The organism is Pseudoalteromonas sp. N1230-9 (assembly GCF_032716425.1).
Classification (GTDB): Bacteria; Pseudomonadota; Gammaproteobacteria; order Enterobacterales; family Alteromonadaceae; genus Pseudoalteromonas.
Map to the genome: position 1 here is coordinate 308,015 of NZ_CP090419.1, position 115,343 is coordinate 423,357.

General features: G+C 40.5%; 105 protein-coding genes and 1 tRNA gene (2 of these 106 running past the window's edge). 84 read left to right on the forward strand and 22 right to left on the reverse strand.

The features are described from left to right. The 10 genes from LY624_RS01505 to LY624_RS01550 all read left to right on the forward strand — a co-directional run. Positions 1 to 194 carry the final stretch of an ABC transporter permease subunit gene (locus LY624_RS01505; protein ID WP_341803707.1) on the forward strand. It extends 2,041 nt beyond the left edge of the window, so 194 of the gene's 2,235 nt are visible here — the last part of the coding sequence; its start codon lies beyond the left edge, outside the window; it ends in the stop codon at positions 192 to 194. 15 nt (positions 195 to 209) lie between these two features. Further along, positions 210 to 1,859, forward strand: a complete 1,650-nt coding sequence (pstA, locus tag LY624_RS01510; RefSeq protein ID WP_130151575.1) for a phosphate ABC transporter permease PstA — start codon at positions 210 to 212, stop codon at positions 1,857 to 1,859. A gap of 26 nt (positions 1,860 to 1,885) precedes the next feature. Further along, a complete protein-coding gene (gene pstB, locus LY624_RS01515) occupies positions 1,886 to 2,713 on the forward strand; it encodes a phosphate ABC transporter ATP-binding protein PstB (RefSeq protein WP_062567218.1) in 828 nt (275 codons plus the stop codon). A gap of 46 nt (positions 2,714 to 2,759) precedes the next feature. Continuing rightward, positions 2,760 to 3,461: a phosphate signaling complex protein PhoU gene (gene phoU, locus LY624_RS01520; protein ID WP_062567219.1), complete on the forward strand. Its 702-nt coding sequence runs from the start codon at positions 2,760 to 2,762 to the stop codon at positions 3,459 to 3,461. 151 nt (positions 3,462 to 3,612) lie between these two features. Beyond that, positions 3,613 to 4,290, forward strand: coding sequence for a TIGR00153 family protein (locus LY624_RS01525; protein WP_130151576.1), 678 nt, complete (start codon positions 3,613 to 3,615; stop codon positions 4,288 to 4,290). Positions 4,291 to 4,332: 42 nt separating this feature from the next. Further along, positions 4,333 to 5,601, forward strand: a complete 1,269-nt coding sequence (locus LY624_RS01530) for an inorganic phosphate transporter (RefSeq protein ID WP_130151577.1) — start codon at positions 4,333 to 4,335, stop codon at positions 5,599 to 5,601. 85 nt (positions 5,602 to 5,686) lie between these two features. Further along, positions 5,687 to 6,604, forward strand: coding sequence for a hydrogen peroxide-inducible genes activator (locus LY624_RS01535; RefSeq protein ID WP_341803708.1), 918 nt, complete (start codon positions 5,687 to 5,689; stop codon positions 6,602 to 6,604). A gap of 380 nt (positions 6,605 to 6,984) precedes the next feature. Beyond that, entirely contained in the window at positions 6,985 to 7,527 is a 543-nt protein-coding gene (locus tag LY624_RS01540) for an RNA polymerase sigma factor (protein WP_341803709.1), read from the forward strand. Further along, entirely contained in the window at positions 7,520 to 8,119 is a 600-nt protein-coding gene (locus LY624_RS01545; protein ID WP_130151579.1) for a hypothetical protein, read from the forward strand. Before LY624_RS01540 ends, LY624_RS01545 begins: the two co-directional genes overlap by 8 nt. A gap of 1 nt (position 8,120) precedes the next feature. Beyond that, positions 8,121 to 9,038, forward strand: a complete 918-nt coding sequence (locus LY624_RS01550) for a hypothetical protein (protein ID WP_341803710.1) — start codon at positions 8,121 to 8,123, stop codon at positions 9,036 to 9,038. Between the two features lie 31 nt (positions 9,039 to 9,069). Here LY624_RS01550 and LY624_RS01555 read toward each other — a convergent pair whose 3' ends face one another. Next, a complete protein-coding gene (locus LY624_RS01555) occupies positions 9,070 to 9,273 on the reverse strand; it encodes a hypothetical protein (protein ID WP_062567226.1) in 204 nt (67 codons plus the stop codon). A gap of 230 nt (positions 9,274 to 9,503) precedes the next feature. Then, entirely contained in the window at positions 9,504 to 12,014 is a 2,511-nt protein-coding gene (locus LY624_RS01560) for an EAL domain-containing protein (protein ID WP_130151581.1), read from the reverse strand. Positions 12,015 to 12,228: 214 nt separating this feature from the next. On the opposite strand from LY624_RS01560, the gene queA reads away from it, so the two are divergent. The 8 genes from queA (at position 12,229) to LY624_RS01600 (ending at position 21,220) form a co-directional block, all read left to right on the forward strand. Further along, on the forward strand, positions 12,229 to 13,260 hold the full coding sequence (queA, locus tag LY624_RS01565; protein ID WP_341803711.1) for a tRNA preQ1(34) S-adenosylmethionine ribosyltransferase-isomerase QueA: 1,032 nt from the start codon (positions 12,229 to 12,231) through the stop codon (positions 13,258 to 13,260). Positions 13,261 to 13,512: 252 nt separating this feature from the next. Beyond that, the gene (tgt, locus tag LY624_RS01570; protein WP_058583935.1) at positions 13,513 to 14,640 is read left to right on the forward strand and encodes a tRNA guanosine(34) transglycosylase Tgt; all 1,128 of its coding nucleotides are present in this window, start codon (positions 13,513 to 13,515) and stop codon (positions 14,638 to 14,640) included. A 29-nt stretch (positions 14,641 to 14,669) separates the two neighbouring features. Beyond that, positions 14,670 to 15,008 (forward strand): preprotein translocase subunit YajC, encoded by a 339-nt coding sequence (gene yajC, locus LY624_RS01575; protein ID WP_062567230.1) that lies wholly within the window; start codon positions 14,670 to 14,672, stop codon positions 15,006 to 15,008. A 22-nt stretch (positions 15,009 to 15,030) separates the two neighbouring features. After that, entirely contained in the window at positions 15,031 to 16,890 is a 1,860-nt protein-coding gene (gene secD, locus LY624_RS01580) for a protein translocase subunit SecD (protein WP_341803712.1), read from the forward strand. 8 nt (positions 16,891 to 16,898) lie between these two features. Beyond that, the gene (gene secF, locus LY624_RS01585; RefSeq protein ID WP_341803713.1) at positions 16,899 to 17,846 is read left to right on the forward strand and encodes a protein translocase subunit SecF; all 948 of its coding nucleotides are present in this window, start codon (positions 16,899 to 16,901) and stop codon (positions 17,844 to 17,846) included. A gap of 56 nt (positions 17,847 to 17,902) precedes the next feature. Next, on the forward strand, positions 17,903 to 18,421 hold the full coding sequence (locus tag LY624_RS01590) for a hypothetical protein (protein WP_341803714.1): 519 nt from the start codon (positions 17,903 to 17,905) through the stop codon (positions 18,419 to 18,421). Between the two features lie 94 nt (positions 18,422 to 18,515). Beyond that, positions 18,516 to 20,306 (forward strand): GGDEF domain-containing protein, encoded by a 1,791-nt coding sequence (locus LY624_RS01595; RefSeq protein WP_341803715.1) that lies wholly within the window; start codon positions 18,516 to 18,518, stop codon positions 20,304 to 20,306. A gap of 83 nt (positions 20,307 to 20,389) precedes the next feature. After that, positions 20,390 to 21,220 carry a substrate-binding periplasmic protein gene (locus tag LY624_RS01600; RefSeq protein ID WP_341803716.1) on the forward strand — a complete coding sequence of 277 codons (831 nt, stop codon included), beginning with the start codon at positions 20,390 to 20,392 and terminating at the stop codon, positions 21,218 to 21,220. A 25-nt stretch (positions 21,221 to 21,245) separates the two neighbouring features. Here the strand turns inward: LY624_RS01600 and suhB are convergent, their stop codons facing one another. Continuing rightward, positions 21,246 to 22,049 (reverse strand): inositol-1-monophosphatase, encoded by an 804-nt coding sequence (gene suhB, locus LY624_RS01605; protein ID WP_130151587.1) that lies wholly within the window; start codon positions 22,047 to 22,049, stop codon positions 21,246 to 21,248. Between the two features lie 334 nt (positions 22,050 to 22,383). Here suhB and trmJ point away from each other — a divergent pair, with 334 nt between their 5' ends. From trmJ to LY624_RS01690, 17 genes are all read left to right on the forward strand, one after another. Beyond that, entirely contained in the window at positions 22,384 to 23,106 is a 723-nt protein-coding gene (gene trmJ / locus LY624_RS01610) for a tRNA (cytosine(32)/uridine(32)-2'-O)-methyltransferase TrmJ (protein ID WP_237119810.1), read from the forward strand. Positions 23,107 to 23,299: 193 nt separating this feature from the next. After that, positions 23,300 to 23,791 carry a Fe-S cluster assembly transcriptional regulator IscR gene (gene iscR / locus LY624_RS01615; RefSeq protein WP_130151589.1) on the forward strand — a complete coding sequence of 164 codons (492 nt, stop codon included), beginning with the start codon at positions 23,300 to 23,302 and terminating at the stop codon, positions 23,789 to 23,791. A 22-nt stretch (positions 23,792 to 23,813) separates the two neighbouring features. Next, on the forward strand, positions 23,814 to 25,031 hold the full coding sequence (locus LY624_RS01620) for an IscS subfamily cysteine desulfurase (protein ID WP_062567239.1): 1,218 nt from the start codon (positions 23,814 to 23,816) through the stop codon (positions 25,029 to 25,031). Positions 25,032 to 25,072: 41 nt separating this feature from the next. Continuing rightward, complete coding sequence (gene iscU, locus LY624_RS01625; protein ID WP_062567433.1) at positions 25,073 to 25,456, forward strand: Fe-S cluster assembly scaffold IscU; 384 nt, start codon at positions 25,073 to 25,075, stop codon at positions 25,454 to 25,456. A gap of 11 nt (positions 25,457 to 25,467) precedes the next feature. Further along, positions 25,468 to 25,791 (forward strand): iron-sulfur cluster assembly protein IscA, encoded by a 324-nt coding sequence (gene iscA, locus LY624_RS01630; RefSeq protein ID WP_062567240.1) that lies wholly within the window; start codon positions 25,468 to 25,470, stop codon positions 25,789 to 25,791. Between the two features lie 78 nt (positions 25,792 to 25,869). Further along, the gene (hscB, locus tag LY624_RS01635) at positions 25,870 to 26,397 is read left to right on the forward strand and encodes a co-chaperone HscB (protein WP_341803718.1); all 528 of its coding nucleotides are present in this window, start codon (positions 25,870 to 25,872) and stop codon (positions 26,395 to 26,397) included. 46 nt (positions 26,398 to 26,443) lie between these two features. Then, complete coding sequence (gene hscA, locus LY624_RS01640) at positions 26,444 to 28,306, forward strand: Fe-S protein assembly chaperone HscA (protein ID WP_237114737.1); 1,863 nt, start codon at positions 26,444 to 26,446, stop codon at positions 28,304 to 28,306. 11 nt (positions 28,307 to 28,317) lie between these two features. Then, positions 28,318 to 28,656, forward strand: coding sequence for an ISC system 2Fe-2S type ferredoxin (gene fdx, locus LY624_RS01645; protein ID WP_062567243.1), 339 nt, complete (start codon positions 28,318 to 28,320; stop codon positions 28,654 to 28,656). Positions 28,657 to 28,750: 94 nt separating this feature from the next. After that, entirely contained in the window at positions 28,751 to 30,178 is a 1,428-nt protein-coding gene (locus tag LY624_RS01650) for an NAD-dependent succinate-semialdehyde dehydrogenase (RefSeq protein ID WP_341803719.1), read from the forward strand. Between the two features lie 233 nt (positions 30,179 to 30,411). Then, on the forward strand, positions 30,412 to 33,060 hold the full coding sequence (locus LY624_RS01655; RefSeq protein ID WP_341803720.1) for a family 20 glycosylhydrolase: 2,649 nt from the start codon (positions 30,412 to 30,414) through the stop codon (positions 33,058 to 33,060). Positions 33,061 to 33,345: 285 nt separating this feature from the next. After that, on the forward strand, positions 33,346 to 34,629 hold the full coding sequence (gene nagP / locus LY624_RS01660; RefSeq protein WP_130151595.1) for an N-acetylglucosamine MFS transporter NagP: 1,284 nt from the start codon (positions 33,346 to 33,348) through the stop codon (positions 34,627 to 34,629). A gap of 604 nt (positions 34,630 to 35,233) precedes the next feature. Further along, on the forward strand, positions 35,234 to 36,382 hold the full coding sequence (rfbB, locus tag LY624_RS01665; protein ID WP_130151596.1) for a dTDP-glucose 4,6-dehydratase: 1,149 nt from the start codon (positions 35,234 to 35,236) through the stop codon (positions 36,380 to 36,382). A gap of 1 nt (position 36,383) precedes the next feature. Further along, a complete protein-coding gene (gene rfbA / locus LY624_RS01670; protein ID WP_341803721.1) occupies positions 36,384 to 37,250 on the forward strand; it encodes a glucose-1-phosphate thymidylyltransferase RfbA in 867 nt (288 codons plus the stop codon). A 4-nt stretch (positions 37,251 to 37,254) separates the two neighbouring features. Beyond that, the gene (locus LY624_RS01675; RefSeq protein WP_237119804.1) at positions 37,255 to 38,679 is read left to right on the forward strand and encodes a lipopolysaccharide biosynthesis protein; all 1,425 of its coding nucleotides are present in this window, start codon (positions 37,255 to 37,257) and stop codon (positions 38,677 to 38,679) included. A gap of 21 nt (positions 38,680 to 38,700) precedes the next feature. After that, positions 38,701 to 39,774 carry a DegT/DnrJ/EryC1/StrS aminotransferase family protein gene (locus LY624_RS01680; protein WP_130151599.1) on the forward strand — a complete coding sequence of 358 codons (1,074 nt, stop codon included), beginning with the start codon at positions 38,701 to 38,703 and terminating at the stop codon, positions 39,772 to 39,774. 5 nt (positions 39,775 to 39,779) lie between these two features. After that, positions 39,780 to 40,343: an acyltransferase gene (locus tag LY624_RS01685; protein WP_193988202.1), complete on the forward strand. Its 564-nt coding sequence runs from the start codon at positions 39,780 to 39,782 to the stop codon at positions 40,341 to 40,343. Next, positions 40,328 to 41,338, forward strand: a complete 1,011-nt coding sequence (locus tag LY624_RS01690; RefSeq protein WP_341803722.1) for a glycosyltransferase — start codon at positions 40,328 to 40,330, stop codon at positions 41,336 to 41,338. The genes LY624_RS01685 and LY624_RS01690 overlap by 16 nt, the downstream gene beginning before the upstream one ends. A gap of 247 nt (positions 41,339 to 41,585) precedes the next feature. Here LY624_RS01690 and LY624_RS01695 read toward each other — a convergent pair. Next, positions 41,586 to 41,661, reverse strand: a tRNA-His gene (locus LY624_RS01695). A 278-nt stretch (positions 41,662 to 41,939) separates the two neighbouring features. Between LY624_RS01695 and LY624_RS01700 the strand changes: the two genes are divergently transcribed. The 17 genes from LY624_RS01700 to LY624_RS01780 all read left to right on the forward strand — a co-directional run bounded on the left by LY624_RS01700 (position 41,940) and on the right by LY624_RS01780 (position 60,246). Next, entirely contained in the window at positions 41,940 to 42,770 is an 831-nt protein-coding gene (locus tag LY624_RS01700; RefSeq protein WP_062567247.1) for a mechanosensitive ion channel family protein, read from the forward strand. A gap of 23 nt (positions 42,771 to 42,793) precedes the next feature. Beyond that, complete coding sequence (locus LY624_RS01705) at positions 42,794 to 43,573, forward strand: DUF481 domain-containing protein (RefSeq protein WP_130151602.1); 780 nt, start codon at positions 42,794 to 42,796, stop codon at positions 43,571 to 43,573. A gap of 108 nt (positions 43,574 to 43,681) precedes the next feature. After that, positions 43,682 to 46,372 (forward strand): SLBB domain-containing protein, encoded by a 2,691-nt coding sequence (locus LY624_RS01710; RefSeq protein WP_341803723.1) that lies wholly within the window; start codon positions 43,682 to 43,684, stop codon positions 46,370 to 46,372. 8 nt (positions 46,373 to 46,380) lie between these two features. After that, complete coding sequence (locus tag LY624_RS01715; RefSeq protein WP_341803724.1) at positions 46,381 to 47,415, forward strand: nitroreductase family protein; 1,035 nt, start codon at positions 46,381 to 46,383, stop codon at positions 47,413 to 47,415. Positions 47,416 to 47,491: 76 nt separating this feature from the next. Continuing rightward, positions 47,492 to 47,887 (forward strand): type II secretion system major pseudopilin GspG, encoded by a 396-nt coding sequence (gspG, locus tag LY624_RS01720; protein WP_341803725.1) that lies wholly within the window; start codon positions 47,492 to 47,494, stop codon positions 47,885 to 47,887. Next, positions 47,884 to 49,542, forward strand: a complete 1,659-nt coding sequence (locus LY624_RS01725) for a GspE/PulE family protein (RefSeq protein ID WP_130151606.1) — start codon at positions 47,884 to 47,886, stop codon at positions 49,540 to 49,542. The genes gspG and LY624_RS01725 overlap by 4 nt, the downstream gene beginning before the upstream one ends. Then, on the forward strand, positions 49,542 to 50,741 hold the full coding sequence (locus tag LY624_RS01730; protein WP_237119801.1) for a type II secretion system F family protein: 1,200 nt from the start codon (positions 49,542 to 49,544) through the stop codon (positions 50,739 to 50,741). Before LY624_RS01725 ends, LY624_RS01730 begins: the two co-directional genes overlap by 1 nt. Further along, positions 50,725 to 51,132: a type II secretion system protein gene (locus tag LY624_RS01735; RefSeq protein WP_237119800.1), complete on the forward strand. Its 408-nt coding sequence runs from the start codon at positions 50,725 to 50,727 to the stop codon at positions 51,130 to 51,132. The genes LY624_RS01730 and LY624_RS01735 overlap by 17 nt, the downstream gene beginning before the upstream one ends. Next, positions 51,122 to 51,523 (forward strand): PilW family protein, encoded by a 402-nt coding sequence (locus LY624_RS01740; RefSeq protein WP_130151609.1) that lies wholly within the window; start codon positions 51,122 to 51,124, stop codon positions 51,521 to 51,523. The genes LY624_RS01735 and LY624_RS01740 overlap by 11 nt, the downstream gene beginning before the upstream one ends. Next, a complete protein-coding gene (locus tag LY624_RS01745) occupies positions 51,517 to 52,224 on the forward strand; it encodes a prepilin-type N-terminal cleavage/methylation domain-containing protein (protein ID WP_130151610.1) in 708 nt (235 codons plus the stop codon). Before LY624_RS01740 ends, LY624_RS01745 begins: the two co-directional genes overlap by 7 nt. 1 nt (position 52,225) lies before the next feature. Further along, on the forward strand, positions 52,226 to 53,122 hold the full coding sequence (locus LY624_RS01750) for a general secretion pathway protein GspK (RefSeq protein WP_341803726.1): 897 nt from the start codon (positions 52,226 to 52,228) through the stop codon (positions 53,120 to 53,122). Further along, positions 53,119 to 54,243: a hypothetical protein gene (locus tag LY624_RS01755; protein ID WP_341803727.1), complete on the forward strand. Its 1,125-nt coding sequence runs from the start codon at positions 53,119 to 53,121 to the stop codon at positions 54,241 to 54,243. The genes LY624_RS01750 and LY624_RS01755 overlap by 4 nt, the downstream gene beginning before the upstream one ends. Next, positions 54,236 to 54,817 (forward strand): hypothetical protein, encoded by a 582-nt coding sequence (locus LY624_RS01760; protein WP_130151613.1) that lies wholly within the window; start codon positions 54,236 to 54,238, stop codon positions 54,815 to 54,817. Before LY624_RS01755 ends, LY624_RS01760 begins: the two co-directional genes overlap by 8 nt. Beyond that, a complete protein-coding gene (locus LY624_RS01765) occupies positions 54,814 to 55,311 on the forward strand; it encodes a hypothetical protein (RefSeq protein WP_130151614.1) in 498 nt (165 codons plus the stop codon). Before LY624_RS01760 ends, LY624_RS01765 begins: the two co-directional genes overlap by 4 nt. Then, positions 55,292 to 57,367, forward strand: a complete 2,076-nt coding sequence (locus LY624_RS01770; protein ID WP_341803728.1) for a secretin N-terminal domain-containing protein — start codon at positions 55,292 to 55,294, stop codon at positions 57,365 to 57,367. Before LY624_RS01765 ends, LY624_RS01770 begins: the two co-directional genes overlap by 20 nt. Positions 57,368 to 58,096: 729 nt before the next feature. After that, entirely contained in the window at positions 58,097 to 59,509 is a 1,413-nt protein-coding gene (locus tag LY624_RS01775; RefSeq protein WP_341803729.1) for a hypothetical protein, read from the forward strand. Positions 59,510 to 59,703: 194 nt separating this feature from the next. Further along, positions 59,704 to 60,246 carry a hypothetical protein gene (locus LY624_RS01780; RefSeq protein ID WP_341803730.1) on the forward strand — a complete coding sequence of 181 codons (543 nt, stop codon included), beginning with the start codon at positions 59,704 to 59,706 and terminating at the stop codon, positions 60,244 to 60,246. Positions 60,247 to 60,341: 95 nt separating this feature from the next. Here LY624_RS01780 and LY624_RS01785 read toward each other — a convergent pair whose 3' ends face one another. Together LY624_RS01785 and LY624_RS01790 are read right to left on the reverse strand one after the other, a co-directional pair. Then, complete coding sequence (locus LY624_RS01785; RefSeq protein ID WP_341803731.1) at positions 60,342 to 61,235, reverse strand: sulfotransferase family 2 domain-containing protein; 894 nt, start codon at positions 61,233 to 61,235, stop codon at positions 60,342 to 60,344. Continuing rightward, entirely contained in the window at positions 61,207 to 62,538 is a 1,332-nt protein-coding gene (locus tag LY624_RS01790) for a flippase (RefSeq protein ID WP_341803732.1), read from the reverse strand. The genes LY624_RS01785 and LY624_RS01790 overlap by 29 nt, the downstream gene beginning before the upstream one ends. A 131-nt stretch (positions 62,539 to 62,669) precedes the next feature. On the opposite strand from LY624_RS01790, the gene LY624_RS01795 reads away from it, so the two are divergent. From LY624_RS01795 to LY624_RS01810, 4 genes are all read left to right on the forward strand, one after another. After that, a complete protein-coding gene (locus LY624_RS01795; RefSeq protein WP_341803733.1) occupies positions 62,670 to 63,818 on the forward strand; it encodes a polysaccharide pyruvyl transferase family protein in 1,149 nt (382 codons plus the stop codon). Positions 63,819 to 64,202: 384 nt separating this feature from the next. Next, on the forward strand, positions 64,203 to 65,294 hold the full coding sequence (gene wecA / locus LY624_RS01800; RefSeq protein WP_341803734.1) for a UDP-N-acetylglucosamine--undecaprenyl-phosphate N-acetylglucosaminephosphotransferase: 1,092 nt from the start codon (positions 64,203 to 64,205) through the stop codon (positions 65,292 to 65,294). 38 nt (positions 65,295 to 65,332) lie between these two features. Beyond that, positions 65,333 to 66,613: a lipopolysaccharide biosynthesis protein gene (locus LY624_RS01805; RefSeq protein WP_341803735.1), complete on the forward strand. Its 1,281-nt coding sequence runs from the start codon at positions 65,333 to 65,335 to the stop codon at positions 66,611 to 66,613. Then, positions 66,588 to 67,736 carry a glycosyltransferase family 4 protein gene (locus tag LY624_RS01810; RefSeq protein WP_341803736.1) on the forward strand — a complete coding sequence of 383 codons (1,149 nt, stop codon included), beginning with the start codon at positions 66,588 to 66,590 and terminating at the stop codon, positions 67,734 to 67,736. Before LY624_RS01805 ends, LY624_RS01810 begins: the two co-directional genes overlap by 26 nt. 40 nt (positions 67,737 to 67,776) lie before the next feature. On the opposite strand, the gene pssE is transcribed toward LY624_RS01810, so the two are convergent. Together pssE and pssD are read right to left on the reverse strand one after the other, a co-directional pair. Next, a complete protein-coding gene (pssE, locus tag LY624_RS01815; protein ID WP_237119787.1) occupies positions 67,777 to 68,232 on the reverse strand; it encodes a PssE/Cps14G family polysaccharide biosynthesis glycosyltransferase in 456 nt (151 codons plus the stop codon). Then, positions 68,229 to 68,705, reverse strand: a complete 477-nt coding sequence (gene pssD, locus LY624_RS01820; RefSeq protein WP_130151625.1) for a PssD/Cps14F family polysaccharide biosynthesis glycosyltransferase — start codon at positions 68,703 to 68,705, stop codon at positions 68,229 to 68,231. The genes pssE and pssD overlap by 4 nt, the downstream gene beginning before the upstream one ends. Positions 68,706 to 68,972: 267 nt before the next feature. On the opposite strand from pssD, the gene LY624_RS01825 reads away from it, so the two are divergent. The 8 genes from LY624_RS01825 (at position 68,973) to galU (ending at position 77,486) form a co-directional block, all read left to right on the forward strand. Beyond that, complete coding sequence (locus LY624_RS01825) at positions 68,973 to 69,872, forward strand: Wzz/FepE/Etk N-terminal domain-containing protein (RefSeq protein ID WP_130151626.1); 900 nt, start codon at positions 68,973 to 68,975, stop codon at positions 69,870 to 69,872. 5 nt (positions 69,873 to 69,877) lie between these two features. After that, positions 69,878 to 71,080 carry a glycosyltransferase family 4 protein gene (locus tag LY624_RS01830; protein ID WP_341803737.1) on the forward strand — a complete coding sequence of 401 codons (1,203 nt, stop codon included), beginning with the start codon at positions 69,878 to 69,880 and terminating at the stop codon, positions 71,078 to 71,080. Beyond that, entirely contained in the window at positions 71,070 to 71,618 is a 549-nt protein-coding gene (locus LY624_RS01835) for a DapH/DapD/GlmU-related protein (RefSeq protein ID WP_341803738.1), read from the forward strand. The genes LY624_RS01830 and LY624_RS01835 overlap by 11 nt, the downstream gene beginning before the upstream one ends. Then, positions 71,618 to 72,892, forward strand: a complete 1,275-nt coding sequence (locus LY624_RS01840) for an O-antigen ligase family protein (RefSeq protein WP_130151628.1) — start codon at positions 71,618 to 71,620, stop codon at positions 72,890 to 72,892. The genes LY624_RS01835 and LY624_RS01840 overlap by 1 nt, the downstream gene beginning before the upstream one ends. After that, positions 72,889 to 73,773, forward strand: coding sequence for a glycosyltransferase family 2 protein (locus LY624_RS01845; protein WP_341803739.1), 885 nt, complete (start codon positions 72,889 to 72,891; stop codon positions 73,771 to 73,773). The genes LY624_RS01840 and LY624_RS01845 overlap by 4 nt, the downstream gene beginning before the upstream one ends. After that, positions 73,770 to 74,855 (forward strand): glycosyltransferase family 4 protein, encoded by a 1,086-nt coding sequence (locus LY624_RS01850; RefSeq protein WP_130151630.1) that lies wholly within the window; start codon positions 73,770 to 73,772, stop codon positions 74,853 to 74,855. Before LY624_RS01845 ends, LY624_RS01850 begins: the two co-directional genes overlap by 4 nt. Before the next feature lie 9 nt (positions 74,856 to 74,864). Next, complete coding sequence (locus tag LY624_RS01855; RefSeq protein ID WP_341803740.1) at positions 74,865 to 76,031, forward strand: nucleotide sugar dehydrogenase; 1,167 nt, start codon at positions 74,865 to 74,867, stop codon at positions 76,029 to 76,031. Positions 76,032 to 76,577: 546 nt separating this feature from the next. After that, complete coding sequence (gene galU / locus LY624_RS01860; protein WP_130151632.1) at positions 76,578 to 77,486, forward strand: UTP--glucose-1-phosphate uridylyltransferase GalU; 909 nt, start codon at positions 76,578 to 76,580, stop codon at positions 77,484 to 77,486. Between the two features lie 117 nt (positions 77,487 to 77,603). Here the strand turns inward: galU and LY624_RS01865 are convergent, their stop codons facing one another. Continuing rightward, positions 77,604 to 78,680, reverse strand: coding sequence for a phosphotransferase enzyme family protein (locus tag LY624_RS01865; RefSeq protein ID WP_130151633.1), 1,077 nt, complete (start codon positions 78,678 to 78,680; stop codon positions 77,604 to 77,606). A 7-nt stretch (positions 78,681 to 78,687) separates the two neighbouring features. Then, the gene (locus LY624_RS01870; RefSeq protein WP_341803741.1) at positions 78,688 to 79,608 is read right to left on the reverse strand and encodes a nucleotidyltransferase family protein; all 921 of its coding nucleotides are present in this window, start codon (positions 79,606 to 79,608) and stop codon (positions 78,688 to 78,690) included. Between the two features lie 199 nt (positions 79,609 to 79,807). Here LY624_RS01870 and LY624_RS01875 point away from each other — a divergent pair, with 199 nt between their 5' ends. The 5 genes from LY624_RS01875 to LY624_RS01895 all read left to right on the forward strand — a co-directional run bounded on the left by LY624_RS01875 (position 79,808) and on the right by LY624_RS01895 (position 87,503). Next, positions 79,808 to 80,281 carry a DUF721 domain-containing protein gene (locus tag LY624_RS01875; RefSeq protein WP_341803742.1) on the forward strand — a complete coding sequence of 158 codons (474 nt, stop codon included), beginning with the start codon at positions 79,808 to 79,810 and terminating at the stop codon, positions 80,279 to 80,281. 410 nt (positions 80,282 to 80,691) lie between these two features. Further along, positions 80,692 to 83,400 (forward strand): preprotein translocase subunit SecA, encoded by a 2,709-nt coding sequence (gene secA / locus LY624_RS01880; RefSeq protein WP_341803743.1) that lies wholly within the window; start codon positions 80,692 to 80,694, stop codon positions 83,398 to 83,400. A gap of 62 nt (positions 83,401 to 83,462) precedes the next feature. After that, the gene (gene mutT / locus LY624_RS01885) at positions 83,463 to 83,864 is read left to right on the forward strand and encodes an 8-oxo-dGTP diphosphatase MutT (RefSeq protein ID WP_341803744.1); all 402 of its coding nucleotides are present in this window, start codon (positions 83,463 to 83,465) and stop codon (positions 83,862 to 83,864) included. A gap of 286 nt (positions 83,865 to 84,150) precedes the next feature. After that, positions 84,151 to 85,155, forward strand: coding sequence for an NAD-dependent epimerase (locus LY624_RS01890; protein ID WP_341803745.1), 1,005 nt, complete (start codon positions 84,151 to 84,153; stop codon positions 85,153 to 85,155). Between the two features lie 275 nt (positions 85,156 to 85,430). Then, the gene (locus LY624_RS01895) at positions 85,431 to 87,503 is read left to right on the forward strand and encodes a M13 family metallopeptidase (RefSeq protein ID WP_130151639.1); all 2,073 of its coding nucleotides are present in this window, start codon (positions 85,431 to 85,433) and stop codon (positions 87,501 to 87,503) included. A 117-nt stretch (positions 87,504 to 87,620) separates the two neighbouring features. Here the strand turns inward: LY624_RS01895 and yjgA are convergent, their stop codons facing one another. After that, positions 87,621 to 88,142 carry a ribosome biogenesis factor YjgA gene (gene yjgA / locus LY624_RS01900; RefSeq protein ID WP_341803746.1) on the reverse strand — a complete coding sequence of 174 codons (522 nt, stop codon included), beginning with the start codon at positions 88,140 to 88,142 and terminating at the stop codon, positions 87,621 to 87,623. 137 nt (positions 88,143 to 88,279) lie between these two features. Between yjgA and pmbA the strand changes: the two genes are divergently transcribed. Together pmbA and LY624_RS01910 are read left to right on the forward strand one after the other, a co-directional pair. Continuing rightward, positions 88,280 to 89,617 carry a metalloprotease PmbA gene (gene pmbA / locus LY624_RS01905; protein WP_341803747.1) on the forward strand — a complete coding sequence of 446 codons (1,338 nt, stop codon included), beginning with the start codon at positions 88,280 to 88,282 and terminating at the stop codon, positions 89,615 to 89,617. 130 nt (positions 89,618 to 89,747) lie between these two features. Then, positions 89,748 to 90,164, forward strand: a complete 417-nt coding sequence (locus tag LY624_RS01910; RefSeq protein ID WP_130151641.1) for a VOC family protein — start codon at positions 89,748 to 89,750, stop codon at positions 90,162 to 90,164. A 108-nt stretch (positions 90,165 to 90,272) separates the two neighbouring features. On the opposite strand, the gene LY624_RS01915 is transcribed toward LY624_RS01910, so the two are convergent. Next, on the reverse strand, positions 90,273 to 90,932 hold the full coding sequence (locus LY624_RS01915) for a LiaF domain-containing protein (protein WP_341803748.1): 660 nt from the start codon (positions 90,930 to 90,932) through the stop codon (positions 90,273 to 90,275). 328 nt (positions 90,933 to 91,260) lie between these two features. Between LY624_RS01915 and LY624_RS01920 the strand changes: the two genes are divergently transcribed. From LY624_RS01920 to LY624_RS01930, 3 genes are all read left to right on the forward strand, one after another. After that, positions 91,261 to 91,827, forward strand: a complete 567-nt coding sequence (locus LY624_RS01920; protein WP_130151643.1) for a BON domain-containing protein — start codon at positions 91,261 to 91,263, stop codon at positions 91,825 to 91,827. 61 nt (positions 91,828 to 91,888) lie between these two features. Beyond that, the gene (locus LY624_RS01925; protein WP_064971745.1) at positions 91,889 to 92,047 is read left to right on the forward strand and encodes a YqaE/Pmp3 family membrane protein; all 159 of its coding nucleotides are present in this window, start codon (positions 91,889 to 91,891) and stop codon (positions 92,045 to 92,047) included. 243 nt (positions 92,048 to 92,290) lie between these two features. Further along, a complete protein-coding gene (locus LY624_RS01930; RefSeq protein WP_341803749.1) occupies positions 92,291 to 92,500 on the forward strand; it encodes a hypothetical protein in 210 nt (69 codons plus the stop codon). On the opposite strand, the gene LY624_RS01935 is transcribed toward LY624_RS01930, so the two are convergent. Beyond that, positions 92,485 to 94,509 (reverse strand): methyl-accepting chemotaxis protein, encoded by a 2,025-nt coding sequence (locus tag LY624_RS01935; protein WP_130151645.1) that lies wholly within the window; start codon positions 94,507 to 94,509, stop codon positions 92,485 to 92,487. The genes LY624_RS01930 and LY624_RS01935 overlap by 16 nt on opposite strands. Before the next feature lie 122 nt (positions 94,510 to 94,631). Between LY624_RS01935 and LY624_RS01940 the strand changes: the two genes are divergently transcribed. After that, on the forward strand, positions 94,632 to 95,402 hold the full coding sequence (locus LY624_RS01940; protein ID WP_130151646.1) for an NADP-binding protein: 771 nt from the start codon (positions 94,632 to 94,634) through the stop codon (positions 95,400 to 95,402). A 4-nt stretch (positions 95,403 to 95,406) separates the two neighbouring features. Here LY624_RS01940 and hutC read toward each other — a convergent pair whose 3' ends face one another. After that, positions 95,407 to 96,114, reverse strand: a complete 708-nt coding sequence (hutC, locus tag LY624_RS01945; RefSeq protein ID WP_130151647.1) for a histidine utilization repressor — start codon at positions 96,112 to 96,114, stop codon at positions 95,407 to 95,409. Between the two features lie 150 nt (positions 96,115 to 96,264). On the opposite strand from hutC, the gene hutI reads away from it, so the two are divergent. After that, positions 96,265 to 97,506 (forward strand): imidazolonepropionase, encoded by a 1,242-nt coding sequence (gene hutI, locus LY624_RS01950; RefSeq protein WP_130151648.1) that lies wholly within the window; start codon positions 96,265 to 96,267, stop codon positions 97,504 to 97,506. Between the two features lie 120 nt (positions 97,507 to 97,626). Then, entirely contained in the window at positions 97,627 to 99,300 is a 1,674-nt protein-coding gene (locus LY624_RS01955; RefSeq protein WP_341804374.1) for a GGDEF domain-containing phosphodiesterase, read from the forward strand. Positions 99,301 to 99,385: 85 nt separating this feature from the next. On the opposite strand, the gene LY624_RS01960 is transcribed toward LY624_RS01955, so the two are convergent. Continuing rightward, positions 99,386 to 100,435, reverse strand: coding sequence for a formimidoylglutamase (locus tag LY624_RS01960; RefSeq protein WP_341803750.1), 1,050 nt, complete (start codon positions 100,433 to 100,435; stop codon positions 99,386 to 99,388). A gap of 5 nt (positions 100,436 to 100,440) precedes the next feature. Continuing rightward, complete coding sequence (rraA, locus tag LY624_RS01965; RefSeq protein WP_130151651.1) at positions 100,441 to 100,941, reverse strand: ribonuclease E activity regulator RraA; 501 nt, start codon at positions 100,939 to 100,941, stop codon at positions 100,441 to 100,443. Between the two features lie 212 nt (positions 100,942 to 101,153). Here rraA and LY624_RS01970 point away from each other — a divergent pair, with 212 nt between their 5' ends. The 3 genes from LY624_RS01970 (at position 101,154) to LY624_RS01980 (ending at position 104,709) form a co-directional block, all read left to right on the forward strand. Next, complete coding sequence (locus LY624_RS01970; RefSeq protein WP_341803751.1) at positions 101,154 to 101,690, forward strand: phosphatase PAP2 family protein; 537 nt, start codon at positions 101,154 to 101,156, stop codon at positions 101,688 to 101,690. Further along, positions 101,687 to 102,736, forward strand: coding sequence for an MJ1255/VC2487 family glycosyltransferase (locus LY624_RS01975; protein ID WP_341803752.1), 1,050 nt, complete (start codon positions 101,687 to 101,689; stop codon positions 102,734 to 102,736). The genes LY624_RS01970 and LY624_RS01975 overlap by 4 nt, the downstream gene beginning before the upstream one ends. A 92-nt stretch (positions 102,737 to 102,828) precedes the next feature. Next, on the forward strand, positions 102,829 to 104,709 hold the full coding sequence (locus LY624_RS01980; RefSeq protein WP_341803753.1) for a methyl-accepting chemotaxis protein: 1,881 nt from the start codon (positions 102,829 to 102,831) through the stop codon (positions 104,707 to 104,709). A gap of 73 nt (positions 104,710 to 104,782) precedes the next feature. On the opposite strand, the gene LY624_RS01985 is transcribed toward LY624_RS01980, so the two are convergent. The 5 genes from LY624_RS01985 to priA form a co-directional block, all read right to left on the reverse strand. Further along, positions 104,783 to 105,157, reverse strand: a complete 375-nt coding sequence (locus tag LY624_RS01985) for a gamma-butyrobetaine hydroxylase-like domain-containing protein (protein ID WP_341803754.1) — start codon at positions 105,155 to 105,157, stop codon at positions 104,783 to 104,785. Between the two features lie 76 nt (positions 105,158 to 105,233). After that, complete coding sequence (hslU, locus tag LY624_RS01990; protein WP_130151656.1) at positions 105,234 to 106,562, reverse strand: HslU--HslV peptidase ATPase subunit; 1,329 nt, start codon at positions 106,560 to 106,562, stop codon at positions 105,234 to 105,236. 11 nt (positions 106,563 to 106,573) lie between these two features. Then, positions 106,574 to 107,092: an ATP-dependent protease subunit HslV gene (hslV, locus tag LY624_RS01995; protein WP_130151657.1), complete on the reverse strand. Its 519-nt coding sequence runs from the start codon at positions 107,090 to 107,092 to the stop codon at positions 106,574 to 106,576. A gap of 79 nt (positions 107,093 to 107,171) precedes the next feature. After that, a complete protein-coding gene (locus LY624_RS02000) occupies positions 107,172 to 107,699 on the reverse strand; it encodes an SPOR domain-containing protein (protein ID WP_130151658.1) in 528 nt (175 codons plus the stop codon). A gap of 16 nt (positions 107,700 to 107,715) precedes the next feature. After that, entirely contained in the window at positions 107,716 to 109,896 is a 2,181-nt protein-coding gene (gene priA / locus LY624_RS02005) for a primosomal protein N' (protein ID WP_130151659.1), read from the reverse strand. Positions 109,897 to 110,129: 233 nt separating this feature from the next. Here priA and rpmE point away from each other — a divergent pair, with 233 nt between their 5' ends. Then, positions 110,130 to 110,345: a 50S ribosomal protein L31 gene (gene rpmE / locus LY624_RS02010; protein ID WP_036973208.1), complete on the forward strand. Its 216-nt coding sequence runs from the start codon at positions 110,130 to 110,132 to the stop codon at positions 110,343 to 110,345. 535 nt (positions 110,346 to 110,880) lie between these two features. Then, complete coding sequence (locus LY624_RS02015; RefSeq protein ID WP_237119777.1) at positions 110,881 to 112,122, forward strand: malic enzyme-like NAD(P)-binding protein; 1,242 nt, start codon at positions 110,881 to 110,883, stop codon at positions 112,120 to 112,122. Between the two features lie 91 nt (positions 112,123 to 112,213). On the opposite strand, the gene metJ is transcribed toward LY624_RS02015, so the two are convergent. Beyond that, positions 112,214 to 112,534 (reverse strand): met regulon transcriptional regulator MetJ, encoded by a 321-nt coding sequence (metJ, locus tag LY624_RS02020; RefSeq protein ID WP_062567295.1) that lies wholly within the window; start codon positions 112,532 to 112,534, stop codon positions 112,214 to 112,216. A 225-nt stretch (positions 112,535 to 112,759) separates the two neighbouring features. Between metJ and metB the strand changes: the two genes are divergently transcribed. Both metB and metL read left to right on the forward strand, forming a co-directional pair. Further along, complete coding sequence (gene metB / locus LY624_RS02025; RefSeq protein WP_341803755.1) at positions 112,760 to 114,019, forward strand: cystathionine gamma-synthase; 1,260 nt, start codon at positions 112,760 to 112,762, stop codon at positions 114,017 to 114,019. A 5-nt stretch (positions 114,020 to 114,024) separates the two neighbouring features. Next, positions 114,025 to 115,343, forward strand: partial view of a bifunctional aspartate kinase/homoserine dehydrogenase II gene (metL, locus tag LY624_RS02030; RefSeq protein ID WP_341803756.1) — the 5' portion only. The gene runs 1,027 nt beyond the window's last position; only the first 1,319 of its 2,346 coding nucleotides appear in the window; its start codon is at positions 114,025 to 114,027; its stop codon lies beyond the right edge, outside the window.

Here is a 115,343-nt window from a genome sequence, read left to right on the forward strand (position 1 = left end):
ATTGGAGTATTTTCCAAGGGATGAGAACCCTTGCAGCGAACATAGCAGTAGAAATGCCAGAATCTGAGGTAGGTAGTTCACACTATCGAATCCTATTCTTAGCAGCGTTTGTATTATTTATATTCACATTTATTTTCAACACAGTGGCTGAGTTTGTACGTCAGCAACTGCGTGATAAATATAGTTCAATGTAGGTGGAGAGACACGACATGGTAAAGCAGTGGTTTAAGTCTGGTTCTCCTTGGATTTGGATGACCGGCGGTGCGGTTAGCATCAGTTTAATCTCGGTTCTTGGCTTATTAGCCATGATTGCTTGGAAAGGTTTAAGCTTTTTCTGGCCATCAGAAGTTGTGCAGCTTGAGTTACAGGGTTCTGTAGCCAAGCAAACGGTAATTGGTGAAATTTATGACCGTGAACTTGTTCCAAAATCTCGTATTGAAGCGACGGGCGTTGATTTATCTCATTACGAAAAAGACGAGTTAGAGCGATTATTAATTAAAACCGGTAACCGTGAGTACGTTGATCTGGATTTCCGTTGGGTATTGGAAACGGATATTCAATCGCGTACTGCACCTGCTGCATTAGCGGTATTTGAACGCAGTAAAAATGGTAATTTTTACGGTTATGTCGAGCAGGTTTTTAAAGATGGTGAAGTGATTACTGAAAATAAAGTTGAAGTACTTTATGAGCTTGTGGAGCGTGCAGTTGAGTTAAATGACCAAGCACTGGATCTACAAAATGGCGACATTGGTCACATTAACTATGAACTTGAGCGTTTACGTTTAAAAGAAAAAGCATACCAGCTTGATAATGAACTTACCGATGAGCGTGTCGCTGAGCTTGCACAAGCACGTGCTGAACTTCGTGCTGAGTATTCAGAACTTGAAAAGCAATTATTTGCACTACGTAAAGAAGCAAAACGTGATCAGGTTACAGTTAAAGACATGCGTGGTGAAGTGGTGACTTTACCTCTTTATCAGGTGCTTGATGTATGGTTCCCGAATGACATGGGTTTCTTTGCTAAGCTTGGTCATTACTTTGCGCAACTGGGTAAGTTTGTATCAGATGACCCACGTGAAGCGAACACGGAAGGGGGTGTATTCCCTGCCATTTTCGGTACTGTTTTTATGGTACTATTAATGGCTGTTATTGTGACGCCATTTGGCGTTGTTGCAGCAATTTATTTACACGAATACGCTGCGAAAAATGCAGTAACTAAGATGATCCGTATCGCGGTAATCAACCTTGCGGGTGTACCATCAATTGTTTACGGTGTATTTGGTCTAGGCTTCTTCGTATACATGTTAGGTGGCAGTATTGACCAACTATTTTACCCAGAATCATCGCCAAGCCCTGTATTTGGTACACCGGGTGTGATTTGGTCTGCATTAACCTTAGCGATTTTAACGTTACCTGTTGTTATTGTCTCAACAGAAGAAGGTTTATCACGTATTCCTAGTACAGTACGACATGGCTCATTGGCTCTTGGCGCAACTAAAGCAGAGACACTTTGGCGTATCATCATTCCAATGGCAAGCCCTGCGATTATGACAGGTTTAATCCTAGCGGTTGCACGTGCGGCCGGCGAAGTAGCACCACTCATGCTGGTAGGTGTTGTGAAGATGGCACCAACATTACCACTTGACGGTAACTTCCCATATGTACATTTAGATAGAAAATTTATGCACTTAGGTTTCCACATTTATGATGTTGGTTTCCAAAGCCCTAACGTAGAAGCGGCACGTCCGCTGGTATATGCGACGGCATTCTTACTGGTATCAGTAATTATCGCCCTGAATATCACTGCGATTGGTATTCGTAACCATTTACGCGAAAAGTTTAGAGCTCTTGAGCATTAATACAGAATTTTTATAGGTAGACAGAGATGATTACAGTTGCACCACAGGTAAACCAAGCAAAAAGCGCGGCAAAACTAGATTTAGATAATCTAACGGCTGAACAAAAAGCATTAGAGATTAAAAACTTAGATCTATACTACGGTGATAAGCAAGCGCTAAGTGGCGTAAATATGAACATTCCGAAAGGTCAGGTAACCGCGTTTATCGGGCCATCAGGTTGTGGTAAATCAACACTTTTACGTTGTATCAATCGAATGAATGATTTGGTTGATAGCTGTCGTATCGAAGGCGAGATTTTGCTTCAAGGCCATAATATCTATGACAAAAACGTCGATGTTGCAGCGCTTCGTAGAAATGTCGGGATGGTTTTCCAACGTCCGAATCCATTTCCAAAATCAATCTACGAAAATGTTGTTTATGGCCTACGCTTACAAGGTATCAAAGAAAAGCGTAAATTAGACGAAGTGGTTGAACAGTCTTTGCGCGGTGCAGCGTTGTGGGACGAAGTGAAAGACCGCTTACACGATAGTGCATTTGGTTTGTCTGGTGGTCAGCAACAACGTCTAGTTATTGCTCGCTCAATCGCTATTGAACCTGAAGTACTTCTTCTGGATGAGCCAACGTCAGCACTTGATCCAATTTCGACGTTAGTGATCGAAGAGCTAATTAATGATTTAAAGAGCAAGTTTACCGTTGTTATTGTTACTCATAACATGCAACAAGCTGCACGTGTATCTGATCAGACAGCGTTTATGTACATGGGTGAGCTGATTGAGTATTCAGATACCAACACGTTATTCACGACGCCAACTAAGAAGAAAACTGAAGACTACATCACTGGCCGTTACGGCTAGCAACTGCCTAGCTTAGTGAACGTCAACGAATTTATAGAGGTAGACAATGGAACATAACATTAATAAACACATTTCAGGTCGCTTTAATCAAGAGCTTGAGAATGTGCGCAACCATGTTTTAAACATGGGTGGTCTAGTTGAGCAGCAACTAAATAGCGCATTAGATGCAGTAAGCAATGGTGATGCAGAACTTGCGCAAAAAGTGCGTGAAAATGACTATAAAGTTAATGCGATGGAAGTGAACATTGATGAAGAGTGCACGCGTATTATTGCTCGTCGTCAGCCAGCTGCCAGTGATTTACGTTTAGTCATTGCCATAGCCAAAACCATTGCTGATTTAGAGCGCATTGGTGATGAAGCAGAACGGATTGCAAAAGTTGCTTTAGATTCATTCACTAAAGACCAGCAAGACTTATTAGTAAATATTGAAAATATGGGTCGTCTAGTATCAAAAATGCTTCACGATGTACTTGATGCATTTGCTCGTATGGATGTGCAATGTGCGTTTGAAGTACACAAAGAAGACGCCAAAGTTGACCGTGAATATGAAGCTATTACACGTCAAATTATGACATATATGATGGAAGACCCACGCTCAATCCCAAAAATTATGGATTTAGTATGGTCTGTACGTTCTTTAGAGCGTATTGGTGACCGTTGTCAAAACATTGCTGAATACATTATCTATTTTGTTAACGGCAAAGATATTCGTCATACATCTCAAGAGGATATAGAAAAGTCGCTGTAAATTATCCGCTACTTTTCAATATTTAACCGAGCGGCCCAGTGGCCGCTTTGTCTATTATTGGTTATGTAAGGCAGAAAAAGCGTTCACAATCGAACACAATGCTGTAAAATTCGAACCTGCCAAAGCATACTAATTTATTAAAGGGTCAGTTATGCCTACAAATGCATTTTTAGGGGTATTTGCTAAATCTCCTATTAAGCCTATGGAAGATCACATTAAGAAAGTACATCAAGCAAGTAAGGCCTTGATCCCTTTCTTTAATCACGTTTTTAAAGAAGAGTGGAAAGAAGCGGAAGAAATCCGTCTAAACATTCGTAATTTAGAGCGTGAAGCGGATGACATGAAACGTGATATTCGCCTTCAACTACCGCGTGGCTTATTTATGCCAGTCGAGCGTACCGATTTACTTGAACTTGTTACTCAACAAGACAAAATAGCGAATAAAGCGAAAGATATTGCAGGGCGTGTCGTTGGTCGAGAAATGACTATTCCTGCTGAAATTCAAGAAGATTTCCTTGCTTATGTTGTTCGCTGTGTTGATGCAACTAAACAGGCATCAAAAGCAATTAATGAGCTAGATGAGCTATTAGAAACGGGCTTTAAAGGTCGTGAAGTTACTTTAGTTGAAAAAATGCTCGTTGAGTTGGACGCAATTGAACAAGACACGGATGACATGCAAATTAAAATACGCCGTCAATTGCGCGCCGTCGAAAATGAACTTAACCCTATTGATGCAATGTTCTTATACAAGATCATTGAATGGGTTGGCGACTTAGCTGATATTGCTGAGCGCGTAGGTTCTCGTCTTGAGCTGATGTTAGCTCGATAATTTAAAATCAGTTCAAATACGAAAAATTAAAGGTTTCACACAATGGATATCATTGCAAATTACGGCACGTTTTTAGTTTTAATTGCCGCAGCAGTCGGTTTCTTCATGGCTTATGGTATTGGCGCGAATGATGTAGCTAATGCGATGGGTACATCAGTAGGTTCAAAAGCACTTACTATTAAACAAGCAATCATCATTGCCATGGTGTTTGAATTCGCAGGTGCTTATCTTGCCGGTGGTGAGGTAACCTCTACCATTCGTAAAGGTATTATCGACGCGGCGCCATTTGCAGACATACCTGAGCTTATGATTCTTGGTATGATCGCCGCATTATTTGCTGCTGGTAGCTGGTTATTGATTGCCTCTTTCCTTGGCTGGCCAGTATCGACTACTCACTCAATTATCGGTGCTATTATAGGCTTTGCGCTTGTTGCGGTAGGTAGCGAAGCAATTCAGTGGAATAAGGTAATGGGCATTGTAGGTAGTTGGATTGTCACGCCTGCAATTTCAGGCTTTATTGCTTACCTCATTTTCATGAGTGCGCAAAAGCTCATCTTTGATACCGATGCACCACTTAAAAATGCCAAGCGTTATGTGCCTGTATACATGGGTCTTGCGGGCTTCATTATGTCACTTGTTACAATCAAGAAAGGCTTGAAGCATATTGGTATTAACTTAGGTGCCGTTGAAGGCTATGCGCTTTCAATCGCCATTGCGGTCGTGGTTGGTATTATCGGTAAGTTTGCGATTTCGCGTCTTAAAATCGACCCTAAAGCTGACAAGAAAATGCAGTTCAACAACGTTGAGAAAGTGTTCGCAGTACTGATGGTACTAACAGCATGTTGTATGGCATTCGCACATGGTTCAAACGACGTTGCTAACGCGATTGGTCCACTTGCTGCTGTTGTTAATATTGTGGAGCACAACGGTGAAATCGCGAAGAAAGCGGCTATCGCATGGTGGATTTTACCGTTAGGCGGTTTAGGTATCGTTGCTGGTCTTGCTATTTTGGGTAAGAAAGTAATTAAAACAATTGGTGAAGGTATCACTCACTTAACACCAAGCCGTGGTTTTGCTGCTGAACTAGCTGCTGCTTCTACAGTTGTTATCGCTTCAGGTACGGGTTTACCTATCTCGACGACACAAACACTGGTTGGTGCGGTATTAGGTGTTGGTATGGCACGTGGTATTGCGGCACTTAACATGGGTGTTGTAAGAAACATTGTAGTTTCTTGGGTAATTACATTGCCAGTTGGCGCAGCCCTTGCTATTGTTATTTTCTACGTACTGAGAACTGCCTTTGGGGTATAAAAAAGTACTAACAGACTTTTAGCTTGAAAAGATCTCAATGCCCTAGGTATTGGGGTCTTTTTATTTGCAGGTAGTAAAAAAGAGTATGAATAACTTACCAAGTATTAAACAACTACAGTATTTACTAGCAGTCCATCAATATCAGCATTTTGGTCGTGCTGCGAGCGCGTGTTTTATTGGCCAATCTACATTAAGTAGTGCTATTCAAAATCTAGAGGAAACTCTGGGTTGTCAGTTGATTGAGCGAGAAAATCGCAGCTTAATGTTCACGGCAATCGGTGAAGAGGTCGTCGAGAAAGCACGTAAAATCATTGATGATACTTTAAGTTTAAAAGAGCTAACGAAAAGCTTCCTCACCCCCTTAAGTGGCACGTTGACATTAGGGGTTATTCCTACCATTGCCAGTTTTATTGCAGCGCCTTTGTATCATTTCTGCAAGCAAACCTTTACCGAGTTAGAGTTAATTTTGGTTGAGGACACCAGCGATAAATTACTTGATAAGTTAGAGCATGGGCAAATTGATATGGCACTGCTCGCATTGCCGTACGATACTGAAAAATTTCACACCCAAGTGCTTGCCAAAGATCACTTCAGCTTAGTGCACCATAAAGATTACACGCCAGCTAATGGTGTAGAAGATTTTAATTTACTACCCGATGCCAGTGTCTTTTTATTAGAACGTGAGCATTGTATGACAGGCCATGCATTAAGTGCTTGCCATTTAAATCGCTCAAGCTGCATTAACCCGTTTGAGGCAGCAAGCTTACACACTTTACTTAGTATGGTAGAGCATCAACTTGGTGTTACCTTCTTACCACAAATGGCGATCAATGCGGGCATTTTAGATAAGAAAGAGATGGTCGCAACACCTTCACAAGCTGATGCCTATCGTGACATAGGTATTGTGTGGCGAAAAACCACTGGGCGTATTAGGGACTTCAGACTATTTAGTCAACAGTTGGAGTTATTTCTTAATAAGCAATGTAGCTTAGACGGTCAATAATATACCCAAACCACCTCAAGATGCAGAATTCAGCGTTTCACAGGTGCTTAATATCAAGGCGTTACTTTGCAAGAATGGCAGTCCCTTTTAAGAAGTAACAACGATGAGAGTAAGTGCCTGTGAAGCGCCCAAAGGGTTGGTTTAAAAGCGATTTATACTGCGTTATTGATTTTAACAATAGAACCACTATTATTTGCAATCAATGCCTTGCCTAAACCGCTTTTAATTCCAACTGAAACTCGCATCTTGAGGTGGTTTGGGTATAAAGAACCCCAAATAAAAATTTGGGGTTTTTTATTATTTAAACAAACTATTTTTTTCCTTCCCTCGACTAACATAATAACAAAACCATTAAAGGCAGATCAGATGACGAGGCTAGTGTGTTTTTTCAATCACTTGAAACATTAATTGCCCAGGCGCAACAGGGCAATAAACGAGCGTGGTTGAAATTAGTCAAACAACACGAAACACAGGTATATAACTATTGCTTACGGATGTTAAGCCATCCTGATGATGCAATGGACTTGATGCAAGAAGTATTTATTTCTGTGTACAAGAGTTTACCGAGCTTTCGTGGTGAATCGAGTTTCAATACTTGGCTTTATCAAATCGTGCACCGGCGTAGTGTTGAATATTATCGCCGTCGTAAACTGCATCAAAGCTTGGATGGTGTGCCAGAAGAAAGTTGTGAGCATAGCGAATTAGAGACTAATCAATTGCAATACCAGCAGCATCATGAACTCAAAGAGATGATGAACAATTTACCCTGGGAGCAACGTTTGGTTGTGGAGTTAAAATTTTTTCAGCACTGTACATTCGAAGAGATAGCTGAGCAATTAGGTATTTCGACCAATACCGCTAAATCAAGACTATACAGTGCATTGGGCAAGTTAAAAGTGCATTTGGAGGCCGTAGATGGCTAATTTAGATTCATTATTTACCGCATGGTTAGAAGGTGAAAGCCTGACAGACGAACAAATTGAATTGTTACAAGCCAATGCTGAGTATGCATTAATGATGAACAATGCAAGTAAGTGGCAACAGCAAAGCCAAGAGTATGAAACAGTACCCGTTCCTCACTGGGACAGAGAATCAAGCATGCCAAAAGTACAAAAATCGCATCTGTTTTTTGGTTCAGGGATGTGGGCGATGGCTGCCTCAATTGCATTATGTGCTTGGCTATTTATGAGTAATCCGCAACAAGGAAATCAGCAGTTACTTGAACAAGTGGCAAAGCAAACGAATTTGTTAGAGTCGCAGCAAAAGCAAATTGATCAGTTACAAAATATTTTAACGGCGCAAAACCAAGTACAGCAGCAACATATGTATCAACTAGCCAAAGAAGCAATCAAAACAGGGCGAATAGAGCGCCAAGAAGATATTGCCAGCGTGCTTGCGTATATCAAAACGCAGCGTGCTCAAGACCAAGCATATTTGCGTATGCAGTTGAATGATTTAGCAGAGCAAGTGGACGGCAGGCCATTGCCAACCGTTGCCAACAATGTGGAGTATTAAAATGTCAAAGAACATGATAACCAGTGCAGTGCTATTATTATGTGGTATAGCAGCAGTCAACCCTGTGTCTGCCCAAAGTACTGAAGAGTTAGCTCGAATCCAGCGTGAAGTCGGGATCATGGAAAAAATCCTAACAGCGGCTTTAAAGCAGGATACAGATAACAAAGTCAGAAATGTCTCAGCAAGTTATTTACAGCACCAAGGTGTGGTATTTAGCTTTGACGTGCGAAGCCATTCTCGCTGGTCAAGTGTATTCGCATCCGTGCCCGATGCACCACTTCCACCGCTGCCTGACATTGACTTTGAAGAGATCAGCGAAATTGAAGTATTAGGTGAACATGTACAAGTTATTAGCGATGCCGTTGTTGTTAAAACGCAAGAAGCCTATCAACACGCGATGGAGGTGATGCGTGAAAGCGCAGAGCGTGTGCGCGAAGTTGCAGAGCAAGAGCGTGATGTTAGTCGAGAAATTCGTGATCTTGAGCGTGAAAAACGTGACCTTGAGTTTGATCGCCGCCACGATAAAGATGCCAAAGAACAAGAGCTTGAACAGCGCAAAAAAGAGCTGCAAGCATCAATTAAGGAGCTGGAAAAACAGCAGCAAAAGTTGTCTTTACAGCAACAAGCAATGCGTAAAGAGTTAGCGGAAAAAAAACAAGCACGTATTACAGAGCAAAAACAGCAGTTGGCAGAGCTTACACAGCGGGTGGATAAAAGCTTGTCACTGACTTTATGTGATTACGGTAGTGGATTAAGAACGCTGCCGAATGATGAACATGTTAGTTTTATTATTCGTGGTATTAGCGAAAATAAGGGCGAGCAAATTAAAGTGTTTAAAAAATCAGACATTAAAAAATGTGTGGTGGGTGATATTAAAGCAGATGCCTTACTTAATCGCGCAACCCAGTATGAGTTTTAAAGTGGTAAAAACCTTACTAACAAAAAGCAGCCTATAGTGGCTGCTTTTCATCCATTGTAAAAGGTTTTAAGTTAGGTAAGAAGAGTAAGTAAACCCATACAACCAGATTAAAGTAGGGCACTAGCCCTAAGCTTGTGAATACTTTAACTGGGTACCCCTTAAAAGTTGCATTACGGTAACATTGATAAGCTATCCCTAGGTTAATGATCAGCAACAAAACGATTAATTGTGTCATCACTTTCTCCTTTATACCGATAATACATGAACTTAACGATGTTAAGTTATTTTCAGTATGTATAATTTAATAATTAATGTCATGTTTTTTTGGTTGTATCACCATAAAAGCATGACATTTTGTGTTGGTGTGAATTAATTATAGATGAGTATTATCAGGATGAAAGTTAAAAAACCAATAAAATTGTTTAAAAATGTATCAATTTTAGGTGCGCGTTTGCTAGCTAATTGTTAGCTAAAAAGTTTATCCGTAGATATTCTTTCAAGCTCGCTATTAATTTTTTCAACAGGTACTGGACGGGCAATAAAGTAACCTTGCCCGTAATCGATGCCTATTTCTTTTAGTGCTAAAAATATTTCTTTATTTTCAACATATTCAGCAACTGAGCGCTTATCCAGAGAGCGGCTAATATCATTAATTGCTTTCACTAACGCTAAATCGATGGGGTCGTTGAGCATGTCACGTACAAATGATCCATCAATCTTAACATGCTGTGCGGGTAGTTGTTTAAGGTAGTTAAAGGTACTAAAACCTGTACCAAAATCATCAATAGAGAAATGACAGCCTAAACTATTAAGGCGTTCTATCATTGCTCTGGTTGCGGCTAGATTATTAATACTGGCTGATTCAGTGATCTCAAAAATAATACGCGTTGGCTCAACGTTGTATTCTGCTAAGCTTGATTCGATATGTGGTAATAAGCGCTCATCTAAAAATGATTGTGCCGATAAGTTAATGGCGATTTGATTCAGCTCAGGGTACTCGGCAACACTTTTAATTGCATTTTTAATAACGCACTGATCCATCAAATACGTATCATTAAGTAGCTCTAATGCTGGAATGAATTGATTAGGGTAAACCAGTTCATCATTCAGTTTTAAACGTAATAAGGTCTCAAAATAGGCTACATGGCTACGTTTAAAGTCCCATATTGGCTGATAATGAAGCTCAATTGAGTCATGCTGCAGTGCTTGGCGAATACTATGTCCCCACTCTAAACCCGCTTGCAAGTTATTATGGCTGCTGTCTTCTTTTGAGTAGCAATGCACTAAATTTCGGCCTAGGCTTTTTGCTACATAAAGCGCAATATCAGCTTGTTTAAGGCACTCGCTTGGGTCGTTGTTTTGTGCAGTAATCTGCGTCAGACCAATTGAACAGCTAATTGAGTAAACATGTCCTTCAGAATGGAATTGATGCTTTTCAATCGCCATACAAATACTTTCTGCGACTAAGTGAGCATCGAGCAGGGTCGTATTTTTCAATATAACTGCAAATTCATCACCGCCAATACGGCACACTAAGTGCTCTTCGCTAATATTGGCTGTAAATAACTGAGCCACTTCTTTTAAAACAATATCACCTTGCTGATGACCTTTACTGTCATTGATAATTTTAAAGTGATCTAGGTCGATGTATATCAGTGCATGCTCTACATCGTTATTGGTATATTTAGCTTGGCAAATACGTTGTAATTGCTGGTCAAAGTAGTAACGGTTATGCAGCTCAGTTAAGGTATCATGAAGGGCTAAGTGGCGTAATTGTAACTCAGCTTGTTTGCGTTCATGAATATTATCTATCGTCGCCGTGATGGTGGCTGAGTTGCGGCTATTTTTGATCAGTTGCATACGGCACTCAACCCAAATAGCATTGCCATTTTTATGTTTAAGTTGTATTTCAACTTGCTGCTGTTGTGCGCCGCCATGCAAAATGCTTTGTACCGTATCTTGTAATTTGTGTTGGCACTCAGGTAGGCAAAAGTCAGCAAGCGACTTCGCTAAACTTGATTTTATACCGTAGCCAGTCAGGCTTTCCCATGCTGGGTTTATAAAGCGAATATGGCCTTGTTGATCAAACTCAAGCACAACAGTATTAAGGTGAAGCAAAATACGTTGGTGAGCTGAAAACAGTTCTTTATAACGGCTTTGGCTTTGACTTAATTGCTCCACTTTTTGAGCAAACTCAGCATAACTCACCATAAAGTCTTCACGTCGCGCTGCATGATCACACACTTTACTCAATAAAGACTGATCATAAGGCGCACGAATAAAATCAGTAACGCCAGAAAGTAACAACTGCTCCGCGTAATCCGCATCATTGTTATCAATGATGGTGACGATCGCCTGTTTTGGATTATGCTGCAAAATTTCACTAATTAACGTGCCAGCAGGATCAGACTGAGACTGAGTTGCATCAATCAACACGATTGCAAACTTTTGCTGTAAGTAAGTAGCAAGTGCTGTTTTTGTCGATGTTGTATGCGTTACTGCAAAGCTCAGCTTAAGTTGCTCAGTAATGCTATGCGCTTTGCTGTTATCAGTTTCGAGAAGTAATAAATTAAGCCGACTACTTTTTTCTAAATGAGTTGAAAGCACATTCGCTAATACTTGTGGCAGCATATCTTGGCGTTCAAATGGTAATACAGCATCAATACCGTAACTGCGAGCTGTGGTCTCAGCAATACGCTCACAATAAATCGGCGGCGTAAGTAAAATGGGGGTATTTTTCGGTGTTTTTAATAGCCCAGAGCGGATCATGCGAGAGAAGCGCCAACCGTCTATTTTTCCGACTTCAAGACCTGTAATTATAATATCCACAGGGTGAGTTTTGAGGATTTTTAACGCGTCTTGAGAGTCATTTACTTCAATAAACGAAAAGACGTTAAGTTTATTGAGTGTTGACTTAATTGTCTCACGTTCTGCAACGCTAGCGTTTAAAATTAGCAGTTTCAACTGCTTTGCCATGGCGCTACTACCTCTTAACTTAACCCATGTTTAATGAATAAGTTAGAATAATGACATTTTGTCTAATCTACAAGCAAACTTTACCTAAAATGGCTAATAAGCCTGTTAAAATTGCACGACTTTTACCCTAGGTCAATATGCGCTTGGGTTTGCTTGAGGTAGTGAGCGTATCAGAGTAAACTTGGCGCGTTTTTATTTATAAGAGATACACTCTATGCGCGTGGCCGACTTTAGCTTTGACCTTCCAGATGAATTAATTGCTCGTTTTCCGAAAGCGGACCGTACAAGCAGTCGTTTACTCACGCTTGATGGCCCATCCGGTCAAGTAGAGCACAAAGTATTTAGCGATATTTTATCGCTTGTTAATGAAAATGACCTATTGGTTTTTAATAACACCAAAGTGATCCCTGCGCGTATGTTTGGGCAAAAAGAGTCAGGTGGTAAGCTTGAAGTGTTGGTTGAGCGTGTACTCGACGAGCACCGTGTGCTTGCGCATGTGCGAGCTAGCAAATCGCCAAAGCCAGGCTCAAAAATCATTCTTGAAGGTAAGGCAGAAGCAACCATGGTTGCACGTCATGGCGAGCTTTTTGAGCTTGAATTTGCCAAAGACGAAAATGTCCTTGATATCCTAAACGACATCGGCCACATGCCATTACCACCTTATATTGACCGCCCTGATAACGAGTCAGATCGTGAGCGCTACCAAACGGTTTATGGTGAAAAGCCTGGTGCTGTTGCCGCACCTACTGCAGGCCTGCATTTTGATGACATATTAATGGCCGCTTTAAAAGAGAAAGGCATTAATATGGCATTTGTGACCTTGCATGTCGGTGCGGGTACATTCCAGCCTGTGCGCGTTGACTCAGTTGATGAGCATGTAATGCACTCAGAGTACATTGAAGTACCTGATGATGTGGTTAAAGCGGTAGCCGAAACCAAAGCAAAAGGCGGTCGCGTCATTGCCGTAGGTACTACATCAGTACGCTCGTTAGAATCTGCTGCTAAAGTACATGGCGGTAAACTTGATACTTACTTTGGTGATACCGATATCTTTATCTACCCAGGTTATCAGTTCAATGTGGTTGATGCCATGGTAACAAATTTCCACTTACCTGAATCAACGTTAATCATGCTAGTCAGTGCCTTTGCAGGCCAAGAGAACATAATGGGTGCTTACCATACGGCGATTAAAGAACAGTATCGTTTCTTTAGTTATGGCGATGCCATGTTCTTAACGCGTAAATAAGCGTTAGTCATCTTATCACCCCGTAAAAAGCCCAGCATTTCACTGGGTTTTTATTTTTAACCATTCTTACTAAGTTATGTGTTGATATGAAGCCTCAGTGCGACGCTGAATTCTGCATCGTGGGAAGAGTTTAGCTAGCGGGCTTTTTATTTTCGAATTTAGCCCAATTAATAGTAATAAACCTGCAAACAGGGTAGAATCGAGCGGTTAAATTATAGCTTGTTGGACTGTTTTTCCGACACTGAGGATAATATGAAATTTGAATTAGACCGCACTGACGGTAAAGCGCGCCGCGGCCGCTTGATTTTTGAGCGTGGTGTAGTAGAAACACCCGCATTTATGCCTGTAGGTACTTACGGCACTGTAAAAGGTATGACGCCTGACGAAGTGAAAGATACTGGCGCGCAAATCTGCCTAGGTAACACTTTCCACTTAATGCTACGCCCAGGCACAGAAATCATTAAGCAGCACGGTGATTTACACGATTTTATGAATTGGGATCGCCCAATCCTAACTGACTCAGGCGGTTTTCAAGTATTCAGCTTAGGCGCAATGCGTAAAATCACCGAAGAGGGCGTGATGTTTAGCTCACCTGTAAATGGTGAAAAAATCATGCTTTCGCCAGAAAAAGCGATGCAAGTTCAGCGTGATTTAGGCTCTGACATCGTAATGATTTTTGACGAATGTACGCCATACCCTGCCACTGAAAAAGAAGCGAAAGACTCGATGGAGTTATCACTTCGTTGGGCTAAACGCTCAAAAGAAGGCCATGGTGATAACCCTGCTGCGCTATTTGGTATTATCCAAGGTGGTATGTACCCTGAGCTTCGTGCACAATCGCAAAAAGGCTTAGAAGAAATCGGCTTTGATGGTTATGCATTAGGTGGCTTATCGGTCGGTGAGCCGAAAAACGAGATGATCAATATTCTTGATCACTGCGCGTACAAAATGCCAGAAGATAAGCCTCGTTACTTAATGGGTGTTGGTAAACCGGAAGACTTAGTTGAAGCGGTTCGCCGTGGTATCGACATGTTTGACTGTGTAATGCCTACGCGTAATGCCCGTAACGGCCACTTATTCGTTACTGGTGGCATTGTTAAAATTCGAAATGCCGTACATAAAACAGACACCGGTCCACTGGATCCTGAGTGTGATTGTCATACATGTAAAAACTATTCACGTGCATACTTGCATCATCTTGATAAATGTAATGAAATCTTAGGCGCACGACTAAACACGATTCACAACTTACGTTATTATCAACGCGTGATGGAAGGCTTACGTAATGCCATCAGTAATGGCAAACTAGACGAATTTGTTGCAGATTTTTATGCACGCCGCGGCCAAGAAGTGCCAGAGCTTGCAGATACATCAGATTAAATTTTTAGAAAAATTAAAGAGGAAGTGAAATGAGTTTATTCATCTCAAACGCCCACGCAAGTGCGGCAGGTGCAGCACCAGCAGGTGGTGGCATGGAAATGCTAATCATGCTAGGTATTTTTGGTTTGGTATTTTATTTCTTAATCTACCGTCCACAAGCTAAGCGTGTAAAAGAGCATAAAGCCCTAATGAGTGCGATGGCGAAAGGCGACGAAGTACTCACGCAAGGTGGCTTAGTGGGTAAGATTACTAAAATCGCTGATGATAAAGACTTCATCGTGATTTCATTAAACGATCAAGCTGAAGTAACAGTACAAAAATCAGCTGTTTCTTCAGTACTGCCAAAAGGCACTATGAAGTCGCTATAACAATAAAAATAAGGACTCACACGTGTTAAACAAGTTTCCATTATGGAAGTATTTACTTGTTCTTGTTGTGTTAGTCGTTGGTATTTTATATGCCTCACCTAACTTGTATGGCCGTGATCCGGCCATACAAGTATCAGGCACTAAAGGTACTGATGCTGACCTCAGCGTACTCGACAAAGTAAATGCGACCCTCAAAGAACATAACGTTACTGTTAAATCAAGCAAACTTGAAGACGGACAGATCCTCGTTCGTTTTAAGAATGTTGAAGAGCAACTAAAAGCGCAAGACCTACTGCGTGATTCCCTTAGTGAAGATTACATCTCAGCAATCAATATGGCACCAGCTCAACCTGAGTGGTTAAAAGCATTGGGCGGTAACCCAATGAAGCTAGGCCTAGATTTAAGCGGTGGTGTTCACTTTACTATGGAAATCGACATGGCGACGGCGGTTGATACTCAGCTTGAGCAAATGGAACAAGATTTTAAAAGTGACTTGCGCGAAGAAAAGCTACGTTATCGCACCATTCGCCGCGTAGCAAATAGCGATCGTGTCCGAGTTGAAATGCGTAACGAAGAAGACAAAGATGCGGCAGAACGTTTCTTATCAACCCGTTACCCACTGAATGTTTATATTGATGATAGCAGCAGTGATAACGCTTTTTACGCCAGTATGAGCGAACAAAAGCTTAAAGAAATTCGTGACTACGCTATCAAGCAAAACGAAACAATCATTCGTAATCGTATTAACCAAATCGGTGTTGCAGAGCCTAACGTACAGCGCCAAGGTGCTGAGCGTATTATCGTGCAATTACCAGGGGTTCAAGATACAGCCCGTGCAAAAGAAATTCTGGGTGCAACAGCAACACTAGAATTCCGTGAAGTAGACGAAAATGCAGATGCAAGTGCCGCTATGCAAGGTCGTGTACCGCCAGGCACAGAAGTGATTATGGCACGTGAAGGTTATCCTGTGGTGCTGAAAAAACGCATCATCCTTGAAGGTAGCCATATCACGGGTGCGCAATCAGGTATGGATGAATATCAGCGTCCACAAGTAAGCATTAGCTTAGATAGTAAAGGCGGCGCAAAAATGAATGCCTTCACTAAGCGTGCTATCGGCAAACGCATGGCAACGGTATTCATTGAATACAAGCCATCAGGTAAAACAGACGAAAATGGTAAAGCACAGCCACCAATTAAAGTGGAAGAAGTCATTAACGTGGCAACGATTCAAGCCCGTCTTGACCGTTCATTCCGTATTACTGGTATCGATAACCCTGCTGAAGCACATAACTTAAGCCTATTACTTCGTGCTGGTGCTTTAGTTGCGCCAATTCAAATCGTTGAAGAGCGCACAGTAGGTCCAAGCTTAGGTCAAGAGAATATCGAAGCGGGTATGACTGCGGTTGCACTTGGCTTTGTGTTCGTACTTGTGTTTATGCTTGCTTACTACAAAGGCTTTGGCATGGTCGCTAATATTGCCCTAGGTGCTAACTTAGTGCTAATTGTGGGTGTTATGTCATTAATACCAGGTGCTGCGTTAACGCTACCGGGTATTGCAGGTATTGTACTGACAGTCGGTATGGCGGTTGATGCCAACGTACTGATCTTTGAACGTATTCGTGAAGAACTTGCTGATGGCCGTAGCCCGCAACAAGCCGTTCATTTTGGTTACGACAGCGCATTTAGCACCATTTTCGATGCTAATATCACAACACTTATCGCAGCAGTGATCCTGTTTGCAGTGGGTACCGGCCCGATTGCTGGTTTCGCAGTAACACTTGCGATTGGTATTATCACCTCTATGTTTACAGCCATTGTTGGTACCCGTGCGGTCATCAACTTATTCATTGGCGGTAAGCGTATTGATAAGTTGTCGATTTAGGAGTCAGCATGCAAATTTTAAAACTAGGTGGTAAAACACTGCCGTTTATGAAGTTACGTAAGTTTGCCATGACAGTGTCGACTTTGTTGATCTTGGCTTCTTTCGTTTCGTTTTTTACTAAAGGCTTGAACTTTGGTCTCGACTTCACTGGCGGTACCGCTGTTGAAGTAGGCTTTACAGAAGCACCCGATCTTAAACAAGTACGTGATGCAATCACAGAAAGTGGTTTTGAAGATTTCTCGGTGCAGCTGTTTGGCTCAAGTAAAGAGATTTTAGTACGTCTTGCACCGCAAGGTGCAGGCGTTAAAGCAGAAGTTATTGGTAACCAAATCATTACGGCATTGCAAAAAATTGAGCCGACAGTAGAAATGCGTCGTATCGAATTTGTTGGCCCAAGTGTGGGTGAAGATCTGAAAGAGCAGGGTGGCCTTGCCATGTTAACTGCGCTTATTTGTATCTTGATTTACGTCGCGTTTCGATTTGAATGGCGTTTTGCGGTAGGTGCGGTATCTGCACTTTTACACGATGTTATCATCACGTTAGGCTTATTCTCAGTGCTTGGTCTTGAGTTTGACTTAACGATTCTTGCGGCAATTTTGGCGGTAATTGGTTACTCACTCAACGACACCATCGTTGTATCTGACCGTATCCGCGAAAACTTCCGTAAAGTACGTGTTGATGACACGATTGAAATTATCGATATTTCATTAACGCAAACTCTAAACCGTACCTTAGTTACATCAATCACCACGATCTTAGTATTGATTGCGTTGTTCGTATGGGGTGGTCAAACGATTCACGGTTTTGCGACAGCATTACTATTTGGTGTGTTCATCGGTACTTACTCTTCTGTATACGTTGCTTCAGCAGTAGCGATTGCAATGGGTGTAAGCAAAGAAGACCTAATTCCAGAAGTAATTGAAAAAGAAGGTGCGGATCTGGATCCTATGCCTTAACAAGCCTAGCTTGACAAGAACCGCCCTGTTGGGCGGTTTTTTATTGGGAGAAATTTATGAAACATCTCTTAATGAGTCTATGTATTATCTACTTATTGAGTGCCTGTAAAGACCAGCAAGAGCAGCAATCAACAGCAACTCAACAATCACAAGAGGCGATTGCACAGCAATCACTAACAGCCTATGAAGGCTTAGCATGGAAAGTGTTAACTAGCCTGCAAGCCGAGTCGGATCAATTAATGGTTAAAGAAGCTATTGATAGCTTGATACACTCATCTGAGTCGCTATTTTTAGCAATGAAAACACAGCTACCAGAATGTGAAGCTAGTTTGTTAGTAATGGCTGATTATGTGTCTAAGATGAAAGCGACAAAGGCGGTACAGTCGGCGCCGATGGAGCTTACACCTACGTTACCTGATTTTACAGAGCCTCGCTGTTACCATGCGCAACAATTACTGCTCAATTCTTTAGCTGTTTTTGCTATTGCTGAACAGGCCGCAATGACTGAACAAGACTACCATCAAGCTAAGTTAAAAATGATTGATAGTATTGCACGTATTAAACAACTTAATTGAATAATCATCATGATGATAAGTTAAGTTGCCATAAAATTGTCATACAGAATTGCTACTTTAATCGCCTACTTTTAAAACAGACGCTAGGTGAAAGGTGAGTGAGCCACTACAGCGAATTTTAGATAACAATGAAATAAAAACCCTATTTCAGCCTATCTTTGATATTTCTAATCAGCATATCTTGGGCTACGAAGCCCTTAGCCGTGGTCCAAAAGGCTCTGAATTAGAAATGCCTAGCGCTTTGTTTCGCGAAGCAATTGCATGCAATAAAATTTCAGAGTTAGAGCTCTTGTGTCGAAGTAAGGCGATAGAAAACTTCGTTAAATTAAACTTACAAGGTAAGCTCTTTTTAAACGTAAGCCCAAAGACTCTACTCGACCCATGCCATCCTAAAGGAGAAACATTACATCTTGTTGAACACTTTGGTTTGGCGGCGAATCGCGTTGTGATTGAAGTCACTGAGCAAGAAAAAGTGGAAGATGGCTTTTTACTACTAAAGACCATTGCTCATTATCGTGAACTTGGTTTTTCTATTGCTATTGATGATTTAGGTGCAGGCTATTCAGGTCTAAAGCAGTGGTCAGAATTGTGTCCTGATTTTGTAAAAATAGATCGCTACTTTATTGATCACTGCGACCAGAGCGTGGTGAAAAAAGAGTTTCTTAAATCAATTATTGTGCTTGCCAAAGCAACGAATACGCAAGTTATCGCTGAGGGAATCGAGCGGGCAGAGGAGTTACGTTTGCTTGAGGGGTTGGGTATTCAACATGCACAAGGTTTTTTACTGGAAAGACCAAGCTTGCAGCCCAGCTATCAAATTAATATTCAGTGCTTAGCGCACTTAGAGTCACCTGATAATTCGAGTAGTTTTGAGCAATCGATGGCTATTGGCTGGTTAGCTGTGGAATATGCCAGTATCGAAACAACCACACGCTGCAAAGATGCGCATAGTCTTTTTGAGCAAGATAAGTCGCTTACAAGTCTTGCTGTTCTTGAACACAACATTCCCGTTGGATTACTACACCGAGACCAACTAACAGAAGTATTCGCCGCACCTTATGGGCATGCACTTTATGATAAACAACCAGTGACATCCTTGATGGATAAACAACCTCTGGTAGTTGACGAAAATGAGTTACTGGATACGGTAAGTCAGCAAATTACCGAGTTTGAATTTGATATTCGTCGACACATAGTAATCACCCGAAATGGCGAATACTTAGGTTTAGCGCCACTGCGTAATATCTTAAAACACATTACTGAAGAAAAAATCCGCCATGCTCAACATGCAAACCCATTGACTATGCTGCCGGGCAATGTCGCTATTAACGAAGCGATTGAGCTGAGACTTCGCAATAATTATCCGTTCTCACTTGCGTATGTTGATTTAAATCACTTTAAACAATTCAATGACCTATACGGTTACGCCAGCGGTGATAGTGTGATTAAATTATTGGCAGAGGTTATTGTTGATGCATCTAGTCTCAGTAAAGGGTTTGTTGGCCACATAGGGGGGGATGACTTTATGGTGGTGTTTGATAAAGAGGATGCACAGACTGTTTGTCACAACATAATTACTTTATTTGAGCAAAAATCGCGTGCCTTTTTCACCCCAGAACATATTGCACAGGGCGGTTATTGGGCAAGCAATCGAGAAGGCAAAAAGCAGTTTGTTCCTTTACTTACACTTTCGATAGGCCTTGTGAAGCCCGATTTAGAGCTTTGTATCAATAGCCATCAAGTTGCTGCATTGGCAACTGATGCAAAAAAAGAAGCTAAACGTTATCAAACGAGTCATTTATTTGTCTGTAAACGTAGTCGTCCTGCCCCTGCAGTCGTGAGGCTCAGCAGTGTGAGTGATGAAACAGCACATATTGGATTATGAATTAATTTTAAGTTGGGCTAATTTCACTTGTACCATTTACAGGCTAGGTGTAGCTTAAAAAAAACACAACGATAAAAATAATAATGAAGCAATTAACAGCCGTAGCCTTTGTATTAATCACACTAATGTGCAGCCCAACTGTGTATGCTGATACCGTTGTTAATTTAGCAGTCGAACAACGTCCTCTGTATAAACGTGATGATTACCTTAATGAGCTGTTACTGAAAGCCTTAGAGGCTGCTCAATTCCCTGTTAAGATAAACAAAGTGTTGGTTCACCCTCATCAACAACGAACCTTGCTAAGGCTTGATGCTAATCAAGCTGATATCTACTGGAGTATGACCAGCCCAGAGCGTGAGCAACTAGCCATTGCCGTGCCAGTCCCTTTATTCAAAGGGTATATTGGTAAGCGGGCATTACTGACAAAGCGGTCATTTTTACCTCGTTTTACCCAGCTTAAAAATAAGCGTGACCTAGCTCAGTTAACTGCTATACAGGGGCATGACTGGCCTGATACAAAAATTTTAGCTCAAAATGGTCTATCGGTTAGGCCATTAGCTAATTATCAAGCCATGTTTAGTTTAGTTATTGCAGGGCGCGTTGACTATTTTCCTCGCTCTTTCATAGAAGTTATGTCTGAGCTTGAGCAGATAAATGACGAGCGGTTAGTGATTGTTCCCGATGTTTATATTAGTTACCCAACTGCATTTTATTTCTTTGTCAGTCATCGTAAGCCAGCGTTAGCGAAAGCGTTGCTTAAAGGACTACAAACGATGCAAGCATCGGGAGAGTTTGATGAAATGTTTAATCGATACTTTGCTGAAGGCTTAGTGAGCTTGCCATTTAAAGAAGGTAGTACGATTGAAATTGCATTGGAAAATGAGTACTTTCAGCCACAAAAAAAGGAGCCTTAGCTCCTTTTTTAGATTACAACCGTTGTTAGCGAAGTAGTGATTCAGTTAATACTGGGCGAATTTCACGAATGATCGCTTGTGTTAACTTAGGTGCACCACAGATGATGTTGCCGCTTTGGTTGTAGTTAATACCACCTGCGAAATCAACAACCATACCGCCAGCTTCTTTTACTAAAAGCTCGCCCGCTGCTGTGTCCCATGGCTTAAGGCCAATTTCAAAGAAACCATCAACACGACCCGCTGCAACATAAGCCATATCTAATGCAGCAGAGCCTGCGCGGCGAATATCAGCAGTGTGTACGAAAAGTGCTTTAAACGCTTCTGAGTATGCGTCTAAGTGATGCTTTTGCTTGAATGGGAAACCAGTCGCAAGGATAGAACCTGCTAACTCGTTAGTTTTAGTTACGCGTAAACGCTTGCTGTTAAGCTGTGCGCCTTGACCACGTGATGCTGTGAATAATTCACCACGAATTGGATCATAGATCACGGCTTGGTCTAAACGACCTTTAACTTTAAGTGCAATAGATACTGCGAAATGAGGGATACCCTTGATGAAGTTAGTCGTGCCATCAAGAGGGTCTACAATCCATTGGTAATCTGCATCTTTACCTTTGTGCTCACCAAGTTCTTCACCTACGATAGTGTGATCTGGGTAAGATTTTAAAATAGTGTCACGAATTGCGGCTTCAGCTTCTTTATCGATGTTAGTCACTAAGTCGTTAGTGCCTTTTTGTTGTACATCAACTTTTGATAAATCTTCGCTTGCACGAAGTAAAATTTTGCCTGCGTTACGCGCAGCGCGAACCGCAATGTTTAACATTGGATGCATAGCATTACCTTTGGGTTGTAAAAGAACGAATATATTTAAGCCGGCGTATTCTAGCGGTTTTTACTGCAAAGTAAACAACAAAGCAGAAATAGTTTTGGTTGTTTTTTGTACTGAGCTGATTTTAAATTAAATTTCGACCTTATAAATTTTAACAGCGAAAAACTTTTAGCGCAGTTTCGTGCTCCAATTCAACCCGATTTATCATCAATAAAAGTGATAAACCGCAAACATGATCTACGATCAATTATGATTGACTGCACGATCTATATAGCCTCCAGAATTGCTTTCGTGCTAGAATTCGCGCAATTTTTGACATTCAGTAAGTAACAACGCAATGACACTTGATGATATTCGTATCGTATTAGTTAACACATCTCATTCTGGTAATATTGGCTCAGCAGCACGAGCGATGAAAACGATGGGTTTATCAAATTTATATCTTGTTGATCCTGCTTGTGAAATCGATAGTCATGCGAGTGCGCTTGCAGCGGGTGCAACCGATGTGCTCGGCAAAGCGGTGGTTGTTGATACCCTTGCCGATGCCATTGCTGATTGTTCTCTAACAATTGGTACTAGCGCGCGTTCGCGTACCTTATCATGGCCTATGGTAGAGCCGCGTGAATGCGGTGAAAAGCTCGTAGCAGAGGCTGTAAATGGCCCAGTTGCACTTGTGTTTGGTCGTGAGAATAGTGGTTTAACTAACGAAGAACTACAACAGTGTAATTACCATGTATGTATTCCTGCAAACCCTGAATATAGCTCACTCAACCTAGCGATGGCTGTACAAACGCTATGCTATGAAACACGCATGGCTTACTTGAATACACAGCCAAAAGCACAAGAAGAAGATGAAGCAACCTACCCAAGTGCTAAACAAACTGAGTTGTTTTACGAGCATCTAGAACAAACATTGAATGACACCGGCTTTATCATTAAACAGCACCCAGGTTTAGTGATGACCAAATTACGTCGTTTATTTAATCGCGCACGTCCTGAAGAAGCCGAAATGAATATTCTACGCGGTATTCTTACCTCAATTAATAAGTCTATAAAATAATCACTGGTTATAAGTATAATACTTGACTAAATTACTCAGGTAATTACAATGACACCTAGTACTTGACTAATTTTGTCGGGTATTCGGTTTTATCAATGGTTAACATCTATTTTTATCAGATGATAATACTTGACTATTTTGGTCTGGTAATTAAAATTTGCACACCTTAGCGTGCAGTAACATCGGGGGCTCCATGAAGTTAACATCAAAAGGCAGATACGCAGTAACCGCCATGTTGGATGTTGCACTCCATACAAATGTGGGTGCAGTGCCCCTGGCCGATATATCAGAACGACAAGAGATTTCCTTATCATATTTAGAACAACTATTTGCCAGACTCAGAAAAAATGGCTTAGTGAGTTCAGTGCGTGGCCCCGGTGGCGGATATTTATTAGGGCGTGACGCAGATAAAATTTCTGTTGGTGATGTTATTAATGCTGTTGATGAATCTGTTGATGCAACTCGTTGTCACGGTGCAACGGGTGGCTGCCAAAGCGGCATGCGCTGTTTGACCCATACCTTGTGGTCTGATTTGAGCGCACGTATCGAAGAGTTTTTAAATAGTATTACCCTTGCTGAATTGGTTGAGAAATCAGACGTGAAAGAAGTCGCATCTCGCCAAGATAACAGCATCAATAATGCAATTAAGCAACTGGAAAACATTCAAGTAAGCTGTCAACTGTAGCTTGACGAAAGCGGAGAGAGAAATGAAGTTACCGATTTATTTAGATTACGCAGCAACCACGCCTGTTGATGAACGTGTGGCAAAAGAAATGATGCAATGCCTGACTATGGACGGTAATTTTGGTAACCCAGCATCACGCTCACACCGTTTTGGTTGGCAAGCTGAAGAAGCGGTTGATCAAGCGCGTACAGATATTGCTGATCTAATTAATGCTGATCCACGCGAAATCGTGTTTACCTCTGGCGCAACAGAATCAAATAACCTCGCTATTAAAGGTGCTGCGCAATTCTACAAAAAGAAAGGTAAGCACGTTATTACGGTTAAAACAGAACATAAAGCTGTTATCGATACATGTCGTGAACTTGAGCGTCAAGGGTTTGAAGTAACCTATATGGACGTAGAAGAAAACGGCCTTCTAGACCTTAAAAAGCTTGAAGAAACAATGCGTGATGACACAGTACTTGTAAGCGTAATGCACGTAAATAACGAGCTAGGTGTTATCCAAGATATCGCGACAATCGGCGAAATGTGCCGTGAGCGCAAAATTATGTTCCACGTAGATGCTGCACAAAGCGCAGGTAAAGTACTTATCGACGTGCAACAGTTAAAAGTAGATTTCATGTCGTTCTCTGGCCACAAAGTATATGGCCCGAAAGGTGTAGGCGCACTTTATGTTCGTCGTAAGCCACGTGCTCGTTTAGAAGCACAAATGCACGGTGGTGGTCATGAGCGTGGTATGCGTTCAGGCACACTGGCTACGCACCAATTAGTAGGTATGGGTGCGGCATTTAGAATCGCGAAAGAAGATTTCGAAAAAGATCATGCACACATCAGCGCACTACGTAAGCGTTTGATTGATGGCATCATGGCTGATATGGACGAAGTTTACTTCAATGGTGAACCAAGCCAGTCAGTGCCAGGTATTGTAAATATCAGCTTCAATTTTGTTGAGGGTGAGTCGTTATTAATGGCTGTTAAAGACATTGCTGTTTCATCAGGTTCAGCCTGTACCTCAGCAAGCTTAGAGCCTTCTTATGTACTACGTGCATTAGGCCGTAATGACGAGTTAGCACACAGCTCAATTCGTTTCAGCATTGGCCGCTTTACGACTGAAGAAGAGATTGATTACACCGTTGAACTAATCAAAAACTCGATCGGCCGTTTACGTGAGATGTCTCCTCTATGGGAAATGCATCAAGAAGGTATTGATTTAGATTCAGTTGAGTGGGCGCATCACTAATTAGTGATGAACCGCCGCTAGCAGGTAGTGAGGATAGTATTATGGCTTATAGTGATAAAGTAATCGATCATGTTGAAAATCCGCGTAACGTGGGTGTATTAGACAAAAATGATCCGTCAGTAGCAACAGGCATGGTGGGTGCACCAGCGTGTGGTGACGTAATGAAATTGCAAATCAAGGTATCACCAGAAGGTGTTATTGAAGATGCAAAATTTAAAACATATGGTTGTGGTAGTGCAATCGCTTCTTCTTCACTTGTAACTGAGTGGGTAAAAGGCAAAACCTTAGACGAAGCGGCAACAATCAAAAACACTGATATCAGTGCTGAGCTTGAGTTACCGCCAGTGAAAATTCACTGTTCGATTTTAGCGGAAGACGCAATTCAAGCAGCAATTGCTGACTACAAAAGCAAACAAGCGAAGTAAGAGATAATTTCATGGCAGTGACATTGACAGATGCGGCAGCAAACCGCGTAGAATCATTTTTAGCAAATCGCGGCAAAGGCATTGGCCTACGCGTTGGCATTAAAACGACGGGCTGTTCAGGTCTTGCTTATGTTCTTGAGTTTGTTGACGACTTAGCAGAAGGCGACGAAATTTTTGAAAGCCGTGGTGTAAAAGTAATCGTTGATGCGAAAAGCTTAGTGTACATTGATGGCACTGAACTTGATTACACCAAAGAAGGTTTGAATGAAGGGTTTAAGTTTAATAACCCGAATCAAGCTGATGAGTGTGGATGTGGCGAAAGCTTCACGGTTTAAGCTCAAAAAATTTTCCTCGCTTGAAGCCCTGCCTATGTAGGGCTTTGTTATTTCCTGTTCACCTAGTTGGATAATGTAATGCGTTACTTTGAATTATTTGCAATTCCAGTTGATTACAATATTGATTTAGCGACGATAAATAAACACTACCTTGAGCTGCAACGTGCAGTTCACCCTGATCGCCATGCCAGTTCAAGCAGCCGCGATAAGTTACTTGCTGTGCAAAATGCAGCTGAAATCAATGATGCGTTACAAACTTTAAAACACCCCGTGAAGCGTGCAGAGTACATGTTGAGTGAGCTAGGTGTCGATATTCGTGCTGAACAGCAAACCTTACAAGACCCACATTTCTTAATGCAGCAAATGGAACTTCGCGAAGAACTCGAAGAGCTTGAAAATGCCGCAGATCCTGATGCAGCCATCGCGCAGTTTGAAACGCAAATTAGGCAGTTAGACAAGCAATATAGTCGTGAACTTGCTGAGCAATTAGCCAGCAATGATGAACAACAATGGCAAGCAGCTGCGGATAATATTCGTAAATTAAAGTTCGTTTATAAATTGCAAGATGAACTTGAGCGCATTGAAGACAGTTTATTTGATGATTAATTATTAGTTGTATAAAGCAGCTATTTAAGAGTTTAAAAAGAGCATTATGGCATTATTGCAAATTGCTGAGCCGGGGCAGAGCGCGGCACCACACGAGCACAAATTAGCAGTCGGTATTGACCTTGGTACGACTAACTCGTTAGTTGCTACAGTGCAAAGCGGCGAAGCCCGCACACTGACTGATTTAGCAGGCAATGCGATGCTACCATCGGTTGTGCAATACCAAGCAGATAGCATCGTGGTGGGTGAACGAGCGGCGGCAGCTGCCACTCAAGACCCTGCTAATACTTTGATCTCAGTGAAGCGTTTCTTAGGTAAAACGCAGGCTGAAATCGAAAAAAGCTATGGTCAATTGCCGTATCAATTTTGTGAGCATGATGGCTCGTTAGCAATCAGCACCGTTGCGGGCGCAATTAGCCCTGTAACTGCATCGAGTGAAATTTTAAAAGCCTTGAAACTTCGCGCAGAAGACAGCTTTGCAGGCCAAGATATTTTAGGTGCGGTTATTACTGTGCCAGCGTATTTTGATGATGCACAGCGCCAAAGTACTAAGGATGCCGCTGAACTTGCTGGTATCAACGTATTACGTTTACTAAACGAGCCAACGGCTGCGGCTGTTGCTTATGGCCTTGATTCAGGCCAAGAAGGTATTATCGCCGTATACGATTTAGGTGGCGGTACGTTTGATATTTCTATTTTACGTTTACACCAAGGTGTGTTCGAAGTGCTTGCTACAGGCGGTGATTCGAGCCTAGGTGGTGACGATTTTGACTCGCTATTGGTAGATTACTTCAAAAAGCAAACCGGTGTGAGCGAGCTTTCTGCATCGGTACTGCGTTTATTTATTAATAAAGCAAAAGCCTGTAAAGAAGCACTAAGCCAATACCAAACAGTGAATGTAGGCTTAGAGTTTGATGGCCAAAGCCACAAAGTTGAAGTTACCCGCGAAACGTTTGATGAGCTAGCACTTGGTCTTGTGAAGAAAACACTACGCTCTTGTCGCCGTGCAGTAAAAGATGCGGGTATCGAAAACGAAGAAGTACTGCAAGTGGTAATGGTTGGCGGCTCGACACGTATGCCAATTGTACGCTCTCAAGTTGCGGCATTTTTTGATAAAGAGCCACTGACTTCTATTGACCCTGATCGCGTAGTAGCACTTGGTGCGGCGCTGCAAGCAGATGTACTGGTTGGCAACAAACCAGATTCAGACATGCTGCTATTAGACGTATTACCACTGTCATTGGGTCTTGAGACCATGGGTGGCCTGGTTGAGAAAATCATTCCACGTAATACCACTATTCCTGTAGCACGTGCACAAGAGTTCACCACGTTTAAAGATGGTCAAACGGCGATGTCACTGCATGTACTACAAGGTGAGCGTGAGCTTGTTGATGATTGCCGCTCGCTGGCAAAATTCAGCTTAAAAGGTATTCCGGCCATGGCAGCAGGTGCTGCGCATATTCGCGTAACCTTTAAAGTTGATGCAGATGGCCTATTAAGTGTATCGGCAATGGAAAAATCAACCGGTGTGCAAGCTGAAATCCAAGTAAAACCATCATTTGGTTTATCGGATGACCAAGTTGCGAACATGCTAAAAGACTCAATGAGTAATGCCAAAGACGACATGCAAGCGCGTATGCTTAAAGAGCAACAAGTTGAAGCGTTACGCGTTGTTGAAGCACTAGAAGCATCACTGGCAACTGACAGTGCATTACTTGATGAACAAGAATTAGCTGCGTTAAAAGCAGAAATTGCTAAACTTGTTGCGGTACGCGAAAGCGCAACAACACCGGCAGAAATTAAAGCAGCAATTGAAGCTGTCGACAATGCAAGTAGCGAATTTGCTGCTCGTAGAATGGATGCATCAATCAAAAAAGCGCTGCAAGGGCAGTCAGTAGACGAAGTTTAACGAGGTAAGGTATGCCACAAATTATTTTTCTTCCACACGAAGAGTTATGCCCAGAAGGCGCTGCAATTGAAGCTCCTACAGGCGAAACCGTATTAGATGTTGCGCTTAAAAATGGTATTAGTATTCCGCATGCCTGTGAAAAGTCATGCGCGTGTACAACATGCCACTTAATTATTCGTGAAGGCTTTGATTCTTTAGATGAAAGTGATGAGCTAGAAGACGACATGTTGGATAAAGCATGGGGTCTTGAGCCTGAGTCTCGTCTTGGTTGCCAAGCAATTATTAAAGACGAAGATCTGGTAGTTGAAATTCCAAAGTATAATCTCAATATCGTTAATGAAGAGCATTAATTCTTAACGGCTTTGAATACCTAAAAACCGCTGTAGTTGCTTGGTCTCTACAGCGGTTTTTTGTTTTTTGCGGTCCGCTTTACTAGGAGGTTTTATGTCTGATTTAGTTTTTTCTGATTCGTTTATCGATGGTGACTTTTATTCTACGAGCCAGCGTTTTAGTGTAGATAACCCTGCAACCGGACAAGCAATTACCGATGTGTCTGATATTGATGAAGCTGGCGTTGAGCTGGCCATTAAACGTGCTGACGAGGCATTTAGCAAGCTAAAACAAACAACGGCGACTGAGCGTAGTGAAACGTTGCGTCGCTGGTATGAGTTGGTTATTGAGCACAAACAGCAACTTGCTGAGCTGATGACCAAAGAGCAAGGTAAACCTTTAAAAGAAGCATTAGGGGAGGTTGAATACGGTGCAGGCTTTATTAAGTGGTTTAGTGAAGAAGCAAAGCGTAGTTACGGCGACAACATACCAGCTACAGACGGCCAACATCGTCTATCAACCATAAAGCAGCCAATCGGTGTCGTTGCAGGCATTACACCGTGGAACTTCCCAATCGCCATGATCACTCGTAAGGTTGCCCCTGCATATGCAGCGGGTTGTAGTTTCGTGATTAAACCTTCTGAGCATACCCCTTTATGTGCAATTGCTTTGGCTTACCTTGCCGATAAAGCAGGGTTTGTAAAAGGGGCATTAAATGTGGTGGCCTCAGAAAATGCAAAAATGGTTGGCGAGATCATGACCGGGTCTGAGCGTGTACGTAAGTTCACATTTACAGGTTCAACCGGTGTAGGTAAGCAGTTACTTTCACAGTGCGCATCTACAATTAAGAACACATCGATGGAACTTGGTGGTAATGCACCGTTTATTATTTTTGAAAATGCCGATTTAGATGAAGCAGTTGCTGGCCTTATGGGGGCTAAGTTTAGAAACGCAGGGCAAACCTGTGTTGCTGCTAACCGAATTTTTGTTCAGCGCTCGGTACTAGAGACGGTGCTTGAAAAACTCACAGACAAAGTAGCTGAGTTAAAAGTTGGCAATGGCCTTGATGACGGGGTGGATATTGGCCCATTAATTTATCCTAAAGCAAAAGAGAAAGTACAAACGCTTGTGCAAGATGCGGTTGATAAAGGGGCGTCATTAGTTGGTGATAACAGCGAACTTGAAGGTAGCTTTCAAGCGCCATTAATTTTAACTGATGTGACACCACAGATGGATATCTATCATGATGAAGTGTTTGGCCCTGTAGTCAGCATAATTGCTTTTGATGATGAACAAGAAGTCTTGCAGCTTGCTAACGATGTGCCGTATGGTTTAGCTGCGTATTTTTACAGTGAAAATATCAAGCAAGTTTATCGCGTAAGCGAAGCACTTGAATACGGCATGATTGGTATTAACGAAGGCCTCATTTCAAACCCAGTAGCGCCATTTGGCGGTGTAAAGCAATCTGGTCTTGGCCGTGAAGGTGGTCATCAAGGATTAAATGAGTACCTTGAAGAAAAGTATCTTTGCATTAAGGTCTAATCTCACGCTCACGCGAAATAAATTTCACGCCTACACCCGTAGGCGTCATGCTTGCATGGCGCGTTTAAATCTTCACGCGAAACAAGTTCCACGTCGACATCTTCCCGTTTATTTCCGATAAAATGATAGCGCTGTCATTTTAGTTTTTATATGATAGGTATGAATAATAAACAAAAATGACAAGTAATACGGAAAAAATACCGTAAACTCAGGGCATAAACGAGGAGAAAGTAATGGGTTTTAAAAAGTCTGCACTCGCTGCAATGATAATGGCAGCGCCTATAATGGCAAACGCGACACTCACACAGTCGCAGGTAAATCAGTTTGCTAAAGATACCGAGTTACTGTTTTCAGTTGAAGATAACTTTCGTAATAGAGACGCGGGCTTTTTAGGAAAAATCACCCTTAACAACCGCTCTGATGTTGCGTTACCTGCAGGCGAAAGTGATTGGCAACTTTATATCCATTCGGTTCGTAAAATTTCAACAGAGCATGTCGCAGGTCTTAATATTGAACATGTTAATGGTGACTTACATCGTCTTGTGCCAACCCGTTCATTTAAAGGTTTAGCGGCAGGCGAAAGTTTAGATATTCCTTTCGATGCGCAAGTGTGGATTGTTGCATACAGTGATTTTATGCCGCGTGCTTTTTTTGTAGCAGGTAAGAGTAAGCCTGCCATCTTTGCCAATACAGACACTGAGGACTTTAAAGAGTTTGTTACGCCGTTCACTCGTGATAACCAACTATACCGTTACAACGAACCAAAAGATTTATCTGTTTTGGCAACTGCAAAAGTTCGTTTTGAAAGAAACAAGGAAGATAATGTCGAAGTAAGTAAAGACGATGCATTAAAACGAATTATTCCGAAACCGCAAAAAGTTGATTTTAACCGTGGTACAACAACACTAAACAGTGATTGGCAAATTAGTTACCAAGGCCAGCTTAAACATGAAGTCATGGTCTTCATGCAAGACCTGCAAGATGACTATGGAATTAGTTTAAAAGCTCAACCTGACCATATAAGCCTTGGCAAAGAAAAAATCATTCGCCTAAACGTTGATCCTTCTTTAAATACAGGTAGAGCAGAAAGTTATACACTGGAAATTAACGATGATGTCATTAATATCGTAGGCAGTGATAATGCTGGCGTATTTTATGCGATGCAAAGTGTATTAAACTTAATTCCAGCAGGCAGTAAAGACTCTGCAAATTTACCACGTCTTGAATTAGAAGATGCTCCGCGTTATGGCTGGCGTGGCATGCATTACGATAACGGTCGTAACTATCATGGCAAAGAAGCCATGTTCAAACTTGTTGAGCAAATGGCTCGCTATAAAATGAATAAGCTACATTGGCACTTTTCAGAAGATGAAGGTTGGCGTCTTGAGATCCCAGGCTTACCTGAACTTACCGATGTTGGCGGCTATCGCTGTTTTGATTTAGAAGAGCGCGAGTGTTTATTAACGCAACTTGGTACGGGGCCATTTAAATCAGGCTCAGGTAATGGTTACTTAAAACGTGATGAATTTGTTGAGCTATTAAAATTTGCCAAAGATCGTCATATTCAAATTATCCCAGAAGTTGAAGGGCCTGGTCATGCGCGTGCCTCAATTAAAGCAATGGAAGCGCGATACCACAACCTGCTTGAAGAAGCTGAAAAAACAGCTAAAAATAACATCAAGTCACAGTCTGCTAATAAGGAAATTCAAAAAGTAGATATTGGTCCTGCAACACAATATTTATTGACCGATCCTAAAGACACCTCTGTGTACATGACAGTTCAAAACTACAAAGATAACTCGATGAATGTATGTATGGATTCAACCTACGCATTTTTAGATAAAGTGACTTATGAACTTCAGCAGATGTACCGCGAAGCAGGTGTGCAGCTAAAAAATCTACACATAGGTGGTGATGAAGTGGGGGCTGGTTCGTGGATTGGCTCGCCGATTTGTCAGGCGCTGTTTGCTGATCCTAATAATGGTGTTGCAGGCCCTGCAGATTTAAAACCCTATTTTACTCAGCGTGTTGCGACCTTACTTGAGAAACGTGGCATCTCTCCTGGTATATGGGAAGATGGCATCATGTATGATCGTGAAAACTCGTTTAAGCGTGATGAGTTTCCAAATAAAACCTTTACCGTTAATACGTGGGATAATATCTGGGAGTGGGGGGTTGCAGATAGAGCGTATCGCTTAGCTAATGCCGGTTACCAAGTGGTGTTATCGCATGGTACGCATTTGTATTTTGATCACCCGTACGAGGCAAACCCTGAAGAGCGTGGTTATTACTGGGCAACCCGTTACACCGACACCAAAAAAGCGTTCAACTACATGCCAGATGATGTGTATGCCAATGCTGATTACACACGCACTCGCGAGCCAATTGTTAATCTAGAGGCGTTAGTTGGTCGCCCGTTACCTAAGCTTGAAAAACCTGAGAATATTTTAGGTATGCAGGGTCAAGTTTGGTCAGAAACAATCCGTACCGAAGAGCAAGTGCTAGCGATGATCTTCCCACGTATTTTATCGGTTGCAGAGCGTGCATGGCACAAAGCTGATTGGGAAGGGCAAAGCGTTGATAGTAAAAAACAAGCAAAAGATTGGGCGGAGTTTTCAAGTGCCGTTGGCTTAAAAGAGCTTGAAAAACTAGCTCAAGGTGGCATTAATTTACACTTGCCTGTGCCAGGTGGAGTGATTGAAAATGGTAAGCTCTATGCCAACAGCGCATTTGCTTATTTGAGCATTGAGTACAGCCTCGATAACGGCCAAAGCTGGCAGTCTTATGTTGAGCCAGTAAAGGTTGATAGCAAGGCAAAAATAGCTCTGCGTACTCGCTTAAATGAGCAGCAAACCAGTCGCGTTACTTTTGTTGGAGAGTAATGTTTAAGGTATTTCGCGCGAAATAAATTCGCGCCTATTATATGGCGCGTTTTTAACGGTTGCAGAGTGTGGCATCTTCGCGCGAAATAAATTCGCGCCTACTCGGTGTGTTTTAGCGGTTTCACAATGTGTACCTTTGCGTGAGTTAAGCTCATATCTAAAAGAAATATGTCAGCGCTGTCATTTTTGTTGCGATAGTGTTATAAATATTTAATATCAAATTTATATAATTAATCTAAATGAGCAGCATTGCAGGGCCAATGCATGCTGTGATTGGGAAACGTTATGTCAGAAACGAATAAACAAAGCAGCTTAGTGCCAATGGCAATAGTTGCGACACTGTTTTTTATTTTAGGCTTTGCCACATGGTTAAATGGCTCGTTAATGCCGTTTTTACAACAAATTTTACAGCTTTCACCGTTTCAGGCATCACTGATAATTTTCTCATTTTATATTGCAGTTACATTTACAGCGATCCCATCGGCGATGATCATTCGAAAAGTGGGCTATAAAAATGGCATGGCGCTGGGAATGGCAACCATGATGGTAGCAGGGCTATTGTTTATTCCTGCGGCTAAAACGCAAGTGTTTGCACTGTTTTTATTTGCTCAACTTGTTATGGGCGCGGGTCAAACTTTGCTACAAACAGCTGTTAATCCATACGTAGTGAGAATTGGACCAGAAGAGTCCGCGGCAGCACGCGTGAGTGTCATGGGGATACTCAACAAAGGGGCTGGGGTTATTGCACCGATTGTTTTTACCGCGCTGATTTTAAGTGACTTTACGGGGTTTGTTGGTAAAGAATTAACCCAGTCTGATATCGATGCCATGGCAAATGGTTTAATACTCCCTTATTTAGGAATGGCGATTTTTATTGGTGTACTTGGATTTGCCGTCACTAAAATGCCATTACCAGAGCTAATCGACGATGCTGATGAGCAAAAACCAGGGCAAGTAAAAGAGGCGCTGAGCCACCCAAGCCTTGCGTTAGGGATTGTTGCATTATTCGTTTATGTAGCTGTTGAAGTAATTGCTGGCGATACAATTGGCAGCTTCGCACTTTCATTAGGTGTTGAAAAGTATAGTGTTATGACTTCATACACCATGGGCTGTATGGTATTGGGTTACTTTTTAGGAATTTTATTAATTCCACGCATATTGTCGCAGCAAGTTGCACTAACAATTTCTGCGATTTTGGGTTGTGCGCTCACAATAGCAATTGTTACAGTAAGCAATGAGTCTGTTTTTATTTCAACATTACTAGGCCTAAAATCGGTACTTCCTGATACCTTATTACTCATCGCTGTGCTAGGCTTTGCTAATGCGATTGTTTGGCCAGCAGTGTGGCCGTTAGCATTATCAGGTTTAGGCAAACTAACGAGTGTAGGCTCGGGCTTACTTGTGATGGGCATAGCCGGTGGTGCATTTGGCCCGTTATTTTGGGGTTTGGCAAGTGGCGGAGTTAAAAGCGCTGATGCCCAACAGGCAGCCTATATTGTGATGTTGCCTTGTTATTTATTTATCCTTTTCTATGCTTTAAAAGGGCATAAAATGAAAAGTTGGAAGTAATAATAAGCTTAAGGTTAAGTTATACAAACACTAACCTTGAGCTGTGAAAAGCATTTCTAGTAAATAGAAATAATCCCGTGTGTAATGCCACCGAAAGGTGGCATTTTTTTGTCAAAGCTAAGTGGTACGAAAATTGATGTAAAACTGCTGTACGGAAATAAGATACTTTTACTTGTTTTTTAACGACTTTTTTCGTTTTTATCCCTTCATTTTTATGATCCAAGGCCAATAATTTCAAGATTATCTCCGGCTTAGTCAACTTAGCCAAATAGCTATTTATCAAATCAAGTCTTTGTTCCTCAAACATTATCCAAGCTTATTAAAAAAACAAGGTGCTTACTAAATGAATGGAAGGGATGGAAATCAGGGGAACGCATTGAGATGAGTACTTGTGGATATTATGCTTTGCTGGCTAACACGCTAAGGAATACCCAGCCATTTTACCTAATTAAAAATTTAGATGAATTTAAAACGCCATCGAATATGGTAATATTCGCAAATACAGCAGATAAGCAAAATGGTATAGGCAATAGAGTCTTTATCAAGTAGCTATAAGTAAAAGCTTTAGAGCAGGGTAAGCTCTAGAGCCCCTAAAAGGATTAAAATGAGATATTTAGTAACAGGTGCAGCTGGTTTTATAGGCTCTGCGGTTATACGCCATATCATTGAAAACACAAAAGACTCCGCTATTAATGTTGATAAACTGACTTATGCAGGTAATTTAGAGTCATTGAAATCGGTTGATTCGAGTGAGCGTTATACTTTTGAGCAGGTAGATATCTGTGACCGTGAAGAACTTGATCGCATTTTTAGGCAATATCAACCAGATGCTGTGATGCACTTGGCTGCGGAAAGTCATGTTGATCGTTCAATTACAGGCCCTGCAGAGTTTATTCAAACAAATATAATCGGCACCTATAATTTACTTGAAGCTGCTCGTCAGTACTGGAATACATTAGAAGGTAATGTTAAAGAAAAATTTAGATTTCATCATATTTCGACAGATGAAGTGTATGGTGATCTGCCACACCCAGCAGACCTTGCTCTGGAAGAAAATGAGCAGCAACCTCAGAGTTTGCCATTATTTACAGAGCAAACAGCTTATGCACCAAGTAGCCCATACTCTGCAAGTAAAGCATCGAGTGATCATTTAGTAAGAGCTTGGGCTCGTACCTATAACTTTCCAACAATCGTCACCAATTGTTCAAATAATTACGGTCCTTATCATTTTCCTGAAAAGCTTATTCCATTAGTGATATTAAATGCTTTAGAGGGGAAAGAGCTGCCGATTTATGGCAAAGGTGATCAGATCCGTGATTGGTTATATGTAGAAGATCATGCCCGTGCCTTATATAAAGTGGTGACAGAAGGAAAAGTCGGAGAAACTTACAATATTGGCGGGCATAATGAAATGCAGAATATAGAAGTCGTAAAAATGATTTGCGATCTTTTAGATGAGTTAGCGCCAATTAAACATAAAGAGCTGAAATCGAAAGAGGGTGAATTATTAACTACATATTCTTCACTTATAAAGCATGTAAATGACCGCCCAGGTCACGATAGACGTTACGCTATAGACTCAACCAAAATGAGCAAAGAGCTTAATTGGAAGCCACTTGAAACATTCGAAACGGGCCTTAGAAAAACAGTACTGTGGTACTTAAATAACCTCGACTGGTGTCAAAATGTGCAAGATGGTTCCTACCAACGAGAACGCCTTGGTGAAATAAATCTCAACAAAACGGAGCAATAATATGAAAGGGATTATTCTAGCTGGGGGGGCTGGCACACGCCTATATCCCTTAACTCGTGGTGTTTCCAAACAATTACTGCCTTTATATGATAAACCTATGGTTTATTACCCATTATCTACTTTAATGTTGGCTGGAATTAAAGATATTTTAATTATAACCACGCCAGAAGACCTTCAGAGTTTTCAGCGGATTTTAGGTGATGGCTCAGATTTTGGTATTCAACTAGAGTATGCAGTACAGCCTAATCCTGAAGGGCTTGCCCAAGCATTCATTATCGGTGAAGAGTTCATTGGTAACAGTTCTGTGTGTTTGGTTTTAGGTGATAATATCTTTTATGGTCAAGGTTTCCCTAAAACATTAGCAAGTGCAAGTCACCGTGAAAGTGGTGCCACTGTATTTGGTTATCATGTTAAGGATCCGGAACGTTTTGGAGTCGTTGAGTTTGATGAGAACTTAAAAGCTATTTCTATTGAAGAAAAACCAGCTAAACCGAAATCTAATTTTGCCGTTACAGGGTTATATTTTTACGATAATTCAGTCGTTGAGAAAGCTAAAAAAGTAAAGCCCTCATTACGAGGAGAGTTAGAAATAACCAGTATTAACCAGATGTATTTAGAAGAAGGTACACTGCATGTCGAGCTATTAGGTCGAGGCTTTGCTTGGCTCGATACGGGAACACATGAAAGTCTTCATGAAGCCTCTAATTTTGTACAGACAATTCAACATGTCCAAGGGCTTAAAATTGCCTGTTTAGAAGAAATCGCATGGCGTAATAACTGGTTAACGGCAGAACAAATACTTGCGCTGGCGGAGCCGATGAAAAAAAATGAGTATGGTAAGTACCTTGTACAATTAGTCAGTAATTAAGTTCATGCACGACAAGAAAAAAATTAAAAGTGGTTTTATTTGGAGTGCATTAGATAGTTTAGGCACACAAGCAATAGCTTTAGCTACAAGCTTAGTTCTGGCTAATATCTTAGGTCCGGCAGTATTTGGCTTAATTGCCATGCTAACGATATTTATTGCGGTTGCTAATGTGTTTATTAATAGCGGGTTCAACGCTGCATTGATACGAAAGACAGACAGAGATGAGTCTGATTTTGCGACTACTTTCTATTTCAGTCTTGGTGTATCCATAGGCTGTTACCTATTACTATTTTTCTGCGCCCCTTATATTGCCCAATTCTATCAGCAACCAGAGCTAACTACACTAACCAGAGTTATTGCACTCGTTGTCGTGATTAATACTTTTTCGGCAATTCCCATTGTCAAACTCAGTGTAAGCTTAAACTTTAAAACGCAAGCTAAGTGCAACTTCATTGCACTTACTTGTAGCAGTCTATTAGCATTGGCTTTGGCTTATTTTGATCATGGTGTGTGGGCGTTAGTGGCTCAACAACTAGCATTAGCAATCATCAATGTATTGATGCTAAATATTTTGGTGCCTTGGAGGCCTAAGCGCAAGTTTTCTAAAGAATCCTTTAAAAATCTATTTGGTTTTGGTTCAAAGCTACTCTTATCTGGCCTGTTAGATACTATTTACAATAATATTTATAGTCTAATTATCGGTAAGCAGTTTACAGCCGTTCAGCTTGGTTTATTCAATCAAGCGAATAGGCTGTCTAGTTTACCTGCGGTTACTTTGACAGGGGTAATTCAAAAAGTTACTTTTCCTATGTTAAGTGCGATACAGCACGATACGAAGAAACTTGATGCATCGTACTTATTAACTTTGCAATTTGCTGCAGTAGTCATATTCCCAGTTATGTTTGGTTTATGCATTATTGCCAAGCCGTTGATTGAGATCTTATTAGGGCAAGAATGGCAGGGTACCGCAGAGCTTGTCAGTATCATTACAATGGCGTTAGTGCTTTATCCAATTCATGCTATTAATTTAAACATGTTACAAGTGAAGGGACGTTCTGACCTCTTCTTAAAATTAGAAATAATTAAGAAGATAACGATTACCTTAATACTTGTCGTGACGGTACCTATGGGTATTAAAGCAATGTGTATAGGTATGGTTGTCAGCTCTTATTTGGCATTATTTATCAATACTTATTACACAGGTAAGCTTTCGAGCTTAACGGCTTATAAGCAGCTGATAGCTTTACTTCCGATTGCGCTTATTACCGCTTTTTCGGCCTTTTTGGGATATAGCGTTGGTATGAACTTCAGCAGCAATATTATTCAAATTATCACTATGTTAGGTGTTGCTCTAGGAAGCTATATTCTAATTCTAATTCTGATGCAGCGATCATTGCTTATTGCCTTAAAAAACACATTAAAAAATTAACCCTATATGGAGTCATTATAAATGATTGCCTTAAACAACCCTGTTAAACCTAACTTAAAAAAGCTCCAAAAATTACTCGAAAAAATAAATGATAATAGTTGGTTCACTAATTTTGGGCCTATGCATAAAGAATTAACTGAAAAGTTAGAGGATTATTTATGTGTAGAAAACCTTTTACTGACAAATAATGGTACGTCAGCACTTCAAATCGCAGGTAGGGCACTTAACAGCCACTCTCTAATCTCAACACCATTTAGCTTTGTAGCTACTGTTAGCGCTTTTAAATGGCAGAAAGATGAAGTGGCATTTGCGGATATTGACTCAAGTAGTTTAAATATTTGCCCAGATGCAATTAAAGCTGCTTACGAACAAGGCTGTAAAGCTGATACTTTAGTTGCTACACATGTGTATGGAAACCCGTGTGATGTTCTTAAATTAAAAGATCTTGGCGAACAAAAAGACTTCAAAATTATTTATGATGCCGCGCATGCTTTTGGTGTGAAAATCAATGAACAATCAATTTTAAAGTATGGGGATGCGAGTACATTGAGTTTCCATGCAACCAAAGTTTTTCATACGGTTGAAGGTGGAGCTGTTATTTTTAAAGATAAAGACAGCTATGAAAGAGCTGAGCGACTCATTAATTTTGGATCTAACCCAAGTGATTCGAACCATGTTGGCATAAATGCAAAAATGAATGAGTATCAAGCAGCTGTTGGTTTGGTTAACCTTGAAGAAATAGATGATGTGCTTGACCATAGAGCTGAGTTATTTCATGCATACAGGCAAGGTTTAAAGGATGTAGTTAAGTTACCTACTTGGCACCCAGAAGCAAATGCTAATGGTGCTTATATGCCAATCTTGTTAGACAGTGAGAAACAGCTAAAGAAAGTGACTCAAGCGTTAGAAGAAAATAATATTCAAAGCCGCAATTACTTTGCTCCTTCATTAGACCGAATCTTTGTAGATGAACACAATTATGGAACGTCCAATAGCTTAAAAGCATCAGAAAGTATCTTGTGTTTGCCTTTACATGCGCATTTAAAACTACACGATATTGCAACCGTTATCGAAAATGTAAAAAAAGGATTGTAGAAAATATGGCTTTTTATACACAAATTGAATTAGAAGCTTTGGGATTCAAGCATGTAGGTAAGAATGTCAAATTGTCAAAATTAGCATCTATTTACAATGCGGCAAACATAGAAATTGGCGATAACAGTAGAATCGACGACTTCTGCGTTTTATCAGCGGGAAAAGAGGGAATTAGTATAGGTAAGTACGTGCATATTGCTGTTTATACATCATTAATAGGTGCAGGAAGAATTACGATGGAGGACTATACATGTCTGTCATCAAGGTGTTCAGTATACTCTAGTAATGATGACTATTCAGGCGAATATATGACGAACCCAACGGTTCCAAGTCAATATACCAATGTTAGTCATGCACCGGTTACAATCAAAAAGCATAGTTTAATTGGAGCTGGAAGCATTATTTTGCCAGGTGTGATAATTGAAGAGTGCGTTGCAGTTGGTTCTCTATCTTTGGTCAATAAATCTCTTGAGGCTGGTTTTGTATATGCAGGGCAACCCGCTAAAAAAATCAAGCAACGCAGCAGAAATTGTGAAACGCTGGAAAATGAATTATGTTCGAAAAACTAGTCGCACCTTGCGAGGAAGAGGTTACTAAACACTGGTTATATGCTGATCAAGTTTTCACTTCGATTATTTGCACAACATTTAATCAAGAAAGCTATATCCGCGATACAATTGAAGGTTTTCTAGCTCAAGTTACAGAGTATCGGTTTGAGATTATTATTCACGATGATCTCTCTACTGATAACACGCGGGCTATCATCCAAGAGTACCAGCAAAAATACCCATCAATAATTAAACTCATACTACAAGATGTAAATCAGTTTTCGATCAACATTAACTTGCCCTTCAAACATTCGTTAGCAATTGCGCAAGGAGAATATGTTGCCCTTTGTGAAGGGGATGATTTTTGGGTGGATAGTAGTAAGTTGCAGAGGCAGATTCTGGCACTCAAAAAACATAACGATCTGAACCTATGTGTACACAATGCATACATTATAAACTCTGAAGAGGAGCCACACTCTTCATACCAGTTTCCTACACGAAAAGAAGCTACTCATATCATTGATTATGCTGAAATATACAAAGTACACTCACAGTTTTGCCCAACAGCATCAATGTTTATAAGAAAAAGTGTCTTGGATAACTTACCTAGCTTTTTTTATGATGCGCCAATCGGAGACTTTTTCCTGGAGGCTTTCTCTGGAATTAATGGAATTGTTTATCTACATGAAAAAATGAGTGTCTACAGACGTGAAAGTCAGAACTCTTGGTCTTCTGAAACAGTAAATAATACCGTGAAATTAAAAAAGCATAACTTACGCATGATAGAGTCTCTCGATAAACTAGAGCGTTACCTTGAGCCTGAATATTCTCGTAATGTAAAAATAAGAAAACAATACATATTTGGCCAATTGTGTACTCAAAGCGTGTTGCAAAATAAATATTTAGAGTCAGTAAAATACTTTAATAAATATCGTGCACAAGGCGCAGCTTTTAAATCACTGTTGAGTTTACTGTATCGTTGTTCTAAAACGCTATTTATGAGACGTGCATTTTAGATATTACAGCTTCAACAAAACTAACCTGCAGCGAAAAGGCTACTTAGTATCTAGTAAGTAGCCTGAAAATGACATTATATTTATTATTAGGGCTTAGAGCTTATTTTTAGGGGGAGAGCTTTTAATCTTATTGCTACAAAAACGCTACTTTCAAATAGGGAATTTTGTCGACACTGCGCACTTCAAAGAAGTTTAAAAAGTAAGTGAAATTTAATTTGATAAATAAGGATATTTATAGAGGAAAAAGTGGGGCGACTGATGGGGCTTGAACCCACGACAACCGGAATCACAATCCGGGGCTCTACCAACTGAGCTACAGCCGCCACTGAGATACACCTCGATTGGTGTGGCGCGCATATTACATAATTAATATCACCTTGTGAAGCCCTAAATAGAAAAAACTATAAAAAAGTTTCTTTGCTCAGAAAATTCAGAAATGGCTATTTAGTCAGTTGGTGTTCAGTTTTGCGGATTAGACTTTCGCCTTCTGCAATAGAGCAATCACTCATTTTTTAATCTGTCTGTAATTTAATGATTTTTTAATCAAAGATCATATATAATTTGTACAGCGTTATGCTAAAAATGAACTTCAGGAGAGAACATGGATACTATAATGAACTGGATCAATGAGAATTCAGGTTTAATCATACATTACGCCATTCAAGGTGTGTTGGCGCTAATTATTTTCCTTATCGGTGGCCGTATCGCAAAGTTTTGTGAAGGGTTAACTGAAAAAGCTTTCGACAAGAAAAAAGTGGATAAAGCGGTAGGTTCATTTGTAGCAAGCATTGTGTATGCGATCGTATTTGCTGCAACAATCCTAATGGCACTTTCGCAATTAGGTATTGAAACAACATCATTCATCGCTATTTTAGGTGCGGCTGGTTTAGCGGTCGGCTTAGCACTGCAAGGTTCATTATCTAACTTCGCATCAGGTGTACTGATCATCTTACTTCGTCCTTTCAAATCAGGTGACTACGTTGAGGCTGGTGGCAAAGCAGGTACAGTTAAAAAGATTGAGATCTTCTCTACAGAGTTACGCACGCCTGATAACAAAGTGATTATCATGCCAAACTCAAAAATCATGGGCGATGCTATTATTAACTACTCACGCGAATCAACACGTCGTATCGATCTAGTGATTGGTGTTGGCTATGATGCAGATCTAAAAGAAGCAAAAGCAGTGCTAAAATCAGTGCTTGATAAAGAAGAGCGTTTACTTAAAGACCCTGCTTATACAGTTGCTGTGTCTGAACTTGCTGATTCAAGTGTTAACTTTGTTGTGCGTCCGTGGGTCAACTCGTCTGATTACTGGCCAACGTACTTTGATCTAGTAGAAAACATTAAGATCGCATTAGATGATGCAGACATCACTATCCCATTCCCGCAAATGGATGTTCATTTGCATAAAGAAGACGCAAGCGTCAAATAAAAAGCAGTAAAGGTTATTTTTTAATGAAATTAAAAGCTTTATCAATTCTAGTTGCAGCATCAGCTGCAACTAGCGCATTCGCAGCAGACGAAACGAAAACGTGGGATGTAACCAGCGAATTGGGTGCAATTATCACTAGCGGTAATACTGAAACAACCACATTGAAAGGCGGTATTAAGGTATTACACAATCTTGAAAGCTGGAATAACGAATATAAACTTGACGGTCTTTATAAAGAAGATGAAGTTGAGAATGATGCGGGCGAAAAAGAAACGCAGCGTACTAATGAAAAGTACTCATTCTCTGCGCAAGGTAACTATAAATTAAACGAAAAGCACTCACACTTATTCATCTACGGCTCGCACGTATCTGATTATTTTGGTGCATATCGTAACGAAACAGTTATCTCAGCAGGTTACGGTTTACGTTTAATCGACCGTTCAGACATGTGGCTGAACGCTGAAATTGGTCCAGGTTATAAATACTTCCAATACCCTGATGACAGCACTGAAATGGATGACAACGGTAATTCACTTGCCGGTGAGCGCGAAGGTGAAGTCATTGCGTTAGGTAAAGTTGATTACAACTGGCAAATTTCAGAAAGCGCACGTTTTACTCAGCTTGTATCTGTGGAATACGGTGATACAAATACCAAAACACGCTCTGAATCAGCTATTTTGGCGAAAATCAACGGCTCTCTACAAATGAAAGTGGCGTATAACATCACCCATAACTCAGATGTAGCAGACGACAAAGAAAATACCGACACAGAAACATCATTAACGTTAGTTTATAGTTTCTAAGCGCTTTAATTTAAGATTGAATGGGTAAACTTGTTTACCCATTTTTTTTGCTTAAAAAATGATGTAGTATGCGGCGGTTAATCTTTATTTTCTTAGAAGGGAAACTTTGTGAAGTTTTTTAGGCTTGTAATCGCTCTTTTTATATCGCTTTTATTTATAACAGAAGCGCACTCCGTCACTCCGACCAAGCAGCAAATTGAACAATTTAAAAAGCTACCTAAATCACAGCAAGAAGCTATAGCAAAGAAATATGGCTTGGATATAAGCATGCTGGATTCTACCAATAAGGATGGCGAATCGCTTGACGATGAGAATAACAGCTCAGTGATGCCAAGAGATTTATTCGGTGAGAAAAAAGATAATAAAGAAGAACTCACGGATGAAGAAAAATTCAAACCTCAACCTGATGAACTTAAGCCTTTTGGTTATGAGTTGTTTTCAGGTGAACCTACAACATTTGCGCCAACAGAGAGCGCGCTGGTACCAGACACCTATATTGTAGGCTCTGGTGACACATTAACGGTTAACCTATTTGGTAAAGAAGCATCAACAGAAGAGGCAACGATTGACCGTGAAGGGCGCTTAACGGTTGGTTCGCTTAAGCCTGTGACTGTCGCAGGTATGCAGTATGCTGATGTAGTTCAGTTAATTAAAGCAAAAGTTCAGCAAGAAATGATTGGTGCAGAAGCATTTGTATCAATGGGTAAAACACGTTCGATTCGAATCATGGTGTTAGGTGAATCTTATAAACCAGGCGCTTACACGGTTCCTTCACTTGCTTCGATTACCCACGCTCTGTTTGTTAGTGGTGGTATTTCAGAAATTGGTTCGTTACGTAATATACAGCTAAAAAGAGCAGGCAAAACGGTCACTACTCTTGACTTATACAACCTACTTATTAAAGGTGATAGCAGTAACGATGTCATCTTAAAGCCTGGCGATGTGGTATTTATTCCGCCTGTAGGTATGCAAGTAACGGTTGATGGTGAAGTACGTCGTCCTGCTATTTTTGAATTAAAAGAAGGCGAGTCTAGTCAAGATCTTATTGCCATGGCAGGTGGTTTTAGTGCCGCTGCGTTCCCTCAAAAATCAGTGGTAGAACGTTATACAGGTCATAGCTCAAAAACTGTATTGCAATTAAATCTATTCGACAAAAACGCCTATACACCAAAAAATGGTGACACGGTAAAAGTGCCTTCATCAAGCCAAGAGCTAGACGATGCGGTGACTCTAATTGGTGCAGTTTCTCATCCTGGTAACTATTCATGGCATGAAGGTAAAACGGTTAGCCAGTTATTTAACTCGCTTAAATCTGATTTACTGCCAATTGCTGATTACGATTACTCACTCATTGTACGTGAAATTAATGTTCGTGGTGATATTGAAGTCCATCAGTTTTCTCTTTTAGATGCAGTAAATGGTAAGCAAGATTTAGAGCTTAAGCCGCGTGATATCGTTGTGGTATTTAGCCGTTTTCAATCAATTGAAAGTGAAGAAAATGCTTTAAACACAATGGCACTTACTAAAGAGCAGTTAAAGCAGCAAGAAAAAATCAGATTATGGGATGAATATGAAGAGCGTAAGTTTTATGAGTTCATCGACTTAGGCTCGTCATTCGATAAAGAATTAGCACTTAGTGTCGCTGAAGAAGAAGAGGAAGAAGTTTTATCAATTACAGAAATGCTCACAAACAAAGATGAATTAGAAGATGATGAGTATGCTGTATTTAGCCGTAAGAAATTACTAAAACCAATTTTAGCCAAGTTAAATCAGCAAGCAACTAAAGACAGTGGCTTGCAGATTATTGGTGTGCGTGGTGAAGTATTTTACGAAGGCGTGTATCCGATGCCTGTTAATGCGGACGTACATGATGCGATTGCAGCTGCTGGTGGCTTAAAAGAGTCTGCTTTTTTACAAAATGCTGAGGTAACGCGATTCGCAGAAAGCTCAGACTTACAGCATATTAGTATTGATTTATCGACCTTAAATACAAAACAAGGCACAGAGCATTTTGCTTTAGAAAGTAAAGATACAATCAATGTTTACCCAATTCCTAATTGGCAGCAAGACAGAAAAATTAATATTCTTGGCGAAGTTAAATTCCCAGGGATTTACAGCATTGCAAAAGGTGAAAGCTTATCGAGCGTAATCAAACGTGCCGGTGGCTTTACTGATTTTTCTTTCCCTGAAGGGGCGGTATTTACCCGTGAAGCAATCAGACTACAACAACAGCAGCAATTAAATAAAATATCAGAAGACCTACGTCGTGATATTGCGTCTAAAAGTTTCAACAACTCAATTACTGATGCATCACTTTCTTATCAAGATATGGACAGCTTGATTAAAGACTTAGCTAAAGTGAAAGCGGTTGGCCGACTGGTTATCGATTTACCAGCCATTGCCAGCGGTAAACGTGATTTACAAGTTGAAGACAGTGATGTGTTGTATGTTCCTTCAAAACGTAACAGTGTTGATGTTGTGGGTGAAGTAAACTTCTCAGGTTCGCATTTATATCAAAATGAACTGAGCTTAGATGACTATCTAACACGCAGTGGTGGATTAAAACCGCGTGCTGATGAAGACCGCATCTACATTATAAAAGCCAGTGGCCTAGTAGAAGTACCAAACCGAGGTTCTTGGTTTGCGGTTAATAACGAATTTGAGCTATCACCTGGGGATACAATTGTTGTACCTCTTGATACCGATTACATTGATAACTTAACTCTTTGGAGTTCAGCAACACAAATTATGTATCAAATGGGTGTAGCGGTTGCCGCAATTAGCTCATTAGGTAACTAGACTATTTGATGAAAGCTTATGTAATCAAATTACTTAAACGTGTAATAGAGCAACTTCAAGTTGCTCTATTACCTTTATGCAGTAAATCACCAGTACTGTCTGGCTTGTATTTTACTTTTTTCTCACGAGATTTTTTTTACGAGCACCAAGCAATACTTAAAGCTCGTCTTGCATATAGCAATCAACAAGGCATGCATGGTAAATCAAGTGCCTTATTAAGACGCAATATACATCGCTTAGAAAAGGGGCTCATAATGCAGCCTAGGCGTAGTGTATTTGCACTCGATTATTTAACAGAGACATTAACGGCTTACCAACTTGCAGTAACCCAATCAAATGTGGAACAGTCAGAATTGCAATGGGCAACGGATGTTCTCAGCGAGTATTTTTCTGTTGTAGATAAACAGCATTCAACTATCGCAAAAAATTATGCTGTATTTCAGCAGCTATCTACGGTATATAGCGGTTTGAAAAAGCCGTACGCTTACCAACAAAAAGAGCCACACCAAGTTAGCTATGAGCAGTTTTTAGCGTTAACCAAGTTTCGTACCTCTGTACGTTGGTTTGAGCAAAAGCAAGTTGAGCTAGAAAAAATTGAAAAAGCACTCGCTGCTGCACTGCAAGCGCCGAGCGCGTGTAATAGGCAGCCTTTCGAATTTTATTCTATTACAGAACAACCTTTGCTTAATAAACTGGCTAACTTACCAGGTGGGACGGCAGGGTTCGCAGACAATATTCCACATTTGATCGCCGTCGTTGGAGATTTATCGTATTATCCATTTTCGCGAGATCGGCATGTGATATATATAGATGGCTCGCTTGCATCCATGCAGTTTATGCTAGCACTTGAAACTTTAGGGTTGAGTAGTTGTCCTATCAACTGGCCTGAACTTATCACTTTAGATAAACGAGTCGCTAAGTTACTTGACTTACCGCAGTACAAGCGAGTTGTGATGTTCATTGCTGTAGGCTATCCCGCCAATTCAGGAATGATACCTTATTCAGATAAAAAGCAAGCGAAAGATATTTTAAAGCAGCTTTAATGCTTGAAAATTCGTTATATCGACAGCTATTTTCCTGCTTGATATACTCAAGCAAATTTAAATTTAAGGAGTTTTCATGAAAAAAAATAAAGGTTTCAGTTTAATGGAACTAATGATAGTGCTTATCATTCTTGGGCTATTAGGTTCTTTGGTTGCTCCTAAATTATTCTCAAAAGTAAGCTCATCGAAAATTAAAACTGCGGTTGCACAAATGCAGATGTTTGAAACAGCTATCGACACATATCGTTTAGATATGGGCACCGTGCCACCAACATTACAAGCATTACGTAGAAGCGAATCGGCAAGTTGGGATGGTCCTTACCTCCCAAAAGACATTCCGCTAGACCCGTGGGGCAAAGAATATATTTATAAAGTACCGGGTGAAAGCGGTGCACCTTATACCATTATGAGTTATGGCCTAGATGGACAACCTGGTGGTGAAGGTGAAAACGAGGATGTGATTCATAAATGATCGATCTTAGCCAATTACTTGCTGAGCAATTTAAAGTATCTGCCGCTGACATAGACAAAGCAAAGTCATATCAAAGTAGATACGATGGTAGGCTAGAGCAAATTTTAGTTAATATGGGCTGTTTAACTGAAGATGATTTAGCCCCTTTGTACAGTAAGTTATTAGGCTATCCGCTGTTTTCTGTCGATGACTATCCTAATTGGCAACTTCCTGAAGGGGTTGATGTAACACTACTTCAATCGCTCAAGGAACTAGATTGCGTATTACTTGAGGCGGGTGATGTATGGACTTTGGCCTGTAAGGACCCGCTTTCGTTATCGCTGGCACAGTTTATTCAGCAGCATGATGTCGATGTCAACATACTCGTTGCAACTGAGTCACAGCTACAAACCTTTTTTTACGAGATTCAAAGTACCTCAGAAAATAATATTGAGGATGATGAACTCACCGGTGATGAAGAGGCCAGATTAAGAGAGCTTGCTTCAGAAGCACCAACAGTAAACCTGTTAAACTCATTGATCACCAAAGCGCTGGCAAGAGGCGCGTCAGATATGCACCTTGAACCGCATCAAGGGCGCTTTCGTGTGCGCTATCGAATAGACGGTGTATTACATGAAGTAGATAAACTTGCGCCTAAAATGCAGTTACCTATCACAACGCGTCTAAAAATATTGTCAGGCATGGATATCGCAGAAAAGCGTCGTCCTCAAGATGGTAAAATAGAACTGCGTATCGCTAACCAAGAGCTTGATATACGTGTTTCTGCTTTACCGCTCAACGATGGTGAAAGTATTGTTTTACGTTTCTTATTAAAAGACTCAATTCGCTATGATATGTCGGTACTTGGTTTGTCTAATGACACACAAAATCTTATTCAGCAAGACCTACGTAAAACAACAGGGGTTATCTTGCTTACGGGCCCCACAGGTTCAGGTAAAACAACAACCCTTTACACGTTCTTAAATGAACTTAACCGCCCTGATGTCAAAATTATCACGCTTGAAGACCCAGTGGAGTACCAACTAGAAGGCGTAAACCAAGTACAAGTTAATAACGATATAGGGTTTAACTTTGCTGCGGGTTTACGTTCAATAGTACGTCAAGATCCAGACATTATCATGGTCGGTGAAATACGTGACGCAGAAACCGCTCGTATCGCTTTGCAGTCAGCATTAACAGGGCACTTAGTTTTTAGTACCGTGCACACCAATGACGCAGCAAGTGCTTACACCCGTTTGCTCGATTTAGGTGTTGAAGAGTTTTTACTTAATGCGGCGCTGGTGTCTGTTGTTGCTCAGCGTTTAGCTAGACGCCTATGTCAGCACTGTGCGACACCTTTAGAAGATACAAGCGAATTACTTGCCCAGTATCCGTTAGAACAAGTTGCTAAAAATGCCGCAATCAGTGAATTAAACATCAAGCAAGCTGTTGGCTGCGAACATTGTAATCACACCGGCTTTAAAGGCCGAATTGCGATTAACGAATATTTGCGATGCGATGACGAAATCAAACAACTGCCTAAAAATGATCAATTTATTTCTAAAGCACAAGCCCATAATGCGCAATTGAAGCGCCGTAACCTGATGCAAGATGGTTTGTATAAAGTGGTTACTGGCGTGACCACCATAGATGAAGTATTGCGGGTAGCAGGCTAATGGAATTTGAATATAAAGCCATTGATAACCAAGGGGCGCGGCATCAAGGTGTCGTCAATGCTGCCAGCCAAGCAGAGGCACAAAAAAAACTCCTCGCAGATGGTTTAAATGCATTATCTATTAAGCCTATAGCAAGTGCTTCAAGCATCAGTGGTTTATTTTCACAAAAAGTAAGCCTTGATCAGCTAGAGTTTTTTACTAGCGAGTTGGCGCTTTTGCTAGAAAGTGGCATACGTGTTGACCGCGGTATCGATATCATTAAAAAAGCAAATGGTCACCCAGCATTAACACGACTATTGAGTCAAATCTCGGCTTCTTTAAAAAAAGGCTCGTCACTGAGCGAAGCCTTTTCAGAACATGAGCATTTATTTGGACCTTTATATATCAGCTTACTGAAAATAGGTGAAACCTCGGGTAACTTACCAGAGGTGCTTAATCGCCTATCAAACGATTTGAAGTTTCAAAAAGACCTTCGCACACAAATTAGTACCGCGTTAACGTATCCAAGCGTTATCTTTTTTGTGTGTATTATGGCGGTTTATTTTGTGCTTACCTTTATTGTGCCAAAAATGTCGGGTATTTTTACCGACCTTAGCCAAGCGCCTTGGTACACACAAATGATCATCAATGTGAGTAACTTTTTTGTTGATTACCAAGTGATTATTATTGGCTCTGTGGTGGCCGCAATTATGGGATTGTCATATGGTTTAAAGCGGCCTGAGGTAAAAAACTGGTTTTACATAAAAATCTCGCGCTTACCAGGCATTGGCAGCGTAATTTTAACAGCAGAACGTATTCGCTTTTCGCAATCTATGGCGATGATGCTAGAGGCTGGCCTACAACTAGATACCACCTTAGAGCTCACTGCAAATACCTTAAAACACCCAGAACTGAAACGCGATGCAAAACTAGCGTTAAAACAGTTAAAAACGGGTAAGCAACTGAGCCAAGTATTAGAGAAAACACGTATTTTTCCTGACTTTTTCTTATCTATTATTAAAGTGGGTGAAGAGACAGGCCGACTACCTAGAGTGTTTTCTGAGGTTGCACAGCGCAGTAAAGCCGAACTTGAAAGTGTGATCAAAAAGCTGACGACTATGCTTGAGCCCATCATGCTTATTTTTATGGGGGGCTTTGTAGGTGGCATCGTCATAACAATGTTAATGAGTATGGTCTCTATTAATGATGTCCCATTCTAAAAAAGCCGCTGGCTTCTCACTTATTGAGCTAATGGTTGTAATGGCAATCATGGCAATTGTTATGGGTTTGACCGGCGGGTTAGTCACCAAAGCGGTTGATCAACAAACACGCCAAGTTGAATTGCAAAAAGTGAGGCAACTATTTAAACGCCTTAGTTACCAAGCTTACTACTCTGGTTTTCCTATTAATGTTCGTATGCAAGGCAGTGAGATTACGATTACAGTTAATCAGCAAGTATCAAGCATGCAATTTGAGCAATTAGTGTTTTCACCTAACGACTATCTAGTTGCGACTAACTCATTAGTGACCCCAAATAGTTATAAAATACTGCGCGCAGACACAATTCAAGAATACAAACTCGAGAGTATGTTTACCCCTTATGAAAACTAACCAAGGCTTCACCTTAATTGAAGTGCTCATAGCTGCGGTTATATTATTCTCATCGCTGGCAATAACAGCACAACTTTACAGTGCTAGCAGCTTATCTGCCGAAAAAGCAGCAAACACAGCTCAGTATTATCAAAGTGCTGAGCTTGTTATAACTAATATAAAGTCGCAGCTTAGAGAGCGTTATCAAACCACAAAACAAAAAGAGTACAGTGGTGTAACACAAGCTTTCGGTTTCGAATTTGAATGGCAGGCAACAACACAAACAATGATAACCCCGCCTATGGAAGTCGATGAAGACTTTCCGCCTGATGCTCGTTTTCCTATCTTTGTTGTTGAAGTAGAAGCACCAAAGTCTGGGCGCTCTTTTCAATTTAGGGTGGTTGCATGGTAAAGCAAAAAGGCTTTTCACTCATTGAGCTTATGATCGCCACAGCGCTGTTGTCTATGGTTATGTTTACAGGTTACTTTGCATACAGCCTATATACAGACAAATGGCAAAAGCGAGCGGACCATTTTTGGCAGCTTAACCAAAGTGCACTCGGTACAGAGGCAATTATAAGAACATTAGAAGCGGCAAGTGTATATATTGTTCGCGATCAAAAAGAGCAATTTTCAATATTATTTGCAGGCCAGCAAACTGAAATCACACTTGTCACCAACACAGGCTTATTTTCGAATGAAACTGCACTTATTAATATTAAAGCAATTGACCAAGATAACGGACTACAAAGCTTACTTTATAGTGAAATGCCTTTAAACAACACACTGTTGTTAAACTACCCAATAGAAGAAAATTGGCAGTACCAACATATCTTAGTAAACGACATTGCGAAGATAAATTTTCAGTTTTACGGCTGGGAAACCTTACAAAATGCCGTTGCTGGCAACCTTGATAGTGCTGAGCTATCAATTGGAGAAACGCGTGTTAAAAGGCGTTGGTATACAGAACATAACCTCCCTAACAACAGGCTTTTACCTAATAAGTTAGCGCTGTTTTTTGAAAATGAACAACAGCAAGTTACTCATATACAGGTTGATTTGATTAACGTTTCGTACCTTGACCTAGTTAGACATTTAAGGCTGGACGTTTAATATGAAAGCTCAGACAGGTATTGCGCTTATACAAGTCCTTATTATTTCCTTTATTTTGGCCTTATTAGGGATTTTTATTAATCAGTCGATACAACAACAAGTTAAAGTAACGCAGCAAATTCAAAACAAGTTTGCAATGCGTTTGGAGCTGGAAGAGGCCGAAACTCAGCTATTTTCAGCCTTATTAGCCCATAAAAAATACCCAGACACTAATAGTAATAACCAACTAGTTAAAAATTGGAACTTCTATGGTGAAGAGTTTAGATTAAGCGATTCAATATTTATAAGCTTAATGGACATGAAATCATTATTTAGTTTGAATATTTCAAGTCCTGATCTGATCAAAAATTTGTTAATTCAGCTCAATGTCGAAGAAAACACAGCACAAACCTTTGTAAGCTCGTTGACTGATTGGAAAGACGAAAACGATGTAAGTCGTGTCAATGGTGCTGAGGCCAGCTTCTATAAGCAGCAAGGTAAACGTTATGTTCCCCGTAATGGTTATTTACAAAGCGTAAATGAAGCGGCTCTTATTCGAGGCGCTGAACAAATACCGAAAGAATACTTTGCACGCTATTTCTCAACAGAAATGGTGACAGGTTTTAACCCAATTAACGCACCCGAGGCTATTTTAAAAGCGATAATAAAGGATGAATCGACAGCCAATAAAGTGTTGAAACGCAGAGCAGCAGGAACACTAACCAGTTATGACTTTTATTTGCTAACAGGTATTGAAGAAGGTGAGTTTATAAATTTTGTCACTGGCAGCAAAATAAGAGTACAATTACGTGTTGTTTTAAATGGTGCGCAGTTGAGCAAGCAATATATTTTAGATGCTACTCCACGTTCTTACATAAAACCTATGGTGTTCTCTCAAGTTAGCTGGAATAAATCGTGAAATTAAATCAACTTACAAAATCAAGATTATTAAACACGCAGCTTAAAAATACTTTAGGCTATCTCGCTAATGGGGGAATAACCCCTATTTATGAGGACTGCACTCACTTTAAGCCGTTTTTTCTAGTAGTTGCTAGAAAGCACTACAGCATCACTCGTAAAAGTTACCCTGCGCTTAACATGACAGAGCTAAAGGCATTACTGAAAATAAATCAACAACAATACAGTGATGTAAAGCCGTTAGTTGAAATAAAGCCCAACAAAGAAATTGATGGTTTTGATGTAACAACAATCGTATTTGATCAAGAGTGTGCAGCACTTGCTACAGGAAGCAAAGTGCTGATCCCTGAAACGGCTATTTTATCTAAGCAAAGCACGGCAGAAAAACAGCTTTTTGAGCTTACTACACCCCAAGGTGTATTGTTTTTTAGTCGTTCAGGCACAAGTACTCATAGTGCCTACTGTAAGGGACTCATTCAAAATATAGCGGCATATAAACACAGTATTGGTCTTGCTGATGACATAGAGCCAACAATTATTAGTCAATCCGCTTATTTTCAATTTTTGGCTGAGCAATTTAATGCATTAGCCATTGCTGATTTAGCTAAAGTAAGTGTATTTAATTACCAGCATAAAATTAAAAGTACGCAGCTACATGCTCTATACTGGGGGCCACTCATTAGTGTTACCTTGTACTTTGCTGTTATGGCTGGGTGGCAGTGGCTAAGTATTAATGCCACGAAGCAAGCAATTGAAAATCAAGCTGACAATGCTAATCAGTTATTATCACAAAAGCAGCAGCTTGATGATTTGAACAATAAAGTTACCTTACTAGAAACACAGGTTAAACAAAATCCGGCCGTTTTTTCAGACTGGGATATAGTCCACAGCGCATTAAGTACAGGCATGTTAATAGACAAGTTTTCATCACGCCAAGGAGTGATCACATTAAGTGGTGAATCTAAAAGCGCGAATACGACAATCGCTGCAATTGCTAAGTTATCTCAGGTTGATAGCGCCATTTTTAAATCAGGTGTGCGCAAGTACAGAGGTTCTGAAAAGTTTGAAATTGAGATAACCTTGCATACAGAAGTACCTGCAGGAGCAAAAGCGAATGGCTGAACTTATAAAATATAAGCATTATTTAATTGTCACCGCTGCTTTAATTTTTGGTTTATATATTACCGAACCATTAATGCTAGCCTACGATGAGCTTAAACAAACGAATACGCTTAATCAAAAGCGTGAAACTAAATTAACAGCCTTACTTTCTGAGCAGCAAGTACTCGCTGAGCAACTGGCGTTAGCCGAGCAAAATAAATCGAAGTTACAAGCTCTTATGTTTAATAAACCCTCGGAGAGCGACTTTAAACTCACGGCTCAAACACTTTTGGAGTCAACCTTAGAGCCTGTAAATTGCTCAATAGAGCGGGTTGCGTGGCGAGGCGAAACACCAATAAATGAAAACATTAGCCAGTGGCGACTCAATGTACGCTTCAACGGTGATGCATTATGTGTTGTAAAGGCCACTAAAAAGCTGGAGTCATTAACGCCTTTAATACGCTTTGCAGAATATAATTTTACCAGCCGAGAGTGGAATGGAAGTACAACACAGTCATTAACGGGTGATATTGATCTTATTATGTGGAATAACCGTCAAGTGCTCCAACCACAAGAACAGGAGCCAGCAGCATGAATTGGATAATCGCAGCCATCTCTGTTATGAGTGTCATGTTCTTTGCTGTTCCTGAATTGCTTGACTCAAGCACTGAGCAATCCAGTAATAGTACTGATATTGCAGCATTAACTATTTCTGAGTCAGCATTAAAACAAGATTCACCGTCGTTATTATTAACTCAATTGCAAAACGAAGCAGACAGCATAAAACGCCAGCAACTGGCTGAGCAAAAGCAAGCTGAGAGCAAAAGTAAAAAAACAGCGGCTGAAAATGAACTCGTATTCGGCGATCAGGTTTTTCATTTATTAGGTATTTTTAACCAGCAGAACAAAGTGTTTGTGATTATAAAAAATGACCAACAGCAGTTAGTAAAAGCCACATTAGGTGATACACTGGGCGGCAATGTAAAGTTAATTGCTGTAACAAATAACACCATTACCCTTGCAAACGAAACACAAACAAAAGAATTTAAACTTTTTCAACGGCAGTCTCATGAACAATCACCTTCATAAATCAAGCGCATTACTTTTTGCTATTTTATTTTTTAGCACTGGCTGTGCTTCATTAATTGATCCGACTAGCAGTACGCGTGCAGAAAAAGTCGATGTAGCAAACTCTTTCTTAAAAGAAGATACACAGCTGCAAACAGGCGATGAAGTACCGAACGCTTCTGAACAAGACGATGAAGAAAAAAACACTTTCACGCGACTTAACCGCATTGACGAAAATGCTAGCGTAAAGCTCGAAATTGATTTGTCGCGCCAGTTTTCAAACCAAGCCAGTTATCAGGTGTCGGTTAATGAGTTACCGTTAAACGATTTTATTCACTACACCCTAGGTGAGTTATTACAGGTTTCTTATTACATTGAGCCGTCTGTTAAGTCAGCTAAAACACCTATCACGTTAGAGCTAAAAGAAAAAGTATCGGCAAAGCGTTTGTTTCAGTTGTTTCAAGAAATACTCTCACAAAATGGGGTGAATATTACCCTAAATGATGACGTGTTTTATGTATTTCCTGAACCCAAAAAAGGTAACCAATCAGATGTTGCTTATGGCTTTGGCCGCACCCCAGAGTCTGTTCCTAATGTGTCAGGAAAAATTATTCAAGTTGTGCCAATGAAATACGGTGTGTCGGTTAGCATGCGAACCATGTTTTCAGCATTAGTAGATGCGCGTATTTCGGTGGATCAAGAGCAAAACACATTAGAAATACAAGGCAAAAGAACACAAGTATTAAGAGCCTTATCGCTCGTTGAGCTTATAGACACGCCCGCGCTTGGTAATAAAGCAACGGCATTACTTAGTTTCAATTATATTGACTCGACAACCTTTATTGAAAAAGTGACTGAGCTACTTGAGCAAGAAGGAATTGCAACAAGCTCGTCAAGAAGTAACTCAGCAACCTTAAAGTTTGTACCGCTTGAGCACTTAGGTCAAATCGTTGTATTTGCGACTGCAAATGAAATACTTGACCGCGTTGAATATTGGGCCAATCAGCTTGATAAACCAGCCACAGGGGCTGAACAAAGCTTTTATATTTACCACCCTAAATATGCACGGGCTTCTGACTTAGGGCAAAGCCTAGCACCATTATTAGGGGGCACTTTTAAAAGTAAGAAAACAGCTGAAAAAGCAAGTACCGATGCGCCAACACCTGATAATGCGTCACCTAAAACACCAGCAAATACAGTAAGTAGCATTGAAGGCGATGGTATTCGCTTGGTTGTGGATGAGCGCGCTAATGCCCTTATTTTTTACTCGACAGGGCAATATTACCAAGAGCTACAACCTATAATTCGCCAGCTCGATATAATGCCTAAGCAAGTAATGATGGAAGTGGTGATTGCTGAGGTCAAGCTTACCGGCAGTTTTTCTAAAGGTGTGCAGTATGCAATAGAAAGCGGCGAAGCCACAGGCCGTCAAGAAAGCTTTAGCTTTAACACCGAAGGTGAAGGGGCATTTAATTACTCGATTGTTGGTTTACCTGGCAATATAAGCGTGAACTTATCGCAAACAGATGGCCTTGTTAATGTGCTCTCGCGTCCAACCCTACTGGTACGCGATGGCGTAGCTGCCAATATTAGCGTGGGTGATGACATACCAACCGTTGGTAGCACCACTACCGACCCAATTAGTGGTGATCGCCAAACTACAGAGGTGGAATACCGTAAAACCGGTGTTGATTTAACGGTAACGCCAACCATTAATGCCCAAGGCACGGTGATTATGACCATTCAGCAAAATATTTCGAATATATCGCCAGACAGTAGTGGGGCAGGAAATAACCCGTCTATTTTTGAGCGTACCTTAAACACAGAGGTCGTGGCTGGCAACGGCCAAACAGTGATGCTGGGCGGCTTAATTAGTGAAAACAAATCAAACGGTGCCTCATCAGTGCCATTTTTTGGTGACCTACCTGTGCTTGGCCACTTATTTAGAACAGACAGCAGTAGCTCAGATAAAACTGAGTTAGTAATATTAGTCACCCCTAAAATCGTACAAAATAAAGAAGACTGGCAACGCGTAAAAGACAGCTTTATTAAAGGCTTAGAAAATATTACCTTTTAATTGTTGTAAATTGCTAAAGTAATGTGAGTAGAGTGACGATATGAATGTTAAGGTGCCGTTTGATGAGTGTCTCGCTAAACGGCCTCACTTTTTTATTAGAGTGGTTGTAAGCTTTTTATGCTAAAGGTTATTTTATAATTGCTACTAAATGGTCAAATTAAAATTTTAATTGTGTAATTGCTCTAATTGTGCAAAAAAAGTGCTAAATAGCTGTAAAAGTGGCAAAATTGTATAAATAATCACTTGAAAAGATGTGCCTTAAAAGATAACTTTAGATTGTTCAGTCAAAGTTAAGTTACGTAATAAAAAAGCGGTAATAAAACGACAACTGTGCGTACTAAACAACATTACATAAAACTGTAATGTAGGCTTGTTATAAGGTGCATGTTTGCCTTAAATCAAAAATGATTTAAAAATGCATGCCAGTAACAATTTTATACTTGGGTTAGTTATTCGTTATATGCAATAATCAATTGTAAATAACAGGTGAGTGTTAGGTAGGTTTGTTGTAAAAAGTATTAAAAGCTGTTTATAGCAAGCAAAATTCATATTAAAAGTAGTTTAAATTGTGAACAAAGTTGCAATTTAGCTGTAATTACTTGACATCTCTATAATAAGCCCTTAAATTTGCATTGATCTGGCAAACCTCCAGCCGGAACAATAAAAAATCTTGGTGTATTGCCTTCATTAACAATATGCCAGTTTCATGAAACTAGGAGAATGGAAATAATGAAACTATTCAAAAAAGCACTATTAGCTACGGCTATCTTTGGTGCAATGGGTGCACAAGCTGCTACAGTATCAAGCGATCCACTAAAGCTTTCTGCTGAAGGTGTTGCTGCAGGTCTTACAGCTGAAAATGTTGCTTTTGACGTTGACTTCGTAGTTAAAAAATTAACTCCAGCTGCATCAACTGTTACATTAACTTTTGACGACGCTGTTGATCTTTCTGATCTTGAGACTCTAGTTGGTACAACTGCGGTTGATATCACTAATGATCCAGCAACTGGTACTGGTGTTATCGATTCAGCTGGTGACGGTACTGGTACTGTTTACCTAACTTTCAGCTACGGTACTGGTTCATTCACATTTGACCGTTTAGTTGTTGATGCTGATGCAGGTACTATTTCTTTCGAAGTTAACCTAGGTAACCCAATCACAGCTGAATCTGCGTTCCGTTTAAGCGCATCAGTAGATGCTGGTGTTGACTTCTCTGGTGCTTCACAAATCGCTTACGCTTCTGAAGAATCAGACGGCACTGCTATCGAAACTGGTGTTGGTACTCTAGCTACTACTACATCACAGTTCGATTTCGCTGTAACTGCACCTTTCGACGGTCGTATTGAGCGTGTTGCACAAACAACTTTCGCTAAAAACGGTAACAACCTAACAGTAAGCGATGCAGCTTACGATACACTTGGTTACTACCTTGTTGATAACGCAGACAACCTAGAAGCATCTCTAATCGTTACTTCTGCAACTGTTGAGCTTGAAGGTGACTTTGACAACGGCGTAACTGGTTCTCCAGTTGTTGGTGGTGATCCTGCGACTGTAGGTCAATTCACACCTGCTGCTACTTTCTCAACGTCTCAAGACAGCCTAACATTTACTGCTGTTACACCTTCTACTGATGGTGCAAAAACTGCTGGTACTTTAGTATTTGATAATACTACAAATACAACAGTTGTTATCCCTCAAACTGGTGATATCGCTGCATCTGCTACTCTTGCAGTATCAAATGGTTCAGCTGCAACTCTTGAAATCGCTACTAACGTTGACGCTGGTGAGTGGGCTCTTGACGCACTAGTAATCAACATCCCTTACTTCCCAGTAGGTTTTGAAGGTCTTTCAACTTCTGTACACTTTGCAAACGAGTCAGCTAACGATGCAGACGTAATCGTAACTGCAATCGACCAAGCTGGTAACGAGTACGATGGTACTATCGCTGACCTAGCTGGTGATACAGTAACTAAAGTATCTCAAGTAGCTATCATGGAAGCTCTAGGTGCTCCTGCTGGTTCTAAGTTAAGCGTTACTTTCAACATCAACGCTAACGATGGCGACGTTAATGCATACGCATTCAGCAACGCTGGTACTGGTCGTCAAGCACTAGTAACTTCACAAGAAAAAGGTATCAAGTAATTAATATTACTTAATCTTTTTTGAAAAAACCCAGCTTAGGCTGGGTTTTTTATTTTTTAGCATTTAAAAACAATCAAAAATACCTCTCTGATTTTTTCCTATCATACTTGCCCACAGGCGCAGTTATTAATATGATGGCGACTTCGCAACATGGGCTTTTAAAGCCTCTAAACTACCTTAAGGATAATGACACGATGTACAAAGCACTCTTATTTACCGCTTCTTTATTGGTTTCAGGTGTGGCGGTTGCAAATGATAGCGCATGCCAATTTGATATTAAATTTTCTTCATTACCTAAAGTTAATTCACAAACGGTGAACGCCTCGCCGACGGTTAAGGTGGATATAAAGCAATACCTTGCAACTAAGGTAGTAAAAAGGACAAAGATAGCTTCAAATGTGGTATGTCAGCACTTAACGGGGCATGCTTATACTGGCTCAGAGCAAGAATGGGCGGGGTTTATTGATAACGGTATAAAGGGCTTACTACAATCAGGTGTGACTGATGTACAGTTTACGAAAGTCGGTACGAATGAGGCTGTGTATAACGGTGAACTTGCCAATATAGAATATATTTTTACTGGTGATAATGGCGGTAATAAGCAAGTGATTCATAACCTTGCATTACTAGATAAGAAAAATAACCAAGTAATTACCATTTCTGTTAGCGGTAATGAGCGTGTCAGTGATGAAATTAAAAGCGAATACACTAAACTGGTAAATTCATTTAGCCTTTAATGCTTTTTTGTAGACGATTTTAACTTTTCTAAAATCGTCTACCTCTTGCGTCTACTTCTCGCCTCTACTCACCCTCACCTCGACGTATGCTGATTTTAAAGCGTACTGTACTTGTCTTTTGCGCGTAGGTAGTTTTCGGTTTCAAATCGGCATAAATGCTGTATTTGTTGGTTGATGTGCGGTTCATTTAAATAATTTTGCAGTGTGTCTTTCACACTTTGCTTTTGCTTATCTAAATGGCTTTCGGTTGTATTATGACTGCCAATGTTAATCTGTTTACCTGTTAACGTGTGTATCTTAGAAGAAAACCCATCCAGATTATCTAAAAAACTCACCACGCTGTATTTTTCAAGGTTATCGCTGAACTCACTTTGCATTGTTTTAGCATCGTGCTCATCCCTAGCAAAACGACCAGCAATACACATACTGGTAACATTAGCCATTTGCCAACCCCTGCGGTGCTGCAAAATGGTGTCGACCTCAGCTGTGAGGTTATCGTAGTTTAAGTTGTTAGGTGCCATCATTGGCAATGAGTTGGTCAGTTTGTTGTATAGGTAGTTCGACTTAAATCGGCTTACTGGCTCACGCAGCACAGTCACAAAGTGATACTGATTGGCAAATTGATTAAGCAATTGTTTGTTTGTTGTTACATGGCCACTTATATAGGGCCAGTCTTGTGCAAGGTGGTATGCAAGCAAGCCAGTTAATTGTTTAGCATGGTGATCGCTAAACTCACTAATACTATCTAGATCAGTAATTTCGTGGTTCATACCTGCTAGGCTCATGGCAATGGCACCTTCGCGGCTAAAGCGAGGTTGACCGGCAATAGCAAATTGCTCGCGCATGGCTAAATCAATAGAAATACCTCCCGATTTAGGTACGTGTACAAAGCAGATTGGTTTTGCGTGGTTATGGCTGTTTTTAGCAATACGCCTAAAGGCAACGTCGTAACCAAGTCGGTTAATTATTTTTTTTACTGTGCTTTTCATACTGTACTTTTAAATCGTGAATGAGGTTTATCAAAATTGGCACAGAGTGTAACACAGCTTGGTGCAATACTTTTGCGTACTCCCGAGTTTTTGCGTTAATAAACAAAAAGCCATAGCTTGCAACCATATAAGCAATAATTGTTGCCCATGCAGCCCCTAAGCCTTGGTATTTAGGTATGAGTAATAAGTTGAGTACAATATTTACAACAGCCCCTAAAAGGTTAGAGAGCAGGCTGTATTTATAAAGTTTTTCAAGAATAAGCCATTTAGATAACACAGCTCGCTGAAAAACAAACAAACTCGCAAAAATATGAACACTAAGAATAACGGCACTGCTTGTGTATGCTGAGCCATAAATCAGTGCAATGATGTTGTCAGCAAAAAACCAAGTCGCTAAGCTTAAAATAATGGCAGAGCAGGTTAGCACTAGGATCAATCGCTGTAGTAACTGTTGATACAGGGTAGGGTGTTTAAAACGACAATGGCTAAGTTGTGTTGTATAAACATTGGCTATTAATACTGGAAACACATACCAAAATTCAGATAACTTAGCCGCTGCGGCATAGTAAGCCACTGCTTCTGTGTTAACTAGGTTAGCAAGCATTATCTGATCTATTTTTAAATAGATAACGGCTGCAACGCCTGAAAATAACAGCCATTTTCCTTTTTGATAAAGCGCAAGGTAAGTTTGCTTTTTGGGTTGTAATTTATAAACCTGATGATGCTTTTGGCTGGTATACATAATGTAGTAACACACGCCGATCAGTACGGTCTCAAGCCCTTGTAAAAAAATAAGCGTTGTTAAATCAGCTGCATTAATAATAGCGATGAGTTTTGCAATATTAATAAGTGTTATGGTTACTAGGCGTAGCTTTACCAACTGAGATACTTGCTTTTTAGCTATATAGAAAAATTCCAGCACATATAAAAATGTAAAACCTTGCATAGCGACTAACATGATTATCAGCCCTGTTTGCTGATGATCTAAATTAAAGGCGTATAAGCACACTAAGGTAGTAATCGCTAACGAGACAATGGCACCCAGTAAGCGAATAAGTAAGGCAGACTTTATATAGTAGTGGCTGTTTGCAGGGTATTTTACGATGTATTTAGTAATAATATTATTAAGCCCCATGACTGCCAATGGGCTGAAAATGGCAGCAAACGAAACTATGTAAGAAAACTCGCCAAATAAGTCAGGGCCAGCTAGCCGTGCTAATAAAATATTGTTTATAAAGCCAAGGCTAAGTAGCACAACTTTTTCGATGATAAGCAGTAGTGAGTTTTTAACGTTTGAGCTCATTTTAGGTGTTTTATTGCCTATTTGAACGGGTAGTTTATCGTAAATCAAAGAAATTGCACGGAATGCTTGAATGACTGTAGATTGCTGTATATTCTTACTCGCTTTGCGTTTTCATTCAGTTTGGGTTGCTTGTGTTAGTTGAAATTAAGGGTGTTCAATTTGTTAATAAGGGTGCGGAGTTGATGCTTGCATCGATTATTGCGCAGTTAAATAAAGCGTTACCAAATGCTGAAATCTGTTTAGTGCATAATACTAACTCGCCTTATGTAAAACGAGCAAAAGTAGGCGCATACCAAAAGATCAACCTGTGCAAAAATATTCTTGACCTTAATTGGCTATTTTATTGTGTTCCGTCTTCAATACGTCGTTATTTTAAAAATCGCTTTGGCATTGTCACTGAAGCGGATGTTGATGTGATTTTAGATGCGTCAGGTTTTAGTTATGGCGACCAATGGTCTGATCTCGTTTTAAGACAAGTGGCAAGTGTTGTTAAACGCACTCAGTCTCGCTCAAAGCATTATATTTTTATGCCGCAATCGTTAGGACCTTTCTCGCGCGATGAAAATAAAAAGTATGCGAAGGTCGCGTTTTCTAATGCAAGCCTTGTGTTTGCAAGAGAGCAGCCTTCGTATAAGCACATTGTAGAGCTTGTGGGGGAATCAGCTAATATTAAGCAAGCTCCTGATTTTACCAATTTATTTGTACCAACAGCCAAGCCTGAATACGACATATACCAGGATCATGTTATTTTGATCCCTAACTCAAAAATGCTCAGTAAAAGAAATAAAAACACATGGTGGCGAGAGAACTATGTCACAACCTTGGCTCACTTGGCTAACCAAGCTATTAAAAAAGGGGAGAAGGTGATTATTCTCAATCACAGTGGGGCAGATGACGCACCGCTGTGCCATGAAATTAATAGCTTGTTAGACACGCCTTGCGAAGTGGTTGAGCCAGCAGATGCTGAGTCAGTCAAAGCATTAATTGCCAGAGGCAAGCTTATTATTTGCTCACGCTTTCACGGTTGTGTGAGTGCGCTTTCTCAGGCTATTCCATGTATTGCAACTGGCTGGAGCCACAAGTATCAAGAGCTTTTTAGAGAGTACGGCTCTGAGGAAACGCTGCTCCCTGCCAATGTTTCACCAGCGAGTTTAGATGCTTTACTCAATACGTGTTTGAACGAAAACACTGAAAGAAAGTCTCAGCTAGAAAATTACGCGATGAAGTATAAGCAGCAAAGTAAAGACATGTGGCAAACGCTGCTGTCTACCATACAGTAACTGTTTTTTGGCTCACTATTAAAAGTTGCGCTAACTGACGGGGGAAGTCAGCTTTAATTCAGTTCTTAATTGTATGATTACATGTTAGTAACGAAGTTTTACAGTTTGTTTTTATGTTTGCTTGTAAGGTAATTGTAATTCTTATATTATTTTCGGCCTTTGTCTCGTTCGTAACTATAAAAGGTACGATTTATATGTGTGGGTCAAAGTTTTTTTTTTAGTTTTATAACTTATAGGTACTAATCGGTAGCTAAAGTTAGGTTTTTAGTAAAACAAGGGTTACAGCTGTTAAAACGTTTATGTCTTTTTATTTGTAATCATCTATAATGATAGGCGTTTTGATGATGTTTCGGGGTACTTCATGTTGATTAAGGTTTATTTTCTGTGATTTTAACAACTATTGCACTTTTTATGTGCTCGTTTTTGAGCCTTTTTGTATTTCGAAAATTTGCCATTTATATAAATCTTGTTGATCAGCCAAATATGCGTAAACATCATAACGGCCCTGTCCCTTTAGTGGGGGGGTTGGCTGTTTTTGTTGTTGTATTCAGTTATTTAGTTATCTACCCCGATTCAATCTCTTCCACTTTTATTTATTTGTTTTGCGCCAGTATATTATTAGTAATAGGTGTTTTTGACGACTTATACGATATTAGTTTCCGATTAAGGTTATTAGTACAAGCGTTTATTTCAACCATGATGATGGTGTTTGGCGAGTTGGTTTTTACCAATGCAGGACAAATCTTCGGTGGCTTTGATTTAGAGTTGTCGTATTTTAGTTATCTCGTTACCGTTGTTGTGGTAGTGGGGGCAATTAATGCTTACAACATGGTGGATGGAATCGATGGTTTATTAGGTGCATTAGCGACTATTACGTTTGCTTCGCTCGGTCTGTTATTTTATTTCAATGGTCAAATCCAGCTAGCTGTATTCTGCATGGTTGTTGTTGCAGCGACGATTCCTTATATATTAATGAATTTAGGTATTCCTTTAGGTCAGCGCTTTAAAATATTTATGGGCGACGCTGGCAGTACGGTGATAGGTTTTAGCGTTGTTTGGCTTTTACTCGAAGGTTCGCAGTCAGAAAGCGCAGCCTTTAATCCTGTTACAGGGCTGTGGATTGCGGCTATTCCAATTATGGATGCGATTTCTACCATTATTCGCAGAATCAAAAAAGGCCAGTCTCCATTTAAGCCAGACCGAGAGCACTTACACCATATTCTGCAAAGATTAGGGGTTGGCCCTAAGATGACCTTGTTTGTTATTTCTATGCTAGGTTGTTGTTTTGCGTTAGTGGGTATTTTAGCCCAGTTAAATTCTGTTCCTGACTACTACATGTTTTACGGCTTTATCTTCTGTTTAATCGTATATCATCAAGTTATGGTTAACATATGGCGATTAACAGTACGTGCTCGCCGATTTTTTGGTATTTCAAAAAAGCAGCCAGAGGGAAAGGCTCATAAAGTTAAGCAATAGCTTTGTTATTGCTTCTGTATTAGTGAACAACCTAGGTAATGCTAAGTAAATTAATAAGGCAGACTGGAACGCTGATCAGCGGAAATTTATCTGCGTCTGTCCTTAACTTCTTCTCTGTCGCCATCTCGTTGAAAGCATTAGGTGTTGAGTCTTTTGGAGAGGTGACTCTACTTCAAGCTTACATATTGGTTTTAAGTCTGTGTTTTAATCCGCAAGCATGGCAGGGAGTTATTCGCTACTTTTATCTTGAAAAAGATAAAGCATCTCTTATTGTGTTAACCCTCAAGTATGATCTGATATGTGCCCTCATCGGGACTCTAATTGCGATATGCTTTGCACAAGCCTACGCAGAGAGCTTCAACTTGCAGCATCATACTAAATTATTGCAGTGGTGCTCAGTATATATCCTACTTAATCAAACTAGTGTTGCTATAGGTGTTTTGCGTTATCAGGAACGCTACAACGTTTTGGCAATGCAGGCAATCGTTAGCGCTGTGTTGTTTTTTCTGTGCGCATTATTAGGCTACTGGAAAAACTTTGGTGTCGGTTTTTTTGTAACGGCGTACCTTCTGACTTTAGGTGTGGGGGTTATTTATATACAATGCCACAGCAGTCGGTATGTTGCTTCATTGATAAAAAGCCAGAGTGATTGCAACTTACTGTCTAATGATAAGAAAAAAGAATTTAACCGTTTTAATTTGACTGTACACATGACCTCGTTGGCCGATATTCCAGTCAAGCAATTAGACACTATTTTAGTGGGTGCTGTTGTCTCCGTCGGTGCCGCTGGTGCTTATCGTGTTATTAAGCAAATAGCCACTATCTCAACAAGGTTAACCAGTCCTTTAAATCAGGTTTTATACCCAGAGATTAATGTCTATTTAGCTGAAAAAGCATATGACAAAGTCAAAAAGATAATGTCAAAAATAGTGCTGTTACTATTGTTACCTTCTCTTGCATTTGTTGCTGTTGCAAGTATGACATTTGATTACTGGGTTGTGACTCTTTTTTCTGCAGAGTTGTTGGTTTACAAGTGGCATATTGTGGTATTTATGATTGTTCATGCAGTATCAGCTGCATTGACTCCTATACATCCTGTTTTTCTGGCTTTAGGTTATGTTAAGAGTTTATTACTGATTACGCTTTTTTCTAATCTGGTTTTATGTTTAGGGATCCTAGTTCTAGGGGCGAAAATTGAACTTTGGGGAGTGCTTTTTGCTATCTTCGCTCAATATTTATTGACTATAGCATGCAAGCTCCCTGTAATTTTAAGTAGATTAAGAAAGGAAAAGAATGAGGGTTCTACATTACATACCTAATTTTTCAATGAGTACGGAAACATTTATTTATGATCAAGTTACAGCGTTGGAAAAAGCGGGGATAGAATCTGCGGTAGTGACAGCTAAAAGAGTCAATGAACAAAGCCGTCCTTTTGAACTTGTCTACTTTTGCCCAATTAAAACGGTTATTAATGAGCGCTTTACACAAGCATTTGCCCTAAGGCTACAGTTGCTGCCATATATGATTGACTACAAACGTTGGCAAGAGGTGATTGACGAGTTTAAGCCAGATGTTGTTCATTGCCACACTGGTAATGGGGTGAAGACATGGATGCACGTAAGTGAAAAACTGAACCTCAACATACCAACATTGGCATCATTGCATGGCTCTGATGTAAATAGTGAGCCTTTAATTAGGGCTAAATACAGGGCTGTACTTAAAAAAGCTGGCAGCAAAGACTTTATAAAGTGGACTGTTCCTTCAGAGTTTTTAAAACGTAAAACAGTCGAAAATCTGGATGTTCCGGGAAAAAAAATTACAGTTGTGCATAACTCTTTTAATTCTATGTTTCTGTCAACAAAGCAGGAAAAGAGTTTTGATACTTTGAATATTGTCTCGGTTGGACGCTTAATTAATTGTAAAGGTCATGAGTTTTTGATTCGTGCATTGGCTGTTTTACATAAAGACTACCCTAATGCGACCTTAACCCTTATTGGTGGTGGCGAGCTTAAGGAGCATTTACAGGGCTTAACTGACCAGTTAGCTTTAACTAAGCATGTGAAATTTATCGATATGGTGAGTCATCAAGCATTACCAGATCTGCTTTCATCGTATAATGTTTATGCACAGCCGTCGATTCGAGATGATGTTACATTTCAAGAAGAGTCTTTTGGTGTAGCAGCACTAGAGGCAATGGCATCGGGTTTAGCAACGGTTGTTTCAGAGTGTGGTGGTTTAACTGAGCTGGTTTCATTGGTCGATACACCCGCAGTGAAAGTGGTGCCTCAAAGAGATCCTGAGTCATTGGCAGGGGCAATAGCTGAGTTATATAAAAATGAAGCGAGTTTAACCCTTGCGCAAAGACATAAATTAGCTGAGCTATTTTCAATAGACATGAATACAGCAAGTATTAAAAGACTTTACAGCGAGTTAACTCAGTAGTTCAGAACGTTAAACCGTACTTTTCAAAAAAAGTACGGAGTTACTTTTTTAGGAGCTTACTTGTTAACTCATCCGCGAGGAAAAAAGAGTCTTTGCTGTAGGGAACAGGCTCATACGCGATGATATCTTCTATATGACCTTCTATAAGGCTTACATCATGGCAAACCAAGGCATAGTTGTTTCTTTCGATATATAGGGCTAAATCTGATTGGTGTTTATCGACTCTGTCAAAATTTGGCACGACAATAATTTTTTTGTTGAGCTCCAATAGTTCAAAAACAGTGCCAGCCCCCGCGTGTGTAATAACAATATCTGCATCGGCAAGCACGCTTGAAAACTCATTTGAACGAGCGAAAGAGTTGCCATTTTGAGGCTTGTATTCTCCTGTGCCTATCTGAAAAGTAAATGAGAACGCCGTCAATTTTGTAGCGGCTTGGTCTACCGCACGAATTAAAGAATCAAATGATGATGAGCCTACAGTGACAAGGATTTTCATAAGCGTCCACAATATTTTGCATTTTTATAGAGGGTAAGTTGCTCTTTATTTTGCACCCAAAATTCACTGCATATTTTCGACATCCATTTACCAGTGAAAGAGCGTGTATAAAAGCGACAAAACGTTTCGATGAAAATGACGTTTTTACCCATAGCTCTTAGAATGATAGAAGGAATAATAGCCATACCTGGTCCGGTTGAAACGATCCCCGTCACTTGGTATTTATGACAAATCTTTAGCGTAATAACGGTAGAGCGAAAGAGTCCAACCATTGCCATTAACAATGACTTTAAACGATTCTCTTTGTGACGAACATCACCTAGTTTGAAATGTGTTACTCGTGAACATAGTGGAGATGGCCCTAAAGATATAAACTTAAGTTCTGACTCTTTAATGTGTTTATATAGTAAGCTCATCTCTTTTTTGTGCCCACCTTCCCCATATGCGAGAATAACGACTGGTTGTTTTGACATGCTTATTGATTTCTATTCGATTTTAGGTTCATTTTTGTAATCGGTTCTTATGGCTATAAAGTCGGGGGACAAAAGGATAAGAAACACACATGCTTTATGATAACGAATTCAAAAAACATTTCCTAGCAGCAATTACTTAACGCTAGTTTTATCAGCATTTTTAAGTGAAATATTCGCGGGCGTAACTAAAGTTTTTAAATCTATTTTAATCATACCTTCATTTGCTATAATGCCTGACTTTTAGTAGTCAGTTGGTTGAGAAACTCCATGGAAAGTAAAGGTATAAACTTAACATTTTCTAAGTTAATGAAGTATAAATGGGTAGTTGTAATTGGTACTCTACTTTCGGCAGCATTGTCTGTATATGTGGCTATGCAGCAACCAAATAAATACACAGCAAAAGTCTACTTGGTCCCATCTAATGCTAAGGAAGGCGGTGGTCTTAATAAATTAGCTGGTCAATTTGGTGGTCTTGCAAGTATGGCGGGGATATCGCTTGGTGGTTCTGAGGCTGACGAAGTTGAAACAGCAATTGAATTTATGAGAAGCAGAGGCTTTATTCAACCGTTTATAGAAAAAAGGAACTTACTACCAGAGTTACTTGCTCTAAAGGGGTGGGACCAAAGCACTGACACCTATATTTATAATCCTGAAGTTTACGATGCTGAGCAAAAAAAGTGGGTAAGAACTCCGCCTCCTGGTAAAGATGTTGAGCCTTCGCCGTGGGATGGTTATATTCCTCTACTGGGCAGCTTCGATGTACTTTATATGAAAAAAAAGGGCGTCGTTCAGCTAGAGGTGACTGCGCTTTCACCAGAGTTATCAGTTAATATCACTAATTGGTTAATTGAAGATATTAATGCCTTTTGGCGTGACAAAGACCGCAATGAAGCTGAAGAGGCTATTAATTACCTACAAGAGAAAGCTGCGGAAACTAATGTCGCTGAGTTGCGCTCTTTATTCTACGAACTTATTGCGGATCAAACTCGCTCAAAGTTATTGTCTACGGTCGGCGATTTTCACCTAGTAAAACCTTTATCTCCGGTTATTTATCCTGAAGAGAAGTCGGGCCCTTCTCGCGCTCTTATTTGCTTAGGAATAACATTTTTTGGAGGCCTTGTTTCTCTAATTGTTGCATTTATTCTTGCGTTAAGAAAAAAGGCTTAAAAGCAATGACGACAGAACATGTTAAGCCTTGTGTGTTGCTCACGAGTAATCAATATAAACCTAATATTGGTGGAATTGAGAACTCGCTTTATCACTTAGCACAAGAATACCTTCTGCTGGGCTATGAAGTTGTTATTGTAGCCAGTGATCTCAACCCAGAAAATAAAGAATTACCTGAAGTCGAAATAGAAGAGGGTGTGACTATTTATCGCTACTGTTTCGGACGCAGCAGAGGTTTAGGGCGAGTGTTAAAGCAGACTTATAATGCTGTTAAGCTTTATAAAAAAGTTTTACAGCGTCACTCACCGGTATTAACTATTTGTCGTTTTCACTTTAATGTTCTGTATTTAAAAGCCCTAAAATATAAAAATATTGTTTATTTAGTGCCAGGGGTTGTTGCTAACGAAACAAAAGCCAGCTACAGAGCTAATGATAATAAGCTACTAAAGCTAAAAGGGCACCTATCATTTTTTTTGCATAAAACTGTGCAACGTATGGCATTTAATAGCGCTGATAAATTATTTGTTTTCAGCGAAAACATGCAGCAGCAAATCCGAAATATTAACCGCTCTAAAGCAATGAATATTTGTAAGCCAGGCGTTAGTTTGTCTCGATTTAGTTTGGTGACACAAACTGAAAAATCTCAGCTAAAAAAAGAGCTAGGTTTACCAGAGCAAAGCAAGGCTTTTTTATGTATAGGGCGCTTTGTGAAAGCAAAGGGGTTTGATACTGCAATTGAAGCTTTAAAGCTTTTAAACGACAACAATGCGTCGCTTTGGCTACTAGGTGAAGGCGCTGAAGAGGCTGAATTACGCGCACTTTCTGAACGGTTAAATGTTAGTGATAGAGTGATCTTTTTAGGTCGCCAAAGTTGCCCTGAAAATTATTATAAAGCAGCTGACTTTTTCATTATGTCTTCAACATATGAGCCCTTAGGGCAAACCATTTTAGAAGCGTTATCGTCAGGCTTACCTATTATAGGTGCAAAATCGAGCAGCAACGTAGTTACTGCGACGAGTGAGATTTTGGAGCCTTCAAACAATATATTGGTCGATGAGTATTCTGCCTCTGCCTTTGCCAGAGGAATGACGAGCTTAATGGCTTTACCTGAGACGCAGTATGCTCAGTTACAATATGAAAATAGAGAACTTGCAGAGCAAAAATTCAGCTGGCGTGTGCTTGCTAAGGAGTTAGCAGGTGATTTCTAAGTTATTCTATTATTTATTAAAAATCATTAGTAGAGTCGTTAGTTCTGATAAATTACAGACTAAAATTGATAGCTTAGGCTATGCATTGAGTATCCAAAAATACACCAGACAAGGTGCTCAGATTGGAGAAAATACACTTATTATTGATACTAAACTCTCGTCTTCATCTAAAGGAGACCGTTTTTATATCGGTAAAGATTGCACTATTACCGGAGCTACACTTTTAGGTCACGATGCTTCTCCTACATTGTTTTTAAAGGAACTGGTGGTTCACAAAGATAGCTATAGAAAAGGATCTCGGCGCTCTTACCGAAAAGCAATTACCATCGGCGATAATGTTTTCATCGGTTGGGGGAGCATTATTTTACCTGGGGTCACTATTGGAAGTAACACTATCATTGGTGCAGGAAGTGTTGTCACAAAAGATATTCCTGATGGAGTGGTTGCGGCTGGAAACCCTGCTAAAGTTGTCAAGTCTACAGACGACTACGTTACAGCTTATAGAGAAACCCTTAAAAAAGAGCCCGGTAATTTCTGATGTTAAAGCTCTTTTTTTCAAACGATGATGGGCCTTCATATGCGGATAAGCTATGCGTATTTATGATGAGCCTTTATCTACTTGCTGATGTTGCTTCTGGATTTACTGTTCTTCAGTTAGGGGTGGATTTAAAGCTGTCACTGCTATACAAATTACCATTAACTGGATTGGTGCTGTTACTCGTACTGAAACTTGATCCAAGGTATTTTATTTTCTTATGCCTTTTATTAGCGATACTGCTCATGGGGCCGGTATTTCAATTACTCTCATACGCTGATACTTTCTTTTTTATTACTGACTTCTCAAACGTGTATAAAATCCTCATGCCAATGTCTATTTTTATTTATTTTGGCCTGTTGGCTGCGCGTTGGGGGTTGTTTACTAGAAAATGGCTCGAAAGAATATTAATTAGTAATTTTGCTATCTTGTGTTTTAACTTATTTTTAGGTGCGTTAGGTTTTGGTCGCTCAAGTTATCAATTAAGAGATGGTGAAACGGCAGGTTCTAATGGTTTTATATATGCGGCAAATGAATTAGGTGCGACCATGGTCGTGCTTTTCTCTTTCATGCTTCATATGTGTTGGAACTATAAGCGTAAGTGGTACATTGTATTTTCTTTATTTACTGTGCTTTGTGGCTTACTTGTCGCCACTAAAACTGCCATGCTCGCTGCTGTAAGTCTTGTGTTTATTGTGCCTATTCTCAATGAAAGAGAGAGGCTGTTTAAAATGACTAAGCTGAAATTATATATTCTTGTACCTATGTTCTGTGCTATAGCGGTCATTGTATATGTAATTAACGATTTACTCATGGCTTTAGGCTTGTACGACAGACTCATGTGGGTATTGAGCCAAAAAGGCGTTTTAGGAATAATTCTATCTGGCAGAGATGAATTTGCACAAGAATTGTTAGTTGTTTACGTTAATTACCTAGAATTTTGGCAGCAACTTATTGGGGTCGGAACTGCGGGAATCGCTGAGTTTATCCCTATAAAATACTCTGCAGAAATTGATGCGATCGATGTATTAGTTTACTTTGGATTCACTGGCTTATTTGTATGTTTTTCCTTTTACTTTTTTACCTTTATTAAAGCCTTAAAGCAGTGTGTTAGGCCTGAATCTATTTATAGTCCTGCGGTGTTGGCTGGTACTCTTATCCTGCTATTTTTATCGCAGCTGAGTGGCCATGTTTGGATTTCTGGCACGTTAGGGATTTCACTCGGTTGTTTTGTATCGTTATTATGGGTAGACACGGAAAGTAGGAGTAACTCATGACATCATGCCAACCTCTCGTGAGTGTTTGGATACCAACCTACAACCGACTTTCACTTCTCAAAAGAGCTGTTGAGTCGGTAAAAAAGCAAACTTATAAAAACATAGAAATATTTATCGTTGATAATGGCTCTACAGATGGGACTGTTGAGTACTTAAAACAGTTAGCTGGCGAGAATGAAAATATTCGCTTTCACTGTTTTGGCGAAAATGAGGGCGCATGTCGTGCTCGCAACTATGCAATTCAACATTCTCAAGGTGAGTATGTGACAGGCCTTGATGATGATGATGAATTTTTACCAACCAGAATCGCAGACTTAGTTGAGGCATTTGAAGAGAAATATGCCTTTGTTTGTAGCGGCTATATTTGGGATTACGGTCAAACTCAACGACCTATCTTAAATTCAGATATGATCATTGATATAGATGCTCAGCTGAACTTCAATCAAGCGTCTAATCAAGTTCTTACTAGGAGAGCGCGCTTAATAGAGGCAGGATTATTTGATGAGTCAGTTGTGTCATCTCAGGATTGGGAACTGTGGACTCGAATGATTTTGAAATTTGGTGCTGCGAAACGAATAAGTACTCCTTCATATATAGTGCATACTGCTCATGACAAACCCAGAATTACGGATAATCAAAAGAATCGCTCTGTAGGGTTCCAACAATTTTACGATCGGTATGGTCATTTAATGTCAAAAAGAAACAAAAAGTGTTTTGATTTTTTGGTTTATTACAGTAGCGGTCAAAAAGTAAGTCTGCTAACTGTATTTAAATACTTTACTCCTCCTATTGCGGGGAAATTACTGAGAGCATGGCTGGCTTCGTTATTTCCTGGACTTGCTAAAAAGAGATTAGAGCGTTTTAGAAAGGTTCAAAAATGAGTAAGATTTGTTTTATTGCAAACCTTTTTCCATCAAAAAAAGACCCTTCATTTGGTAGCTTTGTGGGTAAAAATTATCTACAGCTTCAGACACAAGGGAATCATATTGTAAGTAAAGTCGTTATTGATCACCGTGCTTCAGGTTTTGCAAAGCTTATCTGCTATATAAAATTCATTGCAAGCGGGATGTATGCGATAAGTAAGCGGAATTATGACTTCATTTATTTTCATTACTTAACATATTCGACCCTTTGCCTTATTCCTTTTCTATTGGTTGGAAAGCCGAAGTACGTAGTAAATATTCATGGTGATGATCTTGTTGGTAATACAACTATCCATAAAGTAATGGGATTTGCGTCTAAGTTAATATTAAAAAAAAGTACTGCAGTCGTTGTTCCATCATCCTATTTCAAAGATAAACTTCTTGAGTTACATCCTTGGTATGATAAGGAGAAAATTATTGTATCTCCGTCTGGTGGTGTGGATTTTGATATATTTAAACCAACCATCAGCCCTTCACCATCTTTTTTTACTTTAGGGTATGTCTCTCGAATAGATGAAGGGAAAGGGTGGCAAGAATTGCTAGAAGCCTTAGTGTTAATTAGACAGTCTCACCCTCATTTGATTAGTAAACTAAGGTTGAATATCTATGGCACAGGCGCAGAGGTTGACGAACTAGTAAACACAATAGCCAACAGTGACTTATCTTCATTGGTTACATACTATGGGGCATTAGAACCAAATCTATTAGTTGATAAGTATAGTGAAATGGATGCTTTTATTTTTCCAACTCACAGAGAAAGTTTTGGTTTAGTGGCCGTAGAAGCTCTTGCATGTGGAACACCCGTTTTAGCATCCAATATCAGCCCAGTGAATGACATAGTTATACCTGGTAAAAACGGTTTATTGTTTGATGTAAAAGATAAAAACTCTATTGCCGATACAATCGTCGAATTACTAGAAATGGCACCTCAAGACTATGAATTACTGAGCTCATTTGCTCGTCAATCGGTATGTAACTATCGTTCAACTGAAGTCGCGCAGCATTTAGAAAATGAACTCAAAAAGCGATTATTACCCTAGGAAAGTTTAATGAAAATCACTATTGTTGGAACTGGTTATGTAGGCTTATCAAATGCAATGTTACTTGCTCAGCATAACCAAGTTATTGCACTGGATATTGTTGAAGAAAAAGTTGAGTTGCTTAATTCTGGTAAGTCGCCAATTATCGATACAGAAATCGAAGCATTCTTGATGAATAAAGATTTACAGTTTTCGGCAACCACAGATAAGCACTTAGCATTGAAAGATGCTGAATTTGTGATTATTGCAACACCCACTGATTACGACCCTGATACTAACTATTTTAATACGGGTTCAGTTGAAGCGGTTATTAATGATGTTTTAGCTATCAATCCTAGTGCAACGATGGTGATTAAGTCTACGGTTCCGGTTGGCTTTACTAAAGCAATAAAAGAGCAGGTGAATAGCGACAATATCATTTTTTCTCCAGAGTTTCTGCGTGAAGGTAAAGCACTTTACGATAACTTGCATCCATCACGCATTATCGTTGGTGAGAAAAGTGAGCGTGCAAAGGTATTTGCTGAGCTATTAACCCAAGGGGCAGAAAAAGAACATATTGATATTTTGTTTACTGACTCAACGGAAGCCGAAGCGATTAAGCTTTTTTCAAATACCTATTTAGCAATGCGTGTAGCCTATTTTAATGAGCTGGATAGTTATGCCCAAAGTCATGACCTTGATGCTAAGCAAATAATTCAAGGTGTTGGTTTAGATCCGCGTATTGGCTCTCATTATAATAACCCTTCGTTTGGGTATGGCGGATATTGCTTACCAAAAGATACCAAGCAATTACTAGCAAACTATAAAGATGTGCCGAATAATATGATTCGAGCAATTGTTGATGCAAACTCGACAAGAAAGGACTTTATTGCCGAATCAATTATTAAACAAAACCCTAAAGTCGTAGGGATTTATAGGCTGGTCATGAAGTCCGGATCTGACAACTTTAGGGCTTCAGCTGTGCAAGGCATTATGAAGCGCATTAAAGCAAAAGGCATTGAGGTTATTATTTATGAACCTAGCCTACAAGAGAGTGAGTTCTTTAATTCAGAAGTCGTAAAAACAATTGATGAACTTAAATCACGCGCCGATATTATTATTTCTAATCGAAATACCGATGAATTGGCTGATGTAGCTGAAAAAGTGTACACACGCGATTTGTTCGGTAGTGATTAGTTATTTATTACCATAATTAAATGTTAACTAAGCCTTTTATCTTTAGGTGAGAGGCTTGGTTAATTCAATAGTATGGTTTTATTTTGCGCTGTATTTCCCCACGTTTTATTCAACACAAAAAGTGTCATTATTTATTGTTAACATGAAGAATATTAATAATAAATTACCTTAGGTTTGATATAATGTTCCCCTTTTGAGTGGTATAATTGTTCCCTCGTTACGGCAAATAAATGCTTTTCGTAAACGCATTATTTTAGTCACGATTTAGCATTTTATTTAGTTGGGCGCGTAACAATAAATGATTGATTATGTCGCACCCTGTTTTTACTCAGCAAGTCATAAAATAAAAAATAGCGGGTATTAAATTAGCTTAGCGACTTAGCCTAAAAGGGCATGAGCCTCAAGGGGTTACCATATTTGATGAAGTGAGCGAAGTTTTGCCTCGCTTGTATGAGTAGTAAAAGTGATGATTTGTTCATATTCGAGCAAGCTTTACACTGCTAACTTAGTTATAAATTTGAGTTAATATTTAAAAAAGGACTTAATATGAAAGCTGTTATCCCTGTTGCGGGTCTTGGAACTCGTATGCTTCCAATGACCAAAGCCATTCCAAAGGAAATGTTGCCGCTTGTCGATAAACCTCTTATTCAATACATTGTTGATGAATGTGTAGCGGCAGGCATTAAAGAGATTGTGCTTGTAACACATAGCTCTAAAAATGCCATTGAAAACCACTTTGATACCAGCTTTGAGCTCGAAGCGACACTCGAAAAGCGTGTTAAACGCACTTTATTAGAAGAAGTACGCTCTATTTGCCCTGATGATGTGACGATTATGCATGTGCGTCAAGGCGAAGCAAAAGGGCTTGGTCATGCGGTATTATGTGCGAAACCTATTGTAGGTGATGATGACTTTGTTGTTGTGCTACCAGACGTCATTCTTGATAGCTATACCGCTGATCAAAAAACAGAAAATATTGCAGCCATGATTAAACGCTTCAAAGAAGTCAGAGCAAGCCAAATCATGCTTGAGCCTGTTGCAGCTGAAGATGTTAGTAAATATGGTATTGCTGATATTGGTGGAGTGACGATTAAAGCTGGCGAAAGCGCACCGATCAAAACTATGGTAGAAAAGCCAAAAACTGAAGAAGCACCATCGAATCTTGCGGTTGTTGGTCGTTATGTATTGTCTAAAGCTATTTGGCCTATCCTAGCAAAAACCTCGGCAGGGGCTGGTGGCGAAATTCAATTAACAGATGCAATCGATGCATTGATGGAAGCTGAAATAGTCGAAGCGTTCCACATGAGTGGCCGTTCACACGACTGTGGTGACAAGCTAGGCTATTTAAAAGCAATCATCGAATACGGTATGCGTGATGAAAAGCTAGGTGCTGAGTTTTCAGAGTTTGTTGCACAAGCAGTTGCACCACAGCCAGCTCATTTAAAAGCGGTTTAATACTGTTTGCTGGTTTAGAGTACACAGAACGCCTGCATTAATGCAGGCGTTTTTGTTTCTAATCGTTATTGACTAAATTAGATACAAGTAGTTGCGACTTTATGTCGCGCAACAACCTTAATTATTGATTTCTAAAATCGCTTTAAGGGTATGCTCTTTATCAAGAATATCGCGATACAGTGCAAACTGATTACGAGCCCGCTCTAAATTGTGGTTCGCATGTTTAGTGGCAAAGTAATTATCACCATCAATAAAGTCAGTCAAAAAGCGTAAGCCAATCATAAACGTCATAACTTTGGTGCCTAGCCAAAAGCTTTGTTTTTCAGCATCGGTGATCACATTTTGCAGCGGTTCAACATAGCCTTTTACAATTGCTGCGAAAATTTCTTCACGCACGCGAACATTATTTAAGTTAGTAGAATCCTCTTGCTCAGGTGAACAGAATGTACGTACCATATCGCCAAAATCAAACAGCCAATAGCCTGGCATACAGGTATCAAGATCGATCACCGCTTTCGCACTGTCTGACTTTGTGCAAAACAGCATATTGTTGATTTTGGTATCATTATGGCAAGGTCTTAAAGGAATGGTGCCTTCAAGCGCTTTTAGTTCTGCAACGAGGCTTTGCTGTTCTAAGCAAAAATCAACATCGTCTTGGCATAGTGCAGTTCTGTTCAGTGGGTTTTGCTCTAGCACTTTTTTGAAGGCATCAAATCGCATTTCTAGGTTATGAAAGTTAGGAATAACATGGTGTAACTGTTCAGCCTGAAAATCTTGCAGAGCAAGGGCGAATTGACCAAATGCATTGGCCGCAGTTTGTGCTTGCGAGATGCTGGCTACAACATCTTCACTATAACTGCCGCCAATAAATTCGAGTGCGCGCCATACTCCTTGGTCATATTCAACCAAAAAGTCATTTTCAATAGTGGGTACGTGACGAATAATATCTAAATCATACTCACCATTATTATTTTTCTTAGTTAAGTGCTGTTCTATTAAACGTGCATTCTCAACGAGCTTCTCAGGGGCTGGAAATACATCCGTATTTAACTTTTGTACCACCAAGGCCTGATCATCTGTTTTAAGTAGCATGGTTGTGTTTATATGACCATTTCCAATTGGCTTTAAGCTAATATTGGCGTCGTTTAGGCCATAGCACTGAGATAAATGCTCAGCTACAGGGTTTGACTTCATTGAGAGTTCACTCTTCATTTTTGATTGCACTGAGGCGATGACTGCTATTTCTTCCGTGATATAATTCATAAAGCTTTTTCGAAACCTTTTCTAGCTCTGATTTGTAAGTCACACCATACCAAGGTGATTGTGCTTTATAGACAATGACAGATTGGTGTTTACCTTGGATGGCGGCTTGGATTTGGTCGGGCAAATAATACTCTTTTGTGACACCGTTGTCATTACTTTCTAGGAACTCAAAAAAGCCGCTTTCTAAGTAATTGAACACATCGGGAGTTATTCCCCAAAAGCTCATGGAGCCTAGTGAGTCATCTGTAATTACCACTCTTTTACCTTGCGGTGTATCGCCGTAGAGAGTGGCATTTTCGCGTTCAATATTTAAGTATTCAATCACATTAGTGAGTTGCTGCTGTTCATCTACCTCACATAGCCCACGGTTAACTCCCCCTTCATCTGACAGAGTTTGGCTAATAGGATAACCAACCATGGCCCATTGCGTGCTGTGCTTAAAGTGCTCAGCAACTATTTCAAACGAAGTATCGCCATAATAGTCATCAGCGGTGATCACAATCGCAGGGTTATGTACATAAGGCTTTGCGCAAAGCAGTGCATGCCCAGTTCCCCATGGCTTGATGCGATCTGCAGCTAGGTGGCTGAACTTATCGGGTAACGCATCAATACTTTGCTCAACTAATACAATATCGAGGTCATCAGGAAGCCGAGGTAAGATTGTGGCCTCAAGTTCAGCACGAATTTTTTGATTAATAATGATCACAACTTGGCTAACATCCACTTTGACTGCATCGGCGATACTTAGCTCCATGATTGTGCGACCAAGAGTTGGAATTTCAGCGATTTGTTTATTTCCGCCAAAGCGACTACCTAAGCCACCAGCTAATACAACTAAAGTGAGAGAATGTTGTGCCATTATATCTATTAAATAAAAAACAAAATCTGAGTCTATCAGAAACAAACAAAACGTAGGAGGCGTTTTAATATTGAATCGTTTATTTACGGTTGGAGCCATTCTGTGGGCATTATTTTAGCGAGTAATGTTTACTCGCATCCCCTTTACCTCAATGGTATATTGTCATTTGTGGTATTACATTGTTTAAGTAGAGTGGGCGATGGCAAAAGATAGGTATGCGCCTAAAGCGCTGGGCGATATTATGGCAGGGCTCAATAGCCGGCTTGCGTCCTATGCAGGCAAGGCGCAAGGGCTATCGAGTCAACAAGCTATACTGAATGACTTTTTAGGCGAAACATTATCAAAAAAATGCCGAGTGAGTAATTATCGTGACGGCACTTTGATGATTGAGGCGGTCTCTGCCCCGTTTGCGCTGCGCTTAAATTATTTAAAAATGGACATGCTTTCGCACTTTCGAAAGGCAGGCATGGCTGAACTCGGACAAATTAAAATTACTGCTAACCCACAAGCAACCCAGCGTTTGTCAGCGAAATCAGAACAAGATAAAAAACCAGTTACAAAACGTCAAATGAGCGAGCAAACAGCCGATTACCTCAACGCTATCGCCGCAGATGCACCACCGTCGTTAAAAGCGAAGTTAGAGCGTTTAGCGCAACATGGCCGTAAGAAGTAACGTGTAGGCGTGAAATTTACTTCACACGAGGGCTGCGGTTTACTTGAATTCAAAGTGCGCCTTGCCAAGCATTGGGCCCTCAGATTCGCCTTTTTTCTTTCCTGATCTTGATTTTATTTCGATTGTCGCCATATCTACTCAGTGATTTAATTTTTACGCATTAGATCAAAGATTACGGCTAATTTTTAAATTTTCTTGCTGAAAATCCATATCTTCACACACAGAAGGTTTGATGTTGCGCAGACTCTGGTATGATAGCGCACGAAATAAGCTGTGTTTTAAACAGCGTACTGATAAATTGTTAATTAATATGCCCTACATCATGAGCATAAGCGCATATTAATTATCAATTAAAGAAAGTGGGTTAGCTAACGACTAGCTAACAAAGAATATATTGTAACGGTTTTATCATGATATCTAATTTATTTACCAAGATTTTTGGTAGTCGCAATGACCGCACTATTAAAAACCTAAGAAAGACGGTCGCACTGATCAATGCGCTTGAAACGCAATTAGAAGCGCTTTCTGATGAAGATCTAAAAGCAAAAACAGCAGAATTTAGAGAGCGTTACGATAACGGACAAAGCCTAGATGATATCTTACCAGAAGCATTTGCTGTGGTACGTGAAGCATCTAAGCGTGTAAACGGCATGCGTCACTTCGACGTACAGCTACTTGGTGGTATGGTTTTACATCAAGGTCGCATCGCAGAGATGCGTACCGGTGAAGGTAAAACACTAACAGCAACATTACCTGCCTACCTTCGCGGTTTAACAGGTAAAGGTGTTCACGTAATTACCGTGAATGACTACCTTGCAAAACGTGACGCCGAAACTAACCGCCCATTATTTGAATTCTTAGGCCTAACAGTGGGCTGTAACGTACCAGGTATGATGCCACAGCAAAAGAAAATCGCTTATGCTGCTGATATCACTTACGGTACTAATAACGAATTTGGCTTTGATTATCTTCGCGATAACATGGCATTTAGCATCGAAGAGCGTGTACAACGCCCACTTTACTACGCGGTAGTGGATGAAGTGGATTCAATCCTAATCGATGAAGCGCGTACGCCGCTTATTATCTCAGGCCCTGCTGAAGACAGCTCTGAGCTTTACATCGAAATCAATAAAATTGTGCCTGATCTTGAGCTACAAGAAAAAGAAGATGAAGAAGGCGTTGAAGGTGACGGCGACTTCACTATCGATGAAAAGTCTAAGCAAGTTCACTTAACTGAACGTGGTCAAATTAAAGTTGAAGAGCTATTAATTGAGCGCGGCTTAATCGAAGAAGGTGATTCACTTTATTCAGCTTCAAGTATCACATTATTAAGCCATGTGTATGCGGCGCTTCGTGCTCACAAACTGTATCAAAAAGACGTTGATTATGTTGTTAAAGAAAACGAAGTTATCATCGTAGATGAGCACACAGGCCGTACAATGGAAGGTCGCCGTTGGTCAGAAGGTTTACACCAAGCTGTTGAAGCAAAAGAAGGTGTACGCATTCAAAACGAAAACCAAACATTGGCATCAATCACATTCCAAAACTACTTCCGTTTATACGACACATTAGCGGGTATGACAGGTACAGCAGACACAGAAGCGTTTGAGTTCCAGTCTATCTACGGTCTAGACACAGTTGTAATGCCAACTAACAAACCGATGATCCGTGACGATCGTGCTGACCTTGTTTACCTTACACAAGAAGAAAAGTACGAAGCAATCCTTGCTGATATCAAAGATTGTCAAGAGCGCGGTCAACCGGTACTTGTGGGTACTATTTCTATCGAAAGTTCTGAGTACTTATCGCAGTTCTTACGTAAAGAAAAAATTAAGCACAACGTACTCAATGCGAAATTCCATGCGCAAGAAGCAGACATCGTTGCTGACGCGGGCTTACCTGGCACAGTAACCATTGCAACTAACATGGCCGGTCGTGGTACCGATATCGTGTTAGGTGGTAACTGGCAAAGTGAGGTTGAAAAGCTTGAAGAGCCAACGGATGAGCAAATCAAAGCGATTAAAGAAGCGTGGCAAAAACGTCACGACGCGGTAATCGAAGCGGGTGGCTTACATATCATTGGTACTGAGCGTCACGAATCTCGCCGTATCGATAACCAGTTACGTGGCCGTTCGGGTCGTCAAGGTGATGCAGGTTCAAGCCGTTTCTACTTATCAATGGATGACGCGTTAATGCGTATCTTTGCTGGTGAGCGCATGACGAACATGATGCGTAAGCTAGGTATGCAACGCGGTGAAGCGATTGAGCACCCTTGGGTTAACCGTGCAATCGAAAACGCACAACGCAAAGTTGAAGCGCGTAACTTCGATGTTCGTAAGCAATTACTTGAGTACGATGATGTAGCAAACGATCAACGTCGTGTTGTTTACTCACAACGTAATGAGCTACTTGAAGAAGGCGATATTTCAGAAACTATTACTGCAATTCGCGGCGATGTGCTAAACGGTACGATTGACCAATATATTGCACCACAAAGTCTAGCTGAAATGTGGGATATTCCAGGCCTAGAAGAGCGCTTAAAGCAGGATTTCTTAATCGAGCTACCTATTGCACAATGGTTAGCTGATGATAATAAACTGTACGAAGAAAAACTTCGTGAGCGCATTGAAGAAGCGGTTGAGCAAGCATATAAGCAAAAAGAAGAGATGGTAGGTGAGTCTGTCCTACGTCAATTCGAAAAAGCAATTATGCTACAAAGCCTAGACCAGCACTGGAAAGATCACTTGGCAGCGATGGATCACCTTCGTCAAGGTATTCACTTACGTGGCTATGCACAGAAGAATCCGAAGCAAGAATATAAGCGTGAGTCGTTCGAGTTATTCTCTGAAATGCTTGAGAACTTAAAAGTCGACGTTGTCGGTATTTTGAGTAAAGTACAAGTTCGCGCTGAAGAAGATGTTGAGAAAGTTGAAGAGCAACATCGTAAGAGCGAAAATGCACCGCGTGAATACCAGCACGAAGAGGCAGAGCACCTTGGTGGCGAAACACCACAAGATGCTGTGGTTAGCCATCGTGCAGAACCAAAAGTCGGTCGTAATGAACCGTGTCCTTGTGGTTCAGGTCAAAAATTCAAACAGTGTTGCGGTAAATTAAAGTAACCTAAGCATTGAGATAAAAAGCGACGCTTGCGTCGCTTTTTTTATGATTGAGGAAATATAAAATGACTAAAAAAATAGTGCATGTTGCAGTCGGCGTTATTTATAAAGATCAGCAGCTATTTATCTGTAAACGTCCAGATGACAAACACCAAGGCGGCTTGTGGGAATTCCCCGGCGGTAAGGTAGAGCAGGGCGAAAGCGTATTTACAGCGCTACAGCGCGAGTTACTAGAAGAAGTAAATCTAACCGTTAATGGCAGTGAAGAGCTAATCGTGATCGAACATGACTACGGCGATAAATGCGTACGCTTAGATGTGCATATTGTTGACAACTTCACAGGCACTGCTCATGGCGCTGAGGGGCAACAAGGTAAGTGGGTAGCAATTAATGAACTTGATACTTATGCTTTTCCTGCTGCCAATGTAGAAATAGTCGAAAAGATAAAGCAAAAATATGCGCTTTAAATCTAGATGAAGGCGCGAAGTTTCCTTCGCGCAAAGATTATAGTTTGTGCTATGTTGAAAACGCGCCCTGCAAGCTATTGTCCGCTTGGTGGTGTGTAATTCCCTCTTTCTCTATCAAAAGTCCTGAGATAAAATAAAATTACACTAAATAGCGTATGATAAATATATTCTAATATTATATGCCTTACTTGTTTACGGTATCATAGCTTCTCTATTCAGTGTTTTTTGACCTACACTTTTGTTTTTTGTCAGCGTTTAGTGCTGAACCTCTTTTTTAAGGTTAACAATGAAATATTTAGTCACCGGAGCCGCGGGTTTTATTGGTGCTGCGACGTGCCAAAGACTATTGACCGCAGGGCATGATGTTATAGGTATCGATAATTTAAATGATTATTACGATGTTAACTTAAAACTGGCTCGATTGGCTCAATTTGAATCTCATGAGCGCTTTTCTTTTAAAAAGCTTGATATAGCGAATCGCGTTGAAATGGCTGAGTTATTCGAAGTAGGAAAGTTTGAACGCGTTATTCACTTGGCTGCTCAAGCTGGTGTACGTTATTCGATTGAAAACCCTGATTCATACGCTGATTCAAACTTAGTTGGACACTTAAATATTTTAGAGGGATGTCGCCATAACAAGGTAGCACATTTAGTGTATGCGTCTTCTAGTTCTGTATATGGTTTAAATGAAAAAACACCATTTGAAACAAAAGATAGCGTTGATCATCCTGTGTCATTTTATGCGGCAACTAAAAAGGCGAATGAGTTAATGGCGCATAGTTACTCGCATTTATATGATTTACCCACCACAGGGTTACGCTTTTTCACTGTGTACGGCCCATGGGGTCGCCCAGATATGGCGCCTTTTATTTTTACTAAAAAGATGCTTGCAGGTGAAGCGATAGATATCAATAACAATGGCGATATGTGGCGCGATTTTACTTATATTGATGATATCGTTGAGGGCGTTATTAGGGCGTCAGATGCTATTCCAGAGCGTGATGAACACTGGCGAGTAGAAACGGGGTCACCTTCGACAAGTTCTGCTCCGTACCGTGTTTATAACATTGGTCATGGTAGCCCTATAAATCTAATGAAGTTTATTGAAGCAATCGAGTCTGAGCTGGGTATTGAAGCAAAGAAAAACTTCCGAGAAATGCAACCGGGTGATGTTTATAAAACGTTTGCAGATACTCAAGACTTATTTGCTGCAACAGGTTACAAACCAGCTATTGGTTTAGAAGAGGGTGTAACAAAGTTGGTTACTTGGTATAAATCATTTTATAGCTAAACTATAAAGCCCAAATACAATAGATGATTGAGCTTCGACCTGCGGATGTTTGTAAGGTAACTATTATCTTTATTTAAGTAATTGCGACCTTACAAAATAAGCGTCTATTTGTTTCCCACTATCGCTTAAATATGCGACTCATCGCTTTTGATAAGAATTGTTACATATTCGATTTTATTGTTTTGCTTGAGAGGTTTATGATGGACAAAGCGAAAGACTGCCTATTTGTAGTATTTCGAAGATACCTCTAACTATACGATAAGTACGGGAACCTCATGAAAAAAGTAACACTTACCGCGGCAAGTATTGCACTTGCGCTCGGTCTTGTTGGTTGTGGTGAAAAAGAACAAGAAACTAAAGCACCAGCAACTGCTGCCGTCACTGAAGCAAAAGCGCCTTTAAATTCAGGTATTGAACTGGCGAACATGGATAAGTCTGTTCGCGCACAAGATGACTTTTACTATCATGTAAACGGTGAATGGTTAGAAAAAACAGATATTCCAGGTGATAAATCAAACTACGGTTCATTTACTCAGCTTTATGATGATTCGCAAAAAGCGATGAAAGAAGTACTCGAAAAAGCGGCGGCAAATACCAATGTTAAGCCAGGTTCTGATGAAGCAAAACTCGCTGCATTCTATAACAGTTACATGGATGAAGCTGCTCGTGAAGCGGCAGGCATCAAGCCATTATCACCAGTACTTGAAAGCGTTGATGCTGTAAAGAGCAAGTCCGATCTTGTTGCTTTAATGGCTGAACTTCGTATTAAAGGCGGTAACTTGCCGTTTGGTTGGTACGTAAATAACGACGCAAAAAACTCTAGCGAAAACGCGATGTATGTTTATCAGTCTGGCTTAGGTTTACCCGATCGCGACTACTACCTAAAAGATGATGAAAAATTCACAAAAATTCGTGAAGCTTATCAAGCATACGTAACTGCTATCTTAAGCAAAGCGGGTGTCGCTGATGCAGAATCTGCGGCTAAAGCTATTATTGATCTTGAAACACGTATTGCTGATGCACAGTGGAGCCGAGTAGAAAGTCGTGATGCAACTAAATCTTACAACAAGATGAGCGTTGCAGATGCCAACAAACTTACTGGTGACTTTGATTTTGCTGCTTACCTTGATGCGTCAGGCATCAAGACTGAAGATGTCATTGTTCGTCAACCTAGTTACCTAGAAAAATTTGCAGGTATCTATAGCGATACAGACTTAGCAACTTGGCAGAACTATCTTAAGTTCCACTTTGTTAGTAATTATTCTGCGTTATTAGATAAAGAGCTCGTTGATCTTAACTTTAATTTCTACAGCACAACACTTCGTGGTGTGACAGAGCAATCACCACTTTGGAAAAAAGCCGTTGATGCATCAAACGGTGTATTAGGTGAAATGCTGGGTAAAGTGTACGTTAAAGACAACTTCCCACCTGAAGCGAAAGCACGCATGGAAGAGTTAGTTGATAACGTAATCAAAGGTTACGCCGTTGCGATTGAAAACCTTGAATGGATGAGCCCAGAAACAAAAATTGCTGCTAAAGCAAAACTTGATAAGTTCACACCAAAAATCGGTTACCCAGATAAGTGGAGAGACTACTCAGCACTTGAAATGAAAGGTGATGACTTAGTGGGTAACTACATTCGCCATAGCGAGTGGGAATTTGCAGATATGACTGCAAAACTAGGTAAGCCTGTTGATCGTTCTGAGTGGCACATGACACCGCAAACAGTAAACGCTTACTACAACCCTGTGAACAATGAAATTGTATTCCCTGCGGCTATTTTACAACCACCATTCTTTAACTTAGAAGCAGATGATGCTGTTAACTATGGTGCAATTGGTGCGGTAATTGGTCACGAGCTAGGTCATGGTTTTGATGACCAAGGTGCGAAGTACGATGGTGACGGTAACTTACGTAACTGGTGGAGCGAATCAGACCTTGAACAGTTTGAAGAGCGCACCGGCCAGTTAGTTGCTCAATACAATGAATATAAGCCATTTGAAGATGCTAGCGTAAATGGTGAGCTTACACTTGGTGAAAACATTGGTGACTTAGGCGGTCTAACAGTTGCCTATACTGCTTATCAATTATCACTGGGTGATGAAAAAGCGCCTATCATTGATGGTTACACAGGTGATCAGCGTTTCTTTATGGGGTGGTCACAAATTTGGCGTCGTAAATACCGTGACGAAGAGTTACGTAACCGCTTAATGACAGACCCACATTCACCAAGCCATTACCGTGTAATCGGTATTCTTTCAAATATGCCAGAATTCTATCAGGCGTTTGATGTGAAAGAAGGCGACAAGATGTATATCAAACCAGAAGATCGCGTAAAAATCTGGTAATTGATAATTGAATTAAAAAGGCTCTGAGTGAACGCTCAGAGCCTTTTTTGTTTTAGGAGTTGTCAGCTTTCAGCCGACATTTGATGTAGGCATGAAATTTATTTCGCGCGAAGGGATTTAAACCATAATTGCATCTTTCAGATACTGGAATAATTCTTTGTAACTCTTAGCTGGTTTTTCTGCTTTTACTTCTTTGGCAGCGCCGCGTACTAACTGGCGCATTTTTTGGCGCTCAAGTGCTGGATATTGCTCAATAGTTGGATTAATTAAGTCGTCACCTTGCTTGATTAAATCATCTCGAAGCTTTTCGATTTTATTCATTAACACATCAGCTTGGTTATTTTTGTTCAGCATGATGTCGATCATGGCCTGAATTTCGTCCACGTTTTCTGTGCTACGTAATACTTTTGCGATGTAGTTTAAGTTACGGCGGTAAGCATCACTTTTATCACTGACCTTATCAGAAACAACTAACGCTTCTTTTAAATCGTGATTGAGCGGTAAACGATCACGTTGCTTTTTCGGCATTTTTGCGATTTCAGCACCCAGACCATGATATTGCATGGCTTCACGTTTTAATTCGCTTTTTGATACGTAAATAATTTCTTCTTCGATAAGTGGCTTTTTCTTCTTCGCCATAAGGATGCTCATTCAGTAAACTTAACTATTCGCTATTATACGTCATTTAGTTAATGATTAATATTAGCTGATGCACGTCTCGCAGTGTGTTAGCATTCGTTACACTATAAAAAATAGCAGAACCTAGGACACACAAGATGAAAGATCCTATTTATCAACACATTTCTGAAGTTAAAGACGCGGTCAGCGAAGTACTCGAGCATGCAAAAAAGCTCGGTGCAACAGCAGCAGAAGCGGCGATGTCGAGCACGTCAGGTTTGTCTGTCAGTACACGCATGGGCGAAGTTGAAACAATAGAGTTTAACCAAGACGGTGGCTTAGGTATCAGTGTTTATGTGGGTAATAACAAAGGCTCTGCTTCAACGGCCGACTTAAACCCTAAAACATTACGTACAGTGGTTGAAAAAGCCATTGATATTGCAAAATTTACTTCTGACGATCCATACAATGGAATTGCTGATAAAGAGCTACTTGAGTTTGCGCCGCTCGATTTAGATTTATACCACCCGTGGGAAGTAAGCCCAGAGCAAGGTATTGAACTTTGTCATCAAGCAGAGCAGGCGGCACTAAACGCCGATGAGCGTATTGTAAATTCAGACGGTGCAAGTTTTTCTTCTCACCAAGGTTTACGTGTTTATGGTAACAGCCATGGCATGATTGCAGGTTACCCGCGTACGCGTCATAGCATTAGCACTATGGTGATTGGTAAAGAAGGCGAGCAAATGCAGCGCGATTCTGCCTATACCGTAGCGCGCCATAAAGATGATTTAAATGACGCTACAAAAGTGGGTCTCGAAGCAGCAACAGAAACCTTGGCTAAACTTAATAGCCAAAAGCTCGGTACCATGAAAGTGCCTGTTATTTTTAGAGCGGATATTGCCAATTCATTATTCGGCCATTTAGTGTCGGCAATTGGCGGTGGTGCGCTTTATCGTAAATCGAGTTTCTTGCTTGATAGCTTAGGAACTAAAGTATTTAGCGATTGTGTGAATATCTCTGAGCGCCCGCATTTATTAAAAGGTTTAGCGTCTTCGCCGTTTGATGCTGAAGGTTTAAAAACTGTCGATCGTGAAATTATTCAAGGTGGTGAGCTGCAAACTTACCTGTTAGCAAGCTATGCAGCGCGTAAACTATCGATGGCACCAACGGGTCATGCTGGTGGTATTCATAACTGGCTAGTTGAACAAACCCATGCCGATTTGAAAGCGCTATTAAAAACCATGGGCACAGGCTTATTGGTAACTGAACTTATGGGCCAAGGTGTGAACACAGTGACTGGTGATTACTCACGTGGCGCAGCGGGTTTCTGGGTTGAGAATGGTGAAATCCAATATCCTGTAAGTGAAATCACAATTGCTGGTAACTTAAAAGATATGTTTAAAGCGGTCGTTGGCTTAGGTGGTGACATTGAGCGTCGTGGCGGTATTCAAACAGGCTCTGTATTAATTGAACAAATGCAGGTTGCGGGTAGTTAATTCATCAATAACTAATCATTTTTTAAGAGCCTCACTTTAGTGGGGCTTTTTTATTTGAAAAAACGCTTTACCTAAACCTAACTTGAGGTTTTATCTTGATGGCAGTTTAAAAATAAAAAGGAAAACTACCATGTATTTAGAACACGTAAACCTTGTTGTTAGTAATGTTGATGCCATGCTGCACTTTTATAAAGTCGCATTCCCGCACTGGCGTGTGCGTAGTCAAGGTGACAGCACATGGTCTGGAAAACCACGCAAATGGCTGCACTTTGGTGATGATTACCAATACCTTGCATTAAGTGATAACGGTGAAGATGAAAATCGTGATTTAGCGGGTCATCAAGTTGGCCTTGCCCATTTTGCTTATGTAACAAACGACATTAATGCCGTCATTGAACGTCTTGTTTCAGCCGGTTATGAAATTGATAAACACGGCCCAGAAAATCCATACCGTAAAAATGTTTATTTTATCGACCCCGCAGGTTTTGAAGTGGAGTTTGTAGAATATTTCAGTGATATTCCAAGTGAAAGGAATAATGATCTTTGATCTCGCCGTGAAATTCATTTCGCGCGGTAGTTGTAGCAGCAGGTTTACCACGCGTCATTTGTTACCTATTGCGCGATGTAAAATCGCGCCTACAATATCTCGCAACTTTTACTGCACCTTGTTCATTTCTTTCCAACTGGCTTTTAGGCTATTGGCAAAGCTGATGAACTTTTCTTTCATGGTACGCTTTACTTTGATCTCTACTGAGCCTAGCCATACGTTACCTTCAATGGTAATGGTTGGGCCCTGACCTTTATTTAGAGCGACTGACTTGTTTTCTACGCTGCCAATAACGCTAAACAGTTTAGATAGCACATTGACATGTTCAGGCACGTAGATTTCGTCGTTACCTAAAATACAGTTTACGTAAATAGTGACATGCTGATGCTGGAAAATCGCTTCGCTAAAGTCGAGTTCGATTGAGCCTAAGCAGTTTGTTAGGTGAATTTCTTTTGGCACAAGCCACTGGCCGCTACGCTCATTTGAACCAAGAATACTGCGTAGTTGTAAGTTTTCGTTGTCACTGCTATGGCTGTAGTGAGGTTTAAATTGCGCATGTTTATGCGATTTGTAATCTGTATCAGCTTTTAGCGCTAAGTCAGCAACAAGCTCAACAAGTACTTCGTTGCTGGTGGCTGCCATTGCTTGATCTAGTCGGCGTTCAAATGCTTCAGCTGAAATAACTGCATGACTGTAGTTATAAATGAGTTGGTCAATGACTTCTTCTCTTACTTGATCGATTGGGCGATCTTCAAGTTTAACGGCCATGGTAGTTCCCTGTTGTGATTATAAAGTGATTCTTCTGTTATTCGATATAAAGCAAAGCTTAGGCCAAATTTTATTTATATAAAAATCAAGTTGTTGTGTTTTTTGGTTTATTAGCACTTCGTTAAATTAACCATAGATTAATATTATCTGCAATTAATTGGTTATTTTTGCAACATTGTGAACTTATTACCGAGCAGCCTGTAAATTGTTACCGAGGAGAATATGTGTCTTGAATAGATTAAAGTGTAACCTATTGATATTAAAGTGATAAATAGTTGGCATCAAAGTCGCATTAAGTAATGTGTCTTTAATCAAAAGGAGAAAGATTATGAATACATTCAACAAGTCTATGATTGCCGCGTTAGTTATTGGTGCTACTAGCATGTCAGCTCAGGCAAGCAGCTGGGAAAATGAAAGTAAAGACGCTTGGATTGATGGTAAGGCAGAAACTGTTCTTTTAATGAACACAAATCTAAACAACTTTGACATCAACACAGATGTAAAAAATGGCAAGGTTGTACTAACTGGTAAAGTGAATAGTGAGCTTGATAAAGAGTTAGCAGAAGAGCTGGTATTAAGCTTAGATGGCGTAACTGATGTTGAAAACAAGCTTACAGTCGTAAAAGACATGAAAGCTAAGCATGCCAAAAAAGAGAAAGGTGATTCAGCTGAAAGTGATTTAACAGATGCAAAAATAAGCACTGTGATTACAACTCGCTTCCTATTTAATTCTGAAGTAGGTGGTACTGATATCGATGTAGATACTGACAAAGGTGTTGTAACCCTTAAAGGTACCGTTGAATCAGAAGCTGAAAAACAGCTTGCAGTAAGCATTGCAGAAAATGCTGAAGATGTTCGCAAAGTAATCGATGAGTTAACGATTGTTGCTGAATAATAAGTAATTAATGAAAGCCCAGCTTTGGCTGGGTTTTTATTTTGTTTTCAAGGAGTGAATCATGGACTTAATTCGCATTATATTGTCAGTTTTAATTCCCCCTTTAGGTGTATTTTTACAGGTAGGTTTAGGTGCACAATTCTGGATTAATATTCTTTTAACCTTATTAGGGTACATTCCAGGCTTGATTCATGCTGTGTATATCATTGCTAAACGATAATTGCACACAAGGATGACTTAGGAGCACAGCATGGAAAAGCTGTAGGAATAACGGATTATAAACCGCAAGGAGTTACATAATGGAAAACGTAGCAAAGCATAATGGAAAGCAAGGAAGTAACAAGGCGTTATGGACAAGCGCACAATGGCAACGCTTTATGGAAAAAGTGAACGGATAATTGCTAAGGAACGGCAAGTGGTAAGGAACCTAAAATGGATGAAGCTAGCGTAAGGAGGTGACTATATGGAACAAGTACAAACGCAATCAAAACAAGGAATGGACAAACAAGGAGCTGCTTTATGGAATAAGCAGCAGTGGCAAGACTTTATGGATCATGCGAAAGCAGTTGCGCCGCAGGTAACAGGGAAGGCTGACGATAAAAACCCGATATTATCTTCAGGTGATATCGGGTTTTTAATCACATCAGCAATTTATCTTTATAACTTAAACTGATTAACCGTTTTATTTAACGAGACTGCTAACTCATTCAAATCACGGGCTTCATCAGCCAATTCATGAGCATGATCTGCCGTGCTATTCACTAAATGATTAATAGCCGCAAGGCTGTTATTAATATCTTCTGCGACTACCGTTTGTTGCTCCGTTGAAGTCGCAATTTGATGACTTTGATCTTGCACATTTGTCACTGATTGTGCGATGTCTTGCAGTGCTGTAAGCACAATTTGTGTTTGTTCAACAGAACCTTCAGCGCGCTCTTGTCCTTGTTGCATCATCGTTGATGCTTGCTGAGCAATCTGTTGCAATCGGCTGATCATATTACGAATATCATCAGTTGACTCTTGCGTTCTGCTTGCCAATGAACGAACCTCATCAGCAACCACAGCAAAACCTCGACCTTGCTCGCCTGCACGCGCAGCTTCAATGGCAGCATTAAGAGCCAGTAAATTAGTTTGTTCTGCAATAGAGTTGATCACATCGATGACGGCACCAATATTGCCACTTTCTTGCTCAAGACCAGCAACGACTTTAGACGCTTCACCAATGTGACTTGCTAATGCGGTCATGACTGACTGAGCCTGTGTAGAACGTTTTGTGCCATCAACAGTAATGGTTTGTACTTGTTCAGCAGCATTATTGGTATTTTGTGCATTGCGCGAAATTTCGAGTACTGTTGAGGCCATTTCAGTGACTGCTGCACTAACACTGTCTACCTGTTGTTTCTCTTGTTGAATTTCATCATTGGTTTTTTGTGACACTGTTTTTAGCTGTGAAGCTGCTTGGCTTAACTGCTCCGCTTGCGCTGCAGTATTGAGCATCATTGCACGCAATTTATCGATAAAGGTGTTCATATGCAGGGCTAATTGACCCACTTCATCGTGACTTTTTATATCAATTTTTTGTGTTAGGTCGCCATCTCCTGAGGCGATATCACGCATAATATAAGTTAGCTTAGTCAATGGTTTGGTGATCATTTGCGTAGCCCAAAAGATCATTGCAATGATAATCGCGAGAATAATGATCACTGATGTTGTGGTTGTCATTACGGCATCATTGACAGGCTCATCAATCATGCTGGTTGGAATTAAAATACCTACATACCAATCAAGATAAGGGGTTTCTAATTCAAGGCGATTGAAGACAACGTAATACTCTTCTCCTTTAAAAGTGATGAAGCTACTACCGTCTTTTTTACTTTTCATAACACGATTTAATTCGCTAAAGCCTGATGTATCGTTAAATTGTTTCTCCAGCGCTTCTAGGCCTTCTTTGCCATTTGGGCTTTCGTCGGTAATTGATAGTTTGTGACCTGTTCGTTTTGAAAGGTGCACAACTTTTTGGTTGCCATCAAGTAAAAAACCAAATCCTTGACCGTTGAAACGAATATTCTCGACCATGTCGTTAATATTGTTGAGCTGTAAGTCGACACCACCAAAACCAATGAGTTTATTTTGGTTATACACTGGTTGTTGTACAACCGCCGATGCGTTGCCTGTGGTTAAGTCAACGGAAATAGGGCCGACATAGAGCTTGTTTATTGCTAGCGCGTCTTGCCACCAACCACGTTTATAAGCGTAATAGGGGTCACCATTAAAGTGTGTAGTACGCTCATTTTCTTTAAAGTATTCACCGGTGGTTGCTGAGGCAAAAAAAGCAGATAGAATGTTGTCATCATTACCACTGATGCGTACAAAGTCTTGATTGATGCTGTCGTACCCAGGTTGGTTATCAAGTGGTTGATCACGCTCAGTCCAATTTTCAAACCAATTCACTAAATGTGGGTTAGTAATAAAAGTTTCAACAACTTTACCATAGCGAGCAAAGTAACCTTGCATTGAAAGTCGCTCACTTTGTAGATAACTGTCAGCTTCTCGCTGAATTGCTTGTCGTGATAAGTCAGCAATGTGACTAACAAAAAAGCTCGACGCGATGATAAGTAGTACACTGATCGTCCCACCGATGAGAAGTAATATTTTTTTACGTAAAGAGAGGTTGTTTAACATAGGTGCACGTGTTTTTATTATTAGCTAGAGTAATCTATCTAATCATATTTGCACCCAAATCGCTACAAGGCAAAGTAAAGTTTGTTAATAAAATAATACATAACACAAGGGGATGTCACCAAGTGATTGTTAATGATAATAAATTAGTGGTACTAGGCGCTGGCTGGCTAGGGGAAGCACTTTGTCTTAAGGCAAAGGAGTTAGGTTGGCAGGTGCAAGGCACAAGAAGAGAGGTCAAGCATGACTATGACTTTCAACGCCAATTGATATTACAACCAAGTGGATTGAAGCATACTGTCTCTTTAAAGGACGCGTGGTGGGTATGTGCTATTCCACCTAAAAGTCGTGATAGTCAAAGTGATTACCTAGCAACGCTTTCTGCTAGTTTAGAGTTAGCTAAATCGCTGCAATGCCGTGGGGTTATTTTATGTTCTTCAACGGGTGTGTATAACAACGCTGATAATACATATACAGAGCAAAGTACTATTGAATGTTCATCACCTCGCCAACAGCTTTTGTATGATGCCGAACAATGCGTGCTACAAGCGGGCGGTAAAGTATTGCGGCTGGCAGGGCTAGTTGGGCCAAACCGTGAACCAGGGCGGTTTGTTGCAGGTAAGGAGCTTAAGAGTTCAAGCCAACAACTCGTCAATATGGTGCATCGAGACGATGTTATTCATGCTATTTTCAAGTTGATTGAAGGTTGGTCAGATGCATCTGCAATCTATAATGTAGTCAATCCTGCTCACCCAACAAAAGTTGATTATTACCAGCAAAAGTGTGCCGAGCAGGGTAGCTCTGAGCCAAGTTTTACCAGCGATGAGGCCAAGATGCGAATCATTGATGGCTCGGCAATTGAGTCTTTAGGCTTTCAATATCAGTGGCCAATTTAAGCGGTTATTTTTTAAAGGTTAAATGTCCTCCCAGCCTATATTTACTGCCAGGGGAGACTAAGCGTGCAAAGCTTACGATCCCCTCAGAGCACCAAGTTCGACGAATAACCTGCAGGCAAGGCTCTTCATTGTAGAGGTTGAGCCACTGACACATTTCATTATTTGGCATGATTGCTTCAACTGTATGTCTTGCTTCTGTTAAGGGGGCTGCACTTGAAAGGTATTCGTGGGGAGTCAGGGTGTGAAAGTTCTGTTGCAAATAATCTTTAGCCAGCTTTGGATTGACGAAACGCTCTTCAACTTGTAATGGTTGCTCATTTTCATTGTGGACAATAACACTTCGATAAACATGACTATCAATATCAACACTCAATGCTATAGCAATAGGCGCAACGGCTTGTATTGATTCCATTACTAAAATTGTACAGCTGTATTGGCCATTACGAGCTCGAACTTCGTCGGCAATATTTTTTATCTCAAGGAGAGAAGACTGTGATTTTAAACTGGCAACAAAGGTTCCGAGCCCTTGGCTACGAGTTAGAATGCCAGCATCTGTCAGTTCACTCAGTGCCCGTCTTGCAGTCATTCTACTTACCTTGAATTGGTTGGTTAATTCATTCTCTGATGGCACACGATCGTTTTCTTGCCATTGGCCGGAACGAATATTATCAACTATAAATTGCTTTATCTGTGCGAATTTAGTGATGCTCATTGAAGGCGATGTATAAAGTTAATAGTATGTTACAAGGTGGCATAATTATCTTGTATATACAAGGTGACTTGATAAACTTTACGTCTATTTTAGTTATCTGCTTTGAGCATAGCTAAGTCAGGGCACTGCAAAATTCAGTATAGGTGAAAAATGCACACAATGAATAATAATGAGTCACACTGGGATCTACTAATTACAGATGCCAATATTGCTACAATGAACCCTGCTATTGATGCACCCTATGGTGCTATCGAAAATGGCGCTATTGCTGTTAAAGATGGCAAGATTGCCTGGTTAGGGAAACAAGCTGAGCTACCAAAGTTTGATGCATTAGCTACCCCAACCGTGTCAGCGAAAGGGCAATGGCTCACACCCGGTTTAATTGATTGTCATACTCACCTTGTTTTTGCTGGAAGCCGTGCCGAAGAGTTTGAACAACGACTTCAAGGTGTCAGTTATGAGCAAATAGCTGCAAATGGCGGGGGGATTGCAAGTACTGTTCGCGCTACGCGTGAAGCTGATCATGAAACATTATTTGTTGCAGCAAAAGAGCGTTTAAATGCGCTGTTTTCAGAAGGGGTGACAACGGTTGAAATTAAATCAGGCTATGGTCTTGATTGTGAAAACGAAATTAAACTTCTCGAAGTTGCGCGCTTATTAGGTGAAAACCATCCGGTTGATGTGAAAACGACCTTTTTAGGCGCTCATGCATTACCTTTAGAATATAAAGGTCGTAGTGATGAATATATCGATCTTGTGTGTGGTGAGATGTTAGAGCGGGTCGTCCAAGCCAACTTGGCTGATGCGGTCGACGCATTTTGTGAGAATGTCGGGTTTAGTAATGAGCAAACACGGCGTGTATTTGAAGCCGCGAAGAAATATAACTTACCTGTAAAATTGCATGCTGAGCAGTTATCAAATCAGCATGGTGCAGAGCTTGTCGCTGAATTTAATGGTTTATCAGCCGATCATATCGAGCATCTTGATGAAGCTGGCATTCAGGCTATGGCAAAAGCGGGTACCGCAGCAGTATTATTACCGGGTGCTTTTTACTTCTTAAGAGAAACAAAATATCCGCCGATAGAGCTGTTACAGCAGTACCAAGTGCCCATTGCTATTTCGACAGACTTTAACCCAGGTACTTCGCCACTGTGTTCGTTGCATTTGATGATGAATATGGCATGTACTATTTTCCGCATGACTCCAGAGCAAGCATTAGCTGGGGTGACACGAAACGCCGCAGGTGCATTGGGTCTTGATGATCGTGGCGTCTTAAAAGTGGGTGCTCGTGCTGATATTGCCCACTGGCAAATATCTCATCCTGCACAATTAAGTTATCAGTTTGGTGTAAATAAACTGTCAAATCTGTGGATTTTGGGTAGACTAAATTAGATAGAGCTTTTACACAGTTTGGATTACATGTCATTGATTGCTAGTTTAACAAGTGCCAGTACAAGTCTTCTCTTTGTGAGTGGAGATGTCATTGCTGTGTTTTTGGCAGGTGCACTGTTTATGGCTATGGTATGTGCGCTGTGTGTGACTCAAAATCCTATTTTACGACTCAGCCTAGTGGTCAATGGTATGCTAGGCCTTGCTATCCTGAGTTTAGGTGAGTCTTGGCTGATTTTGCTTTTGGCGATCAGTTTTTGCTTCCATCTTTGGCAGGCATTCAGAACCACTAATTGGTTAGCCATTATTATAAGTGTCACAGCAGCATTGTGTTTTGCGGTGTTGTTTTCTGCCCATTTATTACTGGATGTTGCTATTTATTGGCTCGTATCTGCGGTAATAATTCTGACTGTGTCGGGCTTTTTCAACTACGAAGAAGCCAACGAAGAGGAAGAAGTACCTTCTTTATTAACTCATCATAATGATATGGATAAAACGCCTCTAAGCGACTTGCCTGATCGTAAAGCGTTGCAAGATGGCTTTTTACACTTTCGACAGCAACACCCGAATAATTGCGCTTTAGTGGTGATACGTTTAGAAGGCTTTGAAAGTGTAAATCAGCATATAGGTCGTGATTTTGGAGACTTGTTGCTTGCGCAATCAGCCAGCCGTATTAAACATCAACTTGAATCAGATTCTGTACTGAGTGTCGCGGCCCCTTCAGGACTTCATGAAAAGCTTGCTCATTTAGGTGGATTAAATTTTGCGTTTATTTGTTCACTTGAAGAGCAGCAACATCATCATGAGCAATTAATTAATAAAATTAGGCAAGTAACCTTAAAGCCATTTAATGTGGCAAATTGCACCATTGAAGTGAAAGTTAGAGCCAGCTATGTTAGTTGTGATAACCCAGAACATAGTTTTGATAATTTGCTCTCGTTTGTCAACCTTGCGCTTGATTCCAACCCGAATAAGGCTATTGTGCCTTATCATGCAAATATGATGGTTGAACAGCTTGAACAACAAGCACGACTGCGCGAGCTGTCTAACCTTGATTTTGCTAGCGAATTAGAGCTGTATTTTCAACCGATTATTCGTAATAGTGATGAGCACATAGAGTTTTTAGAGTTGCTATTGCGATGGCAGCACCCAAAGCAAGGTATTTTGGCTGCTAATAAGTTCATTGATGATATACGTGTTGCAGGCCTTGGTTATCCTGTCGCTGCGTATGTAATAGAGCGAGCTGCAGAGCTTGCGATGGCGCTGAGAATGGAAGGGATTGAGCTTCCTTTGAGTATTAATGTGTTTGGCCCCGAAATGCTCAATGAAGAGTTTATTGAATTTGTTGATCGTATTTTCAGTGAACACCGCTTAGAAGTGGGTGACTTGATCATTGAATGTCCACTTGATTTGTTTATGAATCTTGATGACCAAGGCAAAGCGATGATAGCCAGATTAAATAGTATTGGTATCAAATTATGCGTAGATGGGTTTGGTGATACCCCTATTTTACTTTCAAAGCTGCCAAACTTAAATGTGGAGTACATAAAAGTAGCTCCGTCGCTTACTGCTGACTTCGCTCATCAAAGCCAAGTGCGTAGCTTGGTATCTGGTATGGTTGATATGCACAATCAAAACAATGCAAAAGTAATATGCGAAGGGGTAGAAACTCAAGAGCATCTTAAATTTGTTAAGTCGCTTAATGCCTATGCGGCTCAAGGATATTATTTTAGCTATCCGTTGAGTAGTGTAGGGATGATGTCTTGGTTAAAACAGTGGCGCTTAGAGCATCAATGATTATAGCTGTGGGTTTACCCCACGTTGCTTATTACGTGATATAAATTGCGCGATATAAAATCGCGCCTACAATCTTAACCTCGAGCTAACCTGCTTCCCTGGCTTGTAAGTAAGCGTTCACAAGAGCGGTGATGATTTGGCCAGCATCGTTCATTCCTGCTTCTAAACCAACCGGATGTTGTGAGGGCGCACCTTCGCATAAGTGTAAGTAATGCGCATTGCTGTTGCTTGCCGCTACATGTACAAAGTGTTCTGCATCAGCGACACTAAACCCGCAGTTTGTATAAGCACTCACAGGCATTAGTGAAATACTGTCGAGATCGACTTCAACTCCTAATGGCGCTTTACTTAAACGTGCTGTCGCTTGTTTGCATGCAGTTGATAGGTCAATAGTACGGCGTACTTGAATATCTTGATAACTATCAAAGGTGAAGTGAGCGTTTTTAAGTGCATCAAGAATCGCTTGATTATTTTTAAACTCATGTAAGCCTATGACGTGATAATCAGCGAGATGATTTTCTTCAAAGGCATACCTAAAGCCATTGCCGCTGTGACGACCTTCGCATTCTCTAAAATCTGCATGAGGGTCAAGGTTTATAGCATGAACGGGTTTATTATACTGTTTACTTAAGGCTCGTAAAATTCCTAAGCAGTTATTGTGCCCACCGCCAATGACGATAGGTTCTAAACCCGCAGCGAAGATCATTGCAAGCACGTGCTCAACGCGGGTATCTATTTCTGCACAAAGCTGGCGTAGCTTAGCCAATTCGTCATTGTTTTTATTATCAAGGTGTGTGGCTTGTTGGTGTAAGTCATCAAGCGCCACTTCGCCTAGTAGCAATACGCGCTCATGATTTAAAAACTGGTTATGTGATTGATTTAGGAAGCGTTTTAAAAAGGCAGACCATGCTTGGTGTGAGCCACCATTACCTAAATTTGCCCGTGGGCCAATATCTTCACATACTCCAACCAATACATAGCGAATCCCGAAGTGTTTCGCATCAATTAAAGCTTGTTGGGCGTTAACATGGGTATCAAGTAAAGACAGTGCTTGCCATGCTTTTTGTTCATTTAAGCGGCGTGTACATAAATGTTCTACAGCCGCTCGTTCATAAATTTTAAGGTAATCAGTCACCGAGTTTAGTCTTCTTCTATTACTTCTAACTCTAATTCTTCGGCAGATAAAAGAATGCCAGTGCTATCTGCATAGATAAAGTCGTCATCAAAAAACGAAACCCCTGCGAAGTTAACACCAATGCCGTCTTCGCCGGCACCTTCGCTATCAGCTGCAACGGGAATTGAAGCAATCGCTTGAACACCTAAGTCGAGTTCTTCTAACTCATCAACATGACGAATTGCACCGTAAACGATGATACCTTGCCAATTATTTTCTAATGCGATCTCAGCCAGCTCAATATCGATTAATGCACGGCGAGTAGAGCCGCCACCATCAACGAGTAGAACACTATCAGTTCCATCTGTTGATAAAATTTCGCGGATCAGCTCATTGTTTTCAAAGCATTTAACAGTTTTTACTCGACCACTAAAGCTTGAGCGTCCACCAAAATTAATAAACATTGGTTCGAGCACATCAACCACATCTGCAAAGTGGTCGCATAAATCCGAAGTGCTGTAATCCATTTTTTCATCCTCTAAAGAGACTGTCTGTTTAGTATTCAGTATACCTTGATACAACTCAATAACAACGACTTAATGTGGGTTTATTGGTTTAAATCAAAGGATTTTGTGCACCGCAACATTAGTGTCTCAAAAGCGTCACCTAATTGTTATTTTTAACGCCTAAGCTGAGATGAGTATAAAAATTAGGCGCAAAGTATGACAAGGAGCTCACCATGGCAAACAACATACTTACAAGGTTAGCAAAGGTTGATGAGCAGCTGTTTTTGAGTGTCTTCAATGACGCTTCGCCAAATTGGGTGAAAAAGTCAGCAATCGGTTTATCAAAGACGGGAGATGGCGGGTTATATGTGGTGTTGTTCATTGCTCTTTGGTGGTTTACAGAGCAATTACACTTTCAGCAACTTGCACAGTGTCTATTATTGGGTTTTGCAATAGAACGGCCTATCTATTTCTTAGCAAAAAAACGGATTGCAAGGGTGCGTCCATGTGATTGCTTAGTCAAAAGTGCTTATTTGATCCCGAGTGACCAGTTTAGTTTACCGTCAGGGCATAGTGCAGGAGCATTTGTCGTGGCCACAATATTGGCTATTTATTTTCCTGAGCTTTCATTTGTTTGTTTTATGTGGGCATCAGGTGTAGCCATATCAAGAGTGGTAATTGGAGTACATTATCCTGCCGATGTATTGATAGGAGCGGCGATGGGGTCGTGTTGTGCAATGTTAGCTGTAATGGTGGTGGAATATCTATGAGAATTTTATATGGTATCCAAGGGACGGGAAATGGCCATATTACACGTGCTCGTGTCATGGCAACGACCTTTAGTGCATTGGGTGTTGAGGTAGACTATGTGTTTTCTGGTCGAAGTGAGCTTGATTACTTTGATATGGACGATTTTGCCGACTACAGAACATTTCGGGGGTTATCGTTTAATAGTAAATCAGGGCAGGTTGATAGCCTAAAAACTTTAAAGAATGCACGCCCTTTACAGCTATTAAAAGATATTAAAAACTTAGACTTGCGCCACTATGATTTAGTGTTCAATGACTTTGAACCTATTACAGCGTGGGCTGCCAGACAGCAAGGAATACCTGTGGTAGGTATGAGCCATCAAGCTGCATTTTTATCAGATAAAGTGCCTATGTTTGGTCGGGCTTTCTTGCGGCGTGCACTTATACGTAATTATGCACCAGCGAATGTTTATCTAGGTGTGCACTGGCAACCTTATGCTGAGAATATTATTCCGCCATTTATTGCAAACCATCACCATGACAACCCTGTAATGGTCGAAAACAAAGTACTTGTATATTTACCATTTGAAAACCTAGACAGTGTTGTTGATTATTTAAAGGATTTCCCTGAACGTGAGTTCTATTGCTATCACCCCGATGCCAAGGATAGCTCAATAGGCAATATTCATTTGCGTGCGCCATCAAGAGTCGGCTTTTTAAATGATTTAGCCAATGCGGGTGGCGTTATCGGTAATGCGGGGTTTGAGCTTGCTAGTGAAGCCTTACAATTAGGTAAAAAGCTACTCTTAAAGCCACTTGGCAAACAATTCGAGCAAGGTATCAATGCACAAACGTTATTAGCGATGGGAGCTGCACATGTCATGAGCTACTTGAATCCAAATGCAATGGATGACTGGCTTCAATCCCCTCAAAATAAAAAACTGAATTTTCCGAGTGATCCAGCTCCATTAGTCGACTGGTTGCAGAAAAAACAATGGCAACAGCTAGATAAGTTGCATCATCATTTATGGCAACAGGTTGATCTGGGACAAAAAATCATTGTATAAGCGTTTTTTATAGCGGAAAATGCATGCAAAATTTAGCTGCTTTCAATAATTTAGCTATACTCTAAAATGCATATTTCGATGGGGCACTTTGAATGAATGTATTACAAAACTTAACTATAAAGCGTCGTTTACAGTTAAATGCGCTGGTTGTTGGCCTTGCAATGGTTGTGATGCTGTGTGTAATTATCTTTGAGTCGCGCATGATGCTCAAGCTCAATGAAACAATTCAAAATGCTGAAGAGCTCGATATTCACGAGCTCGCTATGCGTAAGCACGAGAAAAACTTCCTATTTTACAAAGATGTAGATAGCCTTGAGTTATTCGAAAAAGAATATGGTTTTTTAAAAACCAAAATGGCACGCCTTGATGAGTTACTTGCTGATTTATCAATGGATGCAAGTAAACTAAATGAATTTAGAGGGCTTGCGAAAAGCTACTATGAAGATTTTCAGACAGTTGTTGTGCTGCAAAAGAAAATCGGTCTACACCCTAAAGATGCGCTTTATGGTGACTTACGAGGGGCTGTTCATCAGGTCGAAACGTTATTAAGTGAGCGCGAAAATTTTCATTTGTTAACGCTCATGTTGCAGCTGCGCCGTGCAGAAAAAGACTTTATGTTACGCTTTGATTTAAAATACTTAAGCAAGTTTGATGACTTGGTTGAAACATTCAAAGCAGAGATCAGAAACTCACGATTCGACGCCAGTTATGAAAGTCAGTTACTGAGCTTACTAACCACCTATCAAACAAAGTTTAAAGCATTAGTCGATGCGCAGGTGGCACTTGGCCTTGATTTAGAGTCAGGCGCATTAGGTGAAATGAAAGCCAGTGTTGAGAAGAGTGATGCGATTGTTTCTGAGCTCACTAGTGATACCAAAGCGTTTGTAGAATCAAGCGCAGCGCAAGCACAGTTCATTGCCGTTATGGTATTTATTATTGCCAGTATTGTGGTTATGGTATTGGTTTACTTTACCAGTCGTTCGATTATTCAGCCAATTGAGCGTGTTTACCACACGATTAATGAAATTCGCCGCAGCAATGACTTAAGTATGGCGATTGCTCAGTCAGGTAAAGACGAAATTACCACCATGTCTATGGATTTCAATAGCTTGATTGGTGATTTTAAAAAGCTAATTTATGAGGTGAACACTGCACTAGGAACGCTAAATGTTGCTACTGAGCACTTATCAGAAACAACCGCTGCGACTAGTTCGGGTATGCAAGAGCAGTTACACGAAGCAGATATGGTTGCCACAGCAGCAACAGAAATGCAGGCAACAATTCAAGATATTTCTCATAACACTGAAGCAGCAGCCAAAAAAGCAGAGTCAACCAACTTAAGTGCTCAGCAAGGTCGCTCTGAAGTTGAATCAACCGTGGTGCAAATTAACCACCTGTCTGAGTCATTAGGTAATGCGTCTAATGTTGTGTCTCAACTTGAAAAAGATGCCGAAACGATTGGCTCAGTACTTGATGTAATTCGTGGTATTGCAGAGCAAACCAACTTACTTGCTCTGAATGCGGCAATTGAAGCTGCTCGCGCTGGTGAACAAGGGCGTGGCTTTGCTGTGGTTGCTGACGAAGTACGTTCACTGGCACAGCGCACGCAAGATTCAACGCAAGAGATTGAGAGTATTATCTCCACTCTACAAGGGCGTACTCAAGAAGTGGTGAGCATTATGCAAGAATGTCGTGCACAAGGTGGCGAGAGTGCAGATCAAGCCAGCAAAGCGGGTGAGTTACTGCGTTCGATTACCGAAGATGTGCAAACTATTATGGAAATGAGTACACACATTGCAACGGCAATCGATGAGCAAAGCCAAGTAGCCTCTGAGGTTAACAAGAATGTGGTTCGCATTCGTGATATAGCTCAAGAAGCGTCAGGCCATGCGGCAACCAATGCGCAAACCAGCGAAGAAGTATCTGAGCAAGCGCGTGTGCTTTATCAAGCAATTGATAAGTTTAAAGTTTAATACATTTTCTGGAGATAAAATAAAAGCGCGTTGACAGGTCGTCATCGCGCTTTTTGATTTTTGATAGCCTCTACTAAGGCACAAACTTAATAGGCACGCTGTCTTTGTTAGCTTCGTGTTCAGTGACTCGTGTTTGGTATTTGTGCCAAAGTTCATCATGATTGGCTTGTAAGTCTGCTAAGTAATACCAGCTATATAAACCGCTATTATGATTATCACTAAATACTAAGCGCAGAGCATAATGGCCAACCGGCTCAATCTTACTTATCGCTACTTGCTGTTTATCAAGCACCAGCTTCATAGGTTCGTTGCCATGACCTTGTACTTCTGCTGAAGGCGAGTGAACACGCAAAAATTCAGCATTAAATCGCGCAATAGAGTCATCATCAAAATGAACATCTAAGACTTTACTTACAGTGTGGTAATGAACTTTAGTGACTTCTTTCATGTCAGCCTCGAATAGACGATTTATAAACTAAAAAGCCTCCAATTGGAGGCTTTTGATTATAACGCTAATTTGTTGATTAAAGAATGAAGCGGCTTAAGTCTTCATCTTCAACAAGTGCACCTAAGTGCTGTTCAACATAGCTTGCATCGATTGTCAGTTTTGAGCCTGCTTTTTCAGATGCATCAAATGAAATTTCTTCCATTAGTTTTTCCATTACAGTGTGCAGACGACGAGCACCAATGTTTTCGGTTTTCTCGTTAACTTGCCACGCTGCTTTAGCAATACGCTCAATTGCGTCATCAGTAAACTCAACATCAACTTGTTCTGTTTTTAACAGTTCACGTTGCTGCTCTGTTAGCGATGCGTGAGGTTCGGTTAGAATGCGTTTGAAGTCATCTGCTGATAGTGCTTCAAGTTCAACACGAATAGGTAAACGGCCTTGAAGTTCAGGGATCATATCTGATGGTTTAGACATCTGGAATGCGCCTGAAGCAATAAATAACATGTGATCAGTTTTCACCATGCCGTGCTTAGTGCTTACTGTTGAGCCTTCGATGAGTGGTAGTAAGTCGCGTTGTACACCTTCACGACTTACATCAGGGCCAGATGCTTCACCACGTTTACAGATTTTATCAATCTCATCGATAAACACGATACCGTTTTGTTCAACTGCGAAAATAGCCTGCTCTTTTAACTCTTCAGGGTTAACAAGTTTTGCTGCTTCTTCTTCAACTAGTAGCTTAAACGCTTCTTTAATTTTTAGCTTACGCTTGCTGCGCTTGTCGCCACCCATATTTTGGAACATGCTCTGTAGCTGGTTGGTCATTTCTTCCATACCAGGAGGAGCCATAATCTCAACATTAGGCTGTGCTTGTGCAACATCGATATCAATTTCTTTATCGTCTAGCTGACCTTCACGTAATTTTTTACGGAAAGATTGACGAGTTGAAGAGTTCTCTTCGGTTTTTGACTCACCAAAGGTATCGCGTGCTGGTGGCAATAAAGCATCTAAAATACGCTCTTCTGCCGCTTCTTCAGCGCGATGTTTGAATTTCTTAGTTTGCTGTTCACGTGTCATTTTAATCGAAATATCAACTAAGTCACGGATGATAGTCTCAACTTCTTTACCAACATAGCCCACTTCGGTGAACTTAGTTGCTTCCACTTTAATGAAAGGGGCATTAGCAAGTTTTGCAAGGCGGCGAGCAATTTCTGTTTTACCCACACCAGTAGGACCAATCATTAAAATATTTTTTGGTGTTACCTCTGCACGTAAATCATCGCTCAGTTGCATACGGCGCCAGCGGTTGCGTAGCGCGATTGAAACTGCTTTTTTAGCTTTTGCTTGGCCAATAATATGTTGATCAAGCTCGTGAACGATTTCTCTTGGCGTCATCTCAGACATAGCAGTTCCTATTACAATTCTTCAATGGTTTGATAGTTATTCGTAAATACGCAGATATTACCTGCAATTGTCAGGCTTTTTTCGACAATTTCACGAGCACTTAAATCGGTATTTTCCAGTAGTGCAGTGGCTGCTGATTGTGCAAAGTTACCACCGCTGCCAATGGCAATAAGGTCATTTTCAGGCTGCACCACATCGCCATTACCAGTGATAATTAATGAGGCGGTTTCGTCTGCGACTGCAAGCAGAGCTTCAAGCTTTCTAAGGGCGCGATCACTACGCCAGTCTTTAGCCATCTCAACGGCAGCCTTGGTGAGGTTGCCTTGGTGCATTTCTAATTTGCTTTCAAAACGTTCGAATAGGGTAAAGGCATCAGCAGTACCGCCAGCAAATCCAGCGATTACTTTGCCATTATAAAGGCGTCGAACTTTACGGGCGTTGCCCTTCATTACGGTATTACCAAGTGAAACTTGGCCATCGCCACCAATAACGACCTTGTCGTCGCGGCGTACACTTACAATAGTGGTCATGTTTTTCCTCATCTTCGAGCGGCAGAGCCGCTCGTAAAAAGCGATTGATGAGGTGTTTATATGGGTGAATGAACTAAAATCAAGTCCAAAGCCAAATACCGCAGCCCATTATTTTGATGCGTTTCAGTTTATTTTTGTCACTTTCTGCTTGGCGTTTGGTTTTATAGGGCCCTAAGCGCACTTTGTACCATACGCCATTACTTCCTTCGACGCGCTTAGCTTCTGCAACAAGGCCTGCAAATGCTATTTTTGCTTTGAGGGTTTGTGCTTGTTCAAGTGTTCTAAACGAGCCACATTGCATAACGTATGGGCCTTTTTGTTCAAGTTCTTTTACTTCAACTTGAACTTCATGCTCTTTTATTTCTTTTATAAACTCAGGCGGTTTAGGTTTTGGAATCACCTTTTCTTCCGCTTTAGTCGGATTGGCTTGCTGCTCAACAAGTGCAGGGTCAGCATTGTGCTTTATGTACCACAAGCCATAGCCAAAGCAGCCCACAAGAATAATAGCAATTAGGACTAAAACAACTGGAAAGGGTTTTTTAGTGGGTGCCTGCTTTTTATTATTTCGATTCGATGGTTTTTTATTTATGTAATCGTGTTGTGCCATGATTCTCTATTGGCCTTTAAATCATATCTATAGGATCAACGTCTAAGCTCCACCGCACCTTTTGCGCAAGTTTACTGGTACTAATATAGTCAACCATTTGCGCTAAATACTGGTGTAAGTGGGAACGCTCCTGCGCTTGAATATGTAATTGGAACCGATACTTACCCGCCACACGTTCCAGTGGCGCGGGGATCGGGCCGAGCAATTGTATACCAGATACACTCTGTACAGGAACCAAATCAGTTAAAAAATCCATAACTTGATTTATGTTATGCCCTTCAGCACGCACAATCGCCATATTCGTAATGGGGGGAAGCTGAGCATCTTCTCGCTCGGTCAGGGCGTAACGAGCAAAGTCGTGGTAGCCATTATTAACGAGATCTTGCAGTAGCGGGTGCTCAGGAAAGTGAGTTTGCAATAACACTTGCCCAGGCTCACCACTACGTCCAGCACGGCCTGCTACTTGTGTTACAAGTTGCGCTAAATGCTCAGTGGCACGAAAATCACATGAATAGAGGCCACTATCCACGTCTAAAATCAGTACCAAGCTAACATCGGCAAAGTGGTGGCCTTTTGCCAACATTTGCGTCCCAACTAAAATACGAGCGCCGCCTTGGTTGATGTCATCGAGGGCTTTTTCTAGGCTACCTTTACGGCGTGTTGAATCACGATCGATACGGCTAATGGGAATATCGGGAAAGGTTTGCGTTAAAAACTCTTCGATTTGCTCAGTGCCTTTGCCGTTTGGGAAGATCTGCGTGCTGCCACAATCAGGGCACTGATGAGGCACGCTATGCTGTTCACCACAGTGGTGACAAATCATTTGGCCAATGGCTTTATGAAATGTTGCGCTGGTACTGCAACGTGAGCACTCACTTAGCCAGCCGCATTCATGGCATATAAGTGTAGGTGAAAAACCACGGCGATTTAAAAATACCATTACTTGCTTGCCACGCTCTAAATGCTGGCGCATATAAGCAAGACTGGCATGAGCGATACCGGCTTGTTCTGGCTGGCCTTTCATATCCAATAGTTGAAACTGATTATCGGTGCTGGTTTGTGCTCGCTGTGTTAAGCTAAGTAGCTGATATTTATTAGTAATCGCCTTATGCAAGGTTTCTAAGGCAGGTGTCGCGCTGCCGAGTACCAGTGGAATATTATGTTGAAAGGCTCTGTAAGCGGCAAGATCTCGAGCATGGTAGCGTAGTGTATCTTGCTGTTTAAATGAGCTGTCATGCTCTTCATCAACAATGATCATGCCTAGTGATGAAAAAGGTAAAAATATACTCGAACGTGTGCCGATAACTATCGCACAACTGCCTTTTTCACAAAAGCGCCATGTTTGTAGGCGCTCGTTATCAGTGAGTGCCGAATGCCATAGCATAATGGGCGTATCAGGAAAGCGACGACGAAAACGATTGACGGTTTGTGGGGTGAGACCTATTTCAGGAACCAAAACCAAAGCTTGTTGGCCTTTTTTTAATACTTCTTCAAGGCACTGTAAGTAAACTTCTGTTTTGCCGCTGCCAGTCACCCCTTCGAGTAAAAAGCTTGCAAATCCATGTGCTTGGTTAATGGTAGTACAAGCGACAGCTTGTTCTTTATTAAGAGTCGGTTTTTTGCCCACTGTGGGTGCGTGTTGCTGCCATTGATTGTCATGCTCAATAAATTGTTTGATTAGCGCTTTCTCAAGTAGGCTATCAATTGTTTTCTTATTAAAACCGAGCGCTTTTAATTCGGTTAACGAAGACTTACCCGACTGCGCAAGTTGTTTTAATAAGTTGAGTTGCGTTTTCGCTCGTAAAGAAGGGAGCTTTGCCCCTTTTTCGGTCAACTCAACCATATTAATGCTGGTTTTATCAGGGCATTCACCTTGCCTTAATGCTGCTGGCAGTGCGGTATGTATGGTCTCACCCAAAGGGTAGCAGTAGTAGCGAGCTGTAAACTTTAATAGCTCTAAATGACGTTTGGATAAAATAGGGGCTTCGTCAATCACCTCTATGATAGCTTTTATCTTCTCTTTAGGGATGTCAGTACTTGTTTTCGTGGCAAGTATGACTGCTACTTTTTTTTGTGGACCGAATGGCACAAGAACACGCATGCCCGGCTGCAATTCAGTGTTATGCAACAGCGGTTCAACTTTATAATCGAAGGTACGCGGTAAGGGGACTTTTATGGCAACTTCTACAAAGTGCATGGTGGCTCAACGAAAACAAGAACAGACAGATAATGTACTAAAAATAGTCGTAAAAACCTACCAACAAATGCTAAACCAAGCGCCGTCTGTTTATTTTTTTAGCGAAAGATGCATTTAAAGCTTGTCGCAGAGCGTATTGGCCTATAAAATACGCGGCCTATTAATTGTATTAACGACGTATGGTGCCAGACTACGGGTTTGGAGAGCGATGCGGCCTTAACTAGAGGTTCCCTATGAAAGAAGGTATTCACCCTAAGTACGAAGCTATCACTGCAACTTGTTCATGTGGTAACAAATTCGAAACTAGCTCTACTTTATGTAAAGACATCCACTTAGACGTATGTTCTGAGTGTCACCCGTTTTACACTGGTAAGCAAAAGATTTTAGACACTGGCGGCCGTGTTGATCGTTTCAACAAGCGCTTCGGTGCACTTAGCAGCAAGAAGTAATATCTGCTGTTTTGTTAAAAAAAGCACCTTAGGGTGCTTTTTTTATACCTGATATTTATAAAGCATGATGTTAGACGTTATGCTGAACCTGTTATTTTCACTCACTTCCTATATAACTATTTTTGCTTGTTATGCTCATTATGTCGCTAATTTTGCAGACAAAGTGCAATCCCTTCGCTATATTCTTAGATGTATAAATGATTCTAAAAGTTATAAAAAGTAATAAATTTAAATAACTTTGTAAGTAAATGCTGGTAATGTCGTCGAAATGGTTATTTGGAACTAATTTCGGCTATTTGCAGTGTTCGTGCATATAAAATACAAAAACAGGTGCTTAAAAGGTCATAAATAGGTGAATTTTTATGTCTGATTAATCGCAACTATGCACAGAAGTTGTGGGTAAATCCTTTAAAATTAAGCGATATAGCATATAACAGGATAGACCTGATAATACTTGGAATTTTTATACATTACAGGTATCGTACTGATGCAAGCTCTCTCACTTTTTAACTTTTTTGCAGGATACTATCGCGTTATGTCAGATTTCCGTGAACAAGCATTACATTACCACGCTCACCCCGTTCCAGGTAAAATTAGTGTTGAATTAACCAAGCCGGCCGAAACGGTTAACGATCTCGCTTTAGCTTATAGCCCAGGTGTGGCTGAACCGGTTCGTGAAATCGCTGCTGACCCAGCAAATGCTTACAAATATACTGGTAAAGGTAACATGGTTGCGGTGATTTCAAACGGTACCGCAATTTTAGGTTTAGGTAACCTAGGCCCTCTTGCATCAAAACCTGTTATGGAAGGTAAAGCCTTACTATTCAAACGTTTTGCTGGCCTTGATTCAATTGATATTGAAGTAAAACATCGCACTACAGAAGATTTCATCAATACGGTTGCAAACATCGCTGATACGTTTGGCGGCATCAACCTAGAAGATATTAAAGCACCAGAGTGTTTTGAAATTGAAAAAGCGCTTATCGAGCGCTGCGATATTCCAGTTTTCCACGATGACCAACATGGTACAGCTATTGTTACTGCTGCCGGTATGCTTAATGCCCTTGAAGTACAAGGCAAAGATATCGAAGATGCCATTATCGTATGTTTAGGTGCAGGGGCAGCTGCTGTTGCTTGTATGGAGCTGTTAATTAAGTGTGGTGCATTACGTGAGCATATCTATATGCTTGACCGTAAAGGTGTGATCCATACTCGCCGCGATGATTTAAACGAATATAAGCAGTTATTTGCTAACAACACTGATAAACGTACATTACAAGACGTTATTGCTGATGCGGATGTCTTTGTAGGTGTATCTGGGCCAGATCTATTGACGGCGGATGACTTAAAGCTAATGGCAGACAAACCAGTTGTGTTTGCGTGTTCAAACCCAGATCCTGAGATTGCTCCAGAAGTTGCACACAGTGCGCGCAATGATTTAATTATGGCAACGGGTCGTTCAGATTTTCCTAACCAAGTAAATAACGTGCTTTGTTTCCCGTTTATTTTCCGTGGTGCGCTTGATGTGCGTGCAACGGCAATTAATGATGAAATGAAAATTGCAGCTGTACATGCTATTCGTGGTATTGCCAAAGAGCCAGTACCAAGCGAAGTATTAAAAGCGGCTGGCGTTGAATCACTTGAGTTTGGTGCCGAGTACATTATTCCTAAGCCAATGGACCCGCGTTTATTACCACGTATCGCACGTGCTGTTGCAGAAGCGGCAGTTGAATCAGGCGTTGCGCAAATTGAAATGCCCGAAGATTACATGCGTTAAATTTAATTAAGCGAACTAGTTTAACGCGAATAAAAAAACTCAGCCTTTGCTGAGTTTTTTTATGCTTATGAATCGGCGTTTATCCGATGGCTTATTCAGAATCAAGTACAGGGATATCTAATCCCATTTCTAGCATGATCTTTTTAACTTCTTCAGGGACTTTTTCAGGGTTGTCTTTGCGTAAGTCGTCATCATTTGGTAATGGCTGACCTGTAAAAGCATGTAGAAAGGCTTCGCATAGAAGTTCACTGTTGGTCGCGTGTCGCAGATTATTGATCTGACGACGTGTACGTTCATCTGTTAATACTTTTAGTACATTGAGCGGAATTGATACGGTAATTTTTTTAACTTGTTCTGATTTTTTACCGTGTTCTGCGTATGGGTGAATGTATTCACCGTTCCATTTAGCCATAAGTTATTTCGTTGCCTCGGTTATAAGTAGCTTACGCCTTTTTCACAGCGCAAAGATGCGGAAATTTTATCTCTTTAAAAAAGATAGTCAAATACTAGTTATTTAGCCATCTAGTAGTGTAAATGTATAAACTTCCATGTGTGAGTCACAAATGCTTTGACTTCTTATAATTGATCATCTAACCTTTTAGACGTCTAAACATCCAATCAATGAGTAGGTGATGAAATGAGTGAAAAAAATAAAGCGACGATAGCTGTTCGTCATGGTATCGAAGCTGATAAACATCATGGTGCTGTCGTTCCACCTATCTATTTATCAACCACCTATTCATTTGCTGATTTTGATACTAAACGTCAATATGACTACGGACGCAGTGGTAATCCAAATCGAGATATCTTAGCTGAAACATTGGCTGAACTTGAAGGTGGTGCAAAAGGTATTATTACTGCAACAGGTATGTCAGCGGTGCATTTAGCGACGCAGCTATTAAACAGTGACGACACTTTAGTGATTCCACATGACTGTTATGGCGGTAGTTACCGTTTGTTCACGTCATTAGAAAAGCGTGGGTTATTAAAACTAAAAGTTTTGGATTTAACTAAAGCTGAGAATCACCAAGAAATTTTAGCAATCAAACCAAAGCTTATCTGGATAGAGACACCCAGTAATCCAATTTTGCGTTTAACTGATATAAAAGCAATCACTTCGGTTGCTAAGCAATGTGGAGCCTTAGTTGCTGCAGATAATACGTTCTTATCACCAGCACTACAAAATCCAATTCAGTTTGGTGTAGATATCGTCGTACATTCAACAACTAAGTATATAAATGGTCACTCCGATGTAGTGGGTGGTGCAGTGATTGCTGCAACACAAGAGCTTGGTGATGAACTAGCTTGGTGGGCAAATAACATCGGTATCACAGGAGCACCATTTGACAGTTATTTAACCCTTCGTGGTTTACGAACATTAAATGTGCGTTTAAAACAACATCAAGAAAATGCGTTTGCAATCGCTCAGTATTTAGAAAATTCGCCTTTTGTTAGTCAGGTTTATTACCCAGGTCTTGCTTCTCACCCTCAGCATGAGCTCGCTAAAGCGCAGCAACGTGGCTTTGGTGGCATGGTGAGCTTTGATATTAAAGGTGATATTAACGACGCTGCTGCGTTTTTAACAAGCTTAAAAGAGTTTAGTCTTGCAGAGTCATTAGGTGGAGTTGAGAGCCTTATTTGTCATCCCGCAACAATGACTCATGCTGGCATGGAGCCTAAAGCACGCCTTGAGGCCGGTGTGGGCGATACACTCATTCGTATTTCTGTCGGTATTGAAGATATTAACGACTTAATTGCTGATCTTGAACGTGTTTTCAATCAAGTTAAGCCTGGCGAAGGCTTACAAGCGAGCCAACCTAAAGGCGCTCAAGTACAGTCAACTAGTCAGCAAAATACATCGTTTAAGTTAACGCCTGCACATACGGCATTGTGGTAGAAGAAATGGTTAATATTGTTCATAAATTTGGTGGTTCGAGCCTAAGCTCGGCCGAGCGGTATCAAGCAGTTGCGAACATTGTGTTGGCGAACACTGAGCAAGGCGATTGTGTTGTTGTATCAGCCTCTGGGAAAACGACAGACACACTTGTAAAGCTCTGGCAGAGCTATCAACAAAATGATAATCAAGCTGTGAGTGATATTTTATTGCTTATTGATAATAATCAGCGTGCACTAATCGAGCAGCTATTAGTGTCGCAGAGTAAGCAGCATGCATTAGCTAAACTAAAAGATGAATTAGCATCACTGACAGAGTTAATTGCCCAGCAACAATTACAAGAAGCACCTTTACTTGCTCATGGTGAAGTTTGGTCTGCTCGGTTACTTGCAGCTTATTTAAATCAACTCGGTTTAGAATCTAAAGATGTTGATGCAAGACAACTCTTTACTTTGCATGATGGTCAATTGTTACATCAAAAAAACCAGCAAAGTTGCAGTGAGTTAATCAGCCAAAACCAGATCAATGTTGTAACAGGCTTCATTGCCGCTGATTGCCAAGGCAATACCGTAACGCTAGGGCGAAATGGCAGTGACTACAGTGCCACATTACTGGCTAGTTATACCTTTGCAAAGCAGGTATCAATTTGGACTGATACACAAGGTGTATTTAGTACAGATCCTCGCAAAGTTAAAAATGCTGTTAAATATAACAAGGTATGCCGTGAACAAGCGAATTTGTTAGCCCGCTTAGGTAACCCTGTATTGCATGCTAAGACATTGTCGCCGCTAAAAGGTAGCGACATTAAACTCGTTGTAAGAAGCAGCTTTGACTGTGAGGCAAGCCCAACAGAGGTTGTAAAAGAGGGGTACAGTAAAGCTAAACGTTTTATTACGACCCTCGATAACATTGACTTACTTCGTGTTGATAAATTAAGTAGTGGCGAAGTGGGTGAGTTGAGCCAGTTGATTCAGCATAGCCTGCATCACTTTGTGAAAGCCGGCGATACGTATCTATTAGTCCCAGGCTCGTGTACACATCAAGTTGTAAGTTACCTTGCAGGGCGTGCCAATATTGTTGAGTCAAATTTAAGTGGTTGTGCGGTGGTAGCGCCAAGCAGTGATATTAGCTCACTCGCAGAGCAAACAACGGCGTTATTAAAAGAGCAAAGTATCAACACACGCTTTGTACAGCAAGATGAAAACTACGTGTTAGTTTTAAAAGACCAAGCGATTGATAGTGACGTGTTGACCTTACTACACGACAAGTTAATTAATAAAGGCCAAGAGTTGGCTGTGATTGTTGCTGGGCTGGGTAATGTGGGAGA

Excerpts from the sequence above, each read along its gene's own strand:
- pstA (WP_130151575.1), top strand. The coding sequence starts at position 210 with ATGGTAAAGCAGTGGTTTAAGTCTGGTTCTCCTTGGATTTGGATGACC.
- pstB (WP_062567218.1), top strand. The coding sequence starts at position 1,886 with ATGATTACAGTTGCACCACAGGTAAACCAAGCAAAAAGCGCGGCAAAA.
- phoU (WP_062567219.1), top strand. The coding sequence starts at position 2,760 with ATGGAACATAACATTAATAAACACATTTCAGGTCGCTTTAATCAAGAG.
- LY624_RS01525 (WP_130151576.1), top strand. The coding sequence starts at position 3,613 with ATGCCTACAAATGCATTTTTAGGGGTATTTGCTAAATCTCCTATTAAG.
- LY624_RS01530 (WP_130151577.1), top strand. The coding sequence starts at position 4,333 with ATGGATATCATTGCAAATTACGGCACGTTTTTAGTTTTAATTGCCGCA.
- LY624_RS01535 (WP_341803708.1), top strand. The coding sequence starts at position 5,687 with ATGAATAACTTACCAAGTATTAAACAACTACAGTATTTACTAGCAGTC.
- LY624_RS01545 (WP_130151579.1), top strand. The coding sequence starts at position 7,520 with ATGGCTAATTTAGATTCATTATTTACCGCATGGTTAGAAGGTGAAAGC.
- LY624_RS01550 (WP_341803710.1), top strand. The coding sequence starts at position 8,121 with ATGTCAAAGAACATGATAACCAGTGCAGTGCTATTATTATGTGGTATA.
- LY624_RS01555 (WP_062567226.1), bottom strand. The coding sequence starts at position 9,273 with ATGACACAATTAATCGTTTTGTTGCTGATCATTAACCTAGGGATAGCT.
- LY624_RS01560 (WP_130151581.1), bottom strand. The coding sequence starts at position 12,014 with ATGGCAAAGCAGTTGAAACTGCTAATTTTAAACGCTAGCGTTGCAGAA.
- queA (WP_341803711.1), top strand. The coding sequence starts at position 12,229 with ATGCGCGTGGCCGACTTTAGCTTTGACCTTCCAGATGAATTAATTGCT.
- tgt (WP_058583935.1), top strand. The coding sequence starts at position 13,513 with ATGAAATTTGAATTAGACCGCACTGACGGTAAAGCGCGCCGCGGCCGC.
- yajC (WP_062567230.1), top strand. The coding sequence starts at position 14,670 with ATGAGTTTATTCATCTCAAACGCCCACGCAAGTGCGGCAGGTGCAGCA.
- secF (WP_341803713.1), top strand. The coding sequence starts at position 16,899 with ATGCAAATTTTAAAACTAGGTGGTAAAACACTGCCGTTTATGAAGTTA.
- LY624_RS01590 (WP_341803714.1), top strand. The coding sequence starts at position 17,903 with ATGAAACATCTCTTAATGAGTCTATGTATTATCTACTTATTGAGTGCC.
- LY624_RS01600 (WP_341803716.1), top strand. The coding sequence starts at position 20,390 with ATGAAGCAATTAACAGCCGTAGCCTTTGTATTAATCACACTAATGTGC.
- suhB (WP_130151587.1), bottom strand. The coding sequence starts at position 22,049 with ATGCATCCAATGTTAAACATTGCGGTTCGCGCTGCGCGTAACGCAGGC.
- trmJ (WP_237119810.1), top strand. The coding sequence starts at position 22,384 with ATGACACTTGATGATATTCGTATCGTATTAGTTAACACATCTCATTCT.
- iscR (WP_130151589.1), top strand. The coding sequence starts at position 23,300 with ATGAAGTTAACATCAAAAGGCAGATACGCAGTAACCGCCATGTTGGAT.
- LY624_RS01620 (WP_062567239.1), top strand. The coding sequence starts at position 23,814 with ATGAAGTTACCGATTTATTTAGATTACGCAGCAACCACGCCTGTTGAT.
- iscU (WP_062567433.1), top strand. The coding sequence starts at position 25,073 with ATGGCTTATAGTGATAAAGTAATCGATCATGTTGAAAATCCGCGTAAC.
- iscA (WP_062567240.1), top strand. The coding sequence starts at position 25,468 with ATGGCAGTGACATTGACAGATGCGGCAGCAAACCGCGTAGAATCATTT.
- hscB (WP_341803718.1), top strand. The coding sequence starts at position 25,870 with ATGCGTTACTTTGAATTATTTGCAATTCCAGTTGATTACAATATTGAT.
- hscA (WP_237114737.1), top strand. The coding sequence starts at position 26,444 with ATGGCATTATTGCAAATTGCTGAGCCGGGGCAGAGCGCGGCACCACAC.
- fdx (WP_062567243.1), top strand. The coding sequence starts at position 28,318 with ATGCCACAAATTATTTTTCTTCCACACGAAGAGTTATGCCCAGAAGGC.
- LY624_RS01650 (WP_341803719.1), top strand. The coding sequence starts at position 28,751 with ATGTCTGATTTAGTTTTTTCTGATTCGTTTATCGATGGTGACTTTTAT.
- LY624_RS01655 (WP_341803720.1), top strand. The coding sequence starts at position 30,412 with ATGGGTTTTAAAAAGTCTGCACTCGCTGCAATGATAATGGCAGCGCCT.
- nagP (WP_130151595.1), top strand. The coding sequence starts at position 33,346 with ATGTCAGAAACGAATAAACAAAGCAGCTTAGTGCCAATGGCAATAGTT.
- rfbB (WP_130151596.1), top strand. The coding sequence starts at position 35,234 with ATGAGATATTTAGTAACAGGTGCAGCTGGTTTTATAGGCTCTGCGGTT.
- rfbA (WP_341803721.1), top strand. The coding sequence starts at position 36,384 with ATGAAAGGGATTATTCTAGCTGGGGGGGCTGGCACACGCCTATATCCC.
- LY624_RS01675 (WP_237119804.1), top strand. The coding sequence starts at position 37,255 with ATGCACGACAAGAAAAAAATTAAAAGTGGTTTTATTTGGAGTGCATTA.
- LY624_RS01680 (WP_130151599.1), top strand. The coding sequence starts at position 38,701 with ATGATTGCCTTAAACAACCCTGTTAAACCTAACTTAAAAAAGCTCCAA.
- LY624_RS01685 (WP_193988202.1), top strand. The coding sequence starts at position 39,780 with ATGGCTTTTTATACACAAATTGAATTAGAAGCTTTGGGATTCAAGCAT.
- LY624_RS01690 (WP_341803722.1), top strand. The coding sequence starts at position 40,328 with ATGTTCGAAAAACTAGTCGCACCTTGCGAGGAAGAGGTTACTAAACAC.
- LY624_RS01700 (WP_062567247.1), top strand. The coding sequence starts at position 41,940 with ATGGATACTATAATGAACTGGATCAATGAGAATTCAGGTTTAATCATA.
- LY624_RS01705 (WP_130151602.1), top strand. The coding sequence starts at position 42,794 with ATGAAATTAAAAGCTTTATCAATTCTAGTTGCAGCATCAGCTGCAACT.
- LY624_RS01715 (WP_341803724.1), top strand. The coding sequence starts at position 46,381 with ATGAAAGCTTATGTAATCAAATTACTTAAACGTGTAATAGAGCAACTT.
- gspG (WP_341803725.1), top strand. The coding sequence starts at position 47,492 with ATGAAAAAAAATAAAGGTTTCAGTTTAATGGAACTAATGATAGTGCTT.
- LY624_RS01725 (WP_130151606.1), top strand. The coding sequence starts at position 47,884 with ATGATCGATCTTAGCCAATTACTTGCTGAGCAATTTAAAGTATCTGCC.
- LY624_RS01730 (WP_237119801.1), top strand. The coding sequence starts at position 49,542 with ATGGAATTTGAATATAAAGCCATTGATAACCAAGGGGCGCGGCATCAA.
- LY624_RS01735 (WP_237119800.1), top strand. The coding sequence starts at position 50,725 with ATGATGTCCCATTCTAAAAAAGCCGCTGGCTTCTCACTTATTGAGCTA.
- LY624_RS01740 (WP_130151609.1), top strand. The coding sequence starts at position 51,122 with ATGAAAACTAACCAAGGCTTCACCTTAATTGAAGTGCTCATAGCTGCG.
- LY624_RS01745 (WP_130151610.1), top strand. The coding sequence starts at position 51,517 with ATGGTAAAGCAAAAAGGCTTTTCACTCATTGAGCTTATGATCGCCACA.
- LY624_RS01750 (WP_341803726.1), top strand. The coding sequence starts at position 52,226 with ATGAAAGCTCAGACAGGTATTGCGCTTATACAAGTCCTTATTATTTCC.
- LY624_RS01760 (WP_130151613.1), top strand. The coding sequence starts at position 54,236 with ATGGCTGAACTTATAAAATATAAGCATTATTTAATTGTCACCGCTGCT.
- LY624_RS01765 (WP_130151614.1), top strand. The coding sequence starts at position 54,814 with ATGAATTGGATAATCGCAGCCATCTCTGTTATGAGTGTCATGTTCTTT.
- LY624_RS01770 (WP_341803728.1), top strand. The coding sequence starts at position 55,292 with ATGAACAATCACCTTCATAAATCAAGCGCATTACTTTTTGCTATTTTA.
- LY624_RS01775 (WP_341803729.1), top strand. The coding sequence starts at position 58,097 with ATGAAACTATTCAAAAAAGCACTATTAGCTACGGCTATCTTTGGTGCA.
- LY624_RS01780 (WP_341803730.1), top strand. The coding sequence starts at position 59,704 with ATGTACAAAGCACTCTTATTTACCGCTTCTTTATTGGTTTCAGGTGTG.
- LY624_RS01785 (WP_341803731.1), bottom strand. The coding sequence starts at position 61,235 with ATGAAAAGCACAGTAAAAAAAATAATTAACCGACTTGGTTACGACGTT.
- LY624_RS01790 (WP_341803732.1), bottom strand. The coding sequence starts at position 62,538 with ATGAGCTCAAACGTTAAAAACTCACTACTGCTTATCATCGAAAAAGTT.
- LY624_RS01805 (WP_341803735.1), top strand. The coding sequence starts at position 65,333 with ATGCTAAGTAAATTAATAAGGCAGACTGGAACGCTGATCAGCGGAAAT.
- LY624_RS01810 (WP_341803736.1), top strand. The coding sequence starts at position 66,588 with ATGAGGGTTCTACATTACATACCTAATTTTTCAATGAGTACGGAAACA.
- pssE (WP_237119787.1), bottom strand. The coding sequence starts at position 68,232 with ATGAAAATCCTTGTCACTGTAGGCTCATCATCATTTGATTCTTTAATT.
- pssD (WP_130151625.1), bottom strand. The coding sequence starts at position 68,705 with ATGTCAAAACAACCAGTCGTTATTCTCGCATATGGGGAAGGTGGGCAC.
- LY624_RS01825 (WP_130151626.1), top strand. The coding sequence starts at position 68,973 with ATGGAAAGTAAAGGTATAAACTTAACATTTTCTAAGTTAATGAAGTAT.
- LY624_RS01830 (WP_341803737.1), top strand. The coding sequence starts at position 69,878 with ATGACGACAGAACATGTTAAGCCTTGTGTGTTGCTCACGAGTAATCAA.
- LY624_RS01840 (WP_130151628.1), top strand. The coding sequence starts at position 71,618 with ATGTTAAAGCTCTTTTTTTCAAACGATGATGGGCCTTCATATGCGGAT.
- LY624_RS01845 (WP_341803739.1), top strand. The coding sequence starts at position 72,889 with ATGACATCATGCCAACCTCTCGTGAGTGTTTGGATACCAACCTACAAC.
- LY624_RS01850 (WP_130151630.1), top strand. The coding sequence starts at position 73,770 with ATGAGTAAGATTTGTTTTATTGCAAACCTTTTTCCATCAAAAAAAGAC.
- LY624_RS01855 (WP_341803740.1), top strand. The coding sequence starts at position 74,865 with ATGAAAATCACTATTGTTGGAACTGGTTATGTAGGCTTATCAAATGCA.
- galU (WP_130151632.1), top strand. The coding sequence starts at position 76,578 with ATGAAAGCTGTTATCCCTGTTGCGGGTCTTGGAACTCGTATGCTTCCA.
- LY624_RS01865 (WP_130151633.1), bottom strand. The coding sequence starts at position 78,680 with ATGAAGTCAAACCCTGTAGCTGAGCATTTATCTCAGTGCTATGGCCTA.
- LY624_RS01870 (WP_341803741.1), bottom strand. The coding sequence starts at position 79,608 with ATGGCACAACATTCTCTCACTTTAGTTGTATTAGCTGGTGGCTTAGGT.
- LY624_RS01875 (WP_341803742.1), top strand. The coding sequence starts at position 79,808 with ATGGCAAAAGATAGGTATGCGCCTAAAGCGCTGGGCGATATTATGGCA.
- secA (WP_341803743.1), top strand. The coding sequence starts at position 80,692 with ATGATATCTAATTTATTTACCAAGATTTTTGGTAGTCGCAATGACCGC.
- mutT (WP_341803744.1), top strand. The coding sequence starts at position 83,463 with ATGACTAAAAAAATAGTGCATGTTGCAGTCGGCGTTATTTATAAAGAT.
- LY624_RS01890 (WP_341803745.1), top strand. The coding sequence starts at position 84,151 with ATGAAATATTTAGTCACCGGAGCCGCGGGTTTTATTGGTGCTGCGACG.
- LY624_RS01895 (WP_130151639.1), top strand. The coding sequence starts at position 85,431 with ATGAAAAAAGTAACACTTACCGCGGCAAGTATTGCACTTGCGCTCGGT.
- yjgA (WP_341803746.1), bottom strand. The coding sequence starts at position 88,142 with ATGGCGAAGAAGAAAAAGCCACTTATCGAAGAAGAAATTATTTACGTA.
- pmbA (WP_341803747.1), top strand. The coding sequence starts at position 88,280 with ATGAAAGATCCTATTTATCAACACATTTCTGAAGTTAAAGACGCGGTC.
- LY624_RS01910 (WP_130151641.1), top strand. The coding sequence starts at position 89,748 with ATGTATTTAGAACACGTAAACCTTGTTGTTAGTAATGTTGATGCCATG.
- LY624_RS01915 (WP_341803748.1), bottom strand. The coding sequence starts at position 90,932 with ATGGCCGTTAAACTTGAAGATCGCCCAATCGATCAAGTAAGAGAAGAA.
- LY624_RS01920 (WP_130151643.1), top strand. The coding sequence starts at position 91,261 with ATGAATACATTCAACAAGTCTATGATTGCCGCGTTAGTTATTGGTGCT.
- LY624_RS01925 (WP_064971745.1), top strand. The coding sequence starts at position 91,889 with ATGGACTTAATTCGCATTATATTGTCAGTTTTAATTCCCCCTTTAGGT.
- LY624_RS01930 (WP_341803749.1), top strand. The coding sequence starts at position 92,291 with ATGGAACAAGTACAAACGCAATCAAAACAAGGAATGGACAAACAAGGA.
- LY624_RS01935 (WP_130151645.1), bottom strand. The coding sequence starts at position 94,509 with ATGTTAAACAACCTCTCTTTACGTAAAAAAATATTACTTCTCATCGGT.
- hutC (WP_130151647.1), bottom strand. The coding sequence starts at position 96,114 with ATGAGCATCACTAAATTCGCACAGATAAAGCAATTTATAGTTGATAAT.
- hutI (WP_130151648.1), top strand. The coding sequence starts at position 96,265 with ATGCACACAATGAATAATAATGAGTCACACTGGGATCTACTAATTACA.
- LY624_RS01955 (WP_341804374.1), top strand. The coding sequence starts at position 97,627 with ATGGCTATGGTATGTGCGCTGTGTGTGACTCAAAATCCTATTTTACGA.
- rraA (WP_130151651.1), bottom strand. The coding sequence starts at position 100,941 with ATGGATTACAGCACTTCGGATTTATGCGACCACTTTGCAGATGTGGTT.
- LY624_RS01970 (WP_341803751.1), top strand. The coding sequence starts at position 101,154 with ATGGCAAACAACATACTTACAAGGTTAGCAAAGGTTGATGAGCAGCTG.
- LY624_RS01975 (WP_341803752.1), top strand. The coding sequence starts at position 101,687 with ATGAGAATTTTATATGGTATCCAAGGGACGGGAAATGGCCATATTACA.
- LY624_RS01980 (WP_341803753.1), top strand. The coding sequence starts at position 102,829 with ATGAATGTATTACAAAACTTAACTATAAAGCGTCGTTTACAGTTAAAT.
- LY624_RS01985 (WP_341803754.1), bottom strand. The coding sequence starts at position 105,157 with ATGAAAGAAGTCACTAAAGTTCATTACCACACTGTAAGTAAAGTCTTA.
- hslU (WP_130151656.1), bottom strand. The coding sequence starts at position 106,562 with ATGTCTGAGATGACGCCAAGAGAAATCGTTCACGAGCTTGATCAACAT.
- hslV (WP_130151657.1), bottom strand. The coding sequence starts at position 107,092 with ATGACCACTATTGTAAGTGTACGCCGCGACGACAAGGTCGTTATTGGT.
- LY624_RS02000 (WP_130151658.1), bottom strand. The coding sequence starts at position 107,699 with ATGGCACAACACGATTACATAAATAAAAAACCATCGAATCGAAATAAT.
- priA (WP_130151659.1), bottom strand. The coding sequence starts at position 109,896 with ATGCACTTTGTAGAAGTTGCCATAAAAGTCCCCTTACCGCGTACCTTC.
- rpmE (WP_036973208.1), top strand. The coding sequence starts at position 110,130 with ATGAAAGAAGGTATTCACCCTAAGTACGAAGCTATCACTGCAACTTGT.
- LY624_RS02015 (WP_237119777.1), top strand. The coding sequence starts at position 110,881 with ATGTCAGATTTCCGTGAACAAGCATTACATTACCACGCTCACCCCGTT.
- metJ (WP_062567295.1), bottom strand. The coding sequence starts at position 112,534 with ATGGCTAAATGGAACGGTGAATACATTCACCCATACGCAGAACACGGT.
- metB (WP_341803755.1), top strand. The coding sequence starts at position 112,760 with ATGAGTGAAAAAAATAAAGCGACGATAGCTGTTCGTCATGGTATCGAA.